93 protein-coding genes and 2 pseudogenes are annotated in these 115343 nt (G+C 37.4%); 24 read left to right on the top strand and 71 right to left on the bottom strand.

What is annotated here, in order from left to right; genetic code table 11:
• Window positions 1-306 precede the first annotated feature (306 nt).
• From ASU03_RS13400 to ASU03_RS13410, 3 genes are all read right to left on the bottom strand, one after another.
• Window positions 307-687, bottom strand: a complete 381-nt coding sequence (locus tag ASU03_RS13400) for a VOC family protein (RefSeq protein ID WP_197411254.1) — start codon at window positions 685-687, stop codon at window positions 307-309.
• 70 nt (window positions 688-757) lie between these two features.
• The gene (locus tag ASU03_RS13405; protein ID WP_057832314.1) at window positions 758-1498 is read right to left on the bottom strand and encodes a helix-turn-helix domain-containing protein; all 741 of its coding nucleotides are present in this window, start codon (window positions 1496-1498) and stop codon (window positions 758-760) included.
• 972 nt (window positions 1499-2470) lie between these two features.
• A complete protein-coding gene (locus ASU03_RS13410; RefSeq protein ID WP_057832315.1) occupies window positions 2471-2854 on the bottom strand; it encodes a hypothetical protein in 384 nt (127 codons plus the stop codon).
• A gap of 249 nt (window positions 2855-3103) precedes the next feature.
• Here ASU03_RS13410 and ASU03_RS21945 point away from each other — a divergent pair, with 249 nt between their 5' ends.
• From ASU03_RS21945 to ASU03_RS13420, 3 genes are read left to right on the top strand one after another with little or no spacing between them, the layout of a single operon-like run.
• Window positions 3104-3403, top strand: a complete 300-nt coding sequence (locus ASU03_RS21945) for a site-specific integrase (RefSeq protein WP_157465901.1) — start codon at window positions 3104-3106, stop codon at window positions 3401-3403.
• A 12-nt stretch (window positions 3404-3415) separates the two neighbouring features.
• Window positions 3416-4072 carry an integron integrase gene (locus ASU03_RS13415; RefSeq protein WP_157465902.1) on the top strand — a complete coding sequence of 219 codons (657 nt, stop codon included), beginning with the start codon at window positions 3416-3418 and terminating at the stop codon, window positions 4070-4072.
• 12 nt (window positions 4073-4084) lie between these two features.
• On the top strand, window positions 4085-4573 hold the full coding sequence (locus ASU03_RS13420) for a hypothetical protein (RefSeq protein WP_057832316.1): 489 nt from the start codon (window positions 4085-4087) through the stop codon (window positions 4571-4573).
• On the opposite strand, the gene acs is transcribed toward ASU03_RS13420, so the two are convergent.
• The 6 genes from acs to ASU03_RS13455 all read right to left on the bottom strand — a co-directional run bounded on the left by acs (window position 4557) and on the right by ASU03_RS13455 (window position 11586).
• A complete protein-coding gene (gene acs, locus ASU03_RS13425; protein WP_057832317.1) occupies window positions 4557-6503 on the bottom strand; it encodes an acetate--CoA ligase in 1947 nt (648 codons plus the stop codon). The two genes, ASU03_RS13420 and acs, sit on opposite strands and share 17 nt — an antisense overlap.
• 571 nt (window positions 6504-7074) lie before the next feature.
• Window positions 7075-7395: a DUF6172 family protein gene (locus tag ASU03_RS13430; RefSeq protein WP_057181864.1), complete on the bottom strand. Its 321-nt coding sequence runs from the start codon at window positions 7393-7395 to the stop codon at window positions 7075-7077.
• 186 nt (window positions 7396-7581) lie between these two features.
• The gene (gene pip / locus ASU03_RS13435; protein ID WP_057832318.1) at window positions 7582-8529 is read right to left on the bottom strand and encodes a prolyl aminopeptidase; all 948 of its coding nucleotides are present in this window, start codon (window positions 8527-8529) and stop codon (window positions 7582-7584) included.
• A gap of 61 nt (window positions 8530-8590) precedes the next feature.
• Window positions 8591-8968: a DUF2237 family protein gene (locus tag ASU03_RS13440; RefSeq protein WP_057832427.1), complete on the bottom strand. Its 378-nt coding sequence runs from the start codon at window positions 8966-8968 to the stop codon at window positions 8591-8593.
• Window positions 8969-9518: 550 nt separating this feature from the next.
• Window positions 9519-10166 carry an SOS response-associated peptidase gene (locus ASU03_RS13450; RefSeq protein ID WP_231731590.1) on the bottom strand — a complete coding sequence of 216 codons (648 nt, stop codon included), beginning with the start codon at window positions 10164-10166 and terminating at the stop codon, window positions 9519-9521.
• 169 nt (window positions 10167-10335) lie between these two features.
• On the bottom strand, window positions 10336-11586 hold the full coding sequence (locus tag ASU03_RS13455; RefSeq protein WP_057832321.1) for an alpha/beta hydrolase: 1251 nt from the start codon (window positions 11584-11586) through the stop codon (window positions 10336-10338).
• 504 nt (window positions 11587-12090) lie between these two features.
• Between ASU03_RS13455 and ASU03_RS13460 the strand changes: the two genes are divergently transcribed.
• From ASU03_RS13460 to ASU03_RS13500, 9 genes are all read left to right on the top strand, one after another.
• A complete protein-coding gene (locus tag ASU03_RS13460) occupies window positions 12091-14997 on the top strand; it encodes a response regulator (protein ID WP_057832322.1) in 2907 nt (968 codons plus the stop codon).
• A 154-nt stretch (window positions 14998-15151) separates the two neighbouring features.
• Entirely contained in the window at window positions 15152-16105 is a 954-nt protein-coding gene (gene hemF, locus ASU03_RS13465; RefSeq protein WP_057832323.1) for an oxygen-dependent coproporphyrinogen oxidase, read from the top strand.
• A gap of 135 nt (window positions 16106-16240) precedes the next feature.
• Window positions 16241-16981, top strand: a complete 741-nt coding sequence (locus ASU03_RS13470) for a dienelactone hydrolase family protein (protein ID WP_057832324.1) — start codon at window positions 16241-16243, stop codon at window positions 16979-16981.
• 179 nt (window positions 16982-17160) lie between these two features.
• Window positions 17161-17592: a hypothetical protein gene (locus tag ASU03_RS13475; protein ID WP_057832325.1), complete on the top strand. Its 432-nt coding sequence runs from the start codon at window positions 17161-17163 to the stop codon at window positions 17590-17592.
• A 261-nt stretch (window positions 17593-17853) separates the two neighbouring features.
• Window positions 17854-19026 carry an outer membrane beta-barrel protein gene (locus ASU03_RS13480; protein WP_197411256.1) on the top strand — a complete coding sequence of 391 codons (1173 nt, stop codon included), beginning with the start codon at window positions 17854-17856 and terminating at the stop codon, window positions 19024-19026.
• Between the two features lie 55 nt (window positions 19027-19081).
• Window positions 19082-19621 (top strand): polysaccharide biosynthesis/export family protein, encoded by a 540-nt coding sequence (locus ASU03_RS13485; protein ID WP_057832327.1) that lies wholly within the window; start codon window positions 19082-19084, stop codon window positions 19619-19621.
• Between the two features lie 12 nt (window positions 19622-19633).
• On the top strand, window positions 19634-21892 hold the full coding sequence (locus ASU03_RS13490; protein ID WP_057832328.1) for a GumC family protein: 2259 nt from the start codon (window positions 19634-19636) through the stop codon (window positions 21890-21892).
• A gap of 151 nt (window positions 21893-22043) precedes the next feature.
• Window positions 22044-22772 (top strand): tyrosine-protein phosphatase, encoded by a 729-nt coding sequence (locus ASU03_RS13495; protein ID WP_057832329.1) that lies wholly within the window; start codon window positions 22044-22046, stop codon window positions 22770-22772.
• A 41-nt stretch (window positions 22773-22813) separates the two neighbouring features.
• Window positions 22814-23851, top strand: a complete 1038-nt coding sequence (locus tag ASU03_RS13500) for a VanZ family protein (RefSeq protein ID WP_057832330.1) — start codon at window positions 22814-22816, stop codon at window positions 23849-23851.
• A gap of 107 nt (window positions 23852-23958) precedes the next feature.
• On the opposite strand, the gene wecB is transcribed toward ASU03_RS13500, so the two are convergent.
• From wecB to ASU03_RS13575, 16 genes are all read right to left on the bottom strand, one after another.
• Window positions 23959-26232, bottom strand: a complete 2274-nt coding sequence (gene wecB / locus ASU03_RS13505) for a non-hydrolyzing UDP-N-acetylglucosamine 2-epimerase (RefSeq protein ID WP_057832331.1) — start codon at window positions 26230-26232, stop codon at window positions 23959-23961.
• 141 nt (window positions 26233-26373) lie between these two features.
• Window positions 26374-27123 carry a WecB/TagA/CpsF family glycosyltransferase gene (locus tag ASU03_RS13510; protein ID WP_057832332.1) on the bottom strand — a complete coding sequence of 250 codons (750 nt, stop codon included), beginning with the start codon at window positions 27121-27123 and terminating at the stop codon, window positions 26374-26376.
• Between the two features lie 7 nt (window positions 27124-27130).
• Entirely contained in the window at window positions 27131-28372 is a 1242-nt protein-coding gene (locus tag ASU03_RS13515) for a hypothetical protein (RefSeq protein ID WP_057832333.1), read from the bottom strand.
• Window positions 28372-29442, bottom strand: coding sequence for a glycosyltransferase family 4 protein (locus tag ASU03_RS13520; protein ID WP_197411257.1), 1071 nt, complete (start codon window positions 29440-29442; stop codon window positions 28372-28374). Before ASU03_RS13520 ends, ASU03_RS13515 begins: the two co-directional genes overlap by 1 nt.
• Before the next feature lie 163 nt (window positions 29443-29605).
• Window positions 29606-29785, bottom strand: coding sequence for a hypothetical protein (locus ASU03_RS13525; RefSeq protein ID WP_057832334.1), 180 nt, complete (start codon window positions 29783-29785; stop codon window positions 29606-29608).
• A gap of 83 nt (window positions 29786-29868) precedes the next feature.
• Window positions 29869-31206 carry a phenylacetate--CoA ligase family protein gene (locus ASU03_RS13530; protein WP_057832335.1) on the bottom strand — a complete coding sequence of 446 codons (1338 nt, stop codon included), beginning with the start codon at window positions 31204-31206 and terminating at the stop codon, window positions 29869-29871.
• Window positions 31207-31409: 203 nt separating this feature from the next.
• The gene (locus tag ASU03_RS13535) at window positions 31410-31904 is read right to left on the bottom strand and encodes a serine O-acetyltransferase (protein ID WP_057832336.1); all 495 of its coding nucleotides are present in this window, start codon (window positions 31902-31904) and stop codon (window positions 31410-31412) included.
• Window positions 31905-31913: 9 nt separating this feature from the next.
• A complete protein-coding gene (locus ASU03_RS13540) occupies window positions 31914-32966 on the bottom strand; it encodes a glycosyltransferase (RefSeq protein WP_057832337.1) in 1053 nt (350 codons plus the stop codon).
• Window positions 32966-34276 carry a hypothetical protein gene (locus ASU03_RS13545; protein WP_157465904.1) on the bottom strand — a complete coding sequence of 437 codons (1311 nt, stop codon included), beginning with the start codon at window positions 34274-34276 and terminating at the stop codon, window positions 32966-32968. The genes ASU03_RS13540 and ASU03_RS13545 overlap by 1 nt, the downstream gene beginning before the upstream one ends.
• Complete coding sequence (locus ASU03_RS13550; protein ID WP_057832339.1) at window positions 34263-35513, bottom strand: lipopolysaccharide biosynthesis protein; 1251 nt, start codon at window positions 35511-35513, stop codon at window positions 34263-34265. Before ASU03_RS13550 ends, ASU03_RS13545 begins: the two co-directional genes overlap by 14 nt.
• 18 nt (window positions 35514-35531) lie before the next feature.
• Window positions 35532-36437 (bottom strand): UTP--glucose-1-phosphate uridylyltransferase GalU, encoded by a 906-nt coding sequence (gene galU / locus ASU03_RS13555; RefSeq protein ID WP_057832340.1) that lies wholly within the window; start codon window positions 36435-36437, stop codon window positions 35532-35534.
• A gap of 182 nt (window positions 36438-36619) precedes the next feature.
• Window positions 36620-37795, bottom strand: coding sequence for a nucleotidyltransferase family protein (locus tag ASU03_RS13560; protein WP_057832341.1), 1176 nt, complete (start codon window positions 37793-37795; stop codon window positions 36620-36622).
• A gap of 52 nt (window positions 37796-37847) precedes the next feature.
• Entirely contained in the window at window positions 37848-39251 is a 1404-nt protein-coding gene (locus tag ASU03_RS13565; protein ID WP_057832342.1) for an undecaprenyl-phosphate glucose phosphotransferase, read from the bottom strand.
• A gap of 116 nt (window positions 39252-39367) precedes the next feature.
• A complete protein-coding gene (locus tag ASU03_RS13570; RefSeq protein ID WP_057832343.1) occupies window positions 39368-40420 on the bottom strand; it encodes a hypothetical protein in 1053 nt (350 codons plus the stop codon).
• A 61-nt stretch (window positions 40421-40481) separates the two neighbouring features.
• Window positions 40482-40652 (bottom strand): lasso RiPP family leader peptide-containing protein, encoded by a 171-nt coding sequence (locus ASU03_RS20780; RefSeq protein WP_157465905.1) that lies wholly within the window; start codon window positions 40650-40652, stop codon window positions 40482-40484.
• A gap of 5 nt (window positions 40653-40657) precedes the next feature.
• Window positions 40658-41257 (bottom strand): PEP-CTERM sorting domain-containing protein, encoded by a 600-nt coding sequence (locus tag ASU03_RS13575; protein ID WP_057832344.1) that lies wholly within the window; start codon window positions 41255-41257, stop codon window positions 40658-40660.
• A 341-nt stretch (window positions 41258-41598) separates the two neighbouring features.
• Between ASU03_RS13575 and ASU03_RS13580 the strand changes: the two genes are divergently transcribed.
• Window positions 41599-43488: an asparagine synthase-related protein gene (locus ASU03_RS13580; protein ID WP_057832345.1), complete on the top strand. Its 1890-nt coding sequence runs from the start codon at window positions 41599-41601 to the stop codon at window positions 43486-43488.
• Window positions 43489-43521: 33 nt separating this feature from the next.
• Here the strand turns inward: ASU03_RS13580 and ASU03_RS13585 are convergent, their stop codons facing one another.
• The 4 genes from ASU03_RS13585 to ASU03_RS21815 all read right to left on the bottom strand — a co-directional run bounded on the left by ASU03_RS13585 (window position 43522) and on the right by ASU03_RS21815 (window position 46293).
• Window positions 43522-43992, bottom strand: coding sequence for a lasso peptide biosynthesis B2 protein (locus ASU03_RS13585; RefSeq protein ID WP_057832346.1), 471 nt, complete (start codon window positions 43990-43992; stop codon window positions 43522-43524).
• On the bottom strand, window positions 43985-44281 hold the full coding sequence (locus ASU03_RS13590; protein WP_057832347.1) for a PqqD family protein: 297 nt from the start codon (window positions 44279-44281) through the stop codon (window positions 43985-43987). Before ASU03_RS13590 ends, ASU03_RS13585 begins: the two co-directional genes overlap by 8 nt.
• Window positions 44268-45992 (bottom strand): ABC transporter ATP-binding protein, encoded by a 1725-nt coding sequence (locus ASU03_RS13595; protein WP_057832348.1) that lies wholly within the window; start codon window positions 45990-45992, stop codon window positions 44268-44270. The genes ASU03_RS13590 and ASU03_RS13595 overlap by 14 nt, the downstream gene beginning before the upstream one ends.
• Before the next feature lie 133 nt (window positions 45993-46125).
• The gene (locus ASU03_RS21815; protein WP_269433028.1) at window positions 46126-46293 is read right to left on the bottom strand and encodes a 50S ribosomal protein L19; all 168 of its coding nucleotides are present in this window, start codon (window positions 46291-46293) and stop codon (window positions 46126-46128) included.
• Window positions 46294-46359: 66 nt separating this feature from the next.
• On the opposite strand from ASU03_RS21815, the gene ASU03_RS21950 reads away from it, so the two are divergent.
• Both ASU03_RS21950 and ASU03_RS21545 read left to right on the top strand, forming a co-directional pair.
• Window positions 46360-46533, top strand: a complete 174-nt coding sequence (locus ASU03_RS21950) for a hypothetical protein (protein WP_331456671.1) — start codon at window positions 46360-46362, stop codon at window positions 46531-46533.
• Window positions 46534-47021: 488 nt separating this feature from the next.
• Window positions 47022-47564 carry a PEP-CTERM sorting domain-containing protein gene (locus tag ASU03_RS21545; protein WP_057832349.1) on the top strand — a complete coding sequence of 181 codons (543 nt, stop codon included), beginning with the start codon at window positions 47022-47024 and terminating at the stop codon, window positions 47562-47564.
• Window positions 47565-47930: 366 nt separating this feature from the next.
• Here the strand turns inward: ASU03_RS21545 and ASU03_RS13605 are convergent, their stop codons facing one another.
• From ASU03_RS13605 to galU (ASU03_RS13700), 20 genes and pseudogenes are all read right to left on the bottom strand, one after another.
• The gene (locus tag ASU03_RS13605; protein ID WP_057832350.1) at window positions 47931-48662 is read right to left on the bottom strand and encodes a VpsP family polysaccharide biosynthesis protein; all 732 of its coding nucleotides are present in this window, start codon (window positions 48660-48662) and stop codon (window positions 47931-47933) included.
• Window positions 48663-48695: 33 nt separating this feature from the next.
• On the bottom strand, window positions 48696-49424 hold the full coding sequence (locus tag ASU03_RS13610) for a tyrosine-protein phosphatase (RefSeq protein ID WP_057832351.1): 729 nt from the start codon (window positions 49422-49424) through the stop codon (window positions 48696-48698).
• A gap of 3 nt (window positions 49425-49427) precedes the next feature.
• Window positions 49428-51701 (bottom strand): GumC family protein, encoded by a 2274-nt coding sequence (locus ASU03_RS13615; protein ID WP_082627284.1) that lies wholly within the window; start codon window positions 51699-51701, stop codon window positions 49428-49430.
• Complete coding sequence (locus ASU03_RS13620) at window positions 51701-52180, bottom strand: polysaccharide biosynthesis/export family protein (RefSeq protein WP_231731591.1); 480 nt, start codon at window positions 52178-52180, stop codon at window positions 51701-51703. Before ASU03_RS13620 ends, ASU03_RS13615 begins: the two co-directional genes overlap by 1 nt.
• A 63-nt stretch (window positions 52181-52243) precedes the next feature.
• Window positions 52244-53428 (bottom strand): outer membrane beta-barrel protein, encoded by a 1185-nt coding sequence (locus tag ASU03_RS13625; RefSeq protein ID WP_057832353.1) that lies wholly within the window; start codon window positions 53426-53428, stop codon window positions 52244-52246.
• Window positions 53429-53485: 57 nt separating this feature from the next.
• Window positions 53486-54886, bottom strand: coding sequence for an undecaprenyl-phosphate glucose phosphotransferase (locus tag ASU03_RS13630; RefSeq protein ID WP_057832354.1), 1401 nt, complete (start codon window positions 54884-54886; stop codon window positions 53486-53488).
• Window positions 54887-55231: 345 nt separating this feature from the next.
• Window positions 55232-56626 (bottom strand): annotated as a pseudogene (locus ASU03_RS13635) (mannose-1-phosphate guanylyltransferase/mannose-6-phosphate isomerase).
• 320 nt (window positions 56627-56946) lie between these two features.
• Window positions 56947-58077 (bottom strand): right-handed parallel beta-helix repeat-containing protein, encoded by a 1131-nt coding sequence (locus ASU03_RS13640; protein ID WP_057832355.1) that lies wholly within the window; start codon window positions 58075-58077, stop codon window positions 56947-56949.
• A 17-nt stretch (window positions 58078-58094) separates the two neighbouring features.
• Complete coding sequence (locus ASU03_RS13645) at window positions 58095-59537, bottom strand: oligosaccharide flippase family protein (RefSeq protein ID WP_057832356.1); 1443 nt, start codon at window positions 59535-59537, stop codon at window positions 58095-58097.
• Between the two features lie 60 nt (window positions 59538-59597).
• Window positions 59598-60590: a glycosyltransferase gene (locus ASU03_RS13650; RefSeq protein WP_057832357.1), complete on the bottom strand. Its 993-nt coding sequence runs from the start codon at window positions 60588-60590 to the stop codon at window positions 59598-59600.
• Window positions 60580-61650: an acyltransferase family protein gene (locus tag ASU03_RS13655; protein ID WP_057832358.1), complete on the bottom strand. Its 1071-nt coding sequence runs from the start codon at window positions 61648-61650 to the stop codon at window positions 60580-60582. The genes ASU03_RS13650 and ASU03_RS13655 overlap by 11 nt, the downstream gene beginning before the upstream one ends.
• A gap of 73 nt (window positions 61651-61723) precedes the next feature.
• A pseudogene (locus tag ASU03_RS22120) lies at window positions 61724-61903 on the bottom strand (DapH/DapD/GlmU-related protein); the annotation flags it as partial.
• Between the two features lie 344 nt (window positions 61904-62247).
• Window positions 62248-63441 carry a glycosyltransferase gene (locus ASU03_RS13665; RefSeq protein ID WP_057832359.1) on the bottom strand — a complete coding sequence of 398 codons (1194 nt, stop codon included), beginning with the start codon at window positions 63439-63441 and terminating at the stop codon, window positions 62248-62250.
• On the bottom strand, window positions 63438-64556 hold the full coding sequence (locus tag ASU03_RS13670) for a glycosyltransferase family 4 protein (RefSeq protein ID WP_057832360.1): 1119 nt from the start codon (window positions 64554-64556) through the stop codon (window positions 63438-63440). The genes ASU03_RS13665 and ASU03_RS13670 overlap by 4 nt, the downstream gene beginning before the upstream one ends.
• The gene (locus ASU03_RS13675) at window positions 64553-65644 is read right to left on the bottom strand and encodes an acyltransferase family protein (protein WP_057832361.1); all 1092 of its coding nucleotides are present in this window, start codon (window positions 65642-65644) and stop codon (window positions 64553-64555) included. The genes ASU03_RS13670 and ASU03_RS13675 overlap by 4 nt, the downstream gene beginning before the upstream one ends.
• A complete protein-coding gene (locus tag ASU03_RS13680; RefSeq protein ID WP_057832362.1) occupies window positions 65641-66864 on the bottom strand; it encodes an O-antigen ligase family protein in 1224 nt (407 codons plus the stop codon). Before ASU03_RS13680 ends, ASU03_RS13675 begins: the two co-directional genes overlap by 4 nt.
• Before the next feature lie 4 nt (window positions 66865-66868).
• Complete coding sequence (locus tag ASU03_RS13685; RefSeq protein WP_057832363.1) at window positions 66869-67834, bottom strand: acyltransferase family protein; 966 nt, start codon at window positions 67832-67834, stop codon at window positions 66869-66871.
• A 34-nt stretch (window positions 67835-67868) separates the two neighbouring features.
• On the bottom strand, window positions 67869-68756 hold the full coding sequence (locus ASU03_RS13690) for a glycosyltransferase family 2 protein (RefSeq protein ID WP_082627285.1): 888 nt from the start codon (window positions 68754-68756) through the stop codon (window positions 67869-67871).
• A gap of 58 nt (window positions 68757-68814) precedes the next feature.
• Entirely contained in the window at window positions 68815-69981 is a 1167-nt protein-coding gene (locus tag ASU03_RS13695) for a nucleotide sugar dehydrogenase (protein WP_057832365.1), read from the bottom strand.
• 207 nt (window positions 69982-70188) lie between these two features.
• On the bottom strand, window positions 70189-71133 hold the full coding sequence (gene galU, locus ASU03_RS13700) for a UTP--glucose-1-phosphate uridylyltransferase GalU (RefSeq protein ID WP_057832366.1): 945 nt from the start codon (window positions 71131-71133) through the stop codon (window positions 70189-70191).
• A 493-nt stretch (window positions 71134-71626) separates the two neighbouring features.
• On the opposite strand from galU (ASU03_RS13700), the gene ASU03_RS13705 reads away from it, so the two are divergent.
• From ASU03_RS13705 to ASU03_RS13720, 4 genes are all read left to right on the top strand, one after another.
• Window positions 71627-72301: a transglutaminase-like cysteine peptidase gene (locus ASU03_RS13705; protein ID WP_057832367.1), complete on the top strand. Its 675-nt coding sequence runs from the start codon at window positions 71627-71629 to the stop codon at window positions 72299-72301.
• Between the two features lie 67 nt (window positions 72302-72368).
• Complete coding sequence (locus ASU03_RS13710) at window positions 72369-74390, top strand: bifunctional diguanylate cyclase/phosphodiesterase (RefSeq protein WP_057832368.1); 2022 nt, start codon at window positions 72369-72371, stop codon at window positions 74388-74390.
• Window positions 74391-74421: 31 nt separating this feature from the next.
• Complete coding sequence (locus ASU03_RS13715; protein WP_157465906.1) at window positions 74422-74967, top strand: hypothetical protein; 546 nt, start codon at window positions 74422-74424, stop codon at window positions 74965-74967.
• A 112-nt stretch (window positions 74968-75079) separates the two neighbouring features.
• Window positions 75080-76405 (top strand): O-antigen ligase family protein, encoded by a 1326-nt coding sequence (locus tag ASU03_RS13720; RefSeq protein WP_057832370.1) that lies wholly within the window; start codon window positions 75080-75082, stop codon window positions 76403-76405.
• Between the two features lie 100 nt (window positions 76406-76505).
• Here ASU03_RS13720 and rplS read toward each other — a convergent pair whose 3' ends face one another.
• From rplS to ffh, 11 genes are all read right to left on the bottom strand, one after another.
• Window positions 76506-76859 carry a 50S ribosomal protein L19 gene (gene rplS, locus ASU03_RS13725; protein WP_057832371.1) on the bottom strand — a complete coding sequence of 118 codons (354 nt, stop codon included), beginning with the start codon at window positions 76857-76859 and terminating at the stop codon, window positions 76506-76508.
• 26 nt (window positions 76860-76885) lie between these two features.
• Window positions 76886-77677 carry a tRNA (guanosine(37)-N1)-methyltransferase TrmD gene (gene trmD / locus ASU03_RS13730; protein WP_057832372.1) on the bottom strand — a complete coding sequence of 264 codons (792 nt, stop codon included), beginning with the start codon at window positions 77675-77677 and terminating at the stop codon, window positions 76886-76888.
• A 39-nt stretch (window positions 77678-77716) separates the two neighbouring features.
• Window positions 77717-78247: a ribosome maturation factor RimM gene (rimM, locus tag ASU03_RS13735; RefSeq protein WP_057832373.1), complete on the bottom strand. Its 531-nt coding sequence runs from the start codon at window positions 78245-78247 to the stop codon at window positions 77717-77719.
• Between the two features lie 27 nt (window positions 78248-78274).
• Window positions 78275-78523 carry a 30S ribosomal protein S16 gene (gene rpsP / locus ASU03_RS13740; protein ID WP_057181877.1) on the bottom strand — a complete coding sequence of 83 codons (249 nt, stop codon included), beginning with the start codon at window positions 78521-78523 and terminating at the stop codon, window positions 78275-78277.
• Window positions 78524-78715: 192 nt separating this feature from the next.
• Entirely contained in the window at window positions 78716-80350 is a 1635-nt protein-coding gene (locus ASU03_RS13745) for a putative bifunctional diguanylate cyclase/phosphodiesterase (RefSeq protein WP_057832374.1), read from the bottom strand.
• A 227-nt stretch (window positions 80351-80577) separates the two neighbouring features.
• Window positions 80578-81528 (bottom strand): sterol desaturase family protein, encoded by a 951-nt coding sequence (locus ASU03_RS13750; RefSeq protein ID WP_057832375.1) that lies wholly within the window; start codon window positions 81526-81528, stop codon window positions 80578-80580.
• Between the two features lie 148 nt (window positions 81529-81676).
• The gene (locus ASU03_RS13755; RefSeq protein ID WP_082627286.1) at window positions 81677-84001 is read right to left on the bottom strand and encodes a TonB-dependent receptor family protein; all 2325 of its coding nucleotides are present in this window, start codon (window positions 83999-84001) and stop codon (window positions 81677-81679) included.
• Entirely contained in the window at window positions 84001-85293 is a 1293-nt protein-coding gene (locus ASU03_RS13760; protein ID WP_057832376.1) for an imelysin family protein, read from the bottom strand. The genes ASU03_RS13755 and ASU03_RS13760 overlap by 1 nt, the downstream gene beginning before the upstream one ends.
• A gap of 206 nt (window positions 85294-85499) precedes the next feature.
• Window positions 85500-87224, bottom strand: a complete 1725-nt coding sequence (locus tag ASU03_RS13765; RefSeq protein WP_157465907.1) for a DUF4856 domain-containing protein — start codon at window positions 87222-87224, stop codon at window positions 85500-85502.
• A 525-nt stretch (window positions 87225-87749) separates the two neighbouring features.
• On the bottom strand, window positions 87750-87875 hold the full coding sequence (locus tag ASU03_RS21820) for a hypothetical protein (protein WP_269433026.1): 126 nt from the start codon (window positions 87873-87875) through the stop codon (window positions 87750-87752).
• The gene (ffh, locus tag ASU03_RS13770) at window positions 87856-89247 is read right to left on the bottom strand and encodes a signal recognition particle protein (RefSeq protein ID WP_057832378.1); all 1392 of its coding nucleotides are present in this window, start codon (window positions 89245-89247) and stop codon (window positions 87856-87858) included. Before ffh ends, ASU03_RS21820 begins: the two co-directional genes overlap by 20 nt.
• Window positions 89248-89850: 603 nt before the next feature.
• Here ffh and ASU03_RS13775 point away from each other — a divergent pair.
• Window positions 89851-90648, top strand: a complete 798-nt coding sequence (locus ASU03_RS13775; RefSeq protein ID WP_057832379.1) for a cytochrome C assembly family protein — start codon at window positions 89851-89853, stop codon at window positions 90646-90648.
• A gap of 112 nt (window positions 90649-90760) precedes the next feature.
• Entirely contained in the window at window positions 90761-92047 is a 1287-nt protein-coding gene (locus ASU03_RS13780) for an HlyC/CorC family transporter (protein ID WP_057832380.1), read from the top strand.
• 332 nt (window positions 92048-92379) lie between these two features.
• On the opposite strand, the gene ASU03_RS13785 is transcribed toward ASU03_RS13780, so the two are convergent.
• From ASU03_RS13785 to ASU03_RS13795, 3 genes are all read right to left on the bottom strand, one after another.
• Window positions 92380-93000 carry a transglycosylase SLT domain-containing protein gene (locus ASU03_RS13785; RefSeq protein ID WP_057832381.1) on the bottom strand — a complete coding sequence of 207 codons (621 nt, stop codon included), beginning with the start codon at window positions 92998-93000 and terminating at the stop codon, window positions 92380-92382.
• A 955-nt stretch (window positions 93001-93955) separates the two neighbouring features.
• Window positions 93956-95560 (bottom strand): glutamate--cysteine ligase, encoded by a 1605-nt coding sequence (gene gshA / locus ASU03_RS13790; protein WP_057832382.1) that lies wholly within the window; start codon window positions 95558-95560, stop codon window positions 93956-93958.
• Between the two features lie 178 nt (window positions 95561-95738).
• A complete protein-coding gene (locus ASU03_RS13795) occupies window positions 95739-98594 on the bottom strand; it encodes a M16 family metallopeptidase (protein WP_057832432.1) in 2856 nt (951 codons plus the stop codon).
• 113 nt (window positions 98595-98707) lie between these two features.
• Between ASU03_RS13795 and ASU03_RS13800 the strand changes: the two genes are divergently transcribed.
• Window positions 98708-99400 carry a TIGR01621 family pseudouridine synthase gene (locus ASU03_RS13800; RefSeq protein ID WP_057832383.1) on the top strand — a complete coding sequence of 231 codons (693 nt, stop codon included), beginning with the start codon at window positions 98708-98710 and terminating at the stop codon, window positions 99398-99400.
• A 176-nt stretch (window positions 99401-99576) separates the two neighbouring features.
• Here the strand turns inward: ASU03_RS13800 and ASU03_RS13805 are convergent, their stop codons facing one another.
• From ASU03_RS13805 to dsbC, 8 genes are all read right to left on the bottom strand, one after another.
• Window positions 99577-100923 carry a sodium-dependent transporter gene (locus tag ASU03_RS13805; protein WP_057832384.1) on the bottom strand — a complete coding sequence of 449 codons (1347 nt, stop codon included), beginning with the start codon at window positions 100921-100923 and terminating at the stop codon, window positions 99577-99579.
• Between the two features lie 501 nt (window positions 100924-101424).
• A complete protein-coding gene (locus ASU03_RS13810; RefSeq protein ID WP_057832385.1) occupies window positions 101425-105036 on the bottom strand; it encodes an ABC transporter permease/M1 family aminopeptidase in 3612 nt (1203 codons plus the stop codon).
• 30 nt (window positions 105037-105066) lie between these two features.
• Complete coding sequence (locus ASU03_RS13815) at window positions 105067-105987, bottom strand: ABC transporter ATP-binding protein (RefSeq protein WP_057832386.1); 921 nt, start codon at window positions 105985-105987, stop codon at window positions 105067-105069.
• Window positions 105988-106263: 276 nt separating this feature from the next.
• Window positions 106264-107841, bottom strand: coding sequence for a lysine--tRNA ligase (gene lysS, locus ASU03_RS13820; protein WP_057832387.1), 1578 nt, complete (start codon window positions 107839-107841; stop codon window positions 106264-106266).
• A gap of 293 nt (window positions 107842-108134) precedes the next feature.
• Window positions 108135-109233, bottom strand: a protein-coding gene (prfB, locus tag ASU03_RS13825) for a peptide chain release factor 2 (protein WP_157465909.1) whose coding sequence is annotated in 2 segments (ribosomal slippage) — window positions 108135-109157 and window positions 109159-109233 — 1098 coding nt in all. Because the reading frame shifts where the segments join, the coding sequence is not laid out codon by codon here.
• A 199-nt stretch (window positions 109234-109432) separates the two neighbouring features.
• Window positions 109433-110140, bottom strand: coding sequence for an ABC transporter permease (locus ASU03_RS13830; RefSeq protein ID WP_057832388.1), 708 nt, complete (start codon window positions 110138-110140; stop codon window positions 109433-109435).
• A gap of 42 nt (window positions 110141-110182) precedes the next feature.
• The gene (gene recJ / locus ASU03_RS13835; protein ID WP_057832389.1) at window positions 110183-111970 is read right to left on the bottom strand and encodes a single-stranded-DNA-specific exonuclease RecJ; all 1788 of its coding nucleotides are present in this window, start codon (window positions 111968-111970) and stop codon (window positions 110183-110185) included.
• A gap of 138 nt (window positions 111971-112108) precedes the next feature.
• Window positions 112109-112903: a bifunctional protein-disulfide isomerase/oxidoreductase DsbC gene (gene dsbC, locus ASU03_RS13840; protein ID WP_057832390.1), complete on the bottom strand. Its 795-nt coding sequence runs from the start codon at window positions 112901-112903 to the stop codon at window positions 112109-112111.
• A 296-nt stretch (window positions 112904-113199) separates the two neighbouring features.
• Here dsbC and fldB point away from each other — a divergent pair, with 296 nt between their 5' ends.
• Together fldB and srmB are read left to right on the top strand one after the other, a co-directional pair.
• Window positions 113200-113718: a flavodoxin FldB gene (gene fldB / locus ASU03_RS13845; RefSeq protein WP_057832391.1), complete on the top strand. Its 519-nt coding sequence runs from the start codon at window positions 113200-113202 to the stop codon at window positions 113716-113718.
• Between the two features lie 332 nt (window positions 113719-114050).
• A complete protein-coding gene (gene srmB, locus ASU03_RS13850; protein ID WP_057832434.1) occupies window positions 114051-115307 on the top strand; it encodes an ATP-dependent RNA helicase SrmB in 1257 nt (418 codons plus the stop codon).
• The last annotated feature ends 36 nt before the right edge of the window (window positions 115308-115343 follow it).

The following is a 115343-nucleotide window of genomic DNA, read 5'->3' on the forward strand; positions in this document are numbered from 1 at the left end:
ATTGGCTTGACTAGTAATAGATATAAATGAACTAAACAACAATATATACAGTTGAGTAAATATTATTTTCATTAAATTCCCTTTTAAAGTTTTAATTATGCCGAAGTCTGCAAAACCATTTAACGCCCACTTAAGCGGACAAAAATAGTTGGTTAAAATGTGAAGCGAAGCGGAACCTAACCAACTGTTTTTGTTCCGTTTGAAGTGCTTGTTATATTTCGATTTACTTCTCTAAACATTTTATATAATTAAGCCCATAATTCATATCAAGATGAATTATGGGCGTTTAACTAATTAGTTTTAGAGTTATTTCATTGAGCTGAGGCCAAACATATTTCCTTCCGTATCCATACATAAACTGACCCAACCAAATTCTCCAATCGACATTTTAGGATTGATCACTTTGCCGCCCGCTTTATTCACACGAGATTCCTCGATTGAACAATCCTCTACGCCAAAGTAAACTATTGTACCACCCGTTACAGGGCCACAGCCTTCTCTTTTTACCAGTGCGCCACCAGCGCCATATGTCGCCATATCGGTCGGAAAACTCTTCATTATTACGTTACTATCTGTAGGGTCCCCAATATTTTCTAGCTCTTGTTTAAGAACCGATTGGTAAAAAGAAACTGCTCTGTCCATATCGTTTACATAGATATCAAACCATCCAACTGCATTTTGCTTCATGATCTTTTCTCTTCTTTATGTTTAAGTCCTGACCATAGTAAGCAACCCTGTAACTTAAGTATTGTATAAATCAGACATCAAACTTACGGTAATATTCCGCGGGTGTGTATCCAGTGATCTTTCGAAACGAATGAATAAAGTGTGATTGATCGGCATAAGACGCCAGATAGTGCTGTTTGAATGATTGTTGCAGTCGCAATACTTTAAGAAAGTCATGAGGAGAAAACCCTGTCGAACTTTTGAGTGTTCGTTGTAGTTGGCGGGATGAAACTTGTGTAATAGCGGCCATATCGGCCACATTATGAATAACATCTAAATTTAACAATATTTTATCAGTTACAACGTTAACAGCTACTAGATTGCGCTCAATTAGTTGAGACACTAACTCTGATAAAACTGCCTGTTTGGAGGGAAAGTCTAATTGAGTCAATTTATTACTTGTGTCAATCAACGGTAAATCACCAAGGTATGGTGTGCCTACAAAGCTATCGGTAGTCTCATTCTGGTTTCCTTGCCACACTCCAGGAAAAAACTGAATGCCCACATAGTGAAACTCCTTGCCTAAATTAAGCACTTCGTAAGTAGTACGAAGTGCTGTAACTCCAGCTATTCTAGTATCGTTCTGGTTAAACAGAATATTCACACAAGCATCAGGCAAAGCATGAAGACAAAAATCATTAGGTAATTTTATATCTGTCTTGAGTTCCCAAAAACCATGCACTAGCTTAGAGAAAATATTTGGTGGCTTTTCTTCTTTGTAACTTACTGAAAGTACATTCTTCGGCATTCCGTCCTGTATTGGATCGTACATATATGAACCTTATGATATCCAAGTGGTTACAAAAGATAAGCATTGGAGGTGTTTTTACAGTAAAAGGTAGCAACTATTTTTCTCATTAATTAAATATTCCCATGGGAATATCACTATATTCTATCGATAATTAGAAAAAAACTTTAAACATCTGCACTGCTGCCTGAAGAAATATAACGCCCAATTAACGGGCTAAGTAATAGTTGGCCATAATTGTGAACGTAGTGAGCGCGGCCAACTGTTGCGTGTCCTGTTGAATTGCTTGTTAGATGCAATACTGGTAAAACCAAGCGATACAATAACTTAAAGGCACTGTTAAATAAACATTAGCCTCTATTTTGAGCCATACAAATAACCAATTTAGAACGAATGGTTGTGCCGTAAACAATAATTAAACCGAATGACCGTGCAAAACCTATTCGTGATTAAACATAAAAACCTGATTTGGCGAAACGCAAAGGTTTTGCTCTAAAGCTAGTTTTTTAAAAACATATAACGCCACGTTAAGCGGCAAATAATAGCTGGCTAAAATGTGTGAGGCACGAACAACAGCCAGCTGTTACTTGTCCGTTTGAACGCCTTGTTAGTTGTTGGGATTAAAAGCTCTACGCTAACAACAAGTTACCATAGCATGCTGCGTAAAGGAATAATAAAGAATACCCGTACCGCTACAAAATAAAGTTGAATTTTGAGCCACGAAACTACCCGTTTTGAAGCGAACGTATTAAACCTTAATATTGACAAATGAGGTTGATTTTCGCTGGTTAAAGAACAAAATAGAATGGCGAAAATACACCTGAAACACATACCAAGCCAATTTATAAAACACCGCTTTTGCAATAAAACTTCACTTGATTAGCGGTGCCAACTAACGCCCACTTAAGCGGACAAAAATAGTTGGTTAAAATGTGTAGCGAAGCGGAACCTAACCAACTGTTTTTTGTTCCGTTTAAAGTGCTTGTTATATGCCGGCTACTCCGTAATTTTTTTACCGAGTATATGCTCTGCAATGCTTAAGTTATCTTTCCCTTGAACAGGAACCAAATCGACCATTAAAGTACGTGCATCAATAATAGTATATGTTTTCTCTGAGCAACCTGAACCACCACAGTGTCCATTTATAAGTATTTTGAACTGTTCTCTCTTGTTGGTTACGCAAGTACCATTTATATAATCGATACTATGCAACCATAAGCTAGTTTCTCGTTTATCATTTTTAGCCGTAATGTGAATTCGAGAGCTTTCGTATTCGCCTACTTTGGCAATAGTTACCTGAGTTTTACCACAAACATAATTTTGAGCGATAGCACTGCTAGAAAATAAGATTGAACATATAAACAATTTAAATATTTTCAAGTAAGTCCTTAAGGCATATAACAGCTTAATAGAGAGAATAATTCCGTATTTAAACACGGAATTATTCCGTCTATCATGATATTTAATTCATACTAAAATACTCTCTTTCATATTTAATATCAAAGACTTTAATAAAATTTTAACTTTTTCATTATTGCGTGCATTACGGAAATATTCCGTCTATCAAAGACACATTTACAATTCCAGTTATACTGTATATAAATACAGCAATTAAATATTTATTTTACTATGTCTGAATCTTTATTTTTAAATAGCATCGGTGAATTTATGATCACACATAGATTTGCTAAAAGGACTATTCAAACTTACATTTATTGGATCAAGCGATATATTATTTTCAACAACAAGAAACATCCATCAAAACTGGGTAATAAAGAAGTTGAACAATATTTAACTTACTTATCCAACGAAGAAAATGTTGCACCAGGGACACAAACAATTGCCCTTAATTCATTAGTATTTCTATATCGTGAGTTTTTAGGATCCCCTTTGTCATTGTCATTAAATTTTAATAAATCGCAGCGATAAGCTAAATTACCCGTGGTATTAACTAAAGGTGAAACCGCATCTTTGCTCAGCTTGGTTGATACTCAACATTGGCTATTAGCCAATATCATGTATGGTAGCGGGTTAAGACTTATGGAAACTGTTAGGTTACGAGTACAAGATATAGATTTTGACTATATGTCAGTTTTGGTTTGGCAAGGAAAAGTCGGCAAAAATCGCAGGGTGACTTTAGCAAAAGAATTAGTTGAGCCATTAAAATTACAAATAGATCTCTGTAAAAAATATTTCGAATTAGATAGCAATTCGTCGTATTATCAAGTAGTTTGGCTGCCCTTTGCTTTAAAGAAAAAATATCCAACAGCGGCTAAAGAGTTTGGTTGGCATTATTTATTCCCTTCAGCAAGATTAAGTCGTGATCCTCACGACAATAATAAAGTTCGTCGACATCATATTGACGAAAGCTCATTACAAAAAGCAATTAAGAAATCCGCTAAATTAGCACACATCGAAAAGGTCGTCTCATGCCACACGCTGCGCCACTCTTTTGCCACACATCTATTACAACGCGGCGCTGATATTCGTACAGTACAAGAGCAACTAGGTCATACTGATCTACGAACAACACAAATTTATACTCATGTGCTTGAGCATGGCGCTAATGGTGTGCGTAGCCCTTTATCTGACTTATAAAAGGATGAAATTATGGGAATAAGTCCAAGGGTCCATTTTTTTGACAAGTACGGCAAGATAGAAAAAATACCTTATCGTAAGTTCGAACGCTTATTAAATGCCGACAAAAATGTATTTTACCCTAAGTACATCTCTGAGAAGGTTAAGTGTTCCATTTCCTATGTTGAAATGGAAAACCGTCAAGCGATGAAAATACTTCATTGTGACTACTTAATCATACCTTTCAATGAAAATGGCCAGTTAGAGGTAGACACATATGCACAGGGTACAGCTTTAATGCTTCAATCTATTGATCTTCTAGGTAACTTAAATAATATTACTTATTTACAGCCTGTTATAGCAAGAAAAAATTATAGGCATGGTTTTACGTGGCAGGCAAACCAACAACAGATTAATGCAATTGTGGCGCATATTTTTTCAAGAAAACATAAAAAAGCGCCTTGCGGCGCTTTTAATTATTTAACAAGTGACAAACCGCTAGGGTTTAACCACCGTGAATAATACGCTTAGCAATTAAGTCTTCAACAACACTTGGATCTGCCAAGGTTGAAGTATCTCCTAAGCTATCCACATCGTTTTCAGCAATCTTACGCAAGATACGACGCATAATTTTACCTGAACGAGTTTTCGGTAAACCTGGTGCCCATTGCACATAATCAGGCTTAGCAAAACGGCCCAACTCTTTCGCAACAAACTCACGTAGCTCAACCTTTAATTCATCAGATTCAGTCGCATTACCCATTAAAGTGACGTAACAATATACGCCTTGGCCTTTAATTTCATGTGGATAACCAACAACCGCCGCTTCAGCAACTGCCGGGTGAAGTACTAAAGCACTTTCAATTTCAGCTGTTCCTAATCTATGACCTGATACGTTAAGTACATCATCAACACGGCCAGTGATCCAATAAAAACCATCTTCATCACGTTTCGCACCATCACCAGTAAAATAGTTACCTGGATATTGGCTTAAATAGGTTTGATAAAAACGCTTATGATCGCCGTAAACGGTACGTAATTGTCCCGGCCAACTTGCCGTCATCACTAACAGACCTGCGTTTTCACCTTCCAGGGTATTGCCCTCTTTATCAAATAACGCTGGCTGTACGCCAAAGAATGGCTTACCCGCACAACCTGGTTTCATATCAACAGCACCTGGCAATGAAGTGAGCATGATGCCGCCAGTTTCAGTTTGCCACCAGGTATCAACAACAGGACAGTTGCTCTTACCAACAATTTCATAATACCAATGCCATGCTTCTGGGTTAATTGGCTCGCCAACTGTACCTAATAAACGTAAAGACGATAAATCAGATGCATTAACTAAATCATCACCAACACTCATTAGTGCGCGAATAGCGGTTGGTGCAGTGTAGAATATATTCACTTTATGTTTTTCACATACTTGCCAAAAGCGACCCGCATCAGGATACGTTGGCACACCTTCAAAGACTAAGGTAGTTGCACCATTCGCTAACGGACCGTAGAAGATATAAGAGTGACCCGTGATCCAACCAGCATCCGCGGTACACCAATAAATTTCGCCTTCTTGGTAATCGAAAACATATTTATGGGTCATGGCTGCATAAAGGATGTAACCACCACAAGTATGTACTACACCTTTTGGTGTACCGGTTGAACCTGAGGTATAAAGAATAAATAATGGATCTTCAGCATCCATAATTTCTGGTTCACATATGGCTGGCAATTTCGCCACAGCTTCTGCGTAGTTAATATCAATTTTTTCATTCCAAGCAATATCGCCGCCCGTACGGGCAACAACAATCACTGAATGTACGTTAGGGCAATCTTTAACCGCGGCATCAACATTGGCTTTCAATGGAATGCGCTTACCACCACGAAGGCTTTCATCGGCAGTGATAATGACTTTACAATCGGCATCAAGCACACGTGCTTTAATGGATTCGGTAGAGAAACCACCAAAAACAACGGAATGAATGGCACCAATACGCGCACACGCTAACATGGCATAACCCACTTCAGGGATCATCGGCATGTAGATACAAACACGGTCGCCTTTTTTAACGCCGCGCTCTTTTAATAAGTTAGCTAAACGGCAAACATGGTCGTGTAACTCTTGATAAGTGATTTTTGCATCATCACTAGGATCATCACCTTCAAAAATGATAGCGGTATCATTGGCTTTAGTCGCTAAATGGCGATCGATACAGTTGTAACTGACGTTTAGTTTAGCGCCCGAGAACCAGCTAATTTCAGAATTTTTTAAATCGATTTTACTGACGCTATCCCATGGTTGATACCAATCAATAAATTCTTTCGCTTGCTCAGCCCAAAATTCATCAGGCTGCTCAATTGATTGTTTGTACATGGCATCATATTTAGCGGCGTCAATATGCGTATGCGCTTTGGCTTTCTCTGATACTGGATAACGTAGTTTTAATTCTTTCATTCTCTCTTCCTTCGGACTTAACTTGAGGTGATTAACTTGAAATGTTTTATTAATTGTTTCTTATATTAGTGCTTTATATTTTTTATTTATAGCAAGGTTCAATATTCTTCGGCTATTATTTATAACTTTATTTGAAGCTAATTAGTTGCAGCTAGTTTTAACGTATTATTTTCTCTATTTCCAGCAATAAAATTTTCATGCATGCTACCGCTGAAGATAATTGCATAACTAACATGCTAGAATTTTTAATTCACTCTGCCTATACGGCTTTAGTCTTAATTTACGTTTTTACTCTATATTTTTTATTATTTTCTATCAATAAAGGTAAACAACATTAGCTAGCCAATCACCATAACATTGAAAATAAATAATGACAACGCTGTCATTATTGTAAAGTAAAATAGCAAAACAAAGCACCCGCCGATATGTTGGCTACTTGTTGTCATTTATCGTCAGGCTAGTGTGGAGATTAGAAATTACTTTTAGTGAATGAACAATACTCCAGAGAAATTTTAGACATAAAAAAACCGAGCACAGGGCTCGGTTTTATCAATAAATATTATACGACTAACTATTCGTCATCAAGATCAATATCTGCTTCGTCTCTTGGGGTGAAGGTTCTAATACCTTCTTTTGCTATGATCTCAATATAAAATGACGTTAAGCCGTCAACTTGAGTTTGATCAATGCGTTTATTAATGTCTGACAATTGCACTGGCTCTGCTTCTTCTTTGGTATTACCAAATTGGCAATCAAAGTCCCAATAATCCGCGCCGGCTGGTAAGGTTTTATTGCGTTCTCTTTTAAGGTATTTTTTAACCTCGTTCTTTACCGCATCAACGCGTCTTTCAAGCTTTACTTTCGGGTGGGTTAATTCAAATGTTTTTTTCATGGTTGGCCTTAAGTCTATGGCTACAATTACCCGCGTTTATAACACGAGCATAGGTGTAAATAAATCAATGCCAGTATTTTACGTTACTTTCACCCAAGTAGCGAGATAGTGATGGCAACACAAGTAAAAAACCTGCTGTTGTTGCCACTATGGCTATTTTACCGTGATCACTTTAAACGGATAACTTTATAGCGATAACATTGCCTGGGTAGCGGCAATAAGATGATGCTTAGTATTAGGTTCAACCGAGGCATGGCCTGAAGCCTCACTAATAACCAAGGTTGATTTAGGCAACTTTTGGTGCAATAACCAGGCATTATCAGCAGGACAAACAATGTCATACCTACCATGGACTATAGCCGTTGGAATATCTTGTATTTTATCGCAGTTCGCTAAGATTTGATTGTCACTCAAGAAGCAATCATTCACCATGTAATGCGCCTCATGGCGAGCGAGTGTCCAAGCATGTTTATCACCGGTTGCTGCATCAACAAAGGCTTGATCTGGTTTTAAAGTACAACAACGAATTTCCCATATACTCCAAGCAGTGGCAATTTTTTGCGCCAGTGCTTTATCTTCGCCCACTAACATCTCGTAGGCCGCTTTAACATTCGCTTGCGCTTTACCTTGCGGTAAAACAGCTACATACTCCTGCCAATAATCAGGGAAGATACGCGTGGCGCCACCCCCTGAGAAGGTCCAATTAGTATCAACATCGCGAGCTAAGAAAATGCCACGTAGCACTAAGCTTTTAACACTGACCGGATGAGCTTGTGCATAAACTAAGGCTAAGGTTGAGCCCCAAGAACCGCCAAATACATGCCATTGTTTAATTTGTAAGTGCTGACGGATTTTTTCTATATCAGCCACTAAAAAATCAGTTTCGTTATTATCTAAACAGCCGTGAGGTAATGAACGACCACAACCACGTTGGTCAAATAAAATTATATGATACTGCTCAGGATCGAAAAAACGTCTGTCATTGGTTGAACAGCCGCCACCAGGGCCGCCATGAATAAACAATACGGGCTGACCTTGTGGATTACCACATTGCTCAACATAAATTTGATGTTGACCATCAACATCAAGTAAGAAGTCATTAAATGGCGATATTTCGGGGTAAAATTGATTCATGTTTTATGCTCTAAAGATAATTTTTCTTAGCTAACCTTACTTAGTATTTACTTAACTTGTCTTAACTTAAATCCAAGGCATATTTTTTTAATAGTTCAATAGGCACTATTTCAAGTGCTTTGATATGCGTTTTTCGTAAATATACCCGTGGTGCTCTATCATTTTGATGGGCTTCTAACCAACGTGCTGCACACAGACACCAAGTATCGCCAGCTTTAATACCTTTAAAGTCAGCTTCTGGTACTGGCGTTGATAAGTCATTACCTTTAAAGCGTGAAAACTCAAGAAATGACTGACTTGCTTCGATACAAACCGTATGAGAGCCGACATCTTGTGCACAGGTATTGCATTTATTATCGCGAAAAAAACCGGTTACCGGATCACCACTACAGTCTTCTAGCGCTTCACCAAAAACATTAATTGATTCATCCATTTCTATAACTTGTTCCATAACCTGACCTTACTTTAATTTAAAATGCTGACGTTACCGCATTAGCGCGCAAGTTAATACTGTTGCGAGCTATAAAAAGCAGTCAAATCGATCTTAGATCTCCGGAATAGGTATAAATGACCGGGTTATGGCTTAAGTGGCAAATAAAAAGCGCCTTAAGCGCTTTTATATTGTTAATAACAAAGTAGCTAGACATTGAAACTAACTAAGCATGGCTAATTGTACCTGATGATTTTTATGCTCTCGCTCAACATACTTGCTCAGGTTGTTTTAACGGGTAAGACGACGCGCGTTGTAAAGTAAGCCATTTTATTTCGGCAATTTATTGTGCGCCTCAACTAAATTTATCGCCTGAACAATATGTTTTCAGCTATTAAAAAAATCGTTGTTTTGGTAAAAAATTTGCGCAAATAACATTTCTGTATTTGCAGTTAAAGCTTTGCTATTAAACCCTCGCCACTTGTTTAAGTAGGCAAGTGTCCCTTTATAGTTTTGTTGCTGCATGCTCAATTGCGCTAAAGAATTATAAAATATACGATTAAGCCGCAGTGACTTTGATATAGCTTTCATCGATAGCCAGAAACAATGGCGCTAACTGCTCGGCAGAGGATTGAAACCAGAAATCACGATATTGCGGTAATATAATTACCGGCATGCGTTGATGATAGTCAGCACACTTTGCATTAGGCTCAGTGGTCAGTGTTAGCAATTGTGGGCTTGGCTTTTGACTTAGGTGTTGATAGTAAATACCCGCCATTAAAAATGGCTCTTCATTAACATGGCTAAAAAGGTACTTTTGCTTTTTCCCACCCTCAGTGCGCCACTCATACCAACCAGAGCAAGGGATTAAACATCGATGTGTTTTAATCGCGGCTTTAAAGGTGTTTTTAGTGAGCACAGTTTCACTTTGCGCATTAATAAGTAATCGCTTTGACCAACTTGGCTGCATGCCCCAATTGGCATCAAGTTGCTGATAACTTATCTGTTCATTTGAGTCGTGATTTTCCCCTTTGTTGGCATCATTACTAATGAGCGTTGCCACGTTTTGGCCTGGGCTGAGATTATTGTTTGCTGGCGCACTAAAGTTACAGCCGAAGAAATCGCTAATAATTTTACTGTGTTTACTCTCAATGTTCATTCTGCCACACATAGTACAGTCAGCCTTTTTTGATATGGGATCTGGCATTTTTCCGACCAGCTACGGTTTACGTGCAAAAATAACACCTTTATTTTCAAGTAGCTCAGCGGCTTTAAGGATGTCATCGACTTGGTAATAAAGGGCTCCCCCCCTATTTTATGGACAAAAACTATTGGCTAAAGGGTATAGCACAGCAGCATAAATATTTTATTTTTCATCAGATAAGCTTGGCTTGAATAATATTTAACTGCCACTGGTTAACCTTTTGTTTTTTAGCTAGCTGCATTGCTTTTTGATAATACTGTTGAGATGTTTCTTTATCTTTTAACTGCTGATAAAGATCGGCGATTGCCATTAAGTAATCAATATTATTGACGAACTCCGCCTCATTGGTTTTTAACAAAGCAAGCGCACTTTCCGGCGAGTCGTAATAGCTAACAAACGATGCTTGTTTCGTTAACAATACTTGTTTCGATGCAGGAGAACTATTAATAGTATTACTAATAAACTGAGGTAAGGCATCGGCATTTTTCTGTCTATAATGTTGGCGAATAAATATATGAACCACAGCGGATGGAATTGGCTGCTGAATCGCAAATAAGTTTTGTATTTCTTGATAATGTTTAACCGTTTGCTCTGGCGAATTTTTCTCTAAAACGCTTTCTGGCAGATACCAAGCTTTGAATATGGCTTTTAAACTGTCTCGTAGCGCAATTTGCCCGACAGAATTATGATTCTCGTCCGGGTAATGTTTGAAACGCCACTGCAAATTTTTTAACGGTTTAAGGTCTAGTTGATTAATAAAAGCATATTGGCCCATTTCCATCTCGTCTGCTAACGATAAATACAATGCTATATTTTCATGCGCAACCTTGCCTAATTTCTCTTTTGCTTTATCAACGATGGCACTGTCTGCTACCCATACTGACGGGCTAATAGCGACATAATTATTAAATGAACCGGGTGCTTCGAGTAAGGCATTAAGTACAAACAATCCCCCCATAGAATAGCCAACCAGTGTTGAATGCTTAGCGGCTCGGTAATTTTTATTGATATAAGGTTGTACTTCTTCGTTTAAAAAAGCCAAAAATTCTTTTGCTGAACCAGTGTTGTTTTTTATCGGTGAAGTCGAATTATTGGGTGTCATGTACTTGCGATACTTTTCAGTACCTTGATCAGCCAAGCCGACCAGGATAACTTTTGGAATAAGCTGGCCCTTATTCGCCAAAAGATCCAACATGCCCGAAACACCATGGAAGTTATAGTCTCCATCGAGCAAGTAGATAACTGGATACGTATTTTTTAACTCACTGCGGTAATTTTCCGGTAGTAATATTTGTAATTCACGCGGTTCGCCTAACACTGAAGAGTTTATTGTTACTCGCTCTCCCCTATCAAATATACTGGCAAAGCTTACCTGTGAGATAACTAACATCAAGATGAAAATAATTTTTATACATACAGCCATTATCTAGTACCTGTTATTTCTTTGTGAAAGAGAGGATCTAAGCCGATGGCATTATATTAACAAGTCCACTATAGAGTATAAATAAAAGCGTACAAACTAAAAGCATTAGCCTTTAAACAGTGCAGTACGCTGTCATGGATATTTAAAATAGTGACCTAAGTGATTAAACAAAAAACGCACAATTGTTGTAGACCAAGTAATACCTTGTTGGTAAATCTATATGAATAAGCCAGCAGAATTAATGACCACCTTTTACCATGATGCTGGTGCTCGATGTGTTCAACACCGACGTTGATATCAACGCCTAGTTGGAGGAGACGGAAAAATATACCCTTCAATTAGCAATAGAGCTTAATCAGTTGTTTTTTTTAAAAATAACGAAATGATGACTAAGAATCAATGAGCAAAATTCTCCTGGGGATAGGATTGAATAATAGCGTGAGATAAAAGTAATAATAAGCTATACATAAGGCATGATTTATTCATCGTTACTGAAAATTTTAAATGAACTTAGCTAACACTCAAGGAAACCCGACGACTCTGCGCTTTAAAATAGGTGAATTCATTATTCGCTTTTCCCTGCAAATAGCGGTATTACTCATGGTCACCGGCATAGTCAGCGCCTATTTATTTATAGCAAGCACGACAAAATCATTGACCAACCATACCTCTCAATTAAATGCACAGCGCTACTTAGAAGCTTTATCCGCCTTTCGCACCCTTTATACTAATGAAGTGGTTAACATCGCTAAAAAACAAAACATCACCATAAGTCACGACTACAAAAACATTAAAAATGCCATTCCTTTGCCAGCAACATTAACTATGGCGTTAGGCAAAGAAATAGGTAAGTTTCAATCTGGCGCTCAAACCTTTTTATATAGTCGCTACCCCTTTCCTTGGCGAGCAAAAGAAAACCAAGCCATATTTAGCCAAGACTTCTCGCAACAAGCTTGGAGTAGTTTAACGAAGAACCCAGAGCAAGCCTTCTTTCGTTTTGAGGAGGTAGATGGCCAGATGTCGATACGTTATGCGATTGCCGATGTCATGCGCGAAGGCTGTATCGATTGCCATAACAATCATGCTCAAACACCGAAGAATGACTGGCAGCTAGGTGATGTTCGTGGAGTAATGGAAGTAATTTTACCCCTTGATAAAGCCCAATTTACCGCACAATCTTCACTGCAAGCCACCTTTATCGTTTTGTTTGCCATGATGGCTCTTATTGCCTTGGTGCTGTTCATCTTTTTTAGTCGTATTAAAAAAGATGCAAAAAAACTGGCCGACTCAAATATAGAAATGATGAACAAGCAAGAGCAAGTCAATTTTGCCAATGAGGAAATGAGCTTAGCTATTGAGCAGTTAGAGCATAAGGCTAAAGAGTTAGTTAGCAGTAATCAAGTTAAAGCAGATTTTATGGCGACTATGAGTCATGAAATTCGCACCCCACTCAATGGTGTTATTGGTATGCTGAGTTTATTAAAGCAAAGTGAACTGACCCATGAGCAAAATCATCATGCTCACCTTGCCACGGTTAGTGCCAGCTCGTTGTTAAATATAATTAACGACATTCTTGATTTTTCAAAAATTGAAGCCGATAAGTTGGTTATTGAGTTGGTGGAAATACCTTTAGCTGAGCTAGTTACCAATCTTAGTGCAACGATGGCCCATATAGCCCACGAGAAAGGTTTAGAGCTTATCGTTGACGTCTCGCAGTTAAAGCATGTGGTAACAAGAGGCGATCCTCATAGGATCAGACAAATCCTGACCAATCTAATTAATAATGCCATTAAATTTACCGCTCAAGGTGAAGTGGTTATTAGTACCAATATAGCCATGATTGATGAAAAAAATCTACAGTTTAGCTGCTCAGTTACCGATACCGGCATAGGTATAGCGCAGCATAAATTAGATTCTATGTTTGAACGTTTCACCCAAGAAGATAGTTCAACGACCCGCCAATACGGTGGCACAGGTTTGGGCTTAGCCATAGTGAAAAAATTATGCCAACTAATGAAGGGCGACATCACAGTAACGAGTACACAAGGTCAAGGCAGTAGCTTTAGTTTTACTTTGTTATTAGAGCGTTGTGACTATATTAAAGCAGAATTGCCACAAGTAGACTTATCGGCTTACCGAATATTAATTGTTGATGATAATAAAACCAATAGAGAAGTATTAGATGGCCAGCTAAAATTATGGGGAGCTGAGGTGAGTCAAGTCGACAGTGCTAAAGCTGCGCTATCATGTTTGGCTGCAGACTTAAGCAATGATGGCCATAAAAGTTTTGACATTGCCATTTTAGATATGCAAATGCCTGAAATGAATGGCGCACAATTAGGTGAAATAATAAGAGCCGATAAACAGTTAGCACATTTAAAACTTATAATGCTTACTTCCCTAGCGAGACCCGGAGATGGACAATATTTTGCCAAGATAGGCTTTAATTTCAGTATGCCTAAACCTGTTATCACGGCAGATTTAGCAAAAGCACTAGTACAGGTGTTAAATGACGATAAAGCCACAAGTCAGCAACCGACTCTCCCCATAAAAAATAATAAGCAGCCGATAACGATTAAGCCTTTACCTAAATCTACGCGTATATTATTAGTAGAAGATAACGCCATCAACCAAGTTGTTGCCAAGACCCTATTAACAAATTTAGGCGCTCAAGTTGAAATAGCCAATAATGGCGAAAAGGCGCTATTGTGCTTAGAAAAAAGCTATTTTGATGTGGTGCTCATGGATTGTCAGATGCCGGTAATGGACGGTTATACCGCCACTAAAACTATCAGAAAATCCCAATATGATTATAAAGATATATATATTATTGCGATGACGGCAAACGCCATGAGTGGCGACCGTGAAAAGTGCATTGCTGCCGGTATGAATGACTACTTAACTAAGCCAGTCGATATTATTGCCCTAGAAAACAGTCTACTAAAAGCACTAAATATGCCCTTAGCACCGCGTGAAGCAGTAATACCCAGAAGAACAGAGCAAAATATTACCCGTAAAGATAATGTAGTAAACACGGAAAATGAAAGTAACAACACTAATATTTGGGGTAAAGAGGCATTCTATAAAAGGGTCGGGGGAAATCAGCCCTTGGCAGAGCGTATAGTGACTATGTATTGTCAAGATATGCCTGATGAAATAGATAAGTTAAGCCAAGCGATTCGCGCAAGAGAGGTCAAATCAATTGCAGCTATCGCGCATAAAATTAAAGGCTCTAGTGCTAATCTTGAAGCGACAAAGCTGGCCCAATGCGCCCTTGAGATTGAGCTAGCCGTTAAGGAAAATAACGGTGACAATATTGACCTACTCTCGATTAAACTAAAGGATAATTTTACTGAACTATTAACAGAGCTTGAAGAGTTTATTGCCATTAACGTGCCAAATGAATCATAACTTAACGGCCGTCGCCTGAATTGAAATTACTCAAGCACTCAACAACATAGATCTTGATTACTAACGGCTCGAGTACTTTGACACCATGGCAGCCATTATCTACAATACGCTTCCTTACCTCATGCACAATAATTCATTGATAAAGAAGCAAACAATGTCTAATCAAGCCCTACCTAATAACGAAACTAATCACGAAACTAATATAACGCAAGTCATCGCTTATTTTAAAACCTTACAAGATAAAATTTGTCAGGCAATAGCAGCAGCGGACGGCTCGGGAAAATTTATTGAAGATAACTGGCAGCGTAAAGAAGGCGGTGGTGGTAGAACCCGGGTAATGACCAATGGCACAGTGATTGAGCAAGGCGGGGTAAATTTTTCCGTGGTATCAGGAGACAAGTTACCACCTTCTGCAACCGCTCATCGCCCAGAACTTGCTGGCAGAACATGGCAAGCTTGTGGGGTTTCATTAGTTATCCACCCTAAAAACCCTCATATGCCGACAGCACACGCCAATGTGCGCTTCTTTATTGCCGAAAAGCCAGGCGAAGATCCAGTTTGGTGGTTTGGTGGTGGTTTTGATTTAACACCTTTTTATCCACAAGATGAAGATGTGCAACATTGGCATCAAACCGCATTCGATTTATGCCAACCTTTTGGTGACAATGTTTATAATGATCATAAAAAATGGTGCGATGAATATTTTTATTTAAAACATAGGGATGAAACCCGTGGTGTTGGTGGTCTATTCTTTGATGATTTAAACCACTGGGATTTCGACACTTGTTTTGATTATGTTAAAGCGGTTGGCCAAGGTTTTATTGATGCTTATGTGCCTATTATGCAGCGTCGTAAAAATGATGCTTATGGTGAGCAAGAACGTCAATTTCAGCTGTATCGCCGTGGCCGCTATGTCGAATTTAATTTGGTCTTTGATAGAGGCACCTTATTTGGCTTGCAGTCTGGCGGAAGAACCGAATCAATTTTGATGTCGATGCCACCACTGGCTCGCTGGGAATATAATTATCAGCCCGAAGCAGAAAGTGCAGAAGCTAAATTAGCGGATTACTTAATCCCTAAAGATTGGCTTAACGTATTAAAGAAATAGCTTGAAATAAAATGCAGCTAAGGCAATTCAATAATATTACTCCTGCAAGTAACACTAAAGATGAAAAGTCTTATTGAATAGCCCCTCTGCCCAATTCAATTCAGTGTTAATTTAAAACAAGGACATTAACGGAAAATGATCATCCAACAGCACAGCCATGATATAGCAACCCCAACAGGCACTATGCGTACTTATGTTTATCGTCCACAAGCGCAGGGCAAGTTTCCTACGATTATTTTTTACTCTGAAATATTCCAACAAACAGCGCCGATAGCAAGAACAGCGGCACTCATGGCTGGGCATGGCTTTGTTGTACTAGTACCTGAGGTTTTTCATGAGTTAAACCCTATTGGCACGGTATTAGGTTACGACGATGCAGGCAAAGACAAAGGCAATCAAGACAAGTGGGCTAAACCTTTAGAACACCATGACAGCGATACCCAAGCCTTAGTGAGTTTTATTCAACAGCAAGAGTATTGCACCGGGAAAATTGGCACCATGGGCGTTTGTATTGGTGGTCACCTAGCCTATCGCGCCGCATTAAATGACAATATTTTAGCCGCGGCTTGTTTGTATGCTACTGATATCCATTCAGGCGATTTACCGAGTGATGCAGGCAATGATTCACTCACACGCACCAAAGATATTAAAGCGGAATTATTAATGATTTGGGGTAAACAAGACCCGCATATTCCGGCTGAAGCCCGTATGAAAATACACCAGAACTTAATAGCTTCGGGTAATATTTTTGCATGGCATGAGTTTAATGCCTCGCACGCCTTTATGCGCGATGAAGGTGAACGCTATGATCCTCAACTAGCATTGCGTGTTTATGGTATGGCAGTAGAGCTATTTCAACGTGCTTTACGCGCTTAAGTTTAACCTTAACTTTAACCTTAGTTTCAGCCTTAACGGTACAAACAACACTGTGTTTTATCACACACTTAGTTAATACAGGTAAAGTAGCTAACGGCATCGGCTAAAGGATCAATATAACAAATGATTAATAGTAGCGAAAAGGGATAAAAGAATATACCCTGACGGTCTAAGGCTATATGGAATTGATACAATTGAAAGCGAACGACCAAAAAATATCTGATCAACCAGCGATTATAAAATTGTTATCCAGAATGCCTGAAGAGGTTGCCAACAGTTTTACCGATGAGCAGTTAAGTCATTTATTAACGGCTATAGGCTCACGTGGTTGGGGAAAACATAAAGTAGATTTTAGAGGCACCTTTAAACTGCCCTTTTACCAATGGCGATTTTATTATGTCTTACTTGCTGGTAAAAACTACAGAGAATTAAGCCGAGAAGAAAGACGCATGTCACTTTTCATCACAGCCATATGCTCTAGCCTATTTATAATATTTTCGGCCACACTTGGTTTATTGGTGCTTTATCTAATAAAGTCCGCGCTGGGTATCGACTTATTCCCTGGGTTCTCGCTGGGTATCTGGGGTTGGTTTAAAGAAACCTTCTTATAAAAACTATAGGTTGATTGATAAAAAAGTGTCAAGCTTTTTTACACTATAAAAAAACCATAAACAAACTTTAGCTAAACCATTAATTATATTGTTCTTTTATTTGTGGCATAAATATTGCTAAAATGAGTTTCAAAGAGCTGTAACACGCATTACATATTTCAATTTTCAATTTTAAATTTTAAATTTTCGTACTATATAAATAAGGAAGTTGTGATAGCTGTGGTAAAAATACAAAAAATGATCGCTTTAATTAACACAACTATGAATAAATTAGTTAGAAATAGCACCATCTTAGCCGTTGTCATAACAACTACCCTACTGATAAGCACAAGTATTAATGCAGAAGAGCGCCAAGGTTTACTGCTAAATGCAGCTATAGCAGGCCAATATGACGATAACGTCTTACGAAAAATCGATCCTATTTCTGATTCATCATTACAATTTTCACCTGAATTACAGTACTTAACTCATCTTGGCAAACACATATTTTCTATGCAATACCAAGGTGAATACGCGGCCTATAAAGAGAATAACAAGCTCAATTATAACAACCACGACATCGCTTTATTTGCACGTTTAGACCACTCTTTAAAAATAAATTCAGCATTTAAACTTTCATATAAAGATGAAATAGAAGAGCCAGGGTCAAATAACTCGTCATCATTATTCATTAGACAATTTAACCAAACCAAGATAAAGCAAGCAACGGCGAAGTTTTATTACGGCAGCAAACAAAGTATTGGCCAATTGGTATTAGGGTTAGATCATAGAGAAAATCGATATACTAATAATTTACAAGGCTACCGTGACGTAGATAGAAACAGCATTACGGGAACATTTTTTTATCGTATCGCGCCAAAAACACGCTTACTCTTTCAGGCAAGTATGGGTAACTACAATTATATTATTAAAAGTCAATTCCCAGACCAATCAAGTAAAGAAAACTTCTATTTAGCGGGTATTGAATGGGACATAACCGCTAAAACCAGTGGAACATTTAAACTGGGTTATCAAGGTAAAAACTTTGAGCAAAAAGTGTATAATGACATTAGCGGTTTATCTTATATGCTTGATATGACTTGGAAGCCAAACACCTACTCAACAATAGAAATAGGTGCCAGTCGAATGACAAGAGAATCATCTCAGCGATTAACCAGCGCTTTTGTAACAAACTCATACACTGCAAACGCCGAACATGAAATAACACCAAGAACAAAACTTAAAGCATCATACACAGTCGACAGTGATGACATTGTTAGCATACGAAGCAGAACCGATAAACGCCATAAACTAGTTTTAGGGGTAGAGCATAGCCTGTTAACTTGGCTCAATATAGGCATTGATTATCAATTTATTGAAAGAAACTCTGACTTGGAAATATATAACTATAAAACAACTAGCATAGGGCTGTCTTTAACGACCAGATTTAAATAACACCTAACACCTAACACCTAACACTTAATAACACCAGTAAATAACAAGGAAATTCATGAGGTTAATAAAAATCTTTATCATCATGTGCATAACAATAATTATGCCTATAACGGGTCTAGCTGTTGCTGACGAAATTGATGGTTATCGTATATCGTCTGATGATCAAATATCAGTTACAGTATTTAACGAAACAGACTTAAGTGTAAATAAAGTACGCGTTAGTGGTAATGGCGCTATTTCAATGCCATTACTAGGACAAGTCGCTATTGAAGGACATACTCTTACTGAAGTAGAACAAAAAATAACAACGTTGTTATTAGAGGGATATTTAAAAAACCCCAACGTTACCGTAACCATTACCGAATACCGCCCTTTTTACATTAACGGAGAAATTAAAAAGCCTGGCAGTTACCCATACAAAAAGAACTTAACCATAGAAAAAGCGGTAGCACTTGCCGGTGGTTTCACTGAAAGAGCCTCTCGAACAACAATTAATTTAGTAAGCGAAAATGATAAACGTATTGTCAAGCCTGTCGGCTTAAGTGACAAAATAAAACCAGGTGATGTAATCACTATCAGCGAAAGTTTTTTTTAAGGACGAATGAATATGAACACAGCCGTTGCTGATAAATCACTAGCAGTTCAAGCTATTCCTAATAATTTTGATAACGAAGAGATTATTGATATAGGCCAGTATTGGCGGACAATTAAAAGGGCTAAATGGAGCATAATGGCAGTAACCTTATTCTGCCTAATCATTGGTGGCTTAATTGCCTCATCAGCTGTACCCATATACAGAGCATCCGCCAAAATATTGGCTGACCCTCAGCAGCCTAATGCCAATAGAAACGAGCAATATATCGCCTCTGCATTGGTGTTTTTATACTACGAAACACAGTACGAAATAATTAAATCACGTAGCCTTGCGGCAACGGTGGTTGAAAAACTTGGCTTAGTTGAAAAATATAAACAAGCGCAACAAGAAAATAAAAACAAAGCAGTTTCTGGTTTTAGTAGCACCATTAAAGAAATAAAAACAGAGTTTACGGCACTGTTCAGTCAAGGTAATCAGGCTAAAAACATAGCCCCTACTGATGCTGACATTAAAGAGATGCTTGCTTTCGGTATTCAAGCGGGTATTGAAGTATCGGGCGGTAAACAAAGTCAGATAATTAATATTAGTTATACCTCTGCTGACCCACAGGATGCTGCAAAAATAATCAATGCAATTTCTGATGCCTACATTCAATTTGGCTTAGAATCACGCTTAGCTGAAGTTAAAAACACTGAAGCTTGGTTAGGCGAGCAATCTGCCTTGCTAAAGCAAAAACTTCAAGAATCAGAAACTAAGCTGAGCACTTATCGCTCACAACAAGGCTTGGTTGATACTAGCCAACAAAAGCGTATTGCCAATACCCAACTGCAATCATTAAACAACGAATTAATACGTGCGCAAACTAAATTAAGCGCGGCAGAAGAACAATATTTAGCGGTTAAAAACGTTAAACCCGGTGCAAGAGAATTCTACTCATTAGGGCCGGTATTACAAAACAAATCAACCAGCGATATGGTAAAAGAAGAAGCTTTTTTATCACGTAAAGTTAACGAACTTTTCGAACGCTATGGCGAGAAACATCCCAAAATGATAGCGGCGCGTGCCGACCTTAAAAGTGCACAAAATAATCTTGCCACAGAAGTAACTAAGGTAGTTGATAATATTGAAAAAAATTACCGTTTAGCACAATTCCAAGTAACAAACATCAATAAACTAATAAGTAAAACTAGGGCTGATATCCAATCACTGCAAACTGAAAACTTTTCATTAGTTAGCTTAGAAAGAGAGGTGGAAAATAACCGCAGAATTTATGAACACTTTCAAATTAGCCTAATGGAAATTAGTGGGCAAAGTAAATATACCGCTTCAAACGTGCAAATTATTGACCGAGCAACAATCCCTAAAGCGCCGTTCAAGCCGAATATTAAAATGATAATTGTGCTTGCAGCTGTATTTGGTCTTTTCTTTGGCATTGTCTTAGCCTTTATGCGCGAAGCATTAAACAACACCTTTAAAACACCTGATACCATTGAAGAAAAACTAAAAATAGCAGCGTTAGGCATTACCCCGATAGTTAAAGGTAAAAAGAATAGCACTATACCGGAAAAGCAATATTTAGAGGATTCTCGCTCCCCCTTTGCTGAAAGTATCAATACTATTCGTACCGGTTTATTGTTTTCAAATATTGATAACCCACCCAGAACGATTCTAGTGACCTCAGCAACAGGTAGTGAAGGTAAATCCACCTTGGCCATGAACCTTGCAGCGGCCTATAGTAACTTAGGGAAAACCTTGTTACTTGAAGTCGATTTGCGCAAACCAAGCATAGCTAAAAGTTTAGGTATAGAGAATAAATTAGGGTTAACTGATTTAGTTACCGGCACAATTACCGCAGAAAGTGATATTTTTCACAAAGATAATAATGACCAATTAACCATTATTACCTGTGGCACTATGGCGAGAAACCCGCTTGAGCTATTGTCTTCACAAAAATTTGAACATGTGCTTGAAAAACTTAAGCAGCACTTTGACTACATAATATTAGATGGCCCGCCGACACTACCGGTGAGCGACTCTTGCATTTTAGCCAATAAAGTTGATGGCGTTATCTTTACCGTTAAAGCCGAAGATACCCGTATTAACGTCGCTAAAGAGGCAGTATCACGTTTACAAAAATTAAACGCCAATATTATTGGCGCGGTGTTAACGGTAGCCGAACCCAATAAAATGAGTTATTACGGCGATCATTATTATTCCGGTGAATATTATGGGGTAACACCAGAAAAAGACACCTTACGCAGTATCGCCTAAGCTGGTTTAACGGACAAAACATGAGAATGACGGTCTTACTCGCCGTCATTCTCTAAGTCTCTTATACGGAATCTTGTCGGCAGTTATAAGTTCCTCGGTTAAAACAGCGCATTGACGATAGTTTCAGTTAACTTTATAAAGGCATACAGGCATGATCGACATTCACAGCCATATATTACCCGGTATCGACGACGGTGCACGCACCCTTGCCGAAGCGCTAGATATGCTGCGCATGGCTATCGACCAAGGGGTGACTACACAAGTATTAACCCCGCATATTCACATGGGACGCTTTGATAATACCAAACAAGGTATAGAGCAAAAATTTAGCCAATTTCAACAGCAAGTAGATGAAGCTAACATTTCCATAAAACTTCTTTTGGCTGCCGAGCTGCGCATAGGCCCTGAAATAATGGCATTAGTAAATAACAAGCAAGTTCCTTGGCTTGGCGAATATCAAGGGCAAAAAACGTTTCTACTAGAGTTCCCAAGAAACGATATTCCCTTCGGCAGTGACAACATGGTGAGATGGTTACTCTCTAAAAACTGTTTACCGGTAATAGTACACCCGGAGCGCAACCGAACCTTTCTAACTCACCCTGAAAAGCTAACAGTGTTCACAGATTTAGGCTGCCCCATTCAAATTACCGCTAGCAGCCTTACCGGCAAGTTTGGCGCAGATGTGCAACAGTGGTCAGAACAATTACTCATTGATGGAAAAGTTAGCGCCATTGCCTCTGACTGTCATAATTTGAAAGGAAGAACGCCTGATTTACAAGCGGGTTATGAACACGCTAAAGCGATAGTGGGAGAGCAACAAGCAAGTACACTAGTTAACTTAACCCCCAACATGTTGCTCCACAATAATAAATATCAATAAATGTCCCAATAGGATTAAAGTCAACCTGAGGCTCACCGAGAATGGGCTATACCAATGAAAGCAAGGCTGAAGCAATGAACATTCCAGCTCAAAGAAGAAAACAATTAAAAAAAAACAACCTCAGCAATTTATTTTCTACCTGGGCCTTTTATTTTTTCATTATTATAACGACTATAACTTTATCTCCCTACAATTTTGACTTTGCTACAAATGGTGTATTTACATGGACAATCAATACATTTGATATGTTCGAAAATCTATTTTTATTATTCCCAATAGGTTTTTTTCTCACACTTGCCAGCGATAAAGTAAAACCAATAGACATAGTTAAATATACGGCTATCGGCTTTATTTTCAGTTTATTTATTGAGTTTTCACAATTATTTTTGAAAAGTAGATCCAGTCAATATTGGGATGTTATAGCCAATACTCTAAGTATAATTTTGGGAGCGTTTACTGCGGTCTGTCTAAAGCCTTTAACAAATAAGTTATCAATAACAAATTCATCCATTGCTATGTTAATAAGTACGCTTTTCTTACTTAGCATATTATTAATTACAAGATTAATGATGAACAAGCAAAACTTCGGTTTTTTTGAACTCTGTTTATTACTGTGTAGTAGTGGCCTTTTAGTGCTGATACTTAGCCATTACTCACAAAAAAACAACGAGTTACTTCTAGGTGTAAGTGCCATAACAAGCATTGCTTTTGTTTTTGTAAGTTTATTGCCACTCTTATTTACTAATACTCCTTTATTCCTAATACTTAGCCTACTTTCTGGGCTATTAGTGCCTGCGTGTGTATTTGTAATGTCTATCACTGATAATCTTTCACATTCAACAAAAAAAATGATTATATTTATTATCATCTATCCGCCTATTATAGTTTTCAGCGGAATAGCCATCACAAATTTAATGGCGACAAGCGCAGGATTTTCCATACTGCAACTAGATAGGTTATACGGCGTAAATGAAGGCCGTGGTGTAGGTGGTGTTATGGTACAAGCGCTATTACTACTGACCATAACAGCGCAACTGCTTCACTATGTTATCTACTCGAAGAGCAGTACAAAAAGTTGAGTCCGCCCCCTAAAACATAAAAACAATAAATTTAACGAATAAAAAACCCTCTATAAATAGAGGGTTTCATTAAGTTTTAAATCCTGCGTGTTTTTATAAAATAACGGCTAACGTAATAGGCCGCAGGTATCTATTAATGAGTCACTCGCCTTTAACTCTTTATAACAGTTATGACCTGTTACCAAGACCACAATATCTGCCCAGGCGAATAACTCATCAACTTCGTTAATACGCGCTACTGACCACTGAGGAACATAAGGGTCATGGTACTTAACCTCAAGGCCTGCCTGTTGTAATGCATGCACCAATGGCTCTGCTGGCGTTTCACGACAATCATCAACATTAGGTTTATAGGCAACACCTAAAATACCAATTTTTTGACTTTCACTCGTTCTAGCTTGGCTAATAATTTTGTTGGCTATTTCAATGGGTCTTTTATCATTAATAGCACGCGCCATACGAACAAAATCACCAGCTTTAGTATTTTCAACTAAAAACCAAGGGTCAATCGGAATACAATGACCTCCAACACCTGGGCCAGGGGTTAATACATTAACTCTCGGGTGACGGTTAGCAAGGCGCACCACTTCATAAACATCAACCTCTAGCTCTTCACATACTTGTGATAGTTCATTGGCAAAGGCAATACCAACATCACGAGAAGTATTTTCTACTAGTTTAATACACTCCGCAGTGGTTAAGTCGGTTAAGAAAATCTCACCTTTAACGAAACTTTGATAAATGGCTTTAACCTTTTGCTGAGCAACAGCATTACTTGCACCAATGATACGGTCGTTATTAACTAATTCATCTAAGGTTGCGCCGGGAATAGCACGCTCAGGGCAATGCACTACATCCACGTTTAAACCTGCATCAGCAAAGCGTTTAGCAACAGCCATACTTGTTTGCGGTGAAATAGTTGACTCAATAATCACGGTTTGTCCGCTTTTAGCCACTTTAGCAATGGCATCGGTAGCACTAAATACATAACTACGATCACAACGATTATCTTTATGTGGTGTCGGTACCGCCACTAAATAAGTATCACTTGAAGGAATTTCTGTCGTGGCAACTAAATACCCCTGAGAGACCACTTTAGTAATAAGTTCCGGCAAGCCAATTTCATCAAAGGGACACTCTGCGCGGTTTATTGCCGCAACTTTTTCTTTATTTAAATCAACACCGGTAACGCGGTAACCTGCTTGCGCGAGTAAACTGGCTATTGGTAAACCCATATAACCCATGCCAACCACAGCAATAGTTTGGTTCTTAGCAACAATAGGCCGCTCTAACGCCGTACTGTTCTCATCAAATAAAACATCAATAATGGCTTCAGCGACATGGCCATCACCAAAAGGGTTGTCCCAGGTATAGTTATCACGACTTAACCATTTTTTCGCCGCCTTAACGGCTTTTTCTGCATCACGACCAACAAGTTCACTTGCGCCAACTTCAACGGCTTCAGGTCGCTCAGTATTCTCTCTGAGTGTCAGGCTTGGCACACCTAATAAACAGGCTTCTTCTTGTATACCACCAGAATCGGTTAAAATTAATTTAGCGTGCTTTTGTAATTGAATAAAGTCCAAATAACCTACGGGCGGAATAAGTTGTAAATAATCAGGTACTTTTATGTCAAACTCTTGGAGTCTTGATTGAGTTCTTGGGTGAATTGGCCACACTATTTTACCGGTATAATTTACATGCATTTCATCAAATAAGTGCAGTAACTCCATAAGATTAGCTTTTACATCTACGTTTGATGCTCGGTGAGCTGTCACTAAAAAGTAGTCACCCGCAGTTAAATCAAGATCTTTTAAAATGGTACTTTTTTGTGCGGATATTTCTAAATTTTGAAATAATGAGTCCGAGACAGTATTACCAACAGTATAAATTCGGCTGTTCGGTATACCTTCTTTTACTAAAATCGCATGCTGGTTAGGGCCAACCGCAAACAAGTACTCACTCATGTGGTCGGTTAAAATACGGTTAGTTTCTTCCGGCATAGTGCGGTCGTAACTACGTAAACCGGCTTCAATGTGACCTACTTTTATACCAAGTTTTGAAGCCGCTAACGCGCCCGCTAACACCGTATTAGTATCACCTTGCACTAAAACCACATCCGGTTTTTCAGCTAACAGTATTGGTTCCATTTTAATTAAAATGTTACCCGTTTGATTACTGTGTAAACCTGAGCCTACGCCGAGGTTATAATGAGGTGCTGGTAAATGTAACTCATCAAAAAAGATACTATCCATATCTTTTGAGTAATGTTGATTAGAGTGAATAATAAAAAACGAGATGCCTCGCTTTTCACATTCACGGATCACCGGAGCCATTTTAATTATTTCAGGCCTTGTTCCTACAATAATGCCGATTTTCATTTATTTTCCTAACATAAAGTTTAATTAATTTTTGTCGTTAAGTGCTTTACTGATAATTCACAGCTGACAGCTAAAATCGAAAGTGCAATACGTTAACCTGACTCAGGTTAACTGTTATTATTTATAATTTCTTAGCAAATATTATTTCTTAGTAAAAAAGCGTTCTTTAATCAGCAAGGCAGCAAATTTACTATTGGTAACTAAATAACGTTTCCACATTCTGCCCGGCTCTTGAATTATCCGATACAGCCACTCTAAGCCATTGTTCTGCATCCACACTGGCGCACGCTTAACTTTACCGGCAACGACATCAAAAGTGCCACCCACACCCATAACGAAATCGACGCCAAGCTTGTCTTGCCACTTGTTAATAAAGTTTTCTTTTTTCGGCGAAGTGATGGCAACAAAAAGTAATTTGGCACCAGAGTCTTTAATCATTTGTACCACGGCGGCTTCATCATGCCCCTCTTCATTAAAGAAATAACCATGATGAAAACCAGCCAAGGTTAACTGCGGATATAAGGCCTGAACTTTTTCAGCGGTTTTGGCGACAACATCTTCTTTAGCACCGAGCAGAAACACCGGAAAATCACGTTTGGCACTCATCGCCATTAACTGATGAAATAAATCTACACCGGCAACGCGTTCTGTTACTTTATGGCCACAAAAACGTGCACCTAATACCACGCCCATACCATCAATATTGATCATATCGCAGGCTTTAACTGAATCAGCTAATACGCTATCGGTTTGCATATGTACTAACTTGGCAACATTAACCACCACATGTTGCATAAACTCGCCGTTTAGCAATTTATCTTCTATATGCGCAACACTTTCACTCATGGATAAACTGTCCATTGGCGCGCCTAAAAATTCTATTCTGGCCATTTAATTCCTAGCTCCATGCTTGTTGTACTGCTGTTTCTTGCTGCTCTATTTTAGGCTCAACTATGTTTTGATCTTTTGGGCTTTGTTGAGCAGTAAAGTTATTAAAATAGGCAAACGAATAATAAACCCATGCTTGGGTCCAGCGAATGTAATTGATTTTATTGGTGAAATTTTTATGTTTTTGATAAACAAAACGTTTTTTATTAGGCATATATAAAGAATCAATTGCTTTGCTAATGATTTTTTCAGCGAGTTGTACGTCTTCGGCTGTACCACCTACTTTTAACAAGGTAAAAATAGCTTGCGAAACACAGTGCATATCAAGCGGATAGCGATTGTTATGATAATATTTTGCCGTGCCGTCTTCTTCAAATAAGTGTTCTTTGTAATAACTAAGCCCCTTTTCTATTGCGCTATCAAATTCGGTTACATTTAAAGCACCACGCAGTACATGTAACGCTTCGAGGTTATACCCCGTGTGAAAGCCGTCAATAAATTGATGATGATGACGCGAGCCATAAACCCAAGAGCCATCGTCGCCCTGCTCTGTTACTGATTGCCGAGCCACTTTTAACGCCAGGTTTTTATATTCCGCATTATCGGTAATATTGGCAACAAAACCTACCCAAGCAGCGCCCCATAAACTAGCATTGTGGACAAAAGCAGTTTCACCGGGAATATAAGCAAAAAACTCACGACCATCATGCTGACAATATAAGGTTTTAACAATAAAATGCGCGGCATCTAAAGCTGGGATACGGTATTTTTCGTCACCAGTAACTTCACTTAACGCATAAAGCGCCTGCGCCACATAAATAGTGGTAATAACATTAGGTTTACCTTTAGGTACATAAAAAGCACGGGCGTTCCAATCAAAATGATAACCCCAACAAGCATGTTGCCATACATTAATATCGCTTTGTTGCGTTAATAACCAGTCAGCTAACTTAGTCGCTTCTGTTAAGTAATACGCTTCTTGTGTGCGCTGATAATCTTCCAACAACCCTAAAATAAATAAGCCGATACCTTTTGGGTTCCGCATAGCAGGTACGCCAAGAAAGGATCTTACATTGACAATACTGCGCTTGTTTAATTGTGTCCAAGCTAAACCAAAAAGTCCTGTTTTAAGTTTAGGGAAAGTAGTGAATAGTTTGCTATTTAAACTATCAAAGGGATCTTGGCCAGCGTAATCATTATATTGAGAGTCTACTAATACATCTTTAGAAATTGTTAATACTGTCGGTTTCATTACTTTGCTTCCAGTAGTTCTTTATAGATGTCTTTTAACTGTGGAATAATTACCGCAGGGCTAAAGTTATGTTGATATTTTTGTTTCGCCGCGTTGGCATATTTTACTCTGATATTATCATCGGCTAACAGCGAGGTTAGTGCATCAGCTAAAGCATCAACATCACCCGCTTCAATTAACAGTCCCTCTTCTTTATCAGTAATCGCATCAGGAATGCCACCTGCGGTAGAGGCTACCACAGCTACTCCTGCCGACATTGCCTCTAAAACCCCCATTGGGAAACCTTCGTTATAACTGGGTAAACAATAAATAGTGGCATCAGCCAAACATTGATTTTTTTTATCGCCAGCGACCCAACCAAGAAAAACTACTCGCTTTTCAATACCTAATGCCTTGGCTTGTGCTTGGTATTTAGCAAGATCACCATCGCCCCCAAGGTGCAACTCAGCGCTAGGAAACTTATCAGTAATGTTAGCAAAAGCGTTAATTAAATCTTCAACACCTTTGCGCTGACCTAAACGACCTAAGAAAAGAATAATAGGCTGTTTTGATTTTTTAACTGGAAGAGTAATTTCTGGCACCGCATTGTAAACCACACAAGTTTTATTACTGTCATCAACAATGCTATTAACCCATGTTAACCACTGACTTGATAAGACAATAACCTTATCAGCCATATTAAAAGTATCGCGGATATGTTGTTGTTTATCTTTAGAGCATTCTTTATTGTAAAACGTTTCAAATTCAGCGCCATGTAAATGAATAATTGTTTTAGCGCCGAACTTTCTGGCTAGACGTAATATCATAGCCTTACGGGTATAACTGCCCCGTGAGGCCATATGAACATGTACAACACCTAGCTTATAAAACAAGCCATAATAAACGACTTTAACTAATACACTGATAAAGACATAGAGCCGATCAATACCGGCGGGAAGTTTAGCCGACTTATGAGAAGCGAGTAATAAGGTGTTCGATTGTTCAAAAAAGTGACTTTCTTTAATCACTTGTAATACCGTGGCAATACCGCCACGGCCACTCACGTTTGTACCTACCATTAAATTAATCATTTTAAATACTTACGATATCCTTATTTCTGATAACAGAACAAAATTGTCCAGCTTTAGTTCTCGGTACTTCATTAACTTTTGAAAACCAATATTAATATCATTACCTAACCGTTCTCTTAAGCCCTTTCCAATGGAAAGTACTAACTTTATTAATATATTCAACTTATAGATGATATAACCAAGAATTTTTGGATACCCCACCACTTGCACTGTTATACGGCGCTTTAGAGATATTTACATCCCGTCCTTTTAAGGCTCTTACTATCCTTTCATTTGCTTCAGCATACCCGCCCACTATTGTATCTTTTGTTTTAAAAGGGCCTATATATAAAATATCAATCATTAGAATCTATTTACCTTGAAATGAATATTTTGTCATTATTCAAAACCATTTTTGAATAAAATCATCTAAGTTATAATGAGTTATCATTCTTCTGTTTTATTCGTTGTTTCATTTAGTACCCACCGATACTTACCTGCTTTTGTTCTAGCAATGTCGCTCACTATTATTACTTCAGCGTTTATTTTTTTACTGACATATTTGTTCAAATTATTGATTATTTGATCACCATCACTTGGTCTATAGTTGTCAGAAGGGACTATTCTTATTTCCCATTGTTCAGTAGTTGTTTGTACAACTTGTGATTTTTCTATATTGCTAACACCTTTAAAAGCGAAAGTGATTAATGAAGGGCTAATAGGCGTATTATCAATGTCATAAATAATATCTTCAAACTTACCAGATATTGGTTCTATCATCGGATAGTTAGAGCCACATTCGCAAGGACCTTTTTTCCACTTTGTGCGATCAGATAGTTTATAACGTATAAGAGGCATTACATGATTGTGCAATGTTGTACCTACAACAAAACCTACATCATCAGTTGGATTATCATTCTCATCTAATATTTCCACATAAGAATAGTCACTGTTGACGTGTAGATTTTTGAAACGACATTCTGTTGCCATTGCAATTCTCTCAGCCATGCCATAAAAATCACAAACTTGACCAATCGTATTTTCTATTACTTCTCTTTGGTATGGATAGAGCATTTCAGAAGCGGTAAAAACATACGGTATTTTAATGACTATTTTGTTAGTACTAGCGTATTGAGCAAGTTGAAAAGCCGTTGATGGGTAAGCTTGTAATATATCGGGATTAAAATGATTGATTACAGCAATGAAATCTTTACATGTATCTTTGCTTAAATGTCTAGAAGATAATAGAAGTTGATTGTCAACATCGTTATATACCCAATAAGGGGCTTTCTCTTGGGTGACACTAATAATATTATCACCTCTTAAGGTAGCTCTTTTAACCATTTTGACGTTGCAGACGCTCTGCCAATGTCTTTTAACAAATGAGTTTTCCCATAAGATGGAATTTAAAGACCTGTATATCTCTAAAGGTGTTCCTGTTGTACCACTAGACTTTCCAACTATTTGTAAAAAGTGAGCCTTGCCACCATTAGGATAATATAGTGCACGATTTTTTAATAAATCGTTTTTTGTTATTACAGTACAATTATTTCTAATAAACTCTTTAATTTCAGAACTATCAGCAGGAACTTCTAATTCCCTATAAGCAGGTAATATTTTCTTTGCCTTAAGTATAGATTTTAATAAAAGTTCATTTTGCAAAGAGTTCATTTCTTCTGAAGCTAATTTATCCCGAGATCTAAGTATCTTTATTCGACTATTAAGTAAAAATACATCGAGTAATAAAAATCGGAATAATAACTTAAACTTCTTAATTGTAAACATTAAATTCTCTTAGATAGTAAGGCATTGACATTTTTCATTACCTAAAGGTGTTGTTTTGTTATATATTTGTTCTTAGGGTGTCAATTAAACCTATCAAAGAGGAGGGATAAAACCATTTTTGGTTTATTAATCCAAAAAATAAAAAGTCTAAACTTCCTTAAATATAATTTATGAAATAGTTTTATTTTAGCATCCGCAAAAAATCATTTTATTCTCATATATTCGGCTGTACTTTCATCATAAGAATCATTTTTAGTGATGTCGTAATCTAGGTCATAAACTGAACCTAGAATCTTGGCTGGAATACCACCTACAATAGAGCCTTTAGGCACGCTTTTGGTAACGACAGCATTAGGTGCAACAATAACGTCATCTTCGATAATCACCGGACCAACAATCACGCACCCAGGACCTAAAAAAACGTTATCACCTATATTAGGAACTTTTTTAAATGGCCCTTTACCTACCGTTTTACAACCAATGCCAATGGTACAGTTTTGACCAATGATAGTATTATCATGAAGAGAAACCCCTAAGCCTTTAACCACAAAGAAGCTACCTTTATCTATACTGGCTTTATAAGGTACTCTACAGTTATAAAGTAAAAAAATTAACAACTGAAATAACTTTGGTAATAGAGGTATTCTCTTTATATAGAGCCAACGAGCTATACGGTAAAAAATGATTGCATTTGGCATTAATGTTCCTTAACTTTCTATTATTAATTTTAAATGGGACGATATTTCGTTCCATGTTTTTGTCGTTGTATTTTTTCGAATAAAATCAGAATCTAGTTTATGCCGTTGATTAGTCACTCTAGATAAAGCTTCAGCAAAAGCTTGCGGGTTATCTTCACACAATTCACCATTGTATTGATTTAAAATTTTTATCTGTTCTGTTGTCGAAGTTCCTATAACAAACATACCATTTGCAATATATTCTAATGCTTTAGTTACAGGTTGCACATCGTAGTAAGTAGTTTTTGGTACGTAAGACACCCCAATATTACAACGCTCAAAAAAGGGGGTAAGTTGGTTATGTGGGATTCGTCCATGAACCTTAACTAATTCAGATAAACCTAAAGAGGTAACTAAGCTTTTTAAATCAGCAACTTCATTGATATAGCCATCACCTACAATGTCATAACTTTCAATAATATGGTCGTGGTTTTGGTCTAGGTGTTTTTTTAAACCCACTAAGGTATCTGTTATTTTTCGATTCGATAAAGTGCCAACATACAGCAATCTTATCGTATCAAATGTTTTATAATCCGTTGTAAACTCTGGCGAGCCTAAACCAACCACGTTGTAATTTTTAAGTTTTAATAACTTACCTAACGAATCGGAAATTACATTAATTTTTTGTGCAAAATAACTTTCAAATTTTAGCGTTTTATTAAACAACATTCGGCTAAACCACTTAGGGTCAATCGACCCCGTTCTTACATCCATAATGAAGCATTTTTTGGGAACTACAGTTCGTAACAAAGAACAAAAACGAAAATATTTTACAAACACTAAATCATCACGCTCTTTTAAAAATGGTTTGATATGTTTAACAAAATCTAGCCACTTAAGAGCACCATTTTTATCTATATTGATGTTTATAATTTCAATGCCTTCCTCTTCAATGAGTGGTTTTCCTGCGTTAATGCATATATACCTAATGTCATACTCACCTTTTAAATGAAGAGCGTAATAATAAGTATCGATTAAATAACCAAATTGAGAAGTACAAATAATTGTTAATTTTTTTTTCATCAAGTAACTACCTCCTTACGTTGTGAACCCGTACACAATAGTAGGAGTATAAAAATTGAAAAAGTAACAGAGTTGATATGCATAGTATTTGAATAAAAAGGAAAGAGCATACATGCTTGTATTAAAAACAAACCACCTGATTTAAAAGCTGTATCATAAAGGTGAATTGTTTTACGTTTAAATAATTTGATGAATAGATAACATAAAAATAAAGCTAGAATTAATACTCCGAATAGTCCAACATCCCAAAGATATATCGTCAATTGAGATGCAGCAAAATTGATTGGCGAAGCAAAAACAACAGCTTCAATATTATTAGCGTTAGCAAATTTAGAAGACGTTAATCCGTAACCAAATAAGGTATTTAAACTAATCCCCTGTTTAACATTATTAGCAAACCAGATATCTATTGCTGCTTGCCGACTAACTTCACCCGTTGAATAATCGATTAAATCTTCTTGAGAGTAACTCTCTGATATATTAGAAATATATTCAACGACAGATCGACCTTCTCGACTTCCCGTTGAAAAATTACTATTGTAATTAGTAACTAAAACTGCAATGAATATGGTAATAAATAACGATGAACCTAAAATTATTTTTGGCTTAAAAAATTCTTTTGGTTCAAGTATTGATATAACAATAAATATCACTAATACAACAACTATTTTTGTTTCCATCATGAATACACTGGCAAGACAAGACAAAATAGCTAAAACATCTATGTAGGTCCCTTTTTTTAACCTTATTTTTTTGACTGCCATCGTGCAATAAAAACATAAAAAAAGTAATAAACCTGCACTATTACCACCGCCACCTTGAGGATTAAAGCCAAAAGTACCTGAGATTAAATCCCAATCAAATGTTCTAGCGGTAGAGGCTCTTGCTGTGATAAAAAACTGGCTAATAACAAAGGGTAATTGAATTAAAACTATGAATCTGATCAGTTTATATAAAGCAGCAAGTTGCACCTGAGTTAAAATAATTCTCGATGCAATTAACATAGCGATTGAGGGTATAACATAATCTTTAATAGCTATCGCCTTTAACGAGCCTCCGGTTAAAAATAGCCAGTTAAACCCTAAATACACTAACCAAAAAAATAAAAACAGCTGTATATTATCACTAAATAGTGGGGCTTTATTAGGGCATAACAATAATAACAATGGCACCATAGCACCTAGCCAATAAACTTGACTTACTTCTAAATAACTAGAAATTAACCCAACAAAAATAAAATTAAAAAACATAAAAAATGGAACTATATAATATGCTTTTCTAAATGGAGCTAAGATATTAAGCAACATCATACTTCACCTTAATTTCGTTTGTGGTATAGGTAAAATAAATACATATAGATGCTGATATAGTAAGAGAAAAAGCAGAGGCAATTGAAAAATACCATACCCCTGTTAATAACGTTTGCTGTAAGCCGAGCCATAGAAATAGCGTAACAAAACCGGCATTAAATAATTGCCAATAATAATCGTATTTTTGTTTATCAAAGATAACGTAGACATAAGTGATCGGAGAAAAAACAACCAAAGCTAATAAATAAGGCGTTAAAGCAATAGCAAAGTTTACTGCCGGTAGCCACTCTTCCCCCATAGCAAAAGTAATTACTGGTGCACCCAGAAAAATCACACCTAAAATGTAAAGGCTCACAGCTAAGCCAGACAACACAGATATTTTCCCATAATTAACTAGAGCTCTTTTCGGAGAAACAAGTATTTCTCTTTTAATCACGTCGGCAACCGCCGCCACTATGATCACCGCAGGTGCAATAACAAATTTTACCGCTAGACTGTAATAAGCTAAAGCAGTGTTATCATCAAGTAACGTACCGACTATAATTAAAAACATGCCCCCGCTATATCGATTTAACAAATGAGCAGGAATTAAATATTTAATTACACTTTTTGCACTGATCACTACTTGTTTGCTATCGCTAACAACCCCATCTTCTGAAACGCTGTTTACAGATTTTTTATTGAAAAGCTTAACTGGTAGTATATTGGCTAAAGCAAAAGCCAACATGATAATAAAAGGCGATAACTCTACCAATAAAAACAAAACATAAAAAATTATTGGAAAAAATACCGCTCTGCTTATTCTTGTTAAGGCATTTGTACTAAACAGACCCTGCTTTATATTTTTCTGGATAGTGAATTCAAAATTAGCGGTAGCATATAACATGGCAAAAAATGCGAGGAATACCATTATTGGATTAGTTGCACTATCGCCAGCAATCACAAATGCCAACAACGACAGAATAAAAGCAGTGCAGAAAGTTAGCTTGCTAAAGATCGAGTCTAAAAGTCTAAATCTTGTGTCACTAATATTAAATACGGTAAATTCTAAACGGAGCGAGACAAAAACACTCAATACAGCTGTGATAGACAGCAAATAACTATATTGACCGTATATGTCAGCGCCACTTAATTTCGCAATAAAAGGTACACTAAAAAACGAAACTAGCTGTGCTAGCATTACACCAAAACTAGTTGTAGCATAATGCTTTAGGTTATCAATTTTAAATTTACTCAAAAAACAAAGCCCTTAAAATTAACGATTAGATAAATCGACTGTTTTCAAAAACGCTCTCAAACCTTCACCCAACACAGGGTCAAGTAACGAATATTCTATATTCGCTTGCAAGTAACCGAGTTTATTACCACAATCATGACTGCGACCAACAATTTTGTAAGCTTCCATTTTTTCAAGCAAAAGCAACTGATGCATAGCATCGGTAAGTTGAATTTCGTCGCCAGCACCTGGGGGGGTAAAGGCAAGTAAATCCCATATCTTGCTTGAAAGTACATAACGACCCGTTATTGCTAAATTTGACGGTGCTTCGTCTAAACTTGGCTTTTCAACCATGTTGGTGATGGTGGCAAATTCAGACGCTTTAAGTTGTACGCCGTTAATGTCGACCACACCGTAATTACTTACCTCTTGCTCGGGTACTTCTTCAACCATTACTTGGCTAATATTAGTTTGTTCAAACCTTTGTACCATTTGGGTTAGGTTGTCTTTCTTTAAATCGGAATGGTATTTGTCGATCAATACATCGGGCAGCATAACAACAAAAGGATTGTCGCCAATAATAGGTCTAGCGCATAAAATGGCATGGCCTAAACCTAAGGCGTTAGATTGCCTAACCGAAATAACGTTGGTGCCTTTTGGCGTAATGCTGCGCACTTCTGCTAGCAGTGAGCGTTTAACCCGTTTTTCAAGCTGAGCTTCAAGTTCAAAACTTTTGTCAAAATGATTTTCAATGGCATTTTTACTTGAGTGAGTTACTAAAACTATATTTTTAATGCCCGCGGCTGCGGCTTCTTCCACTACGTATTGAATTAATGGTTTATCAACTACGCTAAGCATTTCTTTGGGTATAGCTTTGGTGGCAGGTAACATGCGTGTGCCAAGCCCGGCTACCGGGATTACTGCTGTGGTGATTTTATTGGTCATTGTCATTGTCCATAATTTTTTATGCGTGCTTTCATTTAATGAAAGATTTTTTAAATGTTTATAGTTTTATTACCTTTTTTGAATGTAATAAAACTATAAAAATTCATTACTCTAGTAACTAAAACTGGATCTTCGACTAGTAACTTCGAAGATGACGTACCTTTAGCCTCAAAAATAATGTGTCAGTCATTGCTCAATCGTTTTTTTAATGCTGATTTCACATATAACCACTGTAAGGCTAACGGCCTTAAAACACTGCCTGAAAAAACAAACTGGGCAATTATTTGGTTTACTCTATACCTTAAGGGCTTTGTGTTTCCTATCGGTTGTGTAAACCGTGACTTTAGTAATTTAACCATTATTTTATACATTATAAGGTTTGGTTTTATCTGTTGTAGTAAGTCGCCGTTACGCTCACTGTTGTTCTTGTTCTTGCTCTTGCTCTTATTATCAAGATTAGTGCCCATGATCTCAGTGCAATTTTTCAATAGTACAAATAAGGCGGTACTTACGCCCCATTGTTTGGCTATTACTATGGTTTGTTTAATGTCTGCTTGCTGAGCATTAATTATTTCATGGCTGTCTACTAAATTATATTTACAAAAATCCATATCTTTATAGGCATGAAGCGCTTGATGAATTAAGGCATGCTCTGGCGATAACATTCTAACCAGCTGATTATTAAAACTGGGATGCTCAACACTCTCTTGCCAGAGTTGCACTTCATCAATATTAAATAACAATGGATTTATCAATGACGCATGTAAATCAACTGCCGCGCCTATTTTTCCTTTAGGTATAAAAGACAGTTCATATAAATCGCCAAATACATCTGCTTGCGCTTTTTCTGTATATTTCATCAATGTTTTAATCAGTGCAACTGCTTTATGCCAATGCTGCTTTTGAATAAGTATGTCTAAGTCATTTGATGGTCTTGGCGCTTGTGGGCTATATAATACCTCAGCAAAGGCAGCCCCTTTTAGTAAAATTAGCGGAATATTATCTTCAGACAATGCTGCAATTATATTATTCAGCTGCTTTTTACTCGCTAACTCGGTCACTATGCCTTGTTGCGTACCAAGCATTAATATCTTTTGACTTTCCGCAGATAAGGCATTAAAAATAGCTAACTTATGCGCTTTATCATTAAGCAGCGGTATTAAGCGTTTATGCACTTTTTGCTTATGTTCTTCATGAAAGAAAGGCAATTGATTAAGTATCGTAATGGCTTTCTTTCGATCAATAACATCACTGTCTACACCTTCACTGACTCGTGCTAAGCGCAGCAATTGAAAATAGCTTTCATTGTGCTTTTTTACAAAATCGAGCGATGAATATGCCATGGCCTTTATCGGCATACTAATAATCCATTACCGCCACAAAAATTCATTTCTGTCATAAGCATTGCCATTAATAAGCATTTTTATCATTGAACGATCTAAAAATAGTAAATAATACTATTTTAAAGTCGAACCATAATGACCAACGTCGCATATATTCAATATCAAATTTAATGCGCATTTCCATTTTTTCTAGGGTGTCGGTTTCACCGCGCCAACCATTAACTTGTGCCCAGCCGGTAATGCCTGGTTTTACTTTATGGCGCAGCATGTAAAAACTGATTTCTTTACGATATTGTTCGTTATGCGCTACCGCGTGAGGCCTTGGCCCTACTACCGACATATCACCTTTCAATACATTAAAAAACTGTGGTAGTTCATCTAACGAGGTGCGGCGTAAAAAAGCACCCAACGGGGTAATACGGGCATCTCCTTTGGTTGCTTGCACAACTTTAGCGCCGTTTTCGGCAACTGTCATTGAGCGAAATTTCCACACTTTAATTTTTTTACCGTCTAAGCCGTAGCGGTCTTGTTTAAACAATACGGGGCCACGAGAGGTACGCTTAATAGCCACCGCAATCACTAGCATCGGTATAGCAATTAACAAAAGGATAATAGTAGAAAGCACTAGGTCTTCAATACGCTTTAATATGGTGGCTGCGCCTTGCATTGGGTTTTCAAAGATACTAACGGTTTGTATTTCACCGACATGGTTAATAGAAGCGTTAATGATGCTATGCATAAATTTATCAGGCACTAATTCAACATTAGCGGTGGTATTGCCTAATTGATGTAATATTTTTGATAGTCGCTCTTGTGCTATGGTCGGTAAACCGATATAAACTTTGTCAAATTCATTGTTTTTAGCACGCTCAACCCCATCGGCAATAGTACCTTCAAGTAAGTGATGATAAGTCGAGTCTACTCGGTCTTTTTCGCGGTCTTCAAAAATAGCCGCCACTCTAAAACCTGTTTCGGGTTGCTGTAATATTTCACTCACTAAAGCTCGAGTACTTGCTGTTAAGCCTAAAATAGCGATACTGCGGGTGTTATGGCCTTTTTTACGTATATAGGCAAGAAACAGCGCAAAGATATAACGCCAAGTCACCAAACTGATAAAGGTGAATACAAACCAAATGGCCAGGGTAATCCGAGAAAAGTCTTCACTGATTTTAGAGAAGACTAAGAAGATCAATACAGCAATAGCGCTGATTGCCCAAGAAATAAAACAATAAAACATTATTTCTTTAAAAGAGCCGGCGCGCCAAGAGCGATATAATGCAAAGGATTCTGAAGCGAGAAAAAAAGCAAGGGAAGCGATGAGTGCAATAACAAAATATTGCTGGCTATAAGCAAGACCGTAACCCAACAATGAGAGAACCAACACGGCTTGGATGATTATAAAGTCAACTAAACGATAAAATATTGCAAACGTATTGGCGCTACTTCTGATTAACCCTGTACTTTTAACCATAATTTTTCTTTATACCCTTTTTCACAGTTAATAAGCAGCTATTGAAATAGCCATAACTACTTTACTTACCCTAATACCTGTAACTGTGATTGTTGTCTTCTTGTTATGTTGGTAATTTACAAGTTGATGTCTTGCTTGATTTTTTCAGCTACGTTAAACAAGTTTTTTTTACCACTTGAATAGCTAAGCTGTTTAAAATTTATATTATTTAATAGCTTGGCTAGGGCTACTACCCGTTTACCTTCTATTCCTAGTGCGCTATATGCACTTCCTAATATACTATTTTGCAGTAAAATAATGACTGCTTGTGCGGCTGGTATGTCGCTTATAGTACAAAAGGCTTCCTTGTCACTTTGTGCAGTTATTGTTTCATGCCTTTGTAACAAATATATTACTTTTAATTTTTTAGGCTCAGCGCAAAAGTTAAAACTAATATTTTCGTTATTGGTGCTGCTGTTATCTATGCTGTTGTTATTCATGGTGACAATGCGTTTAGCAAAGTTTTCATGTACCTTTTCACATGCTACGCTGTTTTCCCCTACTAACTCTGCTAACGAGTCTGGCCACATTCTTGCCACTGGCCAACTAGGGTAAACGGTATAGTCATTTTTTTCGTCGTCATAATGTAATGCCATCATGTCGTCGGTCATTAACCCAAAGCCTTGTTGGCTTAATGCTGCTGTTAATGTTGTTTTACCCGTTCTACTGGGAGCAACAAAGGCGATAGCCTTATCTTGATAAGCTAACACGTTTGCATGAATACAAAGTACGTTGTTTAATTCTAAATTTAAGGCAAGCGCTAAGGTTTGAAAATAATGATCCGCTCCGGTACCTTGAGCTTGCCAGTCTATGGTTATATTAGTTTTTGATACTTTAAATGAACCAGTTCCTTGGCAATTAATATTCAAATAATAGCTAGCGTCTACGCTCTTATTGGCAGCAAAACCATCTGAATCTAAATAAGGTTCATTTGAAGTCGCTTTATATAAACTAACTTCACTATGATAACGTTCACCTTCGTCTATCATCGACCATATTGGTTTCAACGTTTCATCAACAGTAAAATGAGAAAAACTCAAGGTAATTTCAAGCGGTAACTCCTGTTTATTAGCCCCACAAAAAGGCACACAGAAAACACCGTGAAGTGGTAATTTAAATAAATTATTCATTAGAAATTTTTTATAGTATTCCATGCCCCTACGCTAATAGAGGCGATGAAATATAAACAATTTAACCTTGGAAAGGGTTCCGTTTGGTGTGACCACCTTGCTCGTCTGGAATGCTTCCAGCAAAACCTTGAGTTAAGTCAGCTAAACTACCGGCACTTTTCAATACCGGTTTAGTGTAAACCGCTTTACTCGCAACAGATTGTTGTTGGGTGTTTTTACATTTGTTGTTCATTTCAATCACTTCCCTGAAGATTTTTTACGTAAACTGGTTAATGCGATAAGGCCTAAGGCAAAAGTAAACATTGTTGACGGCTCTGGTATTTCAGCTCTGTCGGTGTCAGTTAAAAATTCCAACTGTTCTTTAATATTTAGATTAAAACCTGCAATTCCCATAATACCAAACAAATCTGGGCTACTATAAACATCTGAAAAAGTCGCAAGATCTGAACCAGCATTTGAATCAAAAGGACGACCCGCTTCAGAGCCCAGTGTACTTGTTGCAGTACCTGGCAGTATATCAAAGTAGAAATCAGCAATACCTGCATTAACCGTTAGTCCGACAATTCCATCGGCAACGCTCAAATTCTTTAATACCCATAGACCATAAAAGGTGTCCGTACTCTTATCAAAATCACCGAAGGTATTACCATCTAGCATTAATGACCAAGACCTTGTTGATACGCCTCCTGATGTAGAAGAAAATGCCGACCAAACTTGAGTGTCTTGTGTGCCATCGCCGAAAAGTGCTGTTATCTCTATGCCTACCATATCAGCACCAGTAACGTTACTATTAATCAAGGTAGCTTGTGTAAACAAACTAGTAGATAGAAGAACCATCCCTAGCATCCATTTCTTCAACATTTGTATACTCCATTCAATTACTATAAATTCTGTTCAATACCAGCCTTAAGCAAGAATCAAGCCATAAAACAAATAAACTTAAATATCAACTAACTACAAGTTACAGCTGGTTTTTCATTTTCGAATAGCAAGGTCTATGTAAAGAAATTCGACACTTATTTCAGTAAATATTAACGACGCTAATTTGTACAAAAAGATTATGGCCCGTATCATAACCGATTAAAGATGACTTTTTAATGACAATTCACAAAAAACATTACAAGATGTGCATATTTTTTACATTTGTACGTATCTCTTAACTTATTCTCAAGGTATACATGGACAACCTTTTTGCAATTATCATCCCTCACAATAAACACAATAAAGCTAATGGTATATTTAACCATAACTTAACTTGCACTCTATTTGATAATTCATCGTCAGCTTCAATCGAAGTTCCTAATAAAAATAATTTTATTTATTTAGCTAAATACTCAAATAAAACGACAAACATTAGTAATAACAGCCAGCCGACTAAACAGATTTTAGCAATGCCCATAACGGGTCATTTTAGAGTCGATAATAAGGATGATTTGGCCGCGATATGTAAAGCTGATTTAAGTAATAAAAATCAGTTTTCATCAAAAGATGAGCACGCTTTTTTTACCACTTATAAAAAGTTGGGAGCTGCATGTTTTTCGAAAATTAAAGGTAACTTTCAAACTGTATTTTGGGATGAACAATCTCAAAAATTATGTGCTGCAATAGACCCGTTCAGCAGCCGTTCATTATTTTATCTTGAATTAAGCGGTGTTTTATACCTTTCTTCTGACGCAAAAACACTGGCAACTATTACTAACATTAAGCTAACGGTAAATAAAGTTGCCATTAGTCAGTGGTTGGCTGGACGCCCTACCCCTAATATCTGCATGTTTAATGAAATATCTAGACTACCTTCTGGACACTACTTAGAGTACAACGAAGAACAAGGGGTTAAAATCACTAAGTTTTGGGATATAGATCCTAATTTTTCTATTAATTATAACGATACTGAGCAGTATAAATCTCACTTTTTTGAACTGCTAAAGACAAGTGTTGAAAGCCGACTCAGTACTGAACACTCGACCACAAAGCCTACTGTTTTTTGTCAAATGAGTGGCGGAATGGATTCAACATCGGTAACAGCAATAGCCAAGCAATTTATGGATGGAAAAAATCAACCATTGCATACCTTGTCTCACCGATATAAAAACACCCAAACCTGTGATGAAAGCACGAATATAAATAATATGATCTCTACGCTTGGCTTAGAGCACCAATATTACATTGACCTAGATGAGTATGAATCAAGTTCATTTAGTCAGTTATACCCCACTGATTTTGATAGCCCTGGAATAGTTCTTTCTCCAAAGTATCATCAAGAGCTAGCGTTAATGCATAGCTTAGGTACAAACGTACTGTTAACCGGTAATGGCGGCGATGAAACCTGTTGGGGACATAGCGCGTCATACCGTTCTCGTTTGTTTAAAGGAGAGTTTGGCGTAATTAGTGAGGTCATTAAGGCTTGCAACGAGCTAAATGAACCTGTTGCACGTTCATTATATAAACTGTTTATGCCCAGTAGTATTCAAAATTTAGTTAAGCTAGCAAGACAAAAGCCTATTAATACTAACGAATGCCCTCCGTGGTTATCGCCTCAAGCTTTAATGAATGTGTCAGCTGAAAATCAACTTTTTACCAACCCTTTCTCGGCAAGCTTTGATCCGGCGAAGCATGCTAGATATCATGGTTTAAACACTACATCGACCTACAATGCTATGCGTTCATATCAAAAAGTGGCAAGTGATTACGGTATTGATGTTCGTCATCCCTTTTTTGATGCTGATATTGTCAAGTTCAGTTTTGCCATTCCAGAAAAGCTTCTTATCCAGGGAGCTTATCCTAAGTGGCTGTTAAGGCAAACTATGCAAGCATATTTACCTGCATCAGTTTGCTGGAATAAACACAAAGTAGTGTTTGATCACCACTTTGCTAATTTGATTCGGGCTAATAAGGTTGAGTTACGTAAACTATTATCTCATTCAGGTTTACAAGATTTAGGCCTAGTGAATAATACCGTTTTATTAAGTGAATTTGATGCGGTTGTTAATAATCCAGACAGCTACTTAAATGTAGACATGTTATATGCAATTTTGACACAGCTATGGTTTCAAACTCATTGTATATAGCCATCGAGGCAAGCATCGACCTACGCGTAAATGTTATTTAAGAGTATTTAGTATAACTTGCTCATTATTTACTTTTAATTCACTATAACGGCTCGTTACTGCTTCACTGTCATTAATGATTTTTCCTTGAACCGTTAGCCAAACATGGGCGAGTAATTTTTCTTTTTCGAAGCGGACTCCTATGTGCATTTGAGCACTGAAACCTCGCTTTTTAAGTATTTGCTGTTGTGATATACATCTACGCAAGCAGTTCATTTTTCTTAGCTGAAAGCGAGCTGAAATTTCACTCAGTTTAATAATTAGCTTGATTTGTTTAACTTGTGTCGCATCACTTAGGTTTACATTGGCGTCGTTGCTGTTTGCTGAGAGGCTTATTTGATTCCGCCAATTGTCGTACTCTGTAAATGAAATTAATAAGTCCCACTTTACAAAAGTAAACCATGCTTCGAGTAACAGCCCTAACTCTTTAAGAGTAAATTTACCGAGTTTAGCTAAACTAGCCATGATTACTATCAACTTTACTGTCAACGCTAACTAATAATCCCTGCTTGAGCATTTGAGCCAGTAGCTCTTCTATATCTTGGCTAACTTCAGCCTTGCTCACTTGATATTTTTCCAGCACTAAGTCAATAACTTTACTTTTAGCATAGCCTTGTTGAAGTTGCTCTACCATAAAAGTAGCAATAGCATTAAGGGTGTAATACTCCCCTGTTTCGGGCTCTAAGATTACCGTTTCTTCTGCTACTTTTTGGAAAAGTACATCTTCAGCTAATTGGTAGCTAACTTGACTCATTTGACATTACTTCCTTTGTATTCATTTTGGTTATTGGTCTGGCTATTAATTGATGATCTTTCATTATGAAAACTTGATCTGCAATATCAGCCAAGCTTGGTTCATGGCTGACCATAATAACAGTTTTGTTTTTTAAAACTTCATAAAACCGGTGTTTAAAGTCAGCCATTGCTTCACTGTCGAACATTGAGGTAGGCTCGTCTAACAGCAAAATCTTAGGATCAGTCATCAGTGCTCGAGCAAATGAAATTCGTTGCCGTTGCCCGCCTGAAAGTAACACCCCATTTTCTCCTACTTGAGTTTGATAGCCATTCTCAAGCTCAGATATAAACTGATGTGCCCCTGCTTTTTTAGCTGCTTGTTCTATCTCATCAAAACTTGCTTGAGGATAACCAAACGCTATGTTGTCAGCTACTGTGCCACTGCACAAGGCTATGTCTTGTGAAACAAGGCCTATGTTACGTCTTAACTCTGATAAATTAAAGTGACTAATAGGTTTACCGCCAATGCTTATTTGTCCTGCTATTGGCTCTATAAACCGTACTAACAAATGTAATAAAGTAGACTTACCTGTGCCATTAGGACCAAGAATAATAACGGTTTGTTTTGGCTGAATATCAATATTTACCTTTATCAGTAATTGCTCGTTTGGTTCATAACTAAAACTTACATTTTTAAAAGAAATTACGCCACTAAGATCATTGTCCGTTGTGGTGTCGCTGCCCGTTATATCTTCATGCGAATGATTACTCGATTCCTGAGAGGCACTAAAGATTTGATCAAGTCTATTCGATGCGCCTAGCGCTTGTTGTGTTTGCCCGTATAGGTTTGCTAAAGCGCTCATTGGCCTAGCGAATAACATACCGTACATTAACAAGGTGATAAGGTCTGGCATGGTCAAATCGCCTGACTGATAATGCATGGCACTGACAACAACTACAATCAATACCCCAGTAGAGACTAATAATTGAATTACGGGCGATAGAATAGCTTGAATTTTTAATTGCTGTTTTCTTAATTTTTGGATTTCATGTGCATTGGCTTTAAAACGATTAGACTCGTTTTGCTCGCGAGAGAAAGCTTTCACTAACTTTATGATGCTTAAATTTTCACTCGCAATAGCCAATGAATCGGCTTGTCGTTGCACTAAGTTTTCACTAATAGGCCTTATGCCTCTACCAAGTAGTTTTAACACCACAAAAAATGCAGGCACCATTAATATGATGATTAAGGTAATAGTAATATTGATTGATGCCATTAAAATTAGCGCACCAAATGAAATGAGTAAGGCTGGCACTAAGCCGGTGAGTACACCAGAAAGGAAATAGCTGATAATGGTAACATCGTTACTTAACAGTGCTAATGTTTCACCCTTTTTGGTGTTAGTGAAGTATTTAACAGGTAATCGTTGAATGTGATCATACAAGCGACAACTTAGTTCGGTGAGCATTTTTGCGCCAATAAAGTTTACTTTGTAAGTTGATAAGAACCTCAACAATGCTTGCAAAACAAAGAAAGACAACCAAATAAGCGCAATTTGAATATAACTGAGGTTAAATATAGTTTTGTCATCAAGAATTGACTCTGAAAATTTCCCCGCAAACCAAGGTACAGATAAACTCACTAAACTTTCGACCACCATTAATGCAATAGCGACTAATAAAGGTAATTTATGATTTTTAAGTAAATTGAAAAAATGATAGAGAGTCATCGGTTAACTTTTATTATCCCTTAAAATAATACGGTATTATACCCAAACCACCTCAAGATAGGAGTTTAAATGCGCCTGAATAAACACAAAAAAGCCTGAATAACGAATTATTCAGGCTTTTTTAAAACTTTGTTTACAGAAAAAGGTATAAGAAATATTTCCATTTCTTAGCCAATTTTTCTTTAATACGTGCTTTACGGCCAGATAGCTCGCGCAAGAAGTAAAGGTTAGCTTGACGATCATCAACGCTACGATGTTTATCATGGGTAAAGTCTCTTGGATTCCATTGCTGAAATTCAATTTATAGTAGCGAGAAAGTCTAAAAAAAACATCTAATCAACCGGCGATTATAAAATTGTTATCAAGAATGCCTGAAGAGGTAGCCAACAGTTTTACCGATGAGCAGTTAAGCCACTTATTAACAGCTGTCGGCTCACGTGGTTGGGGAAAACATAAAGTAGATTTTAGAGGCACATTTAAACTGCCCGTTTACCAATGGCGATATTATTATGTCTCTTACTATCACAGCCATATTCTCTAGCCTATTTTTAATATGTTCAGCGGGACTTGGTTATTGATGCTTTATCTTATAAAATCCGCGCTGGGTATCGACCTATTCCCTGGGTTCTCACTGGGTATATGGGATTGGTTTAAATAAACCTTTTTATAAAAAACTTCAGCCATTTCAGCACTGAAAATGGCTATTTCACCTAGTTAAGTCGTGTTATTCTGCTAACTTATCTAATCTTGTTATTACAATGCTAGCTCTTGAGTCTATTTTTGTAGTAGACAAGCCAAAAAATCATACTGGTTGATTTTATCTAACAAACTCAACTGGTTGACGAGATGTTTGTGTCAGCTTATTTTACACATAAATATTATCAAAAAAGACACTCAACCTACACCACTGATATTACAGGTTATTATTTAGTTGGATCGTTTTTTGCTTATATACCGTTACGATTGATAAATTATCTTTTTTGGGTTACCCGCCGCATTTTCGGAAAGGGATTGAAATAGGAATATAGAATGAACTTTAAATTTTTGAAAGTTGCTTGTTTAAGCATAGTAATGGTAGTCGCTAGCAACGCAAATGCCGGATTAATCACAGGAACAAATGTTGAGATTGAGTCTAAATCAGTTAGTTATATCGAGTTTTTATTAACGGCTACGGGTGAAATTAACTGGTCATTAACGGGTTTGCCAGATGGAAATGACAAATTTGCTAATAAGGCTTATCATTTTGCGTTGTTCGAAGGCAGTTTTGGAGATTTCGGTAACATACTTGTACATGAGACACAAACCGGACTGATTAAAAGTCTTAACGAAACCTATAACGCAGGTATATATACATTTGCCGTCGGTATTCACAGAATGACTGAAGTTGAGGCTCGCACTGGAGTTGCATCGACACCAACTGTTTTCACTCAGCTTTATAACTTTAATTTGTCTGGTGAGACATTAGTTTCGTACCAATTTATTACAGCACCAATACCTGAGCCAACCACACTTGCAATTTTCGCATTAGGACTGATTGGCTTTGCATCACGTCGATTTAAGAAAAAATCTTAATTACTTATTAACTATGTCTTAATAAGTTAATTCTAAAAAAGCACCAATGACTCCCATTGGTGCTTTTTTTATTTATGAAAATTGAGAGTTTAATGGCTGCATCAGTGATGCCAGCATTATAGAATATTTAATTCTTTAGCTTAACCTTTGTACAAAGGTTTTTCCCGTTGCTAAGTACTATAATCTTAGAGGTGTCTGGTCGAAACGTGACATGGATGCTATTGATTAGACAATGCAGGACGTATTTTGTCCTGTTCAAGCCAGCTAACTAATAACTATGGATTCCCGATCAGAGACTTCGGGAATGACGATAGTTAGTTTGAGGCTTCGGGAATGACGGTGGTTCGTGGCTTCTTGAATGACGGTTTACTTTAAACAATACCGTTTATATAAATATGAGTCTTTTTGCTTTGAATATTTCGGGTTAAACTTTAGTTGACTACATAACAGTTTTTCTCTATTTATAACATTGGCAAAATCAAGCACTTGCTTCAGTGTTTTATCTTGCTTAGTTGCGACATCAAATTGTTTAAACAACAACTGCCTTTCTGTACCTGATAAAACCGACCAATTTAACAACCATACTTGCAGGGTACCTACCGTCACTAAATCGATATAAGGGCCGGTAGCGAGCGCTTGCTCTATGTAATATTTAGTCTCATCGTTATAACCATGCAAAACATTATTCAGTCGCAATAAATCTACCCAGGGATCCGGCCACAAGGGTCTTAGCTGTGTTGCTAATAAATACCATTGATTGATCTCTGCTAATTTAGCTTTATCTTCAAAGCCCATATCAACACCCCAGTGCATAATTCGTCCTACCATATGAGCATAATGCGGATGCGTGGGATCTAACGACTGGGCTTTTTTAATAGAGGTTAATGCATGCGCGTATTCTACTTTATCTTTTATGGTATTTTGTTTTGCCCAGTCATTTAATGAAAACTCAGCATTAAAATACCAAGCATTAGCAACACCTCGGCTAAAAGTAGATGACAAACAATACAAGGTAAGCAATATTACCAAACCTAAGACAAGGTAATGAACAGGTTTATTATTCAATAAATAATGTGATGAACTTAATGATGCACGCATAAATAGTCCTATTAATTTACCCTAACGATTAACCTAGAGTTCAAACAAGCTAGCGGTAATATTATAAGGATTGTCGTAAAACAATTTTTGTGCTTGCTCTTCGCCAAATAATTCGGTAATTTTTCTTCGGGCTTTACTTAACAAAGGCGGTCTACGTTTAAGGTTATGGGCATCACTGGCAACGATTTGAATGAGATCTTGCTCAATATAGCTTAAGGCAAGCGCTTGACAGTCTTCGCCAAAATGGCCGGTAATAGAGCTTGCTGTTACTTGAAACCAACAGCCTAATCGAGCAAATGGCTTAATTTTATCGGGTGACTTTAATAAATCACGATTACGTTCAGGATGGGCAATAACAGGAGTAATATTATGTTTAAGTAAATGTTTAACTAAAAGTTCACTGCCGGCAGGGATATGGCTATGAGGAAACTCAAGTAACATAAACTGCTGATTATTATAACGTCCGTACAAAGGTAACTGATTACTAGCGAGCAAGGAGAGTATCTCAGAATCTAACCGTACTTCCGCGGCATAAGCTAATTCTACCTGAATTTTTTCCTTATTAACTTCTTCCTGCAAAGCTAAAAAAGACGACTCTATCACGGGTAAGTAATTATTAAATCGGCCAAAATGCAAATGCGGCGTAACAACAATGCGTGTTACACCATCTTCAACGGCTAAGTTAATTAAGGCAAGTGCCTCAACCATATCTTTAGCGCCATCATCAATACCTGGTAAAATATGGCAATGAATATCTATCATGGCTTAACTTTCTTTTTCTTTACCGTAACTATAATCACTGTAATAGCCATGATAATTATCGCTCGAAGCCATTTTTTTCATATCAACTTTATTTAACACTACACCGGCAATATTAGCGTTTAGGTTAACTAATCGCCCAATGCCGTCTTGAACAGCACCAATACGGGTATCATCACTTTTAACAACATATATTACTGCGTCAGATTGCTGAGCAATAACTAAAGAGTCGCTTACTGCTTGTACAGGTGGTGTATCAATAATAATACGGTCGTAGGATTTTTTAAGGTGCGTTAATATAATTGCAAATTTAGGTGATAATAATAATTCAAGCGGGTTAGAAGGGATTGGGCCACAAGGCATAATAGTTAACCCTGATTTTTCATCTTGATAAATACAATCAGCAAACTGCTCGGTACCCGTAATTAAATTGCTCAAACCCGGATGATAAAGCGGTATATTAAAACGCTTGCAAATACTCGGTTTACGCATATCTGCATCAATTAAAATGGTTTTTTCAACTTGTGCTAACGAAAAAGCCAAATTGGTAGCCGTTGTTGTTTTACCTTCACCGGGAACCGTTGACGTTATTTCAATAACTTTAGACGCTTTATCCAACTGCGTTAGCACAAAACTAGTACGTAGCGTACGCACCGACTCGGAGAATTTATCTGCACCCTCTTCAAAAAAGTAATGCACCTTTAAGGCAACATTTTTCTTCAACGCCACTAACGGTAATAGGCCTAACATACGCTGTGAAAGTTTATTTTCAATATCACTTGCGGTTTTAAAGGTGTCATTTAAAGCATCAAGTACAAACGCAATAACAATACCGAAGCCAAAAGTAGCAATAAAAGCTAAAATAACCAGTAAGGGTTTGTTTGGCTTTATCGGGTTAGTGGTTTTATAAGCACGGTCGGTAAACCGAGCAACAGCTGCATTGAAATCACCCGTTACTTCTGTTTCTTTAGCGCGAGAAAAAAAGGTATCATAAATATTGCGATTAGTATCCACTTCACGCGACAGTTTTCTGTATTGGTATTCTTTCGATGTTATTTCACGATACACTTTTTTAATACGTGTTAGTTCTATTTCAAGTGCTTGCACATTACGCTTGCTGGTCTTTAACTCTTTTTGAACACCGGTCACTAAACGTTGAACCTGCAAAGAAAGATTTTTCTGTACTGATAATAGCTCAGCTTTTGCTGCAATTAGTTTTGGGTGTTTCGGCCCATAAACACCGAATAAATCTGATAATTTAAGCTCAGAAGTGACTAACGTTCTTTTAATATCTTGTATAGCACGGTGTGAAGTTATATCAGGTATAGACTGTAGTACTTCCAAGTTGTTACGACCGTATTCATCAATAACACGGATAATACTCTCTAATTTGTTTTTTTCATTTCTAGCAACCACTAACTGTACTGAGGTTTGTTCCAATTCTTTTGAAACTAAGCCCAACACACCCGAAATATCAATCAGGTTTTCGCTCTCTAAGTATTGCTGCAATTTGTATTCAGACTCATCAAGCCTTATACGTAAGTCAGACAAGCGGGTAGTTAACCAGCCCGAAGCCTCTTTCGTTACCCCCATTTTATCTATTAAATGTTGCTCAATATAAACTTCACCGACAGTATTAGTCACTAAGGCTGCCAATTTAGGATCACTACTTTGGAAAGAAATATGCACTAACTGAGTTTTTCGTATTGGGTTTATGGTTAATCGATGAGTAAAAGCACTGACTAGCGCCTGTAAGGCCTTTTCTTCTTGTTCTATGATAGATAACGTTACCGCTTTCTTTTTAGGAATAAAAGGTAGTGATTGTTTAACCTCATTAATAAAAGCACGAACAACTGAAGGTTTATCAATAAAGTCTGGGTGTTCTTTTAAGTTTAATTTTTCTATCACTGCTTGGGCAATAGTTCTTGATTTTAAAATTTCAAATTGTGTGAGATAATATTCTTTGCGATTAGAGTCTAAGCCATACACTTCTGCAAACGATACCGCTTTATTTTGTTGCGACTCTATCAGTAACGTCGCGGTAGAGCGATAAATCGGCGTCATATTTAAGGCAATAACAGCCGTTAGTAATGCAACCAGAATAGCTAAAGAAGCAATACGCCATAGGTATTTTTTAAATACTGAAAAATAATGGCGTAAATCAATATCCTCTTCGATTGATTGATTACTTCTCGACTGAAAGCCGACAGACTTAGCCACTGTTTGGGTTTTATCACTAGCAGGAAGAGGAATCTCGCTGGCTATATTACTATTTATCATTAAAAGAACCTTTGTTCTATGGTGATGGTATCACCCGCATTGACATTATGCTGAAGAGAGGCATGCTGTTTAAGCTTTTTGTCTGCTTCTTTATATAAAGAAATTTTGTCTGTATCAGCACGATCAGTTAAGCCCCCGGCTAATGCTACCGCCTGATTAATGGTCATACCGGGGTGATACGGATAACCACCCGGTTTTTTTACTTCACCATGTATGTAAAAAGGTCGGTATTCAATTACCTGGACATACACGTTAGGGTTAATTAAATAATCACCTTTTAAGCCTTGAGTAATAAACAACTCGACTTGTTTTATCGACAAGCCAGCGACCTTAACATCACCTAAAAATGGGTAGTTGACGCTGCCACTGTTACCTAAAAAACTTTCAATACTTAAATCTTCTTGACCAAAGACCTTAATAGATATTTTATCACCCGCGCCTAGAATATAAGCTTCTTGCGCATGTGCTAGCGGTGACATAAATAAACAAATAAATAGTATAAAGCAGAGTGTTTTATTAAAAAGCATAAGGTTCAAAGGTCTCTATAAAGAAAAAGTAAAGTCTAAGCCGACGACACTTTTATCATAGACAATATTGTCACGGGTAGAGTTTTGATCGGTATATTCAATGTATAACGCTATATCAACCCAACGTTTAAATTCATAATTAACATCCATATATAAATTATTACTTTTATCTAGTCGTTCAAACCCCGTATACTCTTCACGTATGTAGCGGTAATTCAGCGTAGTAGTAACCTTTTCATTCCATTGATGTTGCCAGTTTACCCCGTAAATACTTTCGCTAATGTAATCACCTTGTACATCAGGATCTTTCGCTGAACGAGATGTTTCCAGTGTTAAGGTGGTATAGGTTAATGGTTGCCAATCAAGATTACCTTGCCAACTCACCCCTTTAAAATCTTCACGACCAGAATCAGAAAATATTTTCTGCTCTTGACCAATTTTAAAACTACCCGAAGTTAACGCGGTAGCTTCCCACTTAATTCCGACTAATGCAGTAAAAACATCTGAATCACGTGAAATTGCTTCATCTTTGTCATAATTAATCGCACTAGCTTTGATTTCAAAAAAAGCATCGGTACTGGCATTGGTGGTATAAAAAAAGGTAGCGCCTAATGTCGGCTTATCAAAGCTACGGAATTGGGTTATATTAGTAAAGTTAGTGTAGTTTTTATTATAATAACGTGCCATCACGGCAATACGCCCCTTAGACGCTAAACTACCATATTCATAGCTTAATTTAGCTAATTGCTCATTATATAATAACGGTTCGGCGGCCGCATTACCTAAACCTTCAGTAAGCCCGGTACCACGCGCTTCAGACTTTTTATTTGCCTCAAGCTTAATATCAAAACGAGAGCGTGAACTTGGCTCTAAATGACTGGTAAAAGCTAAATTACCGGTAAGATAATTATCATCAGAGCTATCAAAATAGGTGCCAGACTCTATGCCAACATCTAGCTGGAAGTTATTAATACCGTCATCAAGTAAAAACTTTACTGCTGGTGCCAGGGTGAATATACCACTGCCTGTAGTATCACTCGTTTGACTAAAAATGTTATTGTCGTATTTATAACCTGTCTTAATAATAGGTATAATTGCGATGCCAGAGTCTGTTATATAAGGCTCTGGTTCAACGGCAACAACCGAACTACTAAATGCTATAGCGGTAGCACTTAATAATAGCTTTATTTTCATACTCATTTTCTATTCCCTTAAATTGAATTTATGCTTTGTCGTTCAAGTAGATTAACAAGTATTTTAATAGGCATTTTTTGATACAAAACCTTTAAAAACCGTTAATATAATTATTTTTATATCAAGCCAAACAGACCAATTCTTAATATATTGCAGGTCAAATTCAACTCTTTTTTCCATTTTTTCCAAGGTATCCGTTTCACCACGCCAGCCATTAATTTGCGCCCAACCGGTAATGCCCGGCTTAACTTTATGGCGTAACATATAAAATTCTACTTTTTTACGGTATTCTTCATTATGAGATACCGCATGAGGTCTTGGACCCACTATAGACATAGAGCCACTCAGCACATTAAAAAATTGTGGCAGTTCATCTAAACTTGTTCTACGCAAAAAACCGCCAAAGGGGGTAATACGGGGATCATTCTTTGTCGCTTGAATAACCTTGTCGCTATTTTCCATCACCGACATGGAACGAAATTTCCATACTTTTATTTTTTGCCCTGATAAGCCATAACGATCTTGCTTAAATAATACTGGGCCTTTGGAAGTCAATTTAATTACAATCGCTATAAGCATAAGTACAGGTAAAATAGTAAATAAAATTAACGAGCCAATAATGACATCTTCACTGCGTTTAATTAAACGACGAATTCCCAGATAAGGCGACTCAAAAACACTGAGCGTATCTATTTCGCCCACATGGTCAATTCGTGAATGCATTAAATTGGATAAAAGAAAGTCAGGAACCAAATGAACATCAACCGTGGTATCACCTAAGTAAGAAAGTATTTCAGCAATACGTTTTTCAGCCGCTATGGGTAGCGCAATAAATAAAACATCGATTTCACCCGCTCGCGCTTTATTTACCGCAGTATCTATAGAGCCAACGATATCATTAGGCTTTAATCCCGTGAGTCTATCGGGTGCTCTGTCTTCAAAGAAACCAACATTGTCATAACCTAATTCATCGTGCAGCTTAATTTGCTGCATAATTTTAATGCCTAACGGAGTAGCGCCAATGATAGCGACTTTTTTACTGCTCAAGCCCAACTTACGCCTGTTTTTTTTGTAAGAACGTAAAGATACACGCCATACAAATAACAAGGTAAAAGCCAGTACAAACCAAAGCGTAATGGTAATACGTGAAAGCTGTTCTGACACTTTAAAAGCAAAGAAGAAAACAAAAAGGCCGCTAAATGACAGCAGTAAACTTAGCCATGCGGTGAGTACCATCTCTCTTAACTTTCCCGCACGCCAAGAGCGATATAAATTTAACCCTTCAGCGACATACGAATAGCTTACCAGCACCACTAAAAGTGCCATTAAATATTCTCGAGATAAAGTAACACCGTAGATATAAGTAGCTATAATCAAACTGGAAGTTAAAATAAAGACATCAATAAGTTTACTACCAAAAGCGTTGGTACTAAAACTGTCACTAAAAAGAGCTCGGGGGAGCATATATTTACCCTAATATTTGAAGCCTGTATTTCTATCAATCATTGATGAAATATTTTTGCGTATTATACAGAATTAAAAGCACTAAAAACATTACAAATAGATTAAATTATTATATCAAAATATTTTAAAGTGCCTTATTGATTTAATCTTTTTGATAACTACACATATGATAAACATGATGTTGCAACAAAGTGATAACAATGAACTGTAAGGTTGGAAGTATAAAGTAAATATCCATTTATACTTCAACCACTTAAACTCTATAATTTAACCTTTTCGCGCAAGCTATATAATAACCATACTAGATAACTGCATAGTTAATATCATTGCTGCTGTAGTCACCGATTAACTCCTTCCATATTTGTCTTCAAAACGGACAATATCATCTTCACCTAAATATGAGCCCGTTTGTACTTCAATGAATTCAAGCGGTAATACACCGGGGTTTTCTAATGAGTGGATCGTACCAAGTGGGATATATGTCGATTCATTTTCAGTCATTAAAAAGGTTTTATCACCGTTAGTAATTTTGGCTGTACCAGAAACCACACCCAATGTTCTGCCCTGTGATGATGCATTTGAAGAGACAATTTAGCGCCTGGTTTTACTGTAATACTTTTTACTTGGTCACGTTCACCGAAATCAAGTGAATCGTATTTACCCCACGGACGGAACACTTCACGTTGATGTTTATATTCGTAGCGGTCTTGAGATTTTAGCTTCTCAACGATGGCTTTAACATCTTGGACTTGGTCTTTACAGGCCACTAATATGGCATCTTTGGTTTCCTCGATAACGAGGTTATCTACTCCAACAGTGGTAACTAATTTATTGTTAGCACTAATATAACTATTAGTTGTATTATGGCTAATTATATCACCATGATTTCCATTTTCATCTTTTTCACTTACTTCCCACAATCATGAAAACGAACCGACATCACTCCAGCCAGCATTCATTGGTACTACTATAGCGTCTTGAGTGCGGTCCATTACTGCATAATCTATCGAATCTTCTGGGCATTTTTCAAATATATCCGCACTGATACGAGTGAAATCTAAATCTTGGGTTTTGTTTTCATAGGCTTCAGTACAAACGCTTAGCATTTCAGAAGAAAACTTAGCTAATTCTTCAAGATAGCGAGATGCCTTAAACATACCACTGTTCCACAGGTATTCTCCTGAATCTAGGTATGCTTGCGCTGTGGCTAGGTTTGGTTTTTCGACAAAGCTGTCTACATCAAAGCCAACAGCTTCATTCTGTGCTTGTTTAGTGCCTTGTTTAATATAGCCATAACCCGTTTCTGGTTTAGTTGGTACAATACCAAAGGTAACTAATTTATTTTGTTCAGCAAAAGCTGTTGCTGTAACAACGGCATTTTGAAATGCTTTAACATTTTTAATGACATGATCCGCAGCTAATATTAATAATAATGGGTCTTCACCATTAGCCATGGCAGCCAAAGTAATTGCCGGAGCGGTATTCTTACCCATAGGCTCTAGAATGATATCACTAGCGCCAGTGCCATTAGCACGCAACTGTTCGGCAACAATAAATCGATGTTCTTCATTACAAATAATTAACGGCTGTAAACAATTGCTGCTATCAAGACGATTAATAGTTTCTTGCAATCGGTGTTTTATCATTTAATAATGCTAAAAACTGCTTAGGGTGTAACGCACGAGACAAAGGCCATAAACGACTGCCACTACCGCAAGACATAATTATAGGTAAAATCATCATATTTACTTATATATAAAGTTTTCAAAACCATTGTGCTTAACAAACTTAGGTAAATAAGCATTTTATCAAGCCTCAAATAAACACTAGCCTACATTATGAGCATAGAACTGCGCGCAAAGAGCTATATAGGCTTACCCATGAATTAATAATTTTCGCTATTATACTTAAAATAGTGGTCTGGAATAAAAACATTGACAAAGATTGTTATGTGGTGTTTTATTTTTTTCTTTACTTTAATTAAGTAACTGAGAAATAGCGCCTAAATAGCATGGGTGATTTACCCCTTAGCTTCAAAGTATATTTAGGCTAAAGCTACTCTAACGTTTACGTTCTAACACCTCAACATTCATTTTAATCACATTGGCTAAGCTATGCGCACTGGTTCCACCATCACCACAATTAGCTAAAAAAGGGGTACCATTTGTTAATACATAATTCTGACCTAAGGTTACCGTGTTAGCATTTACATTAACAAAAGTAGAAAAAAGGCAAACACCAACAAACCTAGTACTTGTTGCACTAATCAGATTACCGGTAATTAAGGCATTCCCCTGCCCTACAGCAATACCGATAGGTCTGTAACCGGAACGGTTAGTAACTCCAATAATATTATTGTGACTGATTGTTATCTGTGAATCAGGGCCATAGCGATTAGCAGTTGCTACGGTGATGGCTCCATTAAACTTGAGGTTGGTGTTTATAATATTGTTTGAATGAATATTAACGTTTTTAGTATTAATTTTTATGTCAATCGCTTCATTCATGGTGTTTGATATACTATTACCTTCGATTCTTACATTATTTATAACTTGATTGTAATTATCATTACCATCACCGATATAAATACCTTCTCCATACTGAGCAAGCCTTTTACCCGTACCTGAAATTATATTGTCAGCAATAACAAAATTTTCAAGCGACTGCTTTGCTATGCCCGACTTAACAATAATGCCCTCTTGGCCAACATTATAAATAGTATTATTAACAAGAGTTAAATCTGAAGAGCCTTGCGCATAAATACCATACATACCGCCAGATAAAGTAAATTCTGAAATAATAATATTTTTAGAGTTTTTTATAGCTATGCCCGTACCAGAATAACTATTTTGTATAATTTGAACATCTGCGTCAGTTTCGGCTTTTAAGGTAATATTATTTATTCCTCCCTGAATATTTTCAATTTTAATAGCAGGATAAATACCCGTTTTAAAACAAATAACCTCACCAGAAGTACTATTTAATAAGGCTTCATTAATATCATTATATTCAATGGTAATTTTAGCTTGGGATTTCGTAGATATAAGTGCAGGGATAGCAGCACTTGATTCAGTTAAAGGGAGAGTACTAAGTGGGTGAGAACTTAAAGTACTCACCATATACATAGTACAGGGTTGCGCAATAACGCTAGCCTGAAAAAAAAGGAGAGTGAAAATAAAAAAAACAATCATGAAATCGCTAACCTTTTTCACTTCCAATACAACTTTTGCAATACAACGTAACCAGCCCCCGTAACCGCTAACGAACTAAGACCTAATAGACACAAGTGATACAAAGCACTTTGATAAGTCATTAACGACAGTTCGGGTTGTTGCACTAGGTCTAAAAATAACAAATTAACATAAGGACATAAAACAATACAAAAAATAAGAAATAAGTTCGTATTATATTTACGTTTAAATATACGGGTCTGCATGACCCAAAAGCATTGAATAAAATTAATAACAAAACCGACCACTAATAACTGACATAACAAGATTAAATCAACAAAATATACCCCGACAATTATCATGGTAACGTTCACAATAGAGCTAAATATGCCACAATAAAATTGTGATTTTGACTGACCAACCGCTTGATATATTCCGCCAGTAGAGCTTAAGACCATTTGCAAAGGAATACTTACCGCCAATAAACTTAAATATTGGCCAGCTTCATGCCACTGCGGGCCAAACATAATATAAATAACTTCATCGGCTCCCCAAAATAAAACCCAAGAAACAAAAAAACCTAACATCGCTAACTTAAAGGCGATGGGATAATATTCTTTTTCAATAATCTCTACCTGGTGTTTATATTTAGTTAACACCGGTTGTAGCGCAGGTGTAATGGCAAAAGTAAATAACTGCAGCGGATAACGCATCACTTGGTATGACTTCTCATAAAGACCCACGGTAGCGACACCAAAGTATTTTGTAATTAATATAGTGTCTAAGTTTCGTGAAAAATAATTTAATAAATTAAAACCCAATTGATACTTAGCAAAACTCAATAAAATTTTAATGGATGAAAGGCTTCGACCTAACCGAGGTTGTCCTATGGTCGTTTTTGACGATTTTAGATAATAAAAAAAGAAGCGAATACTCGGTACAAAAACAAATTTACTGGCTAAGGCCAGAAAACCGTAGTCTAAATAGAATAAAGTAATACATAAAACAAAGGCTAAAAATTCCGCATAAATATCGGCTTTGGCAATGTCGATAAACAACGAATCTTTTTGTAATGTCGCCACTGGCAGCATAGACGCCGACGAGGCCAATATAACAAAACACACAATGATGGTCAGGTTAAAACTGTCGTCCCCCAAACCCAGCCAAACAAACATACTGTCGGCACTGATAAAAAAAACACCGACAAGCGCCAAGCCTAATAACAAGGTAAAAGAAAATATACCGTCTCGGTCTTTTGCCGATAAGGTATCAGCATACACCACCGCAGGCCCTAAACTTGAAGTAGCAACCAATTGAAAAAACATAACAATAACTTGTAGTGCGGCCAGAATACCAAACATTTCAGGGGTAAATATGCGAGACAGAATGGCCAGCGACAATATTTGAAAAATATAAAGACTATACTTTCCCGTTAGGCTGTGCAAAATCGCTTTATTTAGCTCTTTATTAATTTTTGTCATTAAAACTCATTATATACAGTCAAGAAAATACAGTTTAAAAGTACAATTACGAAAAACAGGCTAAGAAAAAAATGCATTTTTTAACGTTTTTGCCATCGTATAATTTGTTATATCTACCGGCTGGGTTAAAATCTCACGGGCTGATAGTTCGTCAAAGGTAATTTCAGGCATTGGCGTATCGGGTAAGGTAACCGTAAATAATTCACTACCAATTTCATTGGCAATTTGTAGCTGATGATCATCGGAAAATTCATTATATTTTGCCACGCGTGGCACAAAAATCACTTTCTTTTGATAACTCAGCATTAAATTAATACTGCCAATACCACAATGACTGATCACCAAACTCGCCTGTTTTACTAGCGACTCCATTTCGTCTCTGCTGATCATCTCAACCACTTCACCATTAGCGGGTAGTTGAGTCACTTTATTATGGCTGGCTTGTATCACCCATTTCACCCGTTTGTCGTGATATAACGGTAACGCGGCTAGCAGGGTAAACAAGCGAGCAAAGTCATATTGATTAGTGCCAACGGTTACAAGGATCATAGGGCAATCATCAACTTTCTTAGACGTTACTTTATAGTTGTTCTCACATAAAATATCGAAACATTTACCAATATATTTAGCCTGATTTTTTTCCGCTATTTTTTGCCACTGACAATAAAAGTCATTGTATAAGTTATACTTTTTAACCAGCTTACCGGTATTCGATAATTCTACTACCCTTGATAAGGTGTCTAAATAGACAAACTTAATAGGGAGAAACTTACATAACAAAGCAAACGGTAAAACGATGGGGCCACCGGTACTAAAAACTACCGATGGGCGTTCACGCAATAATACGTACACAGCATAAAAAATATTAAAAAAGTGAATCAGGAAATTATGTTGCGTATCCCAAATTTTGTACACTTTTTTAATTTTATCGTTACTGATATTTTTTTTATTCGATACCAAGGAAATATTTTCACACAGACTAGTAGCACACATAGCTTGCGTTAAATGACCACCAGCCGAGGCTATTATTAATATTCTTTTACTATATTCCATCACTTACCCTATTAGTGATTGTCTCTTTTTTATATTTAGCAGTAAATTTCCTCGCTAAAGTTACGCCTGGTTTCTCTACAAATCGACAACTCAGTTCAGCAACAATAATAGAAACAATTAAGACAGTTAAAAACACTAGAGCAAAACCTAACGAGGTAAAGGCGAAGTCACCAAATAGGTGAAATACAGCACCAATCACCACAGCATGTAATAAATAAAGAGAATAAGAAACCTTACCTAAATAGATAAAAAACGGATTGTTTAACTTTATTTTGGTAACCAATAGATAAAATACAGTAAAAGCAGACAACTGAGTTACATACCAAGATAGCCAACCATCTAAGTAATACATACGCTGTGCGACAAACAAGCTAGCAAAATAAAAAATGGTTAATATAATTAAGGGGATTTTCAATTCAGTTTGCTTTTCAAGTAAGTAATTACGTAAAACAGCGCCATAAAACATAGCAGACAAACCTAAAGGCATAATTATAGGAATTTTAATATGATAATAATAACGAATGCTAGCAAAGACAATAGCAGCAAGACTTAAAAGTACCGAGAGTGTTATTAAGTATTTATTATTCTTCAGGCCTCCAAAGTAAAATAACCCTGCACAAGCAATATAAAAAACCAACTCTAAATGCAATGTCCAATAAGCCCCTATAACACTTTCGACACCTAAGAACTTATGAATCATAGTGAAATTAACTAATACTTGTTGAGGTGAATCAACATGCACCCCTACCCCTAATCCAATAATAGTGGCCACTATTATTGAAAACCAATAAGCGGGATATAGTCTAAAAAAACGTTTAATTGCAAAGTTTTTCAGTGCATTTGGTGTTTCACCTTTTAAGCTCCAAGGAATAACAAAACCACTAGTGATAAAAAAAACAATGACCCCTAAACGACCTAAATCAACGGTACTATTAAATCCTGATAATATCGGGTATGCACCCTCATTATATTTAAGAAAAACTTCAAACGTATGATGTACTACAACTAATAATGCAGCAAGCCCACGAATAGAATCAAGATAACCTAACCTGTTGTTCATAAAACCTTCCTAATAAATTTTTTACTAACTAACTTTTATATTTTCCAGTAAAGAGCTGTAATATATTAAAACCTCACACTGAGCCATTTCCATTGTTACGTTTACTTATTATTTTAGCTGGCACGCCACCAACAATAGAAAATTCAGCAACATCTTTAGTCACCACCGCACCTGCGGCCACTATCGCGCCTTTACCTATAGTGACTCCGGGAAGAACAGTGACATTGCGACCTAACCAAACATCGTCTTCAATAACTACGGCTTTCTCTGCTCGATACCCTTGCAATGACATAGGAATATCCGTGCGTTCAAATTCATGCATGCGGCTTAATAACGAAACATTCGGTGCAATCAATACATCATTGCCGATAGTGACTTGCTCTAAATAGACATTTTCATTGATACGACAGCCACTACCAAAAGTAACTTTTTTGCCTTTCGCAATATAAACACCACCGCCAATCATGGCGGGATTACCACCTGTCGCCATGATGTTCAGTACATTTTTAAAATACCAAACACGCCAGTTAGAAAAAATAGGGGTAAAACGTGCTGAGGGTAATTTACTTAAAAAGAGGTAATAAAAAAGTATTTTAATCATGTTATTTCTGCTTGTTTACTTGAATATAAAGTATTGGAATTTAAGTTATCTAAGGCTAAATTATTTAAATAATCCTTTCCAACTTGCTCCGCAGTGTAAAAGGATAAACAATTATCCTCTTGGTATTTTTTAATACTGTTACATAGCTGGGCATTATTTTTGTCTATTTTTGTTATGCTTGCTATCAATTGCGCAACATTAACCGCGGTGATTTTTTCACCAATACAAACATTATTGAAATAACCATCAATACCGGTATTTTCAACATATAAAATAGGGCAACCTACCGATAACGCTTCAATATATGCCATACCAAAGGTTTCATTCATTGCTGGTAATAAAAAGCCTTTACTCTGGCTCATCGCGCTTAATAACACTTGTTGAGAAACTTGCCCTTTTAAATGCACACAAGCGACAGCATTATGTTTAACAATCAGGTTTTCTATTTCGGTTTGATAAACAGCATCCCCAGAGCCATAAACAGTTAACTCTATCGATGAGTTCTGTTTATTAATCGCTGCTATAGCTTCTATCAATTCAGCTAAGCCTTTACGCTTATATTGATGATAACTTACCGCTGTTACATAACCATGACGTAAATCGGCATCTTGCTGCGGGTATGACAGGTTGATATTGCAGATATTAGGTAACAAACTCGTTTTAGCGATAATTGCCAAATCAATATCAAGGATTTTTTGCACAGGGACTTTAGCCCATGCACTTACCCAAAAGACCTTTTTAGCTTGCATAAACACTTTACTAAATAAATTTTTATGCTGCGGTAAACGTCTTATATTATGCATATCACTACCACCACGTACTGATAACACATAAGGTTTATTCATTTTTTGTGCTAAAAAATAAGCCAACACACCTTCACTGGTTAATTTGTGGCCATGAATTAAATCAATATTTAGGTGTTTAATTTTTTGGTGAATATAACAAGCACTGAGCTTCATTGAAAAATAATAAAGAAACGGTAAGGGTATCGCCCAATAAACAATACTTATGCCTTGCTCAAACGACTTAGACGAGAGACTAAATGGGTTAGAGCTACGATTAATAGAAACTACCGTATGTTTAATATTGGTATCTTGTAATTCACAACTCGAAATTAAATTCGCTACAGCTTTAGTGAATGGGTAAGGCCGACCATCGGGGTAATCTTGATGGATATGTAAAACATTCATCGAGCGGCTCTTTCCGCTAACGTTTTTTCAATCACTGCTTTTAATTTTTGACGAAAAGAGTCAATAGAAAATAATTCTGCATTTTCTCTAACCTTTTCAGGTAAAAATACCGGCATAGCTTCAAAACGTGTAACTGCATCAACGACACTTGGAACGGTTTGCTCGGCAAAATGTAACCCTGAACCGCCATCAACAACGGTTTCTAAACATCCACCTTTACCGTAAGCAATAACCGGTGTGCCACAAGCTTGCGCTTCAACGGGAATAATACCAAAGTCTTCTTCGGCAGCAAAAATAAACGCTTTGGCTTTTTGCATATTGTCGATTAGTACTTCGTTAGACTGAAAACCTAACAGTTCAATATTCGCGTAACCTTCCGCTATTTTTTTTATTTTATTAAACTCAGGTCCTTCACCAATCACTTTTAGCTTTTTATCTGGCATTTTAGTAAACGCTTTAACAACCAAATCAATACGCTTATAAGGCACCATTCTTGATGCGGTCAAATAAAAGTCTTCTTTGTGAGTTGCTAAGGTAAATTGCGATAATTTTACCGGAGGATTAATGACCTCAGCTTCACGGCGATAACATTTATGAATACGTTTTTTTATAAAGTTAGAGTTGGCAATAAAGGCGTCAACACCATTGGCTGTTCTGGTATCCCAAATTCTAAATTTATGTAGGAAATAACGAGCAATGGTCGATTTAAGGCCACGCTCCATATTACTTTCTTTTAAATATTGTGCTTGTAGATCCCATGCATAACGCGCAGGTGAATGACAATAACTAATATGCGTTTGTTCCGGCCCTGTGATCACGCCTTTAGCTACGGCGTAACTTGACGATATAATCAGGTCAAATGGCGACATGTCGAACTGCTCAATAGCAATAGGAAACAGTGGGAAGTAATTACGGTATTTACTTTTAGCAAAAGGTAACCTATGTATAAACGAGGTATGTATTTTACGATCACCTAACCATGCTCGATCTTGCTCAGGTAAATAATCAACTAAAGTAAAAACCTCAGCTTGTGGGTAGATGGCTAATATTTCTTCTAGCACTTTTTCAGCACCACCGTTTACCACTAGCCAATCGTGTATTACTGCGACTTTCATTTTATTACCATTTTTTTAGTGCTTGCGGCTATTTTTTGAGAATCTCGATAATAAATTAGCCCAAACATAGTTAAAAGAATCACAACAAATATAGATAGTTCATTTATCGTGCTTTTTGTTGTAAAAACAAGTTGTGAAATAGGTGTCGCTATGAATAAAAAATAATGCAGTACGTAAGCTAATAACGAGTTTCTTCCGATTACGTCTAAAAATGAGAAAATAATCTGTGGAGCCCATTTCTTTGTCGATAGAAGCGCCAAAACACTGCTAATAAAAATAGCAATACCTGTATATATCAATACATATGAAGGATGAGGGGGAGCTTTAAGTTCTGCGTTAGCTAAAGAAAGTAAGGGTGTTTTGCTAACATATTGTAAAATCACAGAGCCTAATACAATAAATATTAGACTCATGCAACCAAACAATAACATTCTCAATTTATCGGTAGAGATCTGTTTATAGAGTCTAGCAAGTAGCATTCCTAACATCACCAAACTAAAAAACGGGAAGAACGGATATACATTATAAAATAGAAAACGAAACCACATAGTCGGAAATTCGGTAGCATAATGACTACCAATATAATAACTAACAGAGTAAGTTATTATGATAACGAATAAGCTTATTACTTTTTTCATTGATTGCAGCCAATACAAAACTAATGGTGCACAAGCAATAGCAAAAAAATAAAAGCTTAGTATTTCACCCGACCTTGAAAAGCTTTGATAAAATAAAGTGCTCAATAAATACTCTTGCATTTCGGGGTATCTAACAGCTGTAGCTAAAACAATAACTTCTCGTCCAAGCAAAACAAGACCTAGACGTGGCATCAGGTTAAAATACAGGCTTTTTACATCATGTAAGCTTTGTATTTTTTTTCCGTAAGCAATCGCAAAAGTAAAACCAAACATTAATATAAAATAAGGCGTAGCAACACGTAAAATAGATTTAATTAAAACTAAAATATCTTTTGTAATTAACTCTCTTGATTCGAGTGCACCAACGTAATGAACAGCAATTAACAACATAATTGCTAATCCGCGGCATGAATCCAACCACGTGATTCTATTCGTAAATACTTTTTTCATTTTGACTCTCGTTTTACAGGTAATGCAGCACGACTAATAGCAAATATAATAAGGGTAAAAAACCACATCATGGTTTGATCACGCATAAATGTAGCTTCTGTAAAATTATAAATAATCGGAATAATACAAGCGATTTTCAAATAATTATTATTTATCCCTTTATAAATAAATATAATTATTGCCATAACAGCACATGAACCTATAACACCTAATTGTATTAGTATATCGATATAGCCATTGTGAGTAGAACCAATTCGTTTTAAATAACTCCAGTCATCGTCAAACATTAGTGGTACTACACCTGTCTGAAAATAAGAGCTATAGCCATAACCTAAATAAAATTTATTATAAATATCCAAATCATCATACAACGTGGTCCAAATAAGGCCGCGTCCTGTAATAGCACTAGGACTGATATAATTACCAATATGAATAAAATCAACAAAAAAATAGCTAAACGATGGAATTAGAATAAATATACTACAAAGAACTATAAATAAACTGGGGATAAGTAATCGGCTTAAATTAGGTAAATATTTAAACAAAACTGAAAATAGTGCAAATAGCATAATACTGGTTTTACTTTGTGTCATAAGTAATAAAACAAAAAACACAGCAGCCAAATAAATTAGAATTCTACTTGATGTTACATTCATTTTGAGAGTTAAAAACATTAAGGCCAGCAAAACCATGATATTTTGCCCCAACATATTTTTACCTTTACTAAATCCAATTAAAGAGCCTCCTGTTGAGAAACCGGTCCCTTTTAATACAGCTACAAGCGTTAACAATAGAATTAAAACACTTGCAATAACTAAACATTTTTCAAAATTATTATGGTACAAAGTAAAATATAGTGATGTAACAACTGTGAAACAGAAAAGCATTTGAAATATGCTTCGTTTAATTGTTAATTGTGGGAAATCAGACCACAAGACACTAACCAGTGCAATACCACATAACATCAGTAGTACTAAAATTAATCCTGCTTTTCTTTTATCAAAGACATAAGGACATTTAACACTGCGCCACATAAAAAAGAAAAACATGAAAAGCCAAAAGGCTTGTTTAACCACGTTACCTTTAGTGTCACCAGATGCTTTATAACTTTCTTCAAACATTAAACCTAGCTTTGGCGTTAAATCGGGTGTAAAAAATCCGAAACAAAAAAGCAAGACTAAAGCAAAGCCATATTTTTCAAGTAATCGCACAAAGTACATAATCTTATTTCCCACCAAAAAAATACTGACGACTTAACCGAGTACGTGAAAGCATATAATGACAAAAAATAGAGAATAAAATAGTGAGCAAAATAAGAAAAAATTGATTATCTAAATTAAAACCATGTTTTACCGTAATTTGTAATGGTTGATGCAGATACATGATCGTCATCGACATGCCTCCTAACATAACAAAAGGCTTTGCTAAATGGCTCATATCACTTGTTTTTTGAGCGACAATAAAAATCACAACCGTTACGGTTAACGACAATACAAACGAGATAATTGGCATGCCTAAATTAGAATATTTAATGTCGATATAAAAAATTTCCGGCATTAGACTAAACGCGATAAAAAACAAAACGGTATATACAATACAAAAATGATTGATGATTGAGGTGACTGAAGTATTAAATTGTTTGTACAGGTAACCAGCATAGTAAAATGGTAGTGCATAAAGTACGGTATTAACTGCCCAGAAATAGCTTTTATCTTGCATAAATGGTTCAGCAATATAAGCTAAGAGCAGCGAAATCAACATAATAATTGATAAAACCTTCTTATTAGCAACAGTAGCGATTAAGGCAAAAACAATCTGCGTTAGAAATAAACTGGTTATAAACCAAAAAACGGATAACTCTCCAGTTAATGCCTGACCGCCCCATAAGGCATCGGTTATTAGGGCAATATTAATCTCATGCGTTTTAAGCCATTCTTTCAATAACAATAATGAAGAAAACACCATTAAAAAACTAGCATAAGGAATAAGTAAAGCATTAGTTTTTTTGTTGATAAAGCTTTTCAACTCTTGTGGTTGCTTAAATAAGTAGCCACTCAGGAAGAAAAACAGCGGCACGTGAAATAAAAATAGTATTTCACGTAAGATACCATCTGTAATATGCCCGATGACAATAGTTAAAATACCAATACCTTTTACAATATCAATCCATTGGTGTTTATTATTTTTCATTGAAATTCTACTAATAACATTATTTCATACACGCTTAATACAAGTCTTGAAGTTTATTCTGATAGAAATACTTTAGCTTTCCGTACCTATCGGCACTTTTAAGTAACCATTTATAATGGTGTACCTTACCAAATGGGTAACTTAAAACGGTTAATATGCTTTCAACACATAAAAAGACTAAATTTTTAACAAAATATTTAGTCTTTTGACTTAATGGCTTGTCATGATACCTGTACTTAGTAAAACTACTACCAATACGTATTTTTCTCTTAATAAGAAACTCAATACACAGTCTATTTTTTTCAATTTCTTCCGATACAATAGCTTCTTGACAATAAACTAGTCTATGGCCTTTTTTATGAAGTCGATGGAAAAAATCAGCATCTTCGCCACCACTCAATCCATACACTAAATCAAATAACTGCCCGTCTATTGCAGACAGACTAACCAAAGTACAATTACACGCTCCGCTACTTACTTCAGTGCCTGTAGCTCTTTCGATACGATCAAAAAAACCACCTGTTATTATCCACGATGGCGTATTTTCAGGGTATGTTGATATCACTCGCCCAAAAACGGCTTGAGCTTTATACGTTTTTGCGGTGTTAAATAACGATACAAGCCAGTTTTTATCTGCGACTTCATCATCATCAAGAAAAGCAATCCATTCACCAGAGGCCTGAGATAAAGTCATATTCCTTGCTGCTGATATATTTTTCTTGGGTTCACTCTTATAAATCAATGAATAGGGATACGAGCCACGTATTTCATTAACTATTTTTATTCCTGAACAATTCTCATCATTATCAACAACAATAACTTCTATCGTTGAATTTTTAGGAATATTTAGGTCAGCCAAGCTCATTAACGTATCAAGTAAATGAGCTCTTTTATATGTACATAAACAAATAGAAATGAGCATTAAATATACTTCTAAAATGATGAACGGCAAAAATCGAGTAACATAAAAAAATTACGTGTTAATCACTTCCAAACAAATCTCTGGTATAAACCTTATCCACCACATCATTCAAGGCGTCACACATGCGATTCGATACAATTACATCTGATATAGCTTTAAATTCATTTAAGTCTTTATAAACCTTTGAATGGAAAAATTCATCTTCTTTTAGTTCAGGTTCAAACAAAATCACTTTAATGCCTTTGGCTTTAATACGCTTCATTATACCTTGTATAGCTGAAGCTCTGAAATTGTCAGAGCCTGTTTTCATAATAAGGCGATATATGCCTACAACCTTTGGATTTTTGTTAATAATGGAGAAAGCAATATGGTCTTTACGCACTATGTTAGATTCAACAATTGAACTGATCAGGGTATTTGGCACATCTTCAAAGTTAGCTCTAAGCTGCTTAGTATCTTTTGGTAAACAATAGCCGCCATAACCAAATGAAGGATTGTTATAGTGATTACCTATGCGTGGGTCTAGCCCGACACCTTCGATGATTTGTTTTGTGTCTAAACCGTGGGTTTCAGCGTAAGTATCTAATTCATTAAAGTATGAAACACGCATTGCTAGGTAGGTATTTGAGAATAGCTTTACCGCTTCAGCTTCTGTTGAGTCAGTTAACAGAATTTCGATATCTTGTTTGATAGCACCTTGGGCTAATAAATTAGCAAATTCTTGTGCGCGCTCTGATTTTTCACCTACGATAATTCTTGATGGATGAAGGTTATCGTAAAGCGCTTTACCTTCACGTAAAAACTCAGGTGAAAATATGATATTGCTGCAACAAAGCTTTTGTTTTATACGCTTGGTAAAACCTACTGGTACGGTAGATTTAATTATCATTACAGCGGTAGGGTTAATTGCCATAACATCTTTTATAACCGCTTCAACCGATGAGGTATTAAATTTATTGTTTACTTCATCGTAATCGGTTGGTGTTGCAATAATTACATAATCAGCATTGGCATAAGCCACGTTTTTATCTGTTGTAGCTGTTAGGTTGAGCTCTTTATTTGCTAGAAAGTCTTCAACTTCAACATCTGAAAAAGGTGATTTTTTATTATTAATAAGGTCTACTTTGTCTTGTAAAATATCAAATGCTACAACTTCATTGTGTTGCGCAAGCAAAACTGCGTTTGATAAACCTACGTAACCTGTACCTGCAATTGTAACTTTCATTATTCGGTAACCCTTTTAAATAACCATTATATGGCTGAATTCTAATTAACCTTCATAAACGTTTTTCGCTATACGTTGGTTTAAATTTATTGTGATTGTTATTCGAGATTAAAACGCCTTTTACAATGACTTTTCTCGCTGCGATCTTTAGCCTGTTGTCGGGTCAAGCCCCGACCTACAATTGACAGGCTAAAGCTTAACCTTTATTTATGATAGCAAAATGGATTCTATGGCTTTTTTGCTTATTTTTTTGGCATCGTCAAAGGCTAACATTTCGTATAATGCGGCCTTAAAGTCTTCGCCTAATTTCCCACACTGCATGCCGTATTCTACGTTAGCTAACATGTAACCGAGTTTTGAACCGCAGTCATGCGACTTACCTATTATATGATAAGCATCTACCGTTTCTAGTCTTTTTAATTGATGAAGTGCATCCGTTAATTGAATTTCTCCGCCAGCGCCAGGCGGGGTGAATTCAAGTAAATCCCAAACTTTGTTTGATAATACGTAACGGCCAGTAATGGCTAAATTGCTCGGTGCTTCACCAATGGCTGGTTTTTCTACCATGTCGGTAATTTTAACACTGTCTCCGGGCTTCATTGTTACGCCGCTTACATCAACCACTCCATATTGATTCACTTGTTCATTAGGAACAGGCTCTACCATTATTTGACTATGTTGAGTTGTTTCAAAACGTTCGATCATTTGCGCTAAATTGTCACGACGATGATCACTTTGATATTTATCGACTATTACGTCAGGTAATAATACCGCAAAAGGGTTGTCACCTATTATGGGGCGAGCCGTTAATATGGCATGGCCTAACCCTAACGGTTGCGCTTGACGTACCGTTATAATGGTAACGCCTTTTGGAATAATGCCGCGAATTTCTTCGAGTAAACTACGTTTAACCCTTGATTCAAGGGCAGCTTCAAGTTCAAAACTTTTATCAAAGTGGTTTTCTATGGCATTTTTACTGCTGTGGGTGACTAAGACAATTTCATTTATGCCTGCGGCAACCGCTTCACTGACAACATATTGAATAAGCGGTATGTCAACAATAGGCAGCATTTCTTTGGGGATGGCTTTAGTGGCAGGTAACATTCTAGTACCTAGTCCCGCAACAGGAAGAACAGCTTTTGTAATTTTCATATACAGCCTATTATCTACGATATTATTAAAATTAGTGTCTAAGAGAGTAAGGAGAGTAAGGAGAGTAAGAGAGTAGTAACTTTTTAGCTATGAAAGAATTATGACGTTTTTACTTAATATCCGTATCATCTGAGAATTAATGACCCGTCCCTTAAATCGAAAAAAGATTATACTTACGCTGTAAATATTAGCAATTCTTATTTCCCTCTTTCATTGATAATAGGCTGAGGTATTACCAATGAAAAAGGTATAACATTACGTTAAATCATCTAACGTAGTAAAAATGAATTTCTCATTGGCTCTATTCTCATTCGGCTATGATATGCAATATCCCTGTACAATTTGTTATTCACGACTAAGGGATGTCAGACTATTCAAATACCTGTTGATTTTATTAGTTCTACCGATTTTTGTTGATTTATAATCATTAACATTATTTAATGCTTTTCAACGGTTAATCCCTTAATGATGTACAAGTAAACTAAGGAGTGTTTTGAAAAACGTTAACACCCTATTATGGTTATTGTTAATCATATTATCTTGCCCATCATCCAGTCAATTAGATGATTTTTTTTCGGCTTCCTTTTATCAAAAACTGACCTCGACTTACGGTGCAGCAGCAAAAAACCGTGCTGAAAAATGGCGTGATATCATTGTTAATAATCAGTCAGACAGTGATTGGGCTAAAATTAACAAAGTGAATCACTTTTTTAATAAAGCCATTACTTACCAAGATGATCTACTTTTATGGGGAAAAAAAGATTACTGGGCTTCACCTGTTGAAACCATTGGCCGTGGTAAGGGCGATTGTGAAGACTTTGCCATTGCAAAATATTTCACTTTGACCTCTTTAGGTGTAGATCCTAATAAATTACGTTTGATGTATGTTCGTCAGCTAACCGTAAACCAACCGCACATGGTATTAATTTATTTTGAAAACCCAAAAGATGTACCTTTTGTTTTAGATAACTTTAATCCTAAAGTGTTACTGGCAAGTAAAAGACGAGACTTAAAACCTATTTATAGCTTTAATGCCGAGGGATTATGGATGGCTAAAGCAAGAGGTTTAGGTCGAAAGGTAACAAATAGCCGAGGTGTTTCCGCTTGGAACAACTTAGTACAGCGCATTGAAGGAGGTGAAATGCAAACATTCGCCACCGTTAACTAAGCCTAAAATAGCTTAAACCATTTAAAAGTAATATAAAAAATAATAATTTCGCAGGGAAGTAATAAATATGACTGTTTCAGTTAAAACAGGAATAAGTTTAAGAACACAGCTTTATAGCTTAGTCATTGGTATCGCGTTAATTACTTTTATTGGCGCTTCTTGGGTAAGTGTCGATACCACTCGTACTTATTTAAACGATCAAATGCAGAGTCACGCTCAAGATGCAGCGACCAGTGTTGGCTTGTCAATTTCACCTTATATGGATGGTGAAAATTTAATGATTGCTGAAACCATGATAGTGGCAATTTTTGACTCGGGCTATTATCAAAAAGTTTCACTAACCGACCTTGATAATAAAATTATAATGTCTCGTGAAAATAATAGGGTTATTGATGGTGTGCCCTCATGGTTTATTAACCTTTTTCAATTAACACCGCCAATTATGTCAAGTGAAGTAAATAATGGTTGGAACATTGCCGGCATATTAAGTTTTCAAAGTCATGTTGGCTCTTCTTATGTGAAGCTATGGCAACATGCTATTAATAATTTTTATTCCTCTTTGGTGATTGCGCTATTTTCATTCTTAGTTGCCCATTTAATATTACGTGCTGTGTTAAATCCGTTATCTCAAGTAGAGGCCCAAGCAAACGCTGTTAGTAAGAAAGACTTCACTTTTATTAAAAAACTTCCTGTGACCCGAGAGCTTAAAGCCGTTATTAATGCCATGAATATAATGGTGAGTAATATACAAGCGTCTTTTGATTTAGCCAGTAAACAAGCGAACAAATTGACTAAAGAATTATTTATCGATGATTTAACTCAATTAGGTAATCGTCGTGCTTTTGAAAGCCAGTTTAAAATAACACTGAATGATTTGCAGCCTAACGACCATGCCACCTTGGGGTTAGTACAATTACACTCATTACAAAGTATTAATACTAAGCTAGGTTATAAGGCCGGTGATGAGTATGTTTGTCAAGCAGCCCAACTGATTACCCAGCAGTTAAACTCATTTATAGGGGCTAAAGTTTATCGCGTCAATGGTGGCAGTTTCTTTTTTACTATTAATACTGTCGGTGATGAGGTAATAAGATTTTGTGAACAACTTAATAATGAATTTTCTATTTTGAACTCTCAGTATTATGAAGCAGGTTTTGGTAAGTTAGTGGCAACCACTTATAATAATAGCGAAGCACTGAGTGAGTTGTTAGCAAAATTAGATACCTTGTTAACACAAGAAAAATCGGCTACGTCTTTAGGTGAAGTTTATAACGATACTAATACTAATAGCCAAACCCCACATGGCTTACATCAGTGGTCTCAGCTTATTGATGATTTAGTGAAAACAAACCCGATTGAGTTTACCTTTCAACCAGTAATTTCAACGACTAATGACTCAACAAGCGATGATGACGTTTTATATTATGAATTGTTTAGTAAATTTATAATCAATAATGAAGTTGTCGCGAACAACCAGTTATATTCTATGGCTGAGCGTACCAACAAATCACAAGAGTTAGATAAATTGGTGTTAAATAAATTAGCCAATTTAACTGATATCAATTTAAATAGTAAAATAGCCATTAACCTTACCCATCAATCATTGCATAGTGCAGAGTTTAGACGTTGGCTGGCACATTTTATTGAAGAAAATAGCAGTAACCTGCCCCGTTTGGTTTTTGAGATTAATGAAGAAGCGATTCTTGCTGGCATAGATTCAAGTATTAAATTTATACAGTCGGTAAAATCTTTAGGCATTGAAATATGTATTGACCGTTTTGGCGCAAGCTTTACTTCTTTTAAATACCTGAAGGGTTTAGATGTCGATTATCTAAAAATCGATGGCGCTTATATCCATGAACTTGAGATAAATCTTGAGAACAAACATTTTATTCAAGCGGTGACACAAATTGGTCATGGCGTAGGCATTAAAATATTAACCAGTCATGTAGATAGTTTAGAAACCCAGCAATTATTGTCAGAGCTTGATTGTGATGGACTTCAAGGAAACTTCATACAAAAAACATTAACTTTGATGGCAAAAGAGTCTAGTTTAGGGTGTGTTTATTCACCTATTAAGTTATCATAAGCGCAATTATAGTATGGGAGGGAACAACGCTATGAACAAGAACACTCTAGCTGCAGCACTTTTAGTCTCGTTAAGCGCAACAATGATGCCAGCTCATGCGATGGATATTGATCCAGCAGCACAAAAAATTATTGATACTGCCATAACAAATGAATGTAACGTTGATATTGCAGATACAAAAGACCTTGATATTGCAATAACGAAAGGCTGTGACCTGAATGCAGCATTAATCGCTTCGATTACTAATAATCCAGATTTAGCTGATTCGTTAGTTGCTACTGCAATTGCTGCAGTAGGCGCAAACACTGAGGCTGCTGAAACATTGATTGCATCAGCAATAATCGCGCTTGGTATAGACTCTCCCCTCATTGCTAATATATTAAAGATTGCAACTGATGCTGGTGTAGATGGCGATACAGTTACTGCTATCGCTATTGCAAGTGGCGTTGATGCTACCATTGCTTCTGAGGCTACTGCAGCAGGCAATCCTGGAAATAATAACGTTAATACGGGCAATACTAACCGTGGTGATTCTGGCGGTGGCGGTGGCGGTGGTGGAATTTCACCCAACCAATAAATAACCTACTTATTGTATAAAAAAAGATCCTGCGGGATCTTTTTTAGTATTAGCGCTATTAGTTCCTTTTTTATGCTTTCCTCTATACCACTACACAAGTAATAAGGTTCCGTTGAATAACTTCTTTTTTTATAGTCTGTGTGCGCTGATTATTTATGCTCCTATCCCCTTAGGCGCTAATAGAATTTGGGCAAGCTCGACTCTTGATTTTTTTATATTTACTTTATTTTTAGGACATTTGTTTTCTACAATAAAAAATAAAAAAACGTTTCTTTGTCCTTCATATTCTCTAGCGGTTATTGTGCCCTTAAGCGTAACTGCATTATGGTTGGTGCTGCAAATGACGCCAGGTTTGGGCACGCTGTTTGGCCGTTCATTTTCAACGCTTTCATTTGATCCTTCCCTGACTCATATCATGCTATTAAAGACGCTAGCGTTAACGTTATTTGCTTGGTTAGTCTTTTATTATGTAAACAGCAAAACATTGGTTTATAAGTTTGCCCTAACCCTATTGATATCTGGCTTGATTCAGGCTTTGTATGCTAGTTGGTTAAACCTTAATGAGGGTATGATATCGCCTATTTTTTATATCCCTTATTCAACAGCAGCTGTTGGCAGTTTTATTTATAAAAATCAATTAGCTAATTACTTAGCGCTGTGTTTGTCTATTGGTATTGGTGTATTGATCAGTCAACTCTCTTTAAAGGGTTCGAGTCAGCAAGTACGCCATAAAATTAGAGATATTGCCTTGGTTTTATTGAGTAGTAAGATGCTGATTCGTTTAAGTTTGATCATTATGATCATTGCTTTAATTTTAACGCGATCACGCATGGGCAACTCGGCCTTTTTCTTGGCTTTAGCTGCTATTAGTCTTTTTGCTTTTTTCTTTTATAATCGTAAACCTAAGTATTTACGGCTGTTAATCTTAAGCTTTTTTATCTTAGATCTTATCTTAATTGGCTCTATTTTTGGTGTAGAAAAGGTCAAGCAACGTTTGTTAGAAACCAGTTTAGCTTCAGAAACAAGAGATGAGGTAATACGTGATTCAATACCTATGATATTAGAATACCCAGTATTTGGTATGGGAGGAGGAAGTTTCTATTCAAGCTTTTCTCAATATCAAGCTGAGCCCTATTCAGGCTTTTATGATCATGCACATAATGACTATATTCAATTTGCGGCTGAACTCGGTTTACCTATAACGTTGTTGTTAGGCGCTATGGTGCTTTATTGCTTGTTTATTTCACTTAAGACCATAGCAAAGCGTAAAACCCCATTATACCAAGGCATCTCTTTTGGTTGTGCCGTAGCCATTATTCATATGCTTTTACATTCGACTGTAGATTTTTCCTTGCAGTCACCTGCTATAGCTCTACTCTTTATCAGCATATTGTCACTCTCTTTAATTTCATCAAATTTGAAAAGAAAACGAAGCTAAATTTAAATACTGCTGGCAACAAAAACAAAAAAGCCTGAATAACGAATTATTCAGGCTTTTTTTCAAACTTTCTTTACAGAAAACTGTATAAAAAATATTTCTATTTCTTAGCCAATTTTTCTTTAATACGTGCTTTACGGCCAGATAGCTCGCGCAAGTAGTAAAGTTTAGCTTGACGAACATCACCGCGACGTTTAACTGTGATTGAATCAACAATTGGGCTATGTGTCTGGAATACACGTTCTACACCAACACCGTTCGAAATTTTACGAACAGTGAAAGCAGAATGTAAGCCACGGTTCTTAACAGCAATAATAACACCTTCAAATGCTTGAAGACGTGATTTCTCACCTTCGGTAACTTTTACTTGAACTACAACAGTATCGCCCGGAGCGAATGTTGGTAGATCAGTTTTCAATTGCTCTTGTTCGAGCATATCAAGAATTTTACTCATAATACCTTCTTCCTAGTGTGCACAGTCTAAGTGGTTTGCTTCGCTTGTTTTTTAATTAAAGCGAGCGCTTTTTCCTGCTCAGCTGTCAGAGCTAGGTTAGTTAATAATTCGGGTCTTCTAGTCCATGTTCTTAACAAAGATTGCTCTTGTCGCCATAAGCGTATATGTTCATGATTACCACTCAGTAACACTTTAGGTACTGACATAGTGTCTCCATCAGGAGTCGTCATTACCTCAGGCCTAGTATAATGAGGACAATCTAATAAACCGTTAGAGAAGGAATCCTGCTCTGCTGATTCTTTATGTCCCAAAACACCTGGCACTAACCGTGCTACGGCATCAATTACAGTCATAGCGGCGAGTTCTCCACCACTTAAAATATAATCACCGACCGACCATTCCTCGTCAATATCTGACGCGATTAATCGCTCGTCTATGCCTTCATATCGGCCAGCAATAAATACTAGTCGGCTATGTTGTGCTAATTCACGTACGCCTTGTTGATCAAGCTTTCTTCCTTGCGGAGACAAATAGATGACTTTGACATTACTATCATCATCACCAGACTCTAGCGCATCTTTACGCGCAGCTTCTCTTGCCGCATGTATAGCATCGCGTAATGGTTGCACCATCATTAACATGCCCGGACCACCGCCATAAGGACGATCATCAACGGTGCGATGTTTATCATGGGTAAAGTCTCTTGGATTCCATTGCTGAAAGTCAATAAGCCCATTACGAATCGCTCGGCCTGTTACTCCATACTCAGTAATAGCATTAAACATTTCGGGAAAAAGGCTTATCACCCCAATCCACATTTTGTCATTCTCTTTAGCAGAGGTAGTGCTAGTCACAAGTTAAAAACCTGGATCCCAGTCAACACAAATTTGTTTATTTTCAATGCTAACAGACTCGATAACTTGTTCAAAAAGATAAGGGATTAACCGCTCTTTTTTACTAAAACCATCATTTAAGTTAGCTTTCACAACCAGTACATCATTAGCGCCAGTTTCCATTATGTCTGAAACTACACCCAGGTCGTAACCTTTGTTAGTCACTACAGACATACCTATTAAATCGCGCCAGTAAAAATCATCTTGCGATAATTCTGGCAACGCTGCTTCACTGGTTTGTATCTCTGAACCGACTAATGCTTGCGCAATATCTCGGTCATCAATACCAGCCACTTTCACAATTAGGCCTTTGTTATGCTTGCGCCAATCAGTAATTTCTACTGTTTGTGTCTTATTCCCTAATTTTAATGACCAAGGAAAATAGTCAAGTATGGCATCGGTTTCACCAGTGAATGAATGAATTTTCAACCAGCCTTTGATGCCATAAACAGCGCCTACTTTACCTAAGGTGATTTGTTTTTCTTCTTTACTCACAAAATTCCCCTACTACCTACTAAGCAATTAAGCCGCAGCTTTTGCGTCTTTAATTAACTTAGCCACACGATCAGACAAAGTAGCACCTTGACCTACCCAATGGGTAATACGGTCTAGATCTAAGCGTAATTTTTCAGCTTGACCTTGTGCTGTTGGGTTGAAGAAACCAACTCTCTCGATGAAACGACCATCGCGAGAATTACGGCTATCTGCAACAACAACCTGATAGAATGGACGCTTTTTAGCGCCGCCACGAGCTAAACGAATGGTAACCATATCGTCCTCTATATATGTTAAGTGTTAAAACGGATTTTCCAGACACTTCCCGCCGACAAGCGACAGAAAAGCACGCGTATTTTACGCTTTTAGTGGATTTTTACAAGTTTTATTTATCTCAGGCATTAGATTAGTTTACTTATATTTGAACCTATGGCGTAAAGGGGATGCTACCTTAGTTCAACACTTAGTCTACTCTTGGGGAATTTGCAGCCAAGGAGGGGATTTCAACAGCAGTGCAAATGCCTTGGCATCAACGGGGCGACTAAAATGATAGCCCTGCATAGAGTCCACGCGACTAACCGCCAGAAATTCACGCTGCTCGGCAGTTTCAACTCCCTCTGCAATTATATGCAATTTTAATTGCCTAGCTAAAGCAATAATGGCTCGAGTAGCCCTAATATCTGCTGCACTTTTAGGAATGTTTTTTATAAAAACACCGTCTATTTTTAATTTATTAAGTTTGAACTTAGCTAGGTATTTTATTGATGAATAACCGGTGCCAAAATCATCAAGGGCAATCGAAACACCTAAAGCACTCAATTGCCTCAATTGCACTATAGATTGCTTAGCATCTTTCATTAGAGTGTTTTCAGTAAACTCTAACTCTAAATATTTAGGCTCTAAATGACTAGCCGCTAACGAATCAGCAACTGTGCTAGAAAGATCCGTTATGCTTAATTGCATAACGGACATATTAACGGCTATCACTAACCCCGGGTAGCCTTGTTGCTGCCAAGATTTGTTTTGTAAACAAGCTTGGTTAAGTACCCAATCACCCATTTTTGTAATAATGCCAATTTCCTCAGCGATAGGAATAAATACATCGGGGGCCACATCACCGAGTAAGTCATTATGCCAGCGCAATAAGGCTTCAACTGCAATGATTTCATTTGAGGCAGTTGATACTATGGGTTGGTAGTGTAAAGTGAATTCTTCCTTGTCCATGGCATCAAGTAATTGTTCAGCAATTTTTTTCTTGGTATTGACTTGTTCTTGCAGATCCTTAGAGAAAAAAGCCAAGCTATTACGGCCCTGTTCCTTAGCAAAACACATCGCAGTATCGGCATGTTTAATTAATTCTTTACTATGCTCGCCATCATTTGGATAGACAGCAATACCAATATTACTGGTTATATACATTTCTTGCATAGCTATCCGGTAGCACTTAGCCAGTTTGACAATTAACTTAGCTGCAAAAGCGTTTATATCCTCAGTGGGCGACATTGATTCAAGTATAATAATAAACTCCACCCCGGTAATTCTCGCTAAAGTGTCACCTGAACGTAACTCGCTTGATAAACGCTTGGCGGCCTGTTGCAGTAACTTATCGCCCCCCTCATGACCTTGTTTATCATTAACAGCCTTAAAGTCTTGAATGCCAATAAATAACACCGCTATTGGCGTGCTATTTCTTTCGGCACGGGATAAAGCATGTTGCAAGCGATCGTGGCAAAGTGCTTGGTTAGGTAAGTTAGTTAAGCTATCAAAAAAGGCCAGGCGTTTAATTTCTTCTTCGGCAATAAATTGTTGCTGCATTTTTTTTCGCAAATATAAGCTATAGCGAGTCAATAATATTAATAAGCCAAGCGCGGTAACACTGGCTAGGGTAATGATTTCATCTAATCGCCAATGTTGTTGCTGACTAGATAATTGTTTGACAAATTCAGGCACATCTAGCAAGCGCGTTAGCCAGAGTGACCCTGCGGTAATAAGGATAATAAACACGCTTTCAAAGGCAAAAGCAAAACGTTTAAAAAAGCCGACATTTTCAGGCTTGCCCGTTGGTAGACGAGCTATATTTTTGCGAGCATTGTTTTTAGCCATATAGTCGAGTACCTCAATTAAAGTCCATAACTAAAGCCTAGAGTTTAATTGCAGAGTTTATCTGCATAGTTTAATAACCTAAGTAAACAATGAGCTTGCTGCCGCCCGAGCACGTTAATTAGCTAAGCGTTTAACGCTATAAACACTGCTAAATTATGTGACTGGTAAACAAGTATAGCTAGCCTAGAAGAAAATAGTTAACAAGCAGTTAAACACCACCTGCTTCATTATCGCTTAGGTAAGAGGCTTTGGGCCGCCTTTTTGAAAGGTTCAAAATAGATTTGCAGCAAACTGTTGTGTCCTTTGTGATTGACACTAATGCCATAAGTAATTTTGCCCACTTGTGAGGCTTTGATATGACAGGAAAATACCCTATCCCATATCGCTAGAGCCGAGCCAAAGTTAGTATCAAAATGTTTAGGATTGTCGCTATGATGTATTTGGTGTTGAGCTGGGCTTATCAAGTAGTTTTCCACTTTATCGCCCCAGCTTAACCAAATATGGCTATGGCGTAAATTTGAGCCAAAGAAATTAAACAAAAAGACCAATGCGTTAGCCCCTAAAATATCGTACATCTTCAATGTCGGACCAAAAAAGTAATAACAGAGTCCGACCACAAAACCTTGCGTTAATGTCATTCTAAAAGCGTACAGTAAGCTTTCAATGGGATGGCTGCGATAAATGGTAAAGGGTGTTAGTACTAAAGCTGAGTGATGTACCTTATGAAACTCCCATAACAAGGGAAATTTATGCAAAATATAATGTAATAAAAAACGGGTGAAATCATCAAACAAAAACAGTAATACCGTGAATATAGTTATAATTGCGGCGCTAGATAAAGCCATCGGCTCAATATAGCCAAAGACAGCCTCTATGGCAGATGAAACACCAATAGCGATGGGCGCCATGGTGATAACAACCAGTGGGAACAGTGCTGATTTTATCAGCTTGTTAACCACTAAGAGTACATAATCCTGTCGTGCAGATTTATGCGTATAAATGGATTTTGGAAAAACAAATCGTAAGAATGGCAGCAGGGAAAAGCGAGAGAATTTAAGCCAATAAACCGGAATAGCTAATGCTACAGCAGAAAGTAAATAAACAATGTAAATACGTTTATTGGCATCAAAAAAATATTGGCTGAGTTCGCTTATATTGATTGATAAAAAATCCAGCACAAAACCGCCTAACAAATTTTTAAAATATATAACTCGTTATACTAAATCAAAACAGCGCATCCTGTCTTGATTTAGTACGACAAGCATTAAAGCACTCGCTGAAATACGACACACTTATAGCGCGTGCCATAATTTAGGCCATAGAGCATTAAAAGTTATATTGATAACCAACAAACATTTGTTGTGGTTTACTGGGTCTAGCTCCGTAAGGTCTGCGGCTGACAATTTCTTGGCTATCAAAAATATTATCCGCTTTAATATAAACCTTACCATACTGACCAAGATAATAGCTGGCAGATAAATCAACCACTACATAAGCTTCAGTAGTTACACCAGATAAAGTCACATCATCACCTGAAGCCTCCAGCATTTCGCCAACATAACGGGCAATAACGTTTACATCCCATTGCTCTGCCGTTAAGCCTAAATTAAGGGTTAATTGATGCTCGGCAAGATAAGGCAAGCCATCACCGGCAGTGATAGTGCCCCACATAGGGAAGTCAGACTCAAAACTTGTTTTAAACTCTGAATCAGTGTAGGTGTAAACAATTGACATGGGTACATCTAACGCTTCGCTGAGCTTAGCAGTATAACGGGTCGAAAATTCCAAACCGTAGACATCAACCGCACTACCGTTAAATTCTTTATCTAAGCTGTCACCACAAGATGATGCGGCAGAAAAGGAACAACTCTCTTTTAAGTTACTCATATCATTATAGAAAAATATCGCTTCACCTTGCAGATCGCCTTTATAGAAACGGCCACCAATTTCGTAGTTAACGCTGTTTTCAATGTTAACTTCTGGCCCTTCTTTTGGGCTAGTAGGAATAAATCCTTCATGGACACCAAACAATAAACCTAGGTGTTCATTTACCGTATAAAAAAGGCTTAAACTTGGTAGCCAGATATTAAAACTTTTCTTTTGCCAGTCATCTTCCTTACCAGCAGCACGATTTTGATAACTAGAATCGATAAACTCGCCACGTAAACCTAGCGTTATAGCAAGGGCATCATATTTAATAGTATCTTTAAAAAAGACCGCGATAGCATCGGTTTTTTCACGGTTAGTAGTCGTTGTTACTTGCTCGCTACCATCGGATACTAGATGACCATCACGCATATCATAACTGTCTTCGGTATGGTTACGTTCTATTTGATCTTGATGAAAACGTGCTCCAAGATTAAACTTATGCTTTAAACCAAAAAAGCTCTGCTCAAAATAAAGCTCGGTTTGAATGCCTTGGGAGTAATACTCACGAGCATTATCACCTAGGATTAATTTTTCATACTCTTCAATACTATCGGTTTGTCCGGTTAATATTTGATAAAAACCAGCATTAACATCGTCTTCTGGGTTCGCTAATATTGCTTGTAGATCACGATCAACTAAGCCACCTTTAAAGCCATTAATTTTAAACCATGAACGTTGAAAGTTATTGCGATAAACATGTGTAGTGATATCAAAATCATTGGTTTGCATAAAGTGAGTAAACTGAAACTGTTCGTGCTGCCAATCCATATTATCTAATTCACTGGCAACATAACGGCGATCTGGGTTGGCATACAAGTCGTCGTCGGTTAAACCTAGGTAGGTTTCATTAGATTTTTCGTCGGCATAAGAAAGCTTTAAACCAAAGGTATGGTCAACACTGCCGGTAGTTAAGTCATAACGCAACTTGACCATGATGTCATTTTTATCAAAACCAGTATTACCATCACCGTTGCCATACAGAGTAGAGCCACCACCATCAAGCTCTTTAAAACCATCGGCTTGCATATTTATGGCTTCAATTAACACACCAAAACCGCCAACTTTAGTGCCGTAATAACCATGAACCTTAGTGTAGCCATCAGAGCCTGCGGAAACATCGATCATACCCTCTTGGCCATCAGGTACTGCACGTGTAGTCATATTCAGTGCGCCAGCAACGGTATTTGGACCATACTTAATTGCCGCTGGGCCTTTAAAAACTTCGAGTGATGTCATTTTCGACATCATAGGAAAATAATAGGCGGCAGGTGCCGAATAAGGCGCAGGACCGATTAAAATACCATCTTCCATTACGGTGATTTTTTTACTTCGCTCAGGTGTTGAACCACGAAAACCTATGTTAGGTCTTAAGCCATAGCCATCTTCTTCACGAATGTTGATACCGGGCACGTTATAAAGCACGCGATTAATATCATCAAACTTAAACTTTTCTAACTCTGCTTCACCAATTAAAGTGGCTGAACCAGCTTCGGTTCTTAGCTTGTTACCATGGCCAATAATTTGAATACGTTCAACAAAGTCAATTTTTTTAACTTCGTTAGCGATTGCTTCAATATTGCTAATGATACTCGCGCTTGTTTGAGCATTAATTTCATCAGAGGCTATTGCCTTGGATACCGGTACTAAACAGGTAGATAAAGCGATTGAAAGCGTAAGTGCTGTGGTAGCAAAAGCAAAGTTGTTCATAGTGTTATTGAGCATTAATCATTGTCTCCAGCAGAGGTTTTTGGCAGCTCTAAAGCTAGGCTGGTAATAAAGTCACTTTTTAGTTTATCGGTAATGTTTTTTACCTCGCCATGGGTGACTAATACTTTATCGGGATCAGTTACTAAGGTTGCCGCCAAGGATAGTTGATAGTTTTTAGTGTCTTCAATGGCAAGTTCCACATGAGTAGTAATGGTGTCAGCGGTTACCTCATCGCCAACATCCATTAAATAATGGCTAAAACCTAAGGTATCGGCTTCATCAGCGGTTAAACTACCTTGCATAAACATTTTTAAGGCCCGTAAATTGTTGGTGATATTAGTGATAGAGTGATTTGCATATGTTGACTCGACTGAATCTGGACAGGCTTGTGCGCCACATTCATTGGCAAATAATCCTAACGGTTTAGCTAACTTGCCATCTTTGGTGTATTTATCGAGGTAAAAAATTGCATCACTTAGTTTGTTTACTGCTTCATGCTGGGTAGCAAAGTCACTGCCGACAGTGCCTGCGCCTTTAAGTTTAGCGGCATAACCGCTTTTGCCATCATTGCCTAACCAAGCAGTTAATAGCTCAGTTGAATTATTTTCAATGTCACTGGCCACTTCACTGGCATATTCACAGCGAGCAACTTTACGGTATTGTTCGGTTTGGTTATTCCATTGGCTTGGCACTGTTGAACCAGTACAGCTATGAGCGAGGTTGTCATTAAATAGCAAATACTCTATGGCAACCATACTTTTACGAGAGGCTGATCGTGTGGCTATATTATAAGGCTGGCCGTTAACACTGCCGGCTTTAAAGTAAGTAACATCAAGATCAACACCACAGGTGTTTTGTATTGGCCATGAATAGATATTATTACGTAGTGCGCCGTCACCGATAAGTAAAGGAGATAATTGCATCATCTCTGCTTGTTGCCAACTATCCATGGCATTACGCCAGCTTTCTTTCGCTAACGCTTTGGCATCACTCACTAAGGTATCACTGCCATTATTATCCGCAAGAGCGACTTCTTGCTGACAGTAGTTGCTGATTGCTACTTGCTGGGCAGTAGCTAGCGTAGAAAACTGCTGATAAGTTGGGGTAATAACATTATCGACGATACTGGCAATTAATTTACCTTGGTCAAAATCAGTATTGGTATCTTGGCTGTTATTAAAACCATCACCACTGCTGCTGGTGGTGTCTTCACCGCAAGCAGTAATAATGAAAATTGAGGCAAGTGCCACGGAAATAAGCTTCTTATTGAATGAAAGAGCTAAAGAGAGTGCTTGGGAATTCTTCATGATTTATTTACCTTAACTTTACCTTTAGATTATCTTTAGACTACCTAAACTTTTACAACAATTAGCCTTTGGAACTTATACTAGTTACCTTTTGACTTATTAATGCTTTAAACGCAACAAAGCTCGAACAACATTCCTGTTCAAGCTTTGTTTAAAAATTTTATTTTGCTAGCTTAAGATTTAATACTTAAACTAGCAATAAACATTTACCACCCAGCAACGTTATCAGCATCAAAACTTAATGCCGTTTGCAAAATATCACGCGCCTTTATAAGGTCTGCTTGATATGCTGTAACATCAGCGGCACCAACTAATACTGGCGCATCTTTTAAGTACATATGCATTGCTTCGAACTGAGCATCAGTCATTGGTGAGTAAGGGTTAAACTGTAAACCTAAGGCAAAACCTTTCAGTTCAGAGAAATGCTTAGCTGTATCAGTAAAGCTAAAGTCAGCAGAATCAAGCTTAGCTAAATCAGCATGTAAGTCATTAATATAATGAACAACTGTCGCAGCAACTGCATTTTCCCATGCTTTAACGGCAGCATCACGATAACCTAATAACTCAGTCATTTCTGTATCTGTTAATGCAAAACCAGCTCTATCATTAATAAGTTTACGACCACTTAAGAAAGCTTCCATAGCTTGTTTAGTGTAATCAGTTGCAGCAGTATTATCTTTTGAACCACGATCACGTTTCGCGGCATTAACAGAGTTACCAAAATTTTTCTCTGACATTAAATCAATTACGCCATCGCCATCAGTATCATGTTGACCATTCCAGTCACTACGACCATCTTCATCAGAAGACACCTTGCCAGCGATTTCATTGTCGCTATATGACAAGTAGTCTCTTGCTGCACCGAAATAGCCAAAACCTTCATCAAACTGATGCTCTAACGATGTGTAATCTTTAGTGCCTTTATCTTGGCCGATATTGTCTGCTGCTAAACCTTTATTTTCATCTAAATAATCATCAGTCGCTTGTGAGTAAGTTACTGACATTAACAAGAATTTTTGAATTAACTGGTTTAAATCTAGACCGCTATCAGTAACATAAACTGGGATTTTAGTGCTAGTGATTGGGTCAAAACGATCATTACCCATAGTATCAATAGCAATATCAGCAAGTTGTTGGAAGTAGGTATCAATTAAATCAACAGGAGTAGTTGAACCTTTTTCGCCCCAACCAGCAAATTCAGTGCTCCAGTCTTTATGTTGACCAGCAAGATCTTGACCAGCAACTTTGCTTTTCACACTTTTATAGCTACCTGATAACTCATTAAATAATGTTTGTTTTGCCGTAGTAAAAGTAATAGCAAGGCTATCCCATGAATTCTCATCGGCATCATACAAGCTATTTAATTTAGCAATAACATCTGCTGTAGTGGTTAAGTCACCATTATCTAAATCAGTTTGTAAACCACCTTTACCAATATAGTGCTTTAATTCTGCTATTAAGGCATGACGTGCTGATTGACCGCCGTAAGAAACACTTGAATTAATAGTTGAAGAGCTTACGTCAGCAACTTGGTTTAAAAAACCGTAATAATCAAGTAAGTCATTTACTTCAATAGTAAAGGCTTGCGTGTAGGTATTGCTGTCACTATCAGTTACTGTGATATCAAAGGTAACACTAGTCTCTGTTTCGTAATCCAGGGCATATTCCGGCGCTAGACTTAATGTGGTTCCTGAAATAACAAAGTTTTCATTGTTAGTTGTGTAAGAAAATGTATCGTTTAGATCTAAATCTACCACAGAAATATCAGCAATCTTAGCGCCTTTCTCGTTTTCATCTACTGAAACATTTGAAAGTTTAATTTCAGTCGGTGCCAGGTTGATTATTTCTTCGATATCGTCACTTGAACAAGCGCTTAATGTTGAGGTGGCGACCATAACGGCAATGGCTAATGCTTTTCTTTGAAATTTCATTACGACTCCGATTGTGCTCATTATGACTTTAAATTGTTATCTCAAAATATAAAGCGAAGAGAAAACACAGCATTAAAGTGCAGAGCTATTTTGTATTATTTTTAATTACCAGCATAATACACAAATCTAAACACAAATGCGAATAAATCTCATAAAGATGTGGGTTATTGTTACTTTTATTGGTTTATAGCAAAGAAACCTAAAAATGAGCAACTAAATTAAAAAATTTGACGCGTTAAATTTTAAGTAACCTCAACTATAGATAAAAGAACTAAAAGCTGTGAAGCTGCCTTATGAAGCAAAGCTTCTTATTCATGACACTATATGGATATAGCTTATTAGATAATGCAGGAGCTATTATCCTGATGAATAAGTAGAGTCCTATTGACCATAGTGAGTGGGACATATTTACAGCGACTTTGCATAATAATGGCCGCAATAGCTTTAGTTGAACTCACGTTAGGTAACAAAAAAGGCCGCGAATGCGACCTTGATGTAAAGAGTTAAATAATGATCAACTGAGGATTAACGGCCGAACATACCACCCATGCCGCCACCCATACCACCACCTGGTGGCATCATGCCTTGCCTTATGTTGTACAAGTACATCATTTTTATTTTAAAAATAGACTTAACGGCCGAACATACCACCCATGCCGCCACCCATACCACCACCTGGTGGCATCATGCCCTGCATGCTGCGCATCATTTTTTTCATGCCGCCTTTGCCTGACATTTTTTTCATCATTTTTTGCATTTGAGTAAATTGCTTAAGTAATTTATTCACATCTTGAATTTGAGTGCCCGATCCAGCCGCAATACGACGTTTACGTGAACCTTTAATAACATCAGGACGTTCACGCTCGCCAGGTGTCATAGAGTTTATAATGGCTTCCATGCGCACGGTTACCTTGTCATCCATTTGATCTTTTATTTTAGCCGACATATTGCCCATGCCTGGAAGTTTATCCATCATGCCCATCATGCCGCCCATATTTTTCATTTGCACGAGCTGGTCACGGAAGTCTTCTAAGTTAAAACCCTTACCGCTTTTGACTTTTTTGGCTAATTTCTCGGCTTGTTTTCTATCAACCTTGTGCTCTATTTCTTCAACCAGCGAGAGCACATCACCCATACCCAAGATACGCGAGGCAATACGATCAGGATGGAAAGGCTCTAACGCTTCGATTTTTTCACCGACACCCATAAATTTAATAGGTTTACCGGTAATATGGCGAATAGAAAGCGCTGCACCACCACGGGCATCACCATCAGTTTTGGTTAAGATAATACCCGTTAACGGTAAAGCTTCATTGAAGGCTTTGGCGGTATTCGCCGCATCTTGACCTGTCATGGCATCAACAGTAAAGAGGGTTTCTATCGGATTAATGGCGGCATGAAGCTGCTGAATCTCGGCCATCATGTCTTTATCTATATGCAAACGACCCGCGGTATCGACAATAAGTACATCGAAAAAGTTTTTCTTCGCATGATCAACAGCAGCAGTAGCGATATCAATAGGTTTTTGTTTATCATCACTAGGGAAAAAAGCAACATCAATTTCTTTGGCTAAGGTTTCAAGTTGCTTTATGGCTGCTGGGCGATAGACATCGACACTGACCACCAGTACTTTTTTCTTTTCTCGTTCGGTTAAAAATTTTGCCAACTTAGCAACGGAGGTTGTTTTACCTGCGCCTTGCAGACCCGCCATTAATATTACGGCTGGTGGCGCCGCTTTTAAGTCAAGCCCTTCATTGACTTCACCCATGGCTGCTTCAAGTTCTTTTTGTACAATTTTGACAAAAAATTGTCCTGGGGAAAGGCTTTTAGAAACATCCTTACCAACAGCTTGCTCTTTTACTTTAGCAATAAATTCACGAATGACGGGCAAAGCGACATCGGCTTCAAGTAATGCCATACGAACTTCGCGTAAGGTATCTTTAATATTGTCTTCGGTTAAACGGCCACGGCCACTAATGTTTTTAAGTGTTTTACTTAAGCGATCGGAAAGATTGTCAAACATGAAATACTCTAACAGCAAAATATGGGTGAGGTAATGCTGCTATTATACCCAAATATTTCTAAGATGCGACAGCAGATAGTCTTGCATGTCATTTAGTGCGGATAAAAATGAAATATATATACCCAAGCGACTTCAATATGCTCGTTTGAGGACACCTGAGCGACTCATGATCAAGGCGCATATTTTATTCATGGTTGTTCAGGAGAATATGCTCCTGCATTCTCTATTAAGCTGCATCCATGCAGCGTCCTTAATGACATACGCAACGATGAACATGATTTGCTCAGATGCCCCCGTAGGGCTGGTTTAGAAACGCTTTATTCATCGTTATTGATTTCGATAATAGAATAACTATGCTCTTCAATCAATGCCTTGCCTAAAGGCGTTTCTCATTCCAGCTCAATCCTGCATTTTGAGGTGGCTTGGGTATATGACTTGACTGAACCCACGGATTATCTTTTTAGTAATTAAGCCACTGATAAAATAACCCTTAGTTTTCTTTAATTTAAGTCAATACTTTATACGAATCACATGGCGCAGAAGATTATATCTGATAGAATCAATTTTTTAATGGATATGTTCAGCCGTTTTAGGGGTTAGTTAGTGGATTTTTTGGTTATAGGTTCAAGTTTAGCTTTTTTGCTTTATATACTTGCGACGTTAGCAATCGTCACACGATTATTTCACCCTAAAGGACCGAATCTCACCTTAGTATTAAGTTTAGCTACCGCGGCTATATCAATACATGCTTTTAATGATGGCTTATTATTTTTCTCCCAGGACAGTATCAACTTTAATTTACCCAATGTAATTTCCTTAGTCAGCTTAATTATCACTGTGGTGGTTACCTTGGTAGCGCTGCGCTTTAAAGTCAATTTATTGCTACCCGTGGTCTATGGCTTTACCGGTTTATGGCAGTTAGTCATACTTTTCCTTCCGCCTATTGAATCCATTCCTTTGGTGGTAGAAAAAGTCATTTTATTAAGCCATATCAGTTTTGCCTTAATTGCTTATTGTATTCTCATCATTGCTACTTTATATGCGTTCCAAGTAACCTATATTAACTTAAAGCTCAAAAGAAAAAACTTAACCGCTGTGGCTCATTTACCACCACTAATGCAAGTAGAGAAGCAACTATTTAGTATTTTGACCTTGGGCACAATATTTCTTTTTATAAGTCAAGTTATTGGTTTTCTTTTCCTCGATGACTTTTTTGCGAAAAAAAACGCTCATAAAACAGTACTATCATTACTAGCCTTTGCTACATACGGCCTTATTCTATGGGGACACTTTCAAAAAGGTTGGCGTGGTCACCGCGTATTAGTGTTAATGATCAGTGCAAGTGGGTTACTGACCTTGGCTTACTTTGGCAGTCGTTTAGTGAAAGAATTCATTTTATAAATAGCGACTATTTATCCCTACCCTTGTCGCCATGACATTGCTGGTATAAGCTAGCAGTATTCGCTAATCATTTTAGTTTTTAACTTTTACTTTAATAGAGGAAATTCCCTTTTTGGACAGTATATCCACCCAGATGCTCTTTACCATTCTTGGCATCTTAATATTTCTTTCTGCCTATTTTTCAGGTTCAGAAACCGGCATGATGTCGTTAAATAGATATCGTTTACGCCACCTCGAAAAACAAAAACACAAAGGTGCTATGCGAGTCAGTAAATTACTTGCTCGTCCAGACCGCCTTATTGGTTTAATTCTCATTGGTAATAACCTGGTTAACATCTCAGCCTCGGCTATTGCAACCATAATAGGTTTACGCCTGTTTGGTGACATGGGAATTTTGATTGCCACCATAGTATTAACCCTAGTAATCCTTATTTTTGCTGAAGTCACCCCGAAAACACTCGCGGCGCTATACCCGGAAAAAGTCGCCTTCCCTAGCTCGATAATTTTAACCTTCTTACTGAAATTACTTTTCCCGCTCGTGGTAGTGGTAAATTGGATAACCAATAGTCTTTTGATGCTTTTAGGGATTAATGCCGAACAAAGAGAGCAACATAGCCTCAGTAGTGAGGAGTTAAAAACGGTGGTAAATGAATCTGGCGCGTTACTACATCCGCGTGACCAAGATATGTTAGTCAGCATTTTAGACTTAGACAAAGTTGTCGTGGAAGATATCATGATCCCACGCAGTGAATTGGTGGGTATAGATGTTAACGATGATTGGAAAAAAATACAAAAGCAACTTACTCAAGGAAACCATACTCGAGTATTACTTTATCGCGATAACATAGATGATGTGGTCGGTTATATACATGCCCGAGATGCGTTAAAGCTTTTATCAAAAAATCAATTTACTAAGGCGACATTACTGAGAGCGGTACGTGAATTATATTTTATTCCCGAAGGCACACCATTAAATATTCAACTATTAAAGTTTCAACATGCTAAAGAGCGTTTGGGTTTAGTGGTTGATGAATATGGCGACATCCAAGGTTTAGTCACTTTAGAAGATATTCTTGAAGAAATTGTCGGTGACTTTACTACAACCATGACACCAACAACCAGTGAAGAAGTTAACTTGCAGCCTGATGGCAGCTATTTAGTCGATGGTAGCGCGAGTATTCGAGATATTAATAAAGAGATGTCATGGAAATTGCCCACAGATGGCCCTAAAACCCTTAATGGCTTGATTCTCGAATACTTAGAAGAGATTCCACAGAGTAATATCAGTTTACGCATCTCTGGCTACCCTGTAGAGATCATTGATGTTGCAGACAATAAAATAAAAACCGTTCGAGTAATGCCTGAACATTATATTGATGAATACCCTGAAGATGAATAATTAAACAGGAAAAAGTTAATCACAAAGTTATCCACAGAATAAGATTTTCGAATAACCTTATTCATCTTTCCACAATTTCTGTGGATAACAATAGCCAACCCTATCGGTAGCAGCATTTTGTTATTTCAACAAATATTTAGTAATAAAGCAGCCTTTATTTTCTGTTTATTTAATGAAAACACTAGCTATTGCTGTAGCTATTATCACAGCTAGGCTTGCTGGTTTTATATTGTAAAAACTAAATTGACAAGCTTTATTTTAGAGTAACTATTATCATTTAGACAAAGTTACTGGTTAAATACGATCATAATGACTTTCATATAATGGCTGGATTAACCAAAGAATAATCGCCACAACCAACCATGATCTAGGTCTTTTTCACAAGCCTTTAATTGACTACTGTAACGTCTAGCTCGGTTATCCACTTTACGCGCGACTTTCACTAACCAAGGTTTTTTCTTATAACTTTTATGTTTAAAGCCCCCCCAACCCTCGTGATAATTTAAGTACTGACTATATGCGTCCCATTTAGAGACCCTATTCACCTTTTGGGTTTTAAAAATAAACCAGCCCATGAAATCAATTGCGTCATCAAAATCATCTCTATCAGCTCCTGAGTTACCTGTTTCACGCATATAGTCTTTCCAGGTCATCGTTTTAGCCTGCGAATACCCATAGGCAGTACTTACCCTACCCCATGGAATAAAACCTAACAAATAGTCTCTTGGTGGCAAAGCATCGTGACGAAATGAGCTTTCTTGATACATCATACTCATAGGAACATGAATAGGTACGCCCCAACGATCACGGGTATCTTTAGCCGCAAAATACCAATCGCGATGTTCACGAAATATTTCACATATATTCTCAGGATTTTTTGGTGGTGGGGTTGCACAACTTGCGAGTAATAAAACACTTGCGGCGATAACTAAGCTCGTTTTACATGAAGGCATATACAAATAACAATTATGAAAACATACCGTTCACTCTACCACTACACACCAAAGCAATGGCAGTTATTGCGAGTAAATTTATTAGCTAAATATTAATTTATACAATAATTTTAAATCAATATAAATAATTTGAACTAAACTATAAAACAGCACTCTTACTTAACAGTTATGTTATTCCCTTAGTGTTTCATGTTTTATGCGCCCTCTAGTTTTAGTTGGGCGTTTTTTTTTGATGAGAATTTACAGCTGGAATAACAGCTATGTTATTCCGCCTCTTATTAGAGACTTTTCATGTTTTACGCGTCCTCCTATCTAGAATAAGTAGTTGGGCGTTTTTTTTTGATTAAAATTAAGAGATAGAATAACAGCTATGTTATTCCGCCACTTATTAGAGAAGCTTCATGTTTTACGCGTCCTCCTATCTAGAATAAGTAGTTGGGCGTTTTTTTTTGATGAGAATTTACAGCTGGAATAACAGCTATGTTATTCCGCCTCTTATTAGAGACTTTTCATGTTTTACGCGTCCTCCTATCTAGAATAAGTAGTTGGGCGTTTTTTTGTCTGAAATTCGACAAGGAGAATAACAGCTATGTTATGCCAGCTTTTATTAGTGAGGTTCCATGTTTAAAGTTTTATCAGCGAACTATTTAGCCAGTACTGAGGCATAGCTTTATCTATTAGATCAGCAAAGATAGGCATCTACTAAGGGATGAAATTGATGCCCTGGAGTGAGAATTTAATAATAAAGGCATTAACGGATAATTTATTTTGAAATAAAATGAACTTATCAACTTTTATGACGTCTTACTAATTGAAACATTCTTCCCTGGATTGCTTTCATTTGATCTAAGTATTGTTTACTTAGATAACCAGCGCGTCGCCTTGACGCGCTTTTTTTATCTCTATTATTCTACTTTAGCTAGCAACAATTCACGTAATATATTGCCTTTTAATTTTAGGCGAAATAATCAGTTAAAAAATCATCAAAATTTAGTTTATCTGCTGCTTCTATATCAGCTTGCGCTTGATGAGACGCAGGTACACTTTCGTCAAAAAATGCTTGGCTATAAAATTGGTAATCACGTACTTTAGCCTGTTGTCGATATTTAGTTGCTTTATCTAAAGCATACTGAGATAAAGACTGCTCTTGAATAGCCGTTAATAGCTGTGCCGAAGGCGTTAAATTCGGATCATTAATTTTAGCTTGCTCACGAACAATGGCTTCACTGTATTTACTGGTTTGGTATGCTTTATCCAACAACTCGGCCACAAGTTTCAGCTGCTCAAATAATTCATTACCCCAAGTGGTAACCGATTTTAGGACAACTTCCCCTTGGTTATTGCTATCAGACAATAATAACTCTGGGTCTCTACCGCGCAATACCACCTCATTCATATTCGATTCATGTACTTTTTGCGCCGTACAATCAAGCTCTTTATTATCAACAAAAGCACAAAAAGTAATAAAAATATCTAAGAAATAAACTTGCTCAAGGCTAATACCAGTATCAGAAAAAGGATTAACATCGAGTGCTCTAACCTCAATATACTCGACACCACGTTCTCCTAACGCAACGGATGGCTTTTCTCCAGATTTAGCGACACGTTTGGGACGAATAGGCGCATACAGCTCATTTTCAATTTGTAGTACATTGTCGTTTAACTGCTGATATTCACCATTAACCTTAACACCAATGCCGGCAAAGTCTTTCGACTTTAATTTTATCGCTTGTTGCACGCCATCAACATAATCAGCCAAATTGTTATAACAAATTTTCAAGGTCGATTGCTCAGCACTGGTATAACCTAAATCACTCATGCGTAATGAGGTGGCGTACTCAAGGTAAAGCGTACCAAATGGTGTCTTTTTAAAAGGTAACTGAGACTTTTTACCTTGTAAAAATGAGCTACAAATTGCCGGAGAACTACCGTATAAATAAGGGATCAACCAACAATAACGTTTGTAATTTCTTAAGATGGAAAAGTAACGATCGGAAATAAAGTCACCTAGCGGTAATAACTTATCACCTGATGATTTTATTTGTGAAGTCTGATGTAGCTTATGTTGTACCTGCCAAAAGTCTTGTGAAAATGAGAAATTAAAATGAATTCCTGAGATGACTTGCATCATAGAGCCATAGCGATTTTTCAGACCTTGACGATAAACAGTCTTCATTTTACCAATGTTAGAGCTACCATACTGAGCTAGTGGTATTTTTTCAGCATCGTTAACAAAACATGGCATGCTCATTGGCCACAGCAATTCACCGTCAATATTATCAAAGGTGTACTTTTGAATATCTTGTAGTTGAGCTATCGCTTGCTCGGGGGAGTGACTTACTGGGGTAATAAATTCAAGTAACGTCTCTGAATAGTCTGTGGTTATCTGTCCATGAGTTAGCGCTGAACCAAGTTGATGATAATGACCATGCTCTGATAACTTTCCTTCGGGCAATATTCGCAATGCCTCTCGCTCTATACCGCGACCAATACCTGCAACAGCAGCCAAATTTTCACTTTGGCTAAAAGCGCCAATATAATCAGTTAATGAGAGTGTCAAAATAATTCCTATCTATACCAGTCAGCCACATAGGTTAACCGTTAGCTTAATTTAGCATTTAGCGAGTAAGAGGTATAAAATAAAACCCCTTATTAATACGATATAAATAAGGGGTCTTTTAATGATTTTCAATACCTATGTTATATATATTCCGCTTTATTTATTATGCGGACTGATATTATTTGGCCAATTCCAGTTCAACCACTTCAATATTAAGTGCTTCTAATTGCGCCCTAACTACTTGACCGTCGCCAACGACAATCCATTGCATAGGTTTTGCCAATTGTTTTGCTGCAATAGCATTTAATTGCTTAAGGGTGATGTGATTGATAATTTCACCTTGTTGCTCACCATAATTAACCGGTAAGTTAAATTGTAACAATTGTCTTAAGAAACCGCTTTTTTGACTCGGTGTTTCAAAGCTTAAGGCTTCGTTTTGTGAAATAGCTTGACGCATAAAGGTAACTTCATCTGCCGTTAAACCATGCTGTTGGTAGTTTTTCAGCTCTGTTTCAATTTCTACCATAGCGTCATAAGTATGCTCTACTTTAACACTAGCGCCAGCACTGAAGCGGCCAAGCGTTTTACCGGCTGAGAAGTAACTGGATGCACCATAGGTGTAACCTTTATCTTCACGTAAATTTAAATTGATGCGGCTATTAAAAGCACTGCCTAAGGGGTAATTCATCAAGGTCGCTTTAAAGTATTCACCGGTTGCATCATAAGTCATTGCTCGACGAGATAATTTAATTACCGACTGAGTGGCATTAGGTAAATCAACAAAATAAAGTTTATTTGGTGTCACTGCAGGGAACTGATAATCACCATGAATCTGGTAATCTTTCCCCTGCCAAGCTTGCAAAGTATCCAACTTAGCTAACAACTCAGCTTGCTCAATATCGCCAACGACCACTAAACTCGCTTTAGCTGGTGAGAAGTATGCTTGATAAAAAGCTTTAACATCTGCAAGAGATATGGCTGATACTGTCGCTATGGTACCACTATCAGCTAAGCCAAAACGATTATCTTTGCCGTAAGTGACTTGCTTTAATGCTCTACTTGCTAGAGTACGCGCATCTTTATTACCTTGTCGTAAGCCTTGTATTAACTGATTTTTAACTCTATCAAAATCAGCTTGAGCAAAAGCTGGTTTAAACATCATTTCATTCATTAACGCCAGAGTCGCATCAAGGTTTTTCACCAAGCTATTGACTTTAATATAGGTATTACGCCCTGCTGCACCAATAGAGATATCACTACCAAGTTTTGCCAGTTCATTCGATAGCTCTTCTTTGCTACGCACCGTTGTGCCCTCATTCATCAAACTAGCTGTTAAGCTGGCTAAGCCAGCTTTGTCGACTGAATCAAGTAAGACACCGCCATCAAGGCTTAATAACAAACTAACGGTGGGTGTTTCACTGTTTTTAGTGGCTATGATTTCAATGCCATTAGCAAACGTTTCCCGCCATAAAGTCGGGACGGTAATTTGTGGATTAGGGCCAGATATTGGCATAACACTACGATCAAAGTCACTGGTGTTTTTCATCAGTGGTGTATCAAGTTGAGCCAGCGTTGCTGGTTTACTGACATCAGGCAGAGTAAAGTTGTTTATTTTCGCGATTAGCTTTTCTTGCCCATGTGGCACTATCGACAATATCGCGGCACCTTTACCCTGGATATACTTTTTAAAGACTCGCATGACATCCGCTTTGCTCACATTATTATAACGAGCAACTTGCTGCGCGGTATAATTGGCATTACCTAACATAGTTTGATAATGCGCTAAGTTAGAGACCTTACCGGAAACACTTTGCAAGCCATAAATAGTACCGGTTTCAATACCCACTTTGGTTTTTAATAAATCATCCGCATTAACACCACGCTGTTCAAACTCAAGCAGAGTATCATTAATCACTTGCTCAATTTTTGCCAATGATAAACCTTGTTGCGGATTTGGTAGAGCAAAAAAGCTCATTTGACAAGCTAGTTCACGACATGGGTGGCTTGCCCCTGCTTGTACAGCAACGCCAGATTTCACTAAGTTTTTATAAAGTAGTGACGTTGGCCCGTTGCCTAATATATTGGCTAAGACATCCAAGGCTGGTTCATCTTCATGCATACCATAAACGGTGGGAAAACTAATATAAAGTAATGGTAAAGAGACATTATCGGTAAAAGAGTAATAACGATTGTCACTTAGTGTTACTGATGTTTTTGCAATATTTTCTACTGCGGGGCCGGCATTTAGTCCGCCAAAATATTTATTCACCCAAGCAAGGGTTTGTGCTTCATCGATATCACCACCGATAGTCAGTACCGCATTATTAGGTCCGTACCAACGAGAGAAAAACTCTTTTAAATCGCTTACTGTGCCACGATCAAGATCAGACATATAACCAATGACCGGCCATGAATAAGGATGTTCGCGTGGGAAAATCATTTGATTTACGGTTTCATTTAATCGGCCATAGGGACGATTATCAACATTTTGGCCACGCTCATTTTTTACTGTCGCACGTTGTATCTCAAATTTTTCTGGCGTGATGGCTTCAAGCAAAAAACCCATACGATCAGACTCAAGCCATAACATTTTTTCTAATTGGTTTTTTGGAACGGTTTCAAAATAGTTGGTACGATCCGAGTTAGTTGTACCATTTAGGTTACCACCACTTTGCGTGACCACTTTAAAATGCTGCTCATCGGCAACATTTTGTGAGCCTTGAAACATCATATGCTCAAAGAAATGAGCAAAGCCTGATTTACCCAATTGTTCACGGGCAGAGCCGACATGATAGGTGACATCAACGTGCACTAAAGGATCAGAATTATCTTGATGTAAGATCACCGTTAAACCATTCGCTAACTTATATTTTTTAAAAGGGATATTAAGCGTACCTTGCTGAGCTATAACCGTTTCAATCAAACTTACGCCGGTAGGTAACTGAATCGTTTCTTGGCTACTACAAGCAAATAACAATGCTGTGCTAGCGGCTATTGCCGTGACTTTAAATGTAGCTTTAACTTTATTTATTATCTGGGTAGATAGGCGCGGTTTATAAAATTTTCGCAAAATAACATCCTGTAAAAAGAGTAAAATATAAGTGTTTGAATTATCATAGCAAACATCATTACAAATCGGCTATTTAAATGTATCAAACTATTGCAGAACACCATGATTTTATTGTTATTGATAAAGAGCCTGGCAGCAACTTTCATGATGAAGGCGAACTTGGCTCAGGGCTCTTTTCACAGGTAAAGAGCCAGTTAAAAAAGCAAAATAAAAATGTAGATCTCTATCCCGTACATCGACTCGATAAAATGACTTCAGGGCTGGTTATCTTTGCAAAAAACCTAGCCTGTGCACAAACCTTTGGCCGGCTTTTTAATGACCACGATATTGAAAAATATTACCTGGCCATTAGCGATAACAAACCGAGTAAAAAGCAGGGCTTAATTAAAGGTGATATGGCAAAAAGCCGGCGCGGTATGTTCAAGCTATTACGCACCATGGAAAACCCTGCAATTACCCAATTTTTCTCTTATAGTATTATCAACAAACAAAGGTTATACCTGCTTAAGCCTCATTCAGGTAAAACCCACCAATTACGGGTAGCGCTTGCCAGTATAGGTGCGCCCATTGTTGGCGATCCGCTTTATTACAGCACATCAACAGCGGACCGAGGTTACTTACATGCTTTTGCTTTAAGGTTTAACTATTTAGGTGAATCGTTCGAGTTTATAAGCATGCCCAGTAGTGGTGAGTACTTCTTAACAGAACAAGTTAATGAGCAATTATCGGCATTAAAAAAACCTTGGCAGTTAAACTGGCCAAGGCTTTAGCGCGAACAAGTTCCCGCCTACAGGTTATCAATAAATCGTAGGCGGCTTATCTTGAATATAAACTAATCACGCAATTTTCTATAACGAGTGCCAAAAAACTAGGCCAATAGCGGTCGGACAAACGAGCTCATCGTAAGTAACAAAAGCACCAAGGCTATGGCCGTATTGATAACTAGCTATAAAGAGTGCCAAAAAACTAGGCCAATGGCTGTCGGACAAACGAACTTGGTATACCAAGGCCAGATTTTCCAGAAGAAACTGTGCTCGACATTTTCATTACCTTGCTTGATTTCCGCTAAAATTTCATTTCTATACCAAATCCAACCAACAAAAATACAACATAACATGGCAATAATAGGTTGACCGTATACCGTAGAAACATTGATCACCAAACCAAATAACAAGTCAAAATTTACCACTATTAATGCGCTTAACAGTAAAATACTGATACCTATTACTGTAGTGGCTTTTTTACGTTCAATATTATGACGTTCAACCACAAAAGATACTGGCCCCTCTAACATAGAAATTGATGACGTTAATGCCGCTATCGACATTAAAACAAAAAAGGCAAAAGCAACAAATACACCAATATCACCCATACCAGTAAATAAGCTAGGTAATACATCAAAGACTAAGTTAGGACCCGATATTAAACTGCCATCTTCGGCAAAAATTGCCACCCCTTGCGCCTGTGCAACATACATAGCAGGGATAATTAATAAGCCTGCTAAAAAGGCAATAGAGACATCAATTAAAGTGACTTGGGCAGCAAGTGTCACTAAGTTCTCTTTTTTAGCAATATAAGAGCCGTAAATAATCATCACGCTAGTACCCAGTGACAAAGAGAAAAATGCTTGCCCTAAGGCACTAATTAAAAGATCAGGTTCCAACACTCGAGAAAAATCAGGATTTAAATAGGCATTAAAGCCCTCGCGAGCACCATCTAAGGTAAAGACATAGATGATCAATAAAATAAGCAAACCGATTAACATTGGCATCAAACGTTTTGACCACTTTTCAATGCCCTGCTCAACACCACGGCGAATTATCCCTATGGTTAACATCATAAATAATGCGCTGAATATTAAGTCTCGAGGCACTGATTGGACGGTTAACCAACTTGAGACTTGCTGAAAACCAAGTAATTGGCTGATGGGTTCAATTGCATAGGCCATCATCCAGCCAGCTAAAACACCATAAAAACTTAAAATAAGTGCCGCGCAAATAATGCCGCCAAAACCGATAACAAAGGCAAAACGTTTTTGCCATAAATTACGTGACATTTTTTGCATACTGGTTACAGCATTAGCTTGACCATAACGACCAATTAACAACTCAGCCATAAACGCGGGATAAGCTAAACAAAAGGCTAACACTAAGTACACTAAAACAAAGGCAGCACCACCATTACTCGCTGTTTGCGTGGGAAAACCCCAAATATTACCTAAGCCAACAGCAGAGCCTGCCGCTGCCATAATAAAACCAAATCGCGAACTAAAGCCGCCTCTTGCAACACTCATTTACTTCCCCGAATTTTTTGCGAAATTATTTTTATAATTATTCATGAAGGTCTGTGCCTTATGATGAGAGCACTAATTTACGCAATAACGCACAAGAAAAATAGAGGACAAGGCATTTATTATTTATTTAATAAACACCGAAATGTTAAATAGACTGTAAACATAGTGATACTGATAAATTAAAAAAATAACGCTGGTATAGCCGCGACAAAAATTATCTAATTATACCCGTTTCATTAAGTTTGTGATCTTGTTGTGCATAGGAAAAATAAATCAGGGCAAGGCGCTCGATTGAGCAATAGCGAGCTATTGAGATTGAGAGCAACGTAGACATGGGGTATTTTACCCCCACAAGTGAGCAATCATTTAATGAAATTGGTATTAACAGCTTAAACAGCTACATTTTTCATCCCGCTCACCTAAGATTGCTGGCATGATAAAAATAAACCAGCAAGAGCTGCCTCTTTACTGGTTTATAATTAATATTCAATCAATTGTAAATTACAAGCGGAAAATATTATCGGCACTATCTCTATCCACTAAGCGAATAAAAGGATCTACGCCGGCAAATTTAGGCTTACCTTTAACTCGTACTGTTATTTTGTTGGTACCTGTTTTGATCTGATGTTTAGCAAGATATAAAACAAAATCTTGTGCAGACAAGTCTTCCGGATTTGCGCTAAATAAACCAATATCAATTTCATCACTAAAATCAACTTCAGTTTCTTTACCTTGACCATCGGCACGTTTAAGTGCCGCTTCAATGGTTAAGGTCACATCAAAAGTATCTTCAATATCAGCCACTGCCACAACTTGTACATCGGTAGTTTTCAAATCATACAAGCTAATATGTTCAAACAGGTTGCTAATAAAACGCTTTTCTTGCTCATTAGTATCTTGGTTAAGGTAAGCCATTAAATCTAAGGTGGTTGGATACGGCGTACTTTGATACTTAAATTCATTGAGGAAGTTTTGTAAGGCGCTATTTAAACGCTGTTCACCTAATCTGTCTTTAAGTGCCATCATCACGATAGAGCCCTTGTTATAATGAATATACTGCTGATTCTCACTACGGTATAAAGGCATCTCTTCTAACGCTTCAGTACTGCGCCCGCTAAGATATTTATCTAATTCATACTTTAAAAATTTACGCATGTTATTCTGGCCGTATTTTTTCTCCATCACCATTAATGCGCCATATTGCGACAAGGTTTCAGACAAAATAGCACTGCCTTGCACATTAGCCGCACCCACTTGATGTGCCCACCATTGATGGGCGACTTCATGGGCGGTAACATAATAAGCTATATCAATATTGTTCGGATCGCGTAAGTCACTAATAAAGCCAATCTTTTCAGAAAAAGGCACGGTATTAGCAAAACTTTGCGCAAAACTGCGATAACCTGGGTATTCGATTATACGCATTTGTTTGTGCTGATAAGGACCAAAATTCTCACTAAAATAATCAATCGAATCACGTACTGATTCCATCATACGGTCAACGTTCATAGCGTGATTCTTATGATAATAAACCTCAATATCAATGCCTTTATAGTGCTCTTTTTTCGACTTTAATTTTGCTGACATAAAAGAATAAAAATTAACCATAGGCGCGTCCATTTTATAATGGAAAGTACGGCGACCATCTTGCAATGTTTCGCTTTGCAAGTAACCTGGCGCGATAGCAAACTGATCGGCTACCGTTGAAATGGTCGCTTCAAAGTCAATAAAACCAATGCCGTTGCCAAAGAAACTTTCATTATAAAACCGTTTATCTTCGAGTTTATTGGCGCGTTGCAACGGCGCTAAATCATGCTGTCGACGTTTATGACGATCATTTAACTGCCAACCTTGTTGATAACCAAAGTTTGGAAATAAAGCGAAGTTGTCAATAAAAGTACCATTGTCCAGTAAAGTATAATCACCATTAGTTTCACTAAATCCCTGATGGACACGGGTAACGCTTAACTTGCCCTGACGTATTTCACCTGGCAATAGCGGCTCAGTAAATGTAAACCATGCGGTATCAAACTCTTCATCTAATTCACCTAAAACCCCACCATCAATCTCCACCGACCATTGTTTACTATGGTTAGGTTTTGCTACTAAAAATTTAGTGATTGCTTGGTCGCTGGTATTGGTTAAGCTTAATTCGGCTACCGCTTCAATACGGCGTTCACTTGGATAAATATCAACTTTCGCATGTACTTTAGTAATGGTGGGAATAGCTGCATTGAGCTCACTAACATACTTATGCTCATATGCCGCACGGTTATCATCTATATCATCGCTAATAACAAAGTCATTAAGTACACGGGTATTGTAGTGAATAACACTGCCTGCACCGATAAAAATAATTAAGCCTAGCGTAATAATGGCTTTGCCTGACGTTGATAAGTGATACGAAATATTTTTAATACGCGTTTTTAATGATTGCGCCGGACCTCGATGCCATAAGGCATAAGTTAAACAGGCGAAGACTAAGGTTAAACCGCTCCAATAAAACATATACCAATGATGACTGGTTAAAAAGTGTCCGTAACCATTAATATCCGAATATAATACTGGCGGCGCACCGCCAAATTGAAACATATTATGACTAAATCCTAAACTGCTTAGCGTTATTGAACTGATTATAAATAATACAAATAACAACATACCAATATATTTATTTGGACTAATCACTTGTAAGAAAAAGGCCAAAACGGCGGTAAAAATAAAAGGCACTAAATTGATGTAACCTAAGCGCATAATATATTGCGATAACTCTATGTGTTGATGGCCTTGTAATAGCTGATTAACAACTGTAACCGAAATACCGCAGACATAAAGCAAGGCTAAGACCAAACTAATGGCTATGATTTTCGATAGCCAAAAAGTAATATTATTTACCGGCATTGAATCAACAATATCACCCATGCCTGAATCTCGTTCACGCCAAACAATTTCAGCACTGTAATAAGTCAGTACTATCATCATTAACATACCTGTCGAGCCAGCGATAACTTCAACCATGTTTTGTGTTAATGGCCAGTTAGGCGTGCCATAGCTGCCTAAAGAGCTCATAAGTATTGAGATAAGCATAACCATAGTAATTAAGGCAAGTACGAAAAAAGGTGCGCTGAATACAACTTGTTTGATTTCAAATAAAATACGTAAACGTAAATGTGCTGCGGTTTGAATACCCGAGCTTTTAGCGGTGATATTATTGTTTAATAACGCCGGGATTTTTTCATCTTGCATTAGCGCTTGCTGCGCTGCTTTTTTCTGTGCCTTTTTACTGAGTTTTTTTACTTTCGCGCTAGATAAACGTACCTTAGACCTAAAACCACCAAAGACTGCCAGTATAAATACCGAAATAGCCAACCACAGTAAACGGTTTTCTAATAAGGTGCCGCTTAACTCAATGGTACTATTATTCTTATCAAACAAGGTCCAATAACGCGTCATTTCACTAAAGGTGTTGAATGCAAAAGGATCAAGCAATGCGGCTATGGTACGGTATTCTGGGTCACTCAAAAGCTGCCCTGACACAGAATAAAGAACAAATAGGCCTACAGCCGATAGGTAAACCGCCATCATAGAGCGAAACTTAAGGGCTACCGCATAAAAAAAGCACGACAAGACCAATAAGGTCGGTAAAGACAGATAAAAATACGCACTAAAATAGTAACTTAGATTGGTAGCACCTAAACGCTCAGGATCAACCCAACCGACTAAACCGCCCAATAAAGTTCCAATTAAAATACCTAAGGGTACAAAAGCAAAAACCGTGGCAACGACGGCAAAAGAGCCTAAAAATCGCCCTAATTGATAGCTCAGCGGATTTATCGGTTTAGAATACAGTAACTCTGACATCTTGCTAGTGTCATTACGGGTTGCGGTGCTGGCAACAAAATTTACCACCAAAAACATGGCAAACAAGCCCATGATCAATAAGGTTTGCGCAATAGCAAAAGGCCCATTATATAAAACATTACCACCGCCACCCAATTGAATATCGTCACTAATGGTGGCAAAAAAGGTCAGCAAGAAAAAAATTAAACTGGTGACATAAAAAGAGGGCTGTCGAGTAAAATAGCGCCATTCAAAGGCAAACATTTGCATTAACATAAGAAATTCCTTGTCATTGGTTTGCTTGAATTAAGCCACTTTTTTTTGTGCTGAAGTAGACTGAGTTGCAGTGGATTGATCTGAAGCACGATATTCATTTAACGTAGAAAAATAGACATCTTCTAAATTCACTGGCGCGGCTTCAAAACCAAAGGGAGCACTTTCGGCTATGACATGCACAATAGTTTGTCCGGCAAATAAACGTTTCGAGATCACGTTAAATTCTTGCTCAATAACGTTAAGCTCTGATTGAGCAATCGCTTTACGCCAGATTTGACCCTTGAGTTTATTGGTTAATTCGATGGGATTACCTTGTAGTACAATTTTCCCTGAGGCAAGTACCGCCATATTAGGGCAAAGTTCGGTAACATCCTCAACAATATGTGTTGATAATATAATGGCTTTTTCTTCACCTAAGGCGACTAATAAATTATGAAAACGATTACGCTCTTCTGGATCTAACCCCGCAGTAGGTTCATCAACAATTAATAAGTCAGGATCGCCAAGTAAGGCTTGGGCAATACCAAAACGCTGACGCATGCCACCAGAGAAACCACTAACGGCATTTTTTCTATGCTGGTATAAATTCGTTTGTGCTAATAAACCTTCCACCGCTTCTTTACGCTCTGCTTTATTTTTCAAACCTTTTAAAATAGCAAGATGGTCAAGTAATTCATAAGCACTGATACGAGGATAAACACCAAAATCTTGTGGCAAGTAACCCAAACGTTGTCGTAGTGCTTGTGGGTCTTTTAAAACATCAATACCATCAAAGGTAATACTGCCACTATCAGCATCTTGCAAAGTGGCAATGGTACGCATTAATGACGATTTACCAGCACCATTAGGGCCTAATAAACCAAACATGCCTTTCGGGATTTCCAGCGTAATATTATCCATCGCTTTAACTCCATTATCGTAAGTCTTGGATAAATTTTTTATTGTTAACATTATTATTCCTTGCGTTAATTTTTATTTATTATTTTTTTGCCAATTTCGTTGTAGATAACTCAACAAAAAATTTGTAGGTTTAGCCTACTGCATTGTTAATATTATGTAAAATATAACTTGACCACTCACAGTAAGAGAATGTAATAAAACCGGCCTTACACCCTTTTTAAAAGAGCAACAAAAAAGCCCGTAGTTATTAGCAATTTATGCTAATAACTACGGGCTTCATCATGCTTATTTGACTACTTTCAAATAACGTTTTTATTCAAAACGTGTTTATTTCTCTGCTTCAGGACGCATATGTGGGAATAAAATCACGTCTTTAATGGTTGGTGAATCAGTGAACAACATCACTAAACGATCAATACCAATGCCTTCACCGGCCGTTGGTGGTAAACCGTATTCTAAGGCGGTGATGTAATCCGCATCATAATGCATAGCTTCATCATCGCCGGCATCTTTTTCTGCTACTTGTTTCTTAAAGCGAGCGGCTTGATCTTCAGCATCGTTAAGCTCTGAGAAGCCATTGGCTATTTCACGACCACCAACAAAGAATTCAAATCGGTCGGTAATAAATGAGTTGTTATCATTACGACGTGCTAAAGGTGAAACTTCCCACGGGTATTCGGTGATAAAGGTAGGTTGATCCAATAAGTGCTCTGCTACTTCTTCAAAAATTTCACAGATATACTTGCCTGGTCCCCATAACTTAGCAGCCTCACCTTCTTTAACACCCACAGCTTTTGCCATGGCTTTAATCGCGGCAAAGTTATTTTCCGGGTCACGTAATGCGGCTTCATCAAGGTGCTCAGCTGCGCGATGCTCTTTACCGTATTTTAAAATGGCGTCGACCATAGATAAACGCACAAATGGCTGGCCAAAATCGTAAAATTTCTCTTCGATCACTTCACCATCAGAATTTTTAACGGTATTACGAATCATCGTTGTACCCAGTACATCTTGGGCAACAGTACGTAACATTTCTTCGGTAAGGTTCATCATGTCATTGAAATCAGCATAAGCTTGGTAGAATTCAATCATGGTAAATTCTGGATTATGACGGGTTGAAATACCTTCATTACGGAAACTACGGTTAATTTCAAAGACACGTTCGAAACCGCCGACCACTAAACGTTTTAAGTTAAGCTCTGGCGCAATACGTAAGTACATATCAAGATCAAAAGTATTATGATGGGTCATAAAAGGTTTAGCCGTTGCACCACCTGGTATGATTTGCAGCATAGGGGTTTCTACTTCCATAAAATCACGTTCAACTAAAAACTGTCGAATTCCTGAAATAATTTTTGAACGCATTTTAAAGGTATTACGGGTCTCTTCATTGATGATCAAATCAATATAACGCTGACGATATTTAGTTTCTTGATCTGACAAACCATGAAACTTTTCAGGTAATGGACGTAGTGATTTAGTCAACAATGAGTATTCATTCATATTCACGTAAAGATCGCCTTTACCTGACTTATGCAAAATACCTCTAATACCAATAATGTCACCAATATCTAACGAGCCCCATTTAGCTCTTATTTCTTTCTGTACGGTTTTTTCAGCATAACCTTGAATACGGCCTGACCCGTCTTGTATCACTAAAAAGGGTCCACGTTTTGCCATAACACGGCCAGCAATAGCATAAGTAAGCTGTAGTTCTTCAAGTTCTTCTTTGGTTTTTTCACCATGTTCAGCTTGAATATCAGCGGCTAAATGTTCACGATTAAAATCGTTAGGAAAACCATTCGCGGAACAATTAGAGCGAATCTTCTCAAGCTTTACACGACGCTCAGCAATCAGTTTATTTTCATCTTGTGCTACAGGTGTACTTTTAGCTTTATCTGTCATGTTAGTTTCTCAACGTTATCTTTAATTTGATCAATTTAATTAATTATTTGTGGTTAGCTTTTATTTTTAGCTTAATGCTACAATCCAGACTTTAAGCTGGCTGCTAAAAACTTATCAATATCACCGTCTAGCACGGCTTGTTTGGTTCATTCTGCTTCTGTTTTCAATATCTGGGAAAACCGTTGCTACAAACCAGACTTTAAGCTGGCTTCTAAAAACTTATCAATATCACCGTCTAGCACGGCTTGTTTGGTTCATTCTGCTTCTGTTTTCAATATCCGGGAAAACCGTTGCTACAAACCAGACTTTAAGCTGGCTTCTAAAAACTTATCAATATCACCGTCTAGCACGGCTTGAGTATTTCTATTCTCAACGCCAGTGCGTAAATCTTTAATGCGGCTATCATCTAAAACATAAGAGCGAATTTGGCTGCCCCAGCCGATATCTGACTTGCCATCTTCAAGCACTTGTTTGTCGGCATTTTGTTTTTGTATTTCAATTTCATACAGCTTGGCTTTTAATAGCTTCATCGCTGTTGCACGGTTTTTGTGTTGCGAACGATCACTTTGACATTGTACTACTGCACCGGATGGAATGTGCGTTATGCGAATCGCTGAGTCAGTTTTATTAACATGTTGGCCTCCTGCGCCCGAAGCACGATAAGTATCAACACGAATATCAGCAGGATTAATCTCAATTTCAATGCTGTCGTCAATTTCAGGGTAAATAAATGCTGAGGCAAATGAGGTATGACGACGACCAGAGGAATCAAACGGTGATTTTCGTACCAGTCGATGTACACCTGTTTCAGTGCGCAGCCAACCATAAGCATATTCACCGGTGTACTTAATAGTACAACCTTTAATGCCGGCAACATCACCGTCAGTAACTTCTACAACTTCTGTTTTATAGCCGTGTGCATCACCCCAACGTAGATACATGCGCATCAGCATTTCGGCCCAATCTTGCGCTTCAGTGCCACCCGAGCCAGATTGAATATCTAAATAACAATTATTTATGTCTTGCTCGCCCGAAAACATCCGGCGAAATTCTAATTTAGCCAAAATGGCATCTAAAGCATCGGCTTCAGTAATAGCTTCATCAAAGGTTTCTTGATCTTTTTCTTCCACCGCTAATTCAACTAAGTCGGCAATATCTTCACAACCAGTTTCAAGTTCTACTATGGTATTAACGACTTCTTCTAAGGCGCTACGTTCTTTACCAAGGGCTTGAGCCCGCTCAGGTTCATTCCAAACTTCAGGCTGCTCTAACTCTCGACTTACTTCAATTAAACGCTCAGCTTTAACATCGTAGTCAAAGGTACCCCCGAAGCGAATTAGCGCGGGCACGGATTTCTTTTAATTTAGTGAGTATTGGGTTTGTTTCAAACATAAATCTTCAAACATAAATTTAATGTGTAGTCTTTGACGGCATTGAACAGCAAAAGACAAATAGTCGCGCATTGTAACGTAAATAAGGGGGTAAATATACGGCTAACAAGTCCGCTATGTTACTTTTATCGTTACTATTTATAGCTATTTTTTATAACAACTTTGCTAATCACCCGTCATAATTACTTAGTAAGATAAGATTATTGAGGCTTTGCTTTGTTTAAGACTAAAAATATCGCCGATGCTAATCCCGCCGAAGCAAAGACCATACACATCACCATAATTTGATAGCGCGCGGCGATAAAAGGCGAGACGCCAGCAAGGATTTGCCCCGTCATCATGCCGGGTAAAGAAACAATACCGACGGCAAATAAGGCATTAACATTAGGGATCATCGACGCTTTAAAGGCAATATTACGTGACTTTTGATAAGGTTCACCACGGTTAAGTTCAGCATAAAAACGCTCGCCACATAAACTGACGCTATTCATGCCATTGGCAAACACCATGCCAGCCAATGGCACTAAGGTTTTCGCTTGATGCCAAGGCTCTAAGTTCAACACTCCTTGCGTAATAACGAATAAAACAATAAAGCTACTGATAAAAATGGCCAAAAATGCACTGCTAAACAGGGATTTTTTCGGTGACTCTATATTATTTAAGGCTATGTAAGTTGAAAATAGCACCATCACTAGCAGTAAGGAGCCAATAATCCAGGCATTGTCGCTGGCAAATAGATAACTTAAGACATAACCCACTAACAATAACTGCACTAACATACGTACTAGCGCATGCAAGGTCCGCTTTTGTGGCAATGACCAGCGAGCTAAAATAAGCAGTACCAGTACCACCGGAATAAAAGCGATGGCAAGTTTAGTGAGTGGAATAGTGACCAGTGCTTGCTCCATAGTTATGTCCTTAGTAAATCCTTAATTAGCTATAAATTAATATTAAACGACCCGAATATCTTCAATCATCAACTGCACGGTACGTTTACCTCTGAATTCATTCACATCCAGACGGTAAGCAAGGTGAACTTGTTTCGCTTGGGCATTTGGCCAAGCTTTAACATCAACATTAAAAGCTATGCCATCAAAGACTTGTTTACCTTGAACCGTGTCTTTTTGTACCACAATTTTCAAATGTTTTTCCCCCACAATTCGCTGCTGCACTATGGTGAAGGTATCATCAAATAAAGGCTCAGGAAAATTTTGTCCCCAAGGACCGGCTTCTCGTAATTGCTCGGCAAATTCAAGGGTAAGCAGATCAGCACTTAATTCACCATCGGAAAGGATGATGCTCGCTAAGTCTTCAGGTTTTAGCCATTTTTCAGCCAATTCATTAAATTGTTGTTTGAATTGAGTAAAGTCTTTTTGCTTAATCGATAAACCAGCCGCCATGGCATGACCACCAAACTTAAGAATTAATCCCGGATTTTGGCTATCAATATGCTCGAGTAAATCACGTATATGTAAGCCAGGAATTGATCGCGCCGAGCCTTTAATTTCAGCATTGTCACCCTGCTCGCTATCATCGCTGGCATTAGCAAAAATAATACACGGGCGGTGACATTTTTCTTTTAGTCGCCCGGCGACAATACCAATAACCCCTTGGTGCCAATCTTTTTGATATAAGGCTATAGCAAAAGGTAGCGGCTTATCTTCACTTTCTTGATTGAGACCGCCAACTAAGTCAACTGAGTTCATCACTCGCTCTGCTTCAACTTGCATGCCCTGTTCTATTTCTCGACGGGTTTTATTTAACTCATCAAGCTCTGCCGCCATTACGCGAGCAGTCGATAAGTCAGTAGCCAGTAAGCAATTGATACCATAAGACATATCATCTAACCGTCCTGCCGCATTTATTCTTGGAGCTATGGCAAAGCCAAAGTCACTGGCAACTAGCCTTTGCTGGTTCTTATTGGCTATTTCTATCAATGCTTGAATGCCAGGCCGTGTTTGGCCCGCGCGAATACGTTTTAAACCTTGGGCAACTAAAATACGATTATTAGCATCAAGTGACACCACATCGGCCACGGTCCCTAAAGCAACCAGATCCAATAACTGAGCAATGTTAGGCTCAGCAATACCTTGCTCAGAAAAATAGTTACGTTCTCGACAATACTTTCTTAACCCTAACATTAAGTAAAAGGCGACACCGACGCCGGCAAGGGCTTTACTGGGGAAATTACAACCCACTTGATTCGGATTCACAATGGCATCGGCAATAGGTAACGTATGCCCAGGTAAATGATGGTCAGTAACAATCACTTGCATGCCAAGATCTTTAGCGCGTTTAACACCGGCAATACAGCTAATGCCGTTATCGACGGTAATTATCATTTGTGCTTGCTGTTTTGCGGCGATATCAACTATTTCAGGAGTTAAGCCATAACCATATTCGAATCGATTTGGCACAATAAAATCATGATGGGTACTACCAAACAGACTAAGCGCTACCATCATTAAGGCGGTACTGGTAGCACCATCGGCATCAAAATCACCAACAATAACAATACGTGTTTTACTTAATAGCGCTTGATGTAATAATTGGCAGGCTTTGTCCATGCCCATCAGCGCGGTGTCATCCGCCATACCTTGTAAACGAGCAACATTAAGTTCAAGTTCTTGTGCAGACTTCATGCCTCGGCTGGCATAAATTTGTTTTATGATTTCAGGTAAAGTATCTGGCAAATGAGCAGTGGCGACCTGTGCTCGGCGAATAATTTTTTTACTCATGCTATTCGGTCTCGGTTATTCTCATGATGGTTTCAATGACAAGAAACGCTTATGACATATTTTTAACATAAAAAAAGTACTTACTGATAATCAACAAGTACTTTTAAAGGACAATTTACTGGCGCATTGAAAAATGAATTAAGTATTTTTCAATAACTCTTCTAATTGTGCTGGCGGTTGGTAACCTGGAATCATCATACCATTTGATAAGATAATTGCCGGCGTGCCGTTAACACCAATTTGACGACCAAAATCGTACTGCGCTTCAATAGGCGCTTCACAAATGCGATAAGCAATACCACTACCTGATTTAGCTTTGGTTAGTGCTTGGGCGGTATCTTCACTACACCACACTGAGCGTAAATCTTTAAAGCCTTGACTGAGATTTCCCGCGCGGTCTTTAATACCTGAACGTGGATAAGCTAAATAGCGAAAGGTTATGCCCCGTGCATTGTAATCTGCCATTTGCGCATGCATTTTTCGACAATAGCCACAAGTAATATCGGTAAACACTGTCACCACATATTTTTCATTTTCTGCTTTATAAACAATCATGTCGTCTTTAAATTTTTCGATACCTTCAAGACGAATTTTCGCCAAACTCTCTTCGGCTAAGTCTTTCACTTCATTGCCTAAGCTATATATTTTACCTTGAATGAAATAATCACCGTTATAGCTCGCATAATACAAGCCTTGATTAGTAACAAGCATAGCGATACCTGGTACCGGTGTTTTTTCAACTTTAACAACGGTTAAGCCTAAAGAGCTGTTAATTTTTGCCTTTAAAGCTTCAACATCAAGCACACTTGGGTCAATTGCCGGCTTGGCTAATATTTCCGGTACATTCGCTTGCGCGGCAGCATGGCCGCTGGGGACAAATAAAGCCAAGGTAAGCGTAGTCAGTACTGCGCTAAAAAAGAACGTTTTATACATAATGATTCCTAAAAATTCCTAACAAACTTCTAATGAGCTTTGAATAACTTCTATAAAGTAATGGCAATAAAGCTATAAAAACAAGCCTAACATACCTGCTCATTGGAATAGACCTAATTTTAAGCAAAGAAATTACAGCCATAGGACTTTATTTGCAACTTAAAATAGCGAGTATAGTGAATTAACTGGTAAACAAAGATAAATGTTTTTGCTAAAATCCCAGTGAAATGGCTCTATGTTCCTGAACATCTATCTTGAAATAGAGCGGATATATAATAAAATTTGGAAATAGCAAAATGAAAATTGGTTTGTTTTATGGCTCAACCACTTGTTATACAGAGATAATTGCCGAAAAAATTCAGGCATTAATTGGTGCCGATCTGGTTGATATCATTAATATCAAAGATCAGTCTTTAGCGCTGTGCTTGGATTATGACTTTATTATTTTTGGTATCTCAACCTGGGATTACGGTGAGATACAAGAAGACTGGGAATCAATTTGGAGTGATATTAATCAATTAGACCTTTCCGATAAGATTATTGCTTTATATGGTATGGGTGATCAAATTGGTTACACCGAATGGTTTCAAGATGCTTTGGGTATGTTACACGAACAAGTACTAGTACAAGGGGCAAAAACAATAGGTTATTGGCCAATTCAAGGCTATGAATTTACCGCCTCAAAAGCATTAACTGCTGATGGTAGCCAATTTGTCGGTCTGTCGTTAGATGAAGATAGCCAATATAACTTAACCGATGAACGTTTAGATAGCTGGTGTGAGCAAGTCTTAGTCGAGTACAGTAACTTACTGTAGCGTATTCTTTTCGTTTATCACTTTGCCTGATAGCATTTATTCTTCACCATATCCAATTACGTTCTGCAAACAAGAATTTAGCCCTTGCGATAATTAGTTACAGCAAGGGCTAAAAACATTATAATTGTCGCCATATTATCATTATACCAATCTCACACATTAATTAGTCATATCTACGGGTTAAAATAACCAACCACTTCGTTATTTATTTAATAATTTAAACAACTAGTTATTGTAAATAAATGCCTTGTATTTGGCGATTTTCCCTATGTATAAAGTAGATCACTTATTTAATGAAATTGGTGTTATTAACTCTTAGTGAATTATCCCTTATGTTTGAGCAATTCGATCTAGACTCAGAATTATTAGCCAGTATCAAAAAACTTGGTTATACCAAGCCCACCTCAATTCAAGATCTAGTGATCCCTGAGGCGATGGCAGGCAAAGATATACTAGCATCAGCCCCGACCGGCACGGGTAAAACCGCCGCCTTTTTACTGCCCATTGCTCAACATTTATTAGACTACCCGCGTACCCAACCGGGCTTTCCTCGGGTATTAATATTAACCCCGACACGAGAGTTAGCGATTCAAATTGGTGAAGACTGTAAGCAAATTACCGAGCTAACTAAAATAAAAACGGGTGTGATAACGGGTGGCGTTAACTACGGCAGTCATACTGATATCCTAACAACGACAACAGATATCTTAGTGGCAACGCCAGGTCGATTATTAGAATATATTGAAAACGAGCAGTTTGATGCCCGTGAAATTGAAATATTGGTGCTAGATGAAGCCGATCGCATGCTCGATATTGGTTTTAGTGACGCCATCAACCGCATTGTTGCTGAAGCTCGCTGGCGTAAACAAACCATGCTATTTTCAGCCACTTTAGAAGGTGCTGGTGTACTAGGTTTTGCCAAAGAAGTACTAGACGATCCTATATTTTTAGAGTCAAACCCTTCACGTAAAGAAAAAGCGGTCATTCATCAATGGCTACACTTAGCTGATGATTCAAATCACAAGTTAAATATGTTGATCAATATATTGAAGCAAGAAGGCGTCGAACGTACTGTCGTTTTTGCCAATAAACGTGAAACTGTACAGACTCTTTCGGGCAAACTATACGCTGAAGAATTACCTTGTGTCTGGCTAGAAGGAAAAATGCCGCAAGATAAACGTAACAAAGCTATTGCACGTTTTAAAAGTGGTGAAATTAAAGTATTAGTGGCAACTGATGTTGCCGCTCGTGGTTTAGATATTGACAACATCACTCATGTCATTAATTTTGATATGCCACGCAAAGTTGATATTTATATACACCGTATTGGCCGCACAGGTCGTGCTGGTAATAAAGGTACCGCCATCTCCTTAGTTGAAGCACATGATATGGCTGTTATTGGTAAAATAGAGCGTTATACCAAAGAACGTTTGCCACGTCGTGTTATTCAAGATTTACGACCACAGCACAAAGAATCTCGTGTGGTTAATAAGAAGGTTAAACTTAAGCTCACTAACTCGCAGAAAAAAGCAAAAACTAAGAAACAAGTAAAGAGAAAAGCTAAGCAAGCAAAAAAAGCAGCGAAGTAAGCAATAGCAGTGTTGTCAGCGAGCGAGGTGATAAAT

Origin of the sequence: Colwellia sp. TT2012, from assembly GCF_001440345.1 — a bacterium.
Lineage (GTDB): Bacteria > Pseudomonadota > Gammaproteobacteria > Enterobacterales > Alteromonadaceae > Colwellia.

Coding starts and splice junctions, on each gene's coding strand:
- ASU03_RS13400 (WP_197411254.1), bottom strand. CDS start 687: ATGAAGCAAAATGCAGTTGGATGGTTTGATATCTATGTAAACGATATG.
- ASU03_RS13405 (WP_057832314.1), bottom strand. CDS start 1,498: ATGTACGATCCAATACAGGACGGAATGCCGAAGAATGTACTTTCAGTA.
- ASU03_RS21945 (WP_157465901.1), top strand. CDS start 3,104: ATGTCTGAATCTTTATTTTTAAATAGCATCGGTGAATTTATGATCACA.
- ASU03_RS13420 (WP_057832316.1), top strand. CDS start 4,085: ATGGGAATAAGTCCAAGGGTCCATTTTTTTGACAAGTACGGCAAGATA.
- acs (WP_057832317.1), bottom strand. CDS start 6,503: ATGAAAGAATTAAAACTACGTTATCCAGTATCAGAGAAAGCCAAAGCG.
- ASU03_RS13430 (WP_057181864.1), bottom strand. CDS start 7,395: ATGAAAAAAACATTTGAATTAACCCACCCGAAAGTAAAGCTTGAAAGA.
- pip (WP_057832318.1), bottom strand. CDS start 8,529: ATGAATCAATTTTACCCCGAAATATCGCCATTTAATGACTTCTTACTT.
- ASU03_RS13450 (WP_231731590.1), bottom strand. CDS start 10,166: ATGCCAGATCCCATATCAAAAAAGGCTGACTGTACTATGTGTGGCAGA.
- ASU03_RS13455 (WP_057832321.1), bottom strand. CDS start 11,586: ATGGCTGTATGTATAAAAATTATTTTCATCTTGATGTTAGTTATCTCA.
- ASU03_RS13460 (WP_057832322.1), top strand. CDS start 12,091: ATGAACTTAGCTAACACTCAAGGAAACCCGACGACTCTGCGCTTTAAA.
- hemF (WP_057832323.1), top strand. CDS start 15,152: ATGTCTAATCAAGCCCTACCTAATAACGAAACTAATCACGAAACTAAT.
- ASU03_RS13470 (WP_057832324.1), top strand. CDS start 16,241: ATGATCATCCAACAGCACAGCCATGATATAGCAACCCCAACAGGCACT.
- ASU03_RS13475 (WP_057832325.1), top strand. CDS start 17,161: ATGGAATTGATACAATTGAAAGCGAACGACCAAAAAATATCTGATCAA.
- ASU03_RS13480 (WP_197411256.1), top strand. CDS start 17,854: ATGAATAAATTAGTTAGAAATAGCACCATCTTAGCCGTTGTCATAACA.
- ASU03_RS13485 (WP_057832327.1), top strand. CDS start 19,082: ATGAGGTTAATAAAAATCTTTATCATCATGTGCATAACAATAATTATG.
- ASU03_RS13490 (WP_057832328.1), top strand. CDS start 19,634: ATGAACACAGCCGTTGCTGATAAATCACTAGCAGTTCAAGCTATTCCT.
- ASU03_RS13495 (WP_057832329.1), top strand. CDS start 22,044: ATGATCGACATTCACAGCCATATATTACCCGGTATCGACGACGGTGCA.
- ASU03_RS13500 (WP_057832330.1), top strand. CDS start 22,814: ATGGGCTATACCAATGAAAGCAAGGCTGAAGCAATGAACATTCCAGCT.
- wecB (WP_057832331.1), bottom strand. CDS start 26,232: ATGAAAATCGGCATTATTGTAGGAACAAGGCCTGAAATAATTAAAATG.
- ASU03_RS13510 (WP_057832332.1), bottom strand. CDS start 27,123: ATGGCCAGAATAGAATTTTTAGGCGCGCCAATGGACAGTTTATCCATG.
- ASU03_RS13515 (WP_057832333.1), bottom strand. CDS start 28,372: ATGAAACCGACAGTATTAACAATTTCTAAAGATGTATTAGTAGACTCT.
- ASU03_RS13520 (WP_197411257.1), bottom strand. CDS start 29,442: ATGATTAATTTAATGGTAGGTACAAACGTGAGTGGCCGTGGCGGTATT.
- ASU03_RS13525 (WP_057832334.1), bottom strand. CDS start 29,785: ATGATTGATATTTTATATATAGGCCCTTTTAAAACAAAAGATACAATA.
- ASU03_RS13530 (WP_057832335.1), bottom strand. CDS start 31,206: ATGTTTACAATTAAGAAGTTTAAGTTATTATTCCGATTTTTATTACTC.
- ASU03_RS13535 (WP_057832336.1), bottom strand. CDS start 31,904: ATGCCAAATGCAATCATTTTTTACCGTATAGCTCGTTGGCTCTATATA.
- ASU03_RS13540 (WP_057832337.1), bottom strand. CDS start 32,966: ATGAAAAAAAAATTAACAATTATTTGTACTTCTCAATTTGGTTATTTA.
- ASU03_RS13545 (WP_157465904.1), bottom strand. CDS start 34,276: ATGATGTTGCTTAATATCTTAGCTCCATTTAGAAAAGCATATTATATA.
- galU (WP_057832340.1), bottom strand. CDS start 36,437: ATGACCAATAAAATCACCACAGCAGTAATCCCGGTAGCCGGGCTTGGC.
- ASU03_RS13560 (WP_057832341.1), bottom strand. CDS start 37,795: ATGCCGATAAAGGCCATGGCATATTCATCGCTCGATTTTGTAAAAAAG.
- ASU03_RS13565 (WP_057832342.1), bottom strand. CDS start 39,251: ATGGTTAAAAGTACAGGGTTAATCAGAAGTAGCGCCAATACGTTTGCA.
- ASU03_RS13570 (WP_057832343.1), bottom strand. CDS start 40,420: ATGAATAATTTATTTAAATTACCACTTCACGGTGTTTTCTGTGTGCCT.
- ASU03_RS20780 (WP_157465905.1), bottom strand. CDS start 40,652: ATGAACAACAAATGTAAAAACACCCAACAACAATCTGTTGCGAGTAAA.
- ASU03_RS13575 (WP_057832344.1), bottom strand. CDS start 41,257: ATGGTTCTTCTATCTACTAGTTTGTTTACACAAGCTACCTTGATTAAT.
- ASU03_RS13580 (WP_057832345.1), top strand. CDS start 41,599: ATGGACAACCTTTTTGCAATTATCATCCCTCACAATAAACACAATAAA.
- ASU03_RS13585 (WP_057832346.1), bottom strand. CDS start 43,992: ATGGCTAGTTTAGCTAAACTCGGTAAATTTACTCTTAAAGAGTTAGGG.
- ASU03_RS13590 (WP_057832347.1), bottom strand. CDS start 44,281: ATGAGTCAAGTTAGCTACCAATTAGCTGAAGATGTACTTTTCCAAAAA.
- ASU03_RS13595 (WP_057832348.1), bottom strand. CDS start 45,992: ATGACTCTCTATCATTTTTTCAATTTACTTAAAAATCATAAATTACCT.
- ASU03_RS21950 (WP_331456671.1), top strand. CDS start 46,360: ATGCCTGAAGAGGTAGCCAACAGTTTTACCGATGAGCAGTTAAGCCAC.
- ASU03_RS21545 (WP_057832349.1), top strand. CDS start 47,022: ATGAACTTTAAATTTTTGAAAGTTGCTTGTTTAAGCATAGTAATGGTA.
- ASU03_RS13605 (WP_057832350.1), bottom strand. CDS start 48,662: ATGCGTGCATCATTAAGTTCATCACATTATTTATTGAATAATAAACCT.
- ASU03_RS13610 (WP_057832351.1), bottom strand. CDS start 49,424: ATGATAGATATTCATTGCCATATTTTACCAGGTATTGATGATGGCGCT.
- ASU03_RS13615 (WP_082627284.1), bottom strand. CDS start 51,701: ATGATAAATAGTAATATAGCCAGCGAGATTCCTCTTCCTGCTAGTGAT.
- ASU03_RS13620 (WP_231731591.1), bottom strand. CDS start 52,180: ATGTCACCGCTAGCACATGCGCAAGAAGCTTATATTCTAGGCGCGGGT.
- ASU03_RS13625 (WP_057832353.1), bottom strand. CDS start 53,428: ATGAGTATGAAAATAAAGCTATTATTAAGTGCTACCGCTATAGCATTT.
- ASU03_RS13630 (WP_057832354.1), bottom strand. CDS start 54,886: ATGCTCCCCCGAGCTCTTTTTAGTGACAGTTTTAGTACCAACGCTTTT.
- ASU03_RS13640 (WP_057832355.1), bottom strand. CDS start 58,077: ATGATTGTTTTTTTTATTTTCACTCTCCTTTTTTTTCAGGCTAGCGTT.
- ASU03_RS13645 (WP_057832356.1), bottom strand. CDS start 59,537: ATGACAAAAATTAATAAAGAGCTAAATAAAGCGATTTTGCACAGCCTA.
- ASU03_RS13650 (WP_057832357.1), bottom strand. CDS start 60,590: ATGGAATATAGTAAAAGAATATTAATAATAGCCTCGGCTGGTGGTCAT.
- ASU03_RS13655 (WP_057832358.1), bottom strand. CDS start 61,650: ATGAACAACAGGTTAGGTTATCTTGATTCTATTCGTGGGCTTGCTGCA.
- ASU03_RS13665 (WP_057832359.1), bottom strand. CDS start 63,441: ATGAATGTTTTACATATCCATCAAGATTACCCCGATGGTCGGCCTTAC.
- ASU03_RS13670 (WP_057832360.1), bottom strand. CDS start 64,556: ATGAAAGTCGCAGTAATACACGATTGGCTAGTGGTAAACGGTGGTGCT.
- ASU03_RS13675 (WP_057832361.1), bottom strand. CDS start 65,644: ATGAAAAAAGTATTTACGAATAGAATCACGTGGTTGGATTCATGCCGC.
- ASU03_RS13680 (WP_057832362.1), bottom strand. CDS start 66,864: ATGTACTTTGTGCGATTACTTGAAAAATATGGCTTTGCTTTAGTCTTG.
- ASU03_RS13685 (WP_057832363.1), bottom strand. CDS start 67,834: ATGAAAAATAATAAACACCAATGGATTGATATTGTAAAAGGTATTGGT.
- ASU03_RS13690 (WP_082627285.1), bottom strand. CDS start 68,756: ATGCTCATTTCTATTTGTTTATGTACATATAAAAGAGCTCATTTACTT.
- ASU03_RS13695 (WP_057832365.1), bottom strand. CDS start 69,981: ATGAAAGTTACAATTGCAGGTACAGGTTACGTAGGTTTATCAAACGCA.
- galU (WP_057832366.1), bottom strand. CDS start 71,133: ATGAAAATTACAAAAGCTGTTCTTCCTGTTGCGGGACTAGGTACTAGA.
- ASU03_RS13710 (WP_057832368.1), top strand. CDS start 72,369: ATGACTGTTTCAGTTAAAACAGGAATAAGTTTAAGAACACAGCTTTAT.
- ASU03_RS13715 (WP_157465906.1), top strand. CDS start 74,422: ATGAACAAGAACACTCTAGCTGCAGCACTTTTAGTCTCGTTAAGCGCA.
- rplS (WP_057832371.1), bottom strand. CDS start 76,859: ATGAGTAAAATTCTTGATATGCTCGAACAAGAGCAATTGAAAACTGAT.
- trmD (WP_057832372.1), bottom strand. CDS start 77,677: ATGTGGATTGGGGTGATAAGCCTTTTTCCCGAAATGTTTAATGCTATT.
- rpsP (WP_057181877.1), bottom strand. CDS start 78,523: ATGGTTACCATTCGTTTAGCTCGTGGCGGCGCTAAAAAGCGTCCATTC.
- ASU03_RS13745 (WP_057832374.1), bottom strand. CDS start 80,350: ATGGCTAAAAACAATGCTCGCAAAAATATAGCTCGTCTACCAACGGGC.
- ASU03_RS13755 (WP_082627286.1), bottom strand. CDS start 84,001: ATGCTCAATAACACTATGAACAACTTTGCTTTTGCTACCACAGCACTT.
- ASU03_RS13760 (WP_057832376.1), bottom strand. CDS start 85,293: ATGAAGAATTCCCAAGCACTCTCTTTAGCTCTTTCATTCAATAAGAAG.
- ASU03_RS13765 (WP_157465907.1), bottom strand. CDS start 87,224: ATGAAATTTCAAAGAAAAGCATTAGCCATTGCCGTTATGGTCGCCACC.
- ffh (WP_057832378.1), bottom strand. CDS start 89,247: ATGTTTGACAATCTTTCCGATCGCTTAAGTAAAACACTTAAAAACATT.
- ASU03_RS13785 (WP_057832381.1), bottom strand. CDS start 93,000: ATGCCTTCATGTAAAACGAGCTTAGTTATCGCCGCAAGTGTTTTATTA.
- ASU03_RS13800 (WP_057832383.1), top strand. CDS start 98,708: ATGTATCAAACTATTGCAGAACACCATGATTTTATTGTTATTGATAAA.
- ASU03_RS13805 (WP_057832384.1), bottom strand. CDS start 100,923: ATGAGTGTTGCAAGAGGCGGCTTTAGTTCGCGATTTGGTTTTATTATG.
- ASU03_RS13810 (WP_057832385.1), bottom strand. CDS start 105,036: ATGTTAATGCAAATGTTTGCCTTTGAATGGCGCTATTTTACTCGACAG.
- ASU03_RS13815 (WP_057832386.1), bottom strand. CDS start 105,987: ATGTTAACAATAAAAAATTTATCCAAGACTTACGATAATGGAGTTAAA.
- lysS (WP_057832387.1), bottom strand. CDS start 107,841: ATGACAGATAAAGCTAAAAGTACACCTGTAGCACAAGATGAAAATAAA.
- ASU03_RS13830 (WP_057832388.1), bottom strand. CDS start 110,140: ATGGAGCAAGCACTGGTCACTATTCCACTCACTAAACTTGCCATCGCT.
- recJ (WP_057832389.1), bottom strand. CDS start 111,970: ATGAGTAAAAAAATTATTCGCCGAGCACAGGTCGCCACTGCTCATTTG.
- dsbC (WP_057832390.1), bottom strand. CDS start 112,903: ATGTATAAAACGTTCTTTTTTAGCGCAGTACTGACTACGCTTACCTTG.
- fldB (WP_057832391.1), top strand. CDS start 113,200: ATGAAAATTGGTTTGTTTTATGGCTCAACCACTTGTTATACAGAGATA.
- srmB (WP_057832434.1), top strand. CDS start 114,051: ATGTTTGAGCAATTCGATCTAGACTCAGAATTATTAGCCAGTATCAAA.